General features: G+C 72.2%; 104 protein-coding genes and 1 riboswitch. Of the genes, 57 read left to right on the top strand and 47 right to left on the bottom strand.

Going from position 1 to position 107,535, the window contains the following annotated elements; genetic code table 11:
- The 5 genes from AAW13_RS30430 to AAW13_RS30410 form a co-directional block, all read left to right on the top strand.
- A partial coding sequence (locus AAW13_RS30430; RefSeq protein WP_240528784.1) for a pectinesterase family protein occupies window positions 1-662 on the top strand: 662 nt, incomplete at its 5' end.
- Between the two features lies 1 nt (window position 663).
- Window positions 664-1,704, top strand: a complete 1,041-nt coding sequence (locus AAW13_RS30425) for a pectinesterase family protein (protein ID WP_046727913.1) — start codon at window positions 664-666, stop codon at window positions 1,702-1,704.
- Between the two features lie 22 nt (window positions 1,705-1,726).
- Window positions 1,727-2,839: a right-handed parallel beta-helix repeat-containing protein gene (locus tag AAW13_RS30420; RefSeq protein ID WP_046727914.1), complete on the top strand. Its 1,113-nt coding sequence runs from the start codon at window positions 1,727-1,729 to the stop codon at window positions 2,837-2,839.
- A gap of 99 nt (window positions 2,840-2,938) precedes the next feature.
- Window positions 2,939-3,736 (top strand): HAD family acid phosphatase, encoded by a 798-nt coding sequence (locus tag AAW13_RS30415; protein WP_046727915.1) that lies wholly within the window; start codon window positions 2,939-2,941, stop codon window positions 3,734-3,736.
- A gap of 129 nt (window positions 3,737-3,865) precedes the next feature.
- Complete coding sequence (locus AAW13_RS30410) at window positions 3,866-5,020, top strand: right-handed parallel beta-helix repeat-containing protein (protein ID WP_046727916.1); 1,155 nt, start codon at window positions 3,866-3,868, stop codon at window positions 5,018-5,020.
- Window positions 5,021-5,257: 237 nt separating this feature from the next.
- On the opposite strand, the gene AAW13_RS30405 is transcribed toward AAW13_RS30410, so the two are convergent.
- Together AAW13_RS30405 and AAW13_RS30400 are read right to left on the bottom strand one after the other, a co-directional pair.
- Complete coding sequence (locus AAW13_RS30405; protein WP_046727917.1) at window positions 5,258-6,100, bottom strand: hypothetical protein; 843 nt, start codon at window positions 6,098-6,100, stop codon at window positions 5,258-5,260.
- Complete coding sequence (locus AAW13_RS30400) at window positions 6,097-6,666, bottom strand: SigE family RNA polymerase sigma factor (RefSeq protein WP_046727918.1); 570 nt, start codon at window positions 6,664-6,666, stop codon at window positions 6,097-6,099. Before AAW13_RS30400 ends, AAW13_RS30405 begins: the two co-directional genes overlap by 4 nt.
- 186 nt (window positions 6,667-6,852) lie before the next feature.
- Between AAW13_RS30400 and AAW13_RS30395 the strand changes: the two genes are divergently transcribed.
- Window positions 6,853-8,304: an NCS2 family permease gene (locus AAW13_RS30395; RefSeq protein ID WP_046727919.1), complete on the top strand. Its 1,452-nt coding sequence runs from the start codon at window positions 6,853-6,855 to the stop codon at window positions 8,302-8,304.
- Window positions 8,305-8,400: 96 nt separating this feature from the next.
- On the opposite strand, the gene AAW13_RS30390 is transcribed toward AAW13_RS30395, so the two are convergent.
- Window positions 8,401-9,855, bottom strand: a complete 1,455-nt coding sequence (locus AAW13_RS30390) for a peptidoglycan D,D-transpeptidase FtsI family protein (RefSeq protein WP_046727920.1) — start codon at window positions 9,853-9,855, stop codon at window positions 8,401-8,403.
- A 170-nt stretch (window positions 9,856-10,025) separates the two neighbouring features.
- Window positions 10,026-10,799 carry an IclR family transcriptional regulator gene (locus AAW13_RS30385; RefSeq protein ID WP_046727921.1) on the bottom strand — a complete coding sequence of 258 codons (774 nt, stop codon included), beginning with the start codon at window positions 10,797-10,799 and terminating at the stop codon, window positions 10,026-10,028.
- 136 nt (window positions 10,800-10,935) lie between these two features.
- Between AAW13_RS30385 and AAW13_RS30380 the strand changes: the two genes are divergently transcribed.
- The 5 genes from AAW13_RS30380 to AAW13_RS30360 all read left to right on the top strand — a co-directional run bounded on the left by AAW13_RS30380 (window position 10,936) and on the right by AAW13_RS30360 (window position 15,742).
- Window positions 10,936-12,465 carry an aldehyde dehydrogenase (NADP(+)) gene (locus AAW13_RS30380; protein WP_071659730.1) on the top strand — a complete coding sequence of 510 codons (1,530 nt, stop codon included), beginning with the start codon at window positions 10,936-10,938 and terminating at the stop codon, window positions 12,463-12,465.
- 159 nt (window positions 12,466-12,624) lie between these two features.
- Window positions 12,625-13,233 (top strand): DUF1349 domain-containing protein, encoded by a 609-nt coding sequence (locus AAW13_RS30375; protein ID WP_046727923.1) that lies wholly within the window; start codon window positions 12,625-12,627, stop codon window positions 13,231-13,233.
- Window positions 13,234-13,302: 69 nt separating this feature from the next.
- Window positions 13,303-13,806, top strand: a complete 504-nt coding sequence (locus AAW13_RS30370) for a GNAT family N-acetyltransferase (protein WP_046727924.1) — start codon at window positions 13,303-13,305, stop codon at window positions 13,804-13,806.
- 60 nt (window positions 13,807-13,866) lie between these two features.
- A complete protein-coding gene (locus AAW13_RS30365; protein ID WP_046727925.1) occupies window positions 13,867-14,583 on the top strand; it encodes a DsbA family oxidoreductase in 717 nt (238 codons plus the stop codon).
- Window positions 14,584-14,680: 97 nt separating this feature from the next.
- Window positions 14,681-15,742 (top strand): aminotransferase class V-fold PLP-dependent enzyme, encoded by a 1,062-nt coding sequence (locus AAW13_RS30360; protein ID WP_046727926.1) that lies wholly within the window; start codon window positions 14,681-14,683, stop codon window positions 15,740-15,742.
- Between the two features lie 83 nt (window positions 15,743-15,825).
- On the opposite strand, the gene thpD is transcribed toward AAW13_RS30360, so the two are convergent.
- The 5 genes from thpD to AAW13_RS30335 all read right to left on the bottom strand — a co-directional run bounded on the left by thpD (window position 15,826) and on the right by AAW13_RS30335 (window position 20,296).
- On the bottom strand, window positions 15,826-16,713 hold the full coding sequence (thpD, locus tag AAW13_RS30355; RefSeq protein WP_046727927.1) for an ectoine hydroxylase: 888 nt from the start codon (window positions 16,711-16,713) through the stop codon (window positions 15,826-15,828).
- 2 nt (window positions 16,714-16,715) lie between these two features.
- The gene (locus AAW13_RS30350) at window positions 16,716-17,114 is read right to left on the bottom strand and encodes an ectoine synthase (RefSeq protein ID WP_046727928.1); all 399 of its coding nucleotides are present in this window, start codon (window positions 17,112-17,114) and stop codon (window positions 16,716-16,718) included.
- Between the two features lie 31 nt (window positions 17,115-17,145).
- Complete coding sequence (gene ectB, locus AAW13_RS30345) at window positions 17,146-18,417, bottom strand: diaminobutyrate--2-oxoglutarate transaminase (protein ID WP_046727929.1); 1,272 nt, start codon at window positions 18,415-18,417, stop codon at window positions 17,146-17,148.
- Window positions 18,418-18,428: 11 nt separating this feature from the next.
- A complete protein-coding gene (ectA, locus tag AAW13_RS30340; protein WP_046727930.1) occupies window positions 18,429-18,944 on the bottom strand; it encodes a diaminobutyrate acetyltransferase in 516 nt (171 codons plus the stop codon).
- Window positions 18,945-19,183: 239 nt separating this feature from the next.
- Window positions 19,184-20,296, bottom strand: coding sequence for a pyridoxal-phosphate-dependent aminotransferase family protein (locus tag AAW13_RS30335; protein ID WP_046728008.1), 1,113 nt, complete (start codon window positions 20,294-20,296; stop codon window positions 19,184-19,186).
- A gap of 198 nt (window positions 20,297-20,494) precedes the next feature.
- Here AAW13_RS30335 and AAW13_RS30330 point away from each other — a divergent pair, with 198 nt between their 5' ends.
- From AAW13_RS30330 to AAW13_RS30305, 6 genes are all read left to right on the top strand, one after another.
- The gene (locus tag AAW13_RS30330) at window positions 20,495-21,349 is read left to right on the top strand and encodes a transporter substrate-binding domain-containing protein (RefSeq protein ID WP_046727931.1); all 855 of its coding nucleotides are present in this window, start codon (window positions 20,495-20,497) and stop codon (window positions 21,347-21,349) included.
- Window positions 21,346-22,179: an amino acid ABC transporter permease gene (locus tag AAW13_RS30325; protein ID WP_046727932.1), complete on the top strand. Its 834-nt coding sequence runs from the start codon at window positions 21,346-21,348 to the stop codon at window positions 22,177-22,179. Before AAW13_RS30330 ends, AAW13_RS30325 begins: the two co-directional genes overlap by 4 nt.
- Window positions 22,176-22,949, top strand: a complete 774-nt coding sequence (locus AAW13_RS30320; protein WP_046727933.1) for an amino acid ABC transporter ATP-binding protein — start codon at window positions 22,176-22,178, stop codon at window positions 22,947-22,949. Before AAW13_RS30325 ends, AAW13_RS30320 begins: the two co-directional genes overlap by 4 nt.
- Before the next feature lie 149 nt (window positions 22,950-23,098).
- Complete coding sequence (locus tag AAW13_RS30315; protein ID WP_046728009.1) at window positions 23,099-23,731, top strand: hypothetical protein; 633 nt, start codon at window positions 23,099-23,101, stop codon at window positions 23,729-23,731.
- 5 nt (window positions 23,732-23,736) lie between these two features.
- Window positions 23,737-24,828, top strand: coding sequence for an amidohydrolase family protein (locus tag AAW13_RS30310; protein ID WP_206306293.1), 1,092 nt, complete (start codon window positions 23,737-23,739; stop codon window positions 24,826-24,828).
- Between the two features lie 157 nt (window positions 24,829-24,985).
- The gene (locus tag AAW13_RS30305; protein ID WP_046727934.1) at window positions 24,986-25,927 is read left to right on the top strand and encodes an SCO1860 family LAETG-anchored protein; all 942 of its coding nucleotides are present in this window, start codon (window positions 24,986-24,988) and stop codon (window positions 25,925-25,927) included.
- Window positions 25,928-26,033: 106 nt separating this feature from the next.
- Here AAW13_RS30305 and cobC read toward each other — a convergent pair whose 3' ends face one another.
- Genes cobC through cobM form a run of 6 tightly spaced genes read right to left on the bottom strand, consistent with a single transcriptional unit; the run spans window position 26,034 to window position 32,414 of the window.
- Complete coding sequence (cobC, locus tag AAW13_RS30300; RefSeq protein WP_420855503.1) at window positions 26,034-27,116, bottom strand: Rv2231c family histidinol phosphate aminotransferase CobC; 1,083 nt, start codon at window positions 27,114-27,116, stop codon at window positions 26,034-26,036.
- Window positions 27,100-28,029, bottom strand: coding sequence for a sirohydrochlorin chelatase (locus AAW13_RS30295; RefSeq protein WP_046727936.1), 930 nt, complete (start codon window positions 28,027-28,029; stop codon window positions 27,100-27,102). The genes cobC and AAW13_RS30295 overlap by 17 nt, the downstream gene beginning before the upstream one ends.
- Window positions 28,026-28,610: a precorrin-8X methylmutase gene (locus AAW13_RS30290; protein WP_046727937.1), complete on the bottom strand. Its 585-nt coding sequence runs from the start codon at window positions 28,608-28,610 to the stop codon at window positions 28,026-28,028. The genes AAW13_RS30295 and AAW13_RS30290 overlap by 4 nt, the downstream gene beginning before the upstream one ends.
- Window positions 28,607-30,298 carry a precorrin-3B C(17)-methyltransferase gene (gene cobJ, locus AAW13_RS30285; RefSeq protein ID WP_046727938.1) on the bottom strand — a complete coding sequence of 564 codons (1,692 nt, stop codon included), beginning with the start codon at window positions 30,296-30,298 and terminating at the stop codon, window positions 28,607-28,609. The genes AAW13_RS30290 and cobJ overlap by 4 nt, the downstream gene beginning before the upstream one ends.
- Window positions 30,295-31,569, bottom strand: coding sequence for a bifunctional cobalt-precorrin-7 (C(5))-methyltransferase/cobalt-precorrin-6B (C(15))-methyltransferase (locus AAW13_RS30280; RefSeq protein WP_046727939.1), 1,275 nt, complete (start codon window positions 31,567-31,569; stop codon window positions 30,295-30,297). The genes cobJ and AAW13_RS30280 overlap by 4 nt, the downstream gene beginning before the upstream one ends.
- Window positions 31,566-32,414: a precorrin-4 C(11)-methyltransferase gene (gene cobM / locus AAW13_RS30275; RefSeq protein WP_046727940.1), complete on the bottom strand. Its 849-nt coding sequence runs from the start codon at window positions 32,412-32,414 to the stop codon at window positions 31,566-31,568. The genes AAW13_RS30280 and cobM overlap by 4 nt, the downstream gene beginning before the upstream one ends.
- An 84-nt stretch (window positions 32,415-32,498) precedes the next feature.
- Between cobM and AAW13_RS30270 the strand changes: the two genes are divergently transcribed.
- Window positions 32,499-33,230 (top strand): ZIP family metal transporter, encoded by a 732-nt coding sequence (locus tag AAW13_RS30270; RefSeq protein ID WP_046727941.1) that lies wholly within the window; start codon window positions 32,499-32,501, stop codon window positions 33,228-33,230.
- Window positions 33,231-33,241: 11 nt separating this feature from the next.
- Here the strand turns inward: AAW13_RS30270 and cobI are convergent, their stop codons facing one another.
- The 9 genes from cobI to AAW13_RS30225 all read right to left on the bottom strand — a co-directional run bounded on the left by cobI (window position 33,242) and on the right by AAW13_RS30225 (window position 45,971).
- On the bottom strand, window positions 33,242-33,988 hold the full coding sequence (gene cobI, locus AAW13_RS30265; RefSeq protein WP_046727942.1) for a precorrin-2 C(20)-methyltransferase: 747 nt from the start codon (window positions 33,986-33,988) through the stop codon (window positions 33,242-33,244).
- Entirely contained in the window at window positions 33,973-35,358 is a 1,386-nt protein-coding gene (locus tag AAW13_RS30260) for a cobyrinic acid a,c-diamide synthase CobB (protein WP_046727943.1), read from the bottom strand. Before AAW13_RS30260 ends, cobI begins: the two co-directional genes overlap by 16 nt.
- A complete protein-coding gene (cobO, locus tag AAW13_RS30255; RefSeq protein WP_046727944.1) occupies window positions 35,358-35,957 on the bottom strand; it encodes a cob(I)yrinic acid a,c-diamide adenosyltransferase in 600 nt (199 codons plus the stop codon). Before cobO ends, AAW13_RS30260 begins: the two co-directional genes overlap by 1 nt.
- Window positions 35,957-37,951 carry a putative cobaltochelatase gene (locus tag AAW13_RS30250; protein ID WP_046727945.1) on the bottom strand — a complete coding sequence of 665 codons (1,995 nt, stop codon included), beginning with the start codon at window positions 37,949-37,951 and terminating at the stop codon, window positions 35,957-35,959. The genes cobO and AAW13_RS30250 overlap by 1 nt, the downstream gene beginning before the upstream one ends.
- On the bottom strand, window positions 37,948-41,613 hold the full coding sequence (gene cobN / locus AAW13_RS30245; RefSeq protein ID WP_046727946.1) for a cobaltochelatase subunit CobN: 3,666 nt from the start codon (window positions 41,611-41,613) through the stop codon (window positions 37,948-37,950). The genes AAW13_RS30250 and cobN overlap by 4 nt, the downstream gene beginning before the upstream one ends.
- Window positions 41,610-43,121, bottom strand: a complete 1,512-nt coding sequence (locus AAW13_RS30240; protein WP_046727947.1) for a cobyric acid synthase — start codon at window positions 43,119-43,121, stop codon at window positions 41,610-41,612. The genes cobN and AAW13_RS30240 overlap by 4 nt, the downstream gene beginning before the upstream one ends.
- Window positions 43,118-44,077: a cobalamin biosynthesis protein gene (locus AAW13_RS30235; RefSeq protein WP_046727948.1), complete on the bottom strand. Its 960-nt coding sequence runs from the start codon at window positions 44,075-44,077 to the stop codon at window positions 43,118-43,120. The genes AAW13_RS30240 and AAW13_RS30235 overlap by 4 nt, the downstream gene beginning before the upstream one ends.
- Before the next feature lie 101 nt (window positions 44,078-44,178).
- Window positions 44,179-44,318: riboswitch (cobalamin riboswitch) on the bottom strand.
- A 158-nt stretch (window positions 44,319-44,476) separates the two neighbouring features.
- The gene (locus AAW13_RS30230) at window positions 44,477-44,704 is read right to left on the bottom strand and encodes a hypothetical protein (protein WP_046727949.1); all 228 of its coding nucleotides are present in this window, start codon (window positions 44,702-44,704) and stop codon (window positions 44,477-44,479) included.
- A gap of 19 nt (window positions 44,705-44,723) precedes the next feature.
- Window positions 44,724-45,971 carry an inorganic phosphate transporter gene (locus AAW13_RS30225; protein WP_046727950.1) on the bottom strand — a complete coding sequence of 416 codons (1,248 nt, stop codon included), beginning with the start codon at window positions 45,969-45,971 and terminating at the stop codon, window positions 44,724-44,726.
- Window positions 45,972-46,345: 374 nt separating this feature from the next.
- Here AAW13_RS30225 and AAW13_RS30220 point away from each other — a divergent pair, with 374 nt between their 5' ends.
- The 3 genes from AAW13_RS30220 (at window position 46,346) to AAW13_RS30210 (ending at window position 50,059) form a co-directional block, all read left to right on the top strand.
- Window positions 46,346-47,107 carry a class II aldolase/adducin family protein gene (locus AAW13_RS30220; protein WP_079179029.1) on the top strand — a complete coding sequence of 254 codons (762 nt, stop codon included), beginning with the start codon at window positions 46,346-46,348 and terminating at the stop codon, window positions 47,105-47,107.
- Window positions 47,108-47,293: 186 nt separating this feature from the next.
- Complete coding sequence (locus AAW13_RS30215; RefSeq protein WP_046727952.1) at window positions 47,294-48,421, top strand: alpha/beta hydrolase; 1,128 nt, start codon at window positions 47,294-47,296, stop codon at window positions 48,419-48,421.
- Between the two features lie 255 nt (window positions 48,422-48,676).
- Window positions 48,677-50,059 (top strand): hypothetical protein, encoded by a 1,383-nt coding sequence (locus AAW13_RS30210; protein WP_107483443.1) that lies wholly within the window; start codon window positions 48,677-48,679, stop codon window positions 50,057-50,059.
- Between the two features lie 49 nt (window positions 50,060-50,108).
- On the opposite strand, the gene AAW13_RS30205 is transcribed toward AAW13_RS30210, so the two are convergent.
- Both AAW13_RS30205 and ypfJ read right to left on the bottom strand, forming a co-directional pair.
- Window positions 50,109-50,522: a VOC family protein gene (locus AAW13_RS30205; protein WP_046727954.1), complete on the bottom strand. Its 414-nt coding sequence runs from the start codon at window positions 50,520-50,522 to the stop codon at window positions 50,109-50,111.
- A 115-nt stretch (window positions 50,523-50,637) separates the two neighbouring features.
- On the bottom strand, window positions 50,638-51,528 hold the full coding sequence (gene ypfJ / locus AAW13_RS30200; protein WP_046727955.1) for a KPN_02809 family neutral zinc metallopeptidase: 891 nt from the start codon (window positions 51,526-51,528) through the stop codon (window positions 50,638-50,640).
- 611 nt (window positions 51,529-52,139) lie between these two features.
- Between ypfJ and AAW13_RS30195 the strand changes: the two genes are divergently transcribed.
- From AAW13_RS30195 to AAW13_RS30180, 4 genes are all read left to right on the top strand, one after another.
- The gene (locus AAW13_RS30195) at window positions 52,140-52,940 is read left to right on the top strand and encodes a hypothetical protein (protein ID WP_240528783.1); all 801 of its coding nucleotides are present in this window, start codon (window positions 52,140-52,142) and stop codon (window positions 52,938-52,940) included.
- A 92-nt stretch (window positions 52,941-53,032) separates the two neighbouring features.
- Window positions 53,033-54,631 carry an ABC-F family ATP-binding cassette domain-containing protein gene (locus AAW13_RS30190; protein WP_046727956.1) on the top strand — a complete coding sequence of 533 codons (1,599 nt, stop codon included), beginning with the start codon at window positions 53,033-53,035 and terminating at the stop codon, window positions 54,629-54,631.
- Between the two features lie 335 nt (window positions 54,632-54,966).
- Entirely contained in the window at window positions 54,967-55,185 is a 219-nt protein-coding gene (locus tag AAW13_RS30185; protein ID WP_046727957.1) for a helix-turn-helix domain-containing protein, read from the top strand.
- A gap of 128 nt (window positions 55,186-55,313) precedes the next feature.
- On the top strand, window positions 55,314-56,117 hold the full coding sequence (locus AAW13_RS30180; protein WP_046727958.1) for an enoyl-CoA hydratase/isomerase family protein: 804 nt from the start codon (window positions 55,314-55,316) through the stop codon (window positions 56,115-56,117).
- 47 nt (window positions 56,118-56,164) lie between these two features.
- Here AAW13_RS30180 and AAW13_RS30175 read toward each other — a convergent pair whose 3' ends face one another.
- Window positions 56,165-56,872 carry a hypothetical protein gene (locus AAW13_RS30175; protein WP_046727959.1) on the bottom strand — a complete coding sequence of 236 codons (708 nt, stop codon included), beginning with the start codon at window positions 56,870-56,872 and terminating at the stop codon, window positions 56,165-56,167.
- A gap of 87 nt (window positions 56,873-56,959) precedes the next feature.
- Between AAW13_RS30175 and AAW13_RS30170 the strand changes: the two genes are divergently transcribed.
- The 5 genes from AAW13_RS30170 to amaP are packed head-to-tail and all read left to right on the top strand — an operon-like array spanning window position 56,960 to window position 59,179.
- Window positions 56,960-57,424 (top strand): Asp23/Gls24 family envelope stress response protein, encoded by a 465-nt coding sequence (locus tag AAW13_RS30170; RefSeq protein ID WP_046727960.1) that lies wholly within the window; start codon window positions 56,960-56,962, stop codon window positions 57,422-57,424.
- Window positions 57,425-57,443: 19 nt separating this feature from the next.
- Window positions 57,444-57,638 carry a hypothetical protein gene (locus tag AAW13_RS30165; RefSeq protein ID WP_046727961.1) on the top strand — a complete coding sequence of 65 codons (195 nt, stop codon included), beginning with the start codon at window positions 57,444-57,446 and terminating at the stop codon, window positions 57,636-57,638.
- The gene (locus AAW13_RS30160) at window positions 57,635-57,994 is read left to right on the top strand and encodes an Asp23/Gls24 family envelope stress response protein (RefSeq protein WP_046727962.1); all 360 of its coding nucleotides are present in this window, start codon (window positions 57,635-57,637) and stop codon (window positions 57,992-57,994) included. Before AAW13_RS30165 ends, AAW13_RS30160 begins: the two co-directional genes overlap by 4 nt.
- On the top strand, window positions 57,994-58,596 hold the full coding sequence (locus AAW13_RS30155) for a DUF6286 domain-containing protein (protein ID WP_046727963.1): 603 nt from the start codon (window positions 57,994-57,996) through the stop codon (window positions 58,594-58,596). The genes AAW13_RS30160 and AAW13_RS30155 overlap by 1 nt, the downstream gene beginning before the upstream one ends.
- A 4-nt stretch (window positions 58,597-58,600) precedes the next feature.
- Window positions 58,601-59,179 (top strand): alkaline shock response membrane anchor protein AmaP, encoded by a 579-nt coding sequence (gene amaP / locus AAW13_RS30150; protein ID WP_046727964.1) that lies wholly within the window; start codon window positions 58,601-58,603, stop codon window positions 59,177-59,179.
- A gap of 43 nt (window positions 59,180-59,222) precedes the next feature.
- On the opposite strand, the gene AAW13_RS30145 is transcribed toward amaP, so the two are convergent.
- The 5 genes from AAW13_RS30145 to AAW13_RS30125 form a co-directional block, all read right to left on the bottom strand.
- The gene (locus AAW13_RS30145; RefSeq protein WP_046727965.1) at window positions 59,223-59,978 is read right to left on the bottom strand and encodes an SDR family oxidoreductase; all 756 of its coding nucleotides are present in this window, start codon (window positions 59,976-59,978) and stop codon (window positions 59,223-59,225) included.
- A 5-nt stretch (window positions 59,979-59,983) separates the two neighbouring features.
- Complete coding sequence (locus AAW13_RS30140; protein WP_046727966.1) at window positions 59,984-61,768, bottom strand: glycoside hydrolase family 15 protein; 1,785 nt, start codon at window positions 61,766-61,768, stop codon at window positions 59,984-59,986.
- 222 nt (window positions 61,769-61,990) lie between these two features.
- The gene (locus AAW13_RS30135) at window positions 61,991-62,785 is read right to left on the bottom strand and encodes an SURF1 family cytochrome oxidase biogenesis protein (protein WP_046727967.1); all 795 of its coding nucleotides are present in this window, start codon (window positions 62,783-62,785) and stop codon (window positions 61,991-61,993) included.
- Between the two features lie 49 nt (window positions 62,786-62,834).
- Complete coding sequence (locus AAW13_RS30130; RefSeq protein WP_046727968.1) at window positions 62,835-63,068, bottom strand: hypothetical protein; 234 nt, start codon at window positions 63,066-63,068, stop codon at window positions 62,835-62,837.
- Window positions 63,069-63,174: 106 nt separating this feature from the next.
- Window positions 63,175-64,155 (bottom strand): DEDDh family exonuclease, encoded by a 981-nt coding sequence (locus AAW13_RS30125; RefSeq protein WP_046728012.1) that lies wholly within the window; start codon window positions 64,153-64,155, stop codon window positions 63,175-63,177.
- 374 nt (window positions 64,156-64,529) lie between these two features.
- On the opposite strand from AAW13_RS30125, the gene AAW13_RS30120 reads away from it, so the two are divergent.
- The 8 genes from AAW13_RS30120 to AAW13_RS30085 all read left to right on the top strand — a co-directional run bounded on the left by AAW13_RS30120 (window position 64,530) and on the right by AAW13_RS30085 (window position 72,238).
- Window positions 64,530-65,324: an acetoacetate decarboxylase family protein gene (locus AAW13_RS30120; protein ID WP_046727969.1), complete on the top strand. Its 795-nt coding sequence runs from the start codon at window positions 64,530-64,532 to the stop codon at window positions 65,322-65,324.
- Window positions 65,324-66,208, top strand: a complete 885-nt coding sequence (locus AAW13_RS30115) for an SDR family NAD(P)-dependent oxidoreductase (protein ID WP_046727970.1) — start codon at window positions 65,324-65,326, stop codon at window positions 66,206-66,208. Before AAW13_RS30120 ends, AAW13_RS30115 begins: the two co-directional genes overlap by 1 nt.
- 49 nt (window positions 66,209-66,257) lie before the next feature.
- The gene (locus AAW13_RS30110) at window positions 66,258-67,544 is read left to right on the top strand and encodes an amidohydrolase family protein (RefSeq protein ID WP_046728013.1); all 1,287 of its coding nucleotides are present in this window, start codon (window positions 66,258-66,260) and stop codon (window positions 67,542-67,544) included.
- Window positions 67,541-68,767, top strand: a complete 1,227-nt coding sequence (locus tag AAW13_RS30105; protein WP_046727971.1) for an amidohydrolase family protein — start codon at window positions 67,541-67,543, stop codon at window positions 68,765-68,767. The genes AAW13_RS30110 and AAW13_RS30105 overlap by 4 nt, the downstream gene beginning before the upstream one ends.
- Window positions 68,768-68,812: 45 nt before the next feature.
- Window positions 68,813-69,526 carry a VIT1/CCC1 transporter family protein gene (locus tag AAW13_RS30100; RefSeq protein WP_046727972.1) on the top strand — a complete coding sequence of 238 codons (714 nt, stop codon included), beginning with the start codon at window positions 68,813-68,815 and terminating at the stop codon, window positions 69,524-69,526.
- 100 nt (window positions 69,527-69,626) lie between these two features.
- Window positions 69,627-70,493, top strand: a complete 867-nt coding sequence (locus AAW13_RS30095) for a sterol desaturase family protein (protein ID WP_046727973.1) — start codon at window positions 69,627-69,629, stop codon at window positions 70,491-70,493.
- Window positions 70,442-71,155, top strand: coding sequence for a lysoplasmalogenase (locus AAW13_RS30090; protein ID WP_079179028.1), 714 nt, complete (start codon window positions 70,442-70,444; stop codon window positions 71,153-71,155). The genes AAW13_RS30095 and AAW13_RS30090 overlap by 52 nt, the downstream gene beginning before the upstream one ends.
- A gap of 36 nt (window positions 71,156-71,191) precedes the next feature.
- The gene (locus tag AAW13_RS30085) at window positions 71,192-72,238 is read left to right on the top strand and encodes a zinc-dependent alcohol dehydrogenase family protein (RefSeq protein WP_046727975.1); all 1,047 of its coding nucleotides are present in this window, start codon (window positions 71,192-71,194) and stop codon (window positions 72,236-72,238) included.
- Between the two features lie 57 nt (window positions 72,239-72,295).
- Here the strand turns inward: AAW13_RS30085 and AAW13_RS30080 are convergent, their stop codons facing one another.
- The 3 genes from AAW13_RS30080 to AAW13_RS30070 all read right to left on the bottom strand — a co-directional run bounded on the left by AAW13_RS30080 (window position 72,296) and on the right by AAW13_RS30070 (window position 76,933).
- The gene (locus AAW13_RS30080) at window positions 72,296-73,771 is read right to left on the bottom strand and encodes a CoA transferase (protein WP_046727976.1); all 1,476 of its coding nucleotides are present in this window, start codon (window positions 73,769-73,771) and stop codon (window positions 72,296-72,298) included.
- 55 nt (window positions 73,772-73,826) lie between these two features.
- On the bottom strand, window positions 73,827-75,365 hold the full coding sequence (locus AAW13_RS30075) for a S8 family peptidase (RefSeq protein WP_046727977.1): 1,539 nt from the start codon (window positions 75,363-75,365) through the stop codon (window positions 73,827-73,829).
- Window positions 75,366-75,430: 65 nt separating this feature from the next.
- The gene (locus AAW13_RS30070) at window positions 75,431-76,933 is read right to left on the bottom strand and encodes a S8 family serine peptidase (protein WP_046727978.1); all 1,503 of its coding nucleotides are present in this window, start codon (window positions 76,931-76,933) and stop codon (window positions 75,431-75,433) included.
- 333 nt (window positions 76,934-77,266) lie between these two features.
- On the opposite strand from AAW13_RS30070, the gene AAW13_RS30065 reads away from it, so the two are divergent.
- From AAW13_RS30065 to moaA, 3 genes are all read left to right on the top strand, one after another.
- A complete protein-coding gene (locus AAW13_RS30065; RefSeq protein ID WP_046727979.1) occupies window positions 77,267-77,623 on the top strand; it encodes a DUF485 domain-containing protein in 357 nt (118 codons plus the stop codon).
- Window positions 77,620-79,248 carry a solute symporter family protein gene (locus tag AAW13_RS30060; RefSeq protein WP_046727980.1) on the top strand — a complete coding sequence of 543 codons (1,629 nt, stop codon included), beginning with the start codon at window positions 77,620-77,622 and terminating at the stop codon, window positions 79,246-79,248. The genes AAW13_RS30065 and AAW13_RS30060 overlap by 4 nt, the downstream gene beginning before the upstream one ends.
- 162 nt (window positions 79,249-79,410) lie before the next feature.
- A complete protein-coding gene (moaA, locus tag AAW13_RS30055) occupies window positions 79,411-80,400 on the top strand; it encodes a GTP 3',8-cyclase MoaA (protein ID WP_046727981.1) in 990 nt (329 codons plus the stop codon).
- 6 nt (window positions 80,401-80,406) lie between these two features.
- Here the strand turns inward: moaA and AAW13_RS30050 are convergent, their stop codons facing one another.
- Entirely contained in the window at window positions 80,407-80,640 is a 234-nt protein-coding gene (locus AAW13_RS30050; protein ID WP_046727982.1) for a hypothetical protein, read from the bottom strand.
- 209 nt (window positions 80,641-80,849) lie between these two features.
- Window positions 80,850-81,206, bottom strand: coding sequence for a DUF3099 domain-containing protein (locus AAW13_RS30045; RefSeq protein WP_046727983.1), 357 nt, complete (start codon window positions 81,204-81,206; stop codon window positions 80,850-80,852).
- A gap of 241 nt (window positions 81,207-81,447) precedes the next feature.
- Here AAW13_RS30045 and AAW13_RS30040 point away from each other — a divergent pair, with 241 nt between their 5' ends.
- On the top strand, window positions 81,448-81,726 hold the full coding sequence (locus tag AAW13_RS30040) for a GlsB/YeaQ/YmgE family stress response membrane protein (protein ID WP_046727984.1): 279 nt from the start codon (window positions 81,448-81,450) through the stop codon (window positions 81,724-81,726).
- 84 nt (window positions 81,727-81,810) lie between these two features.
- On the opposite strand, the gene tyrS is transcribed toward AAW13_RS30040, so the two are convergent.
- From tyrS to AAW13_RS30025, 3 genes are read right to left on the bottom strand one after another with little or no spacing between them, the layout of a single operon-like run.
- The gene (gene tyrS / locus AAW13_RS30035) at window positions 81,811-83,079 is read right to left on the bottom strand and encodes a tyrosine--tRNA ligase (RefSeq protein ID WP_046727985.1); all 1,269 of its coding nucleotides are present in this window, start codon (window positions 83,077-83,079) and stop codon (window positions 81,811-81,813) included.
- 57 nt (window positions 83,080-83,136) lie between these two features.
- Window positions 83,137-84,531: a metallopeptidase TldD-related protein gene (locus AAW13_RS30030; protein WP_046727986.1), complete on the bottom strand. Its 1,395-nt coding sequence runs from the start codon at window positions 84,529-84,531 to the stop codon at window positions 83,137-83,139.
- Complete coding sequence (locus tag AAW13_RS30025) at window positions 84,528-86,090, bottom strand: TldD/PmbA family protein (RefSeq protein WP_420855502.1); 1,563 nt, start codon at window positions 86,088-86,090, stop codon at window positions 84,528-84,530. Before AAW13_RS30025 ends, AAW13_RS30030 begins: the two co-directional genes overlap by 4 nt.
- 196 nt (window positions 86,091-86,286) lie before the next feature.
- On the opposite strand from AAW13_RS30025, the gene fabG reads away from it, so the two are divergent.
- The 3 genes from fabG to AAW13_RS30010 all read left to right on the top strand — a co-directional run bounded on the left by fabG (window position 86,287) and on the right by AAW13_RS30010 (window position 88,279).
- Complete coding sequence (gene fabG / locus AAW13_RS30020; protein WP_046727987.1) at window positions 86,287-86,991, top strand: 3-oxoacyl-[acyl-carrier-protein] reductase; 705 nt, start codon at window positions 86,287-86,289, stop codon at window positions 86,989-86,991.
- A gap of 5 nt (window positions 86,992-86,996) precedes the next feature.
- On the top strand, window positions 86,997-87,764 hold the full coding sequence (gene fabI / locus AAW13_RS30015) for an enoyl-ACP reductase FabI (protein ID WP_046727988.1): 768 nt from the start codon (window positions 86,997-86,999) through the stop codon (window positions 87,762-87,764).
- Between the two features lie 164 nt (window positions 87,765-87,928).
- Window positions 87,929-88,279 (top strand): hypothetical protein, encoded by a 351-nt coding sequence (locus AAW13_RS30010; protein ID WP_046727989.1) that lies wholly within the window; start codon window positions 87,929-87,931, stop codon window positions 88,277-88,279.
- On the opposite strand, the gene AAW13_RS30005 is transcribed toward AAW13_RS30010, so the two are convergent.
- The gene (locus AAW13_RS30005) at window positions 88,257-88,949 is read right to left on the bottom strand and encodes a FadR/GntR family transcriptional regulator (protein WP_046727990.1); all 693 of its coding nucleotides are present in this window, start codon (window positions 88,947-88,949) and stop codon (window positions 88,257-88,259) included. The two genes, AAW13_RS30010 and AAW13_RS30005, sit on opposite strands and share 23 nt — an antisense overlap.
- A gap of 172 nt (window positions 88,950-89,121) precedes the next feature.
- On the opposite strand from AAW13_RS30005, the gene AAW13_RS30000 reads away from it, so the two are divergent.
- From AAW13_RS30000 to AAW13_RS29990, 4 genes are all read left to right on the top strand, one after another.
- Entirely contained in the window at window positions 89,122-90,375 is a 1,254-nt protein-coding gene (locus AAW13_RS30000; RefSeq protein WP_046727991.1) for a CynX/NimT family MFS transporter, read from the top strand.
- Window positions 90,376-90,446: 71 nt separating this feature from the next.
- Window positions 90,447-90,563, top strand: coding sequence for an SGM_5486 family transporter-associated protein (locus AAW13_RS47505; RefSeq protein ID WP_089107830.1), 117 nt, complete (start codon window positions 90,447-90,449; stop codon window positions 90,561-90,563).
- Window positions 90,564-90,730: 167 nt separating this feature from the next.
- Window positions 90,731-90,937 carry a hypothetical protein gene (locus AAW13_RS29995; protein WP_046727992.1) on the top strand — a complete coding sequence of 69 codons (207 nt, stop codon included), beginning with the start codon at window positions 90,731-90,733 and terminating at the stop codon, window positions 90,935-90,937.
- Window positions 90,938-91,018: 81 nt separating this feature from the next.
- A complete protein-coding gene (locus tag AAW13_RS29990; protein WP_046727993.1) occupies window positions 91,019-91,537 on the top strand; it encodes a SixA phosphatase family protein in 519 nt (172 codons plus the stop codon).
- 232 nt (window positions 91,538-91,769) lie between these two features.
- Here AAW13_RS29990 and serB read toward each other — a convergent pair whose 3' ends face one another.
- Window positions 91,770-92,978: a phosphoserine phosphatase SerB gene (serB, locus tag AAW13_RS29985; protein WP_046727994.1), complete on the bottom strand. Its 1,209-nt coding sequence runs from the start codon at window positions 92,976-92,978 to the stop codon at window positions 91,770-91,772.
- Between the two features lie 295 nt (window positions 92,979-93,273).
- Entirely contained in the window at window positions 93,274-95,430 is a 2,157-nt protein-coding gene (locus tag AAW13_RS29980) for a streptophobe family protein (protein ID WP_046727995.1), read from the bottom strand.
- 233 nt (window positions 95,431-95,663) lie between these two features.
- Between AAW13_RS29980 and AAW13_RS29975 the strand changes: the two genes are divergently transcribed.
- Window positions 95,664-98,213, top strand: coding sequence for an ABC transporter ATP-binding protein/permease (locus tag AAW13_RS29975; RefSeq protein ID WP_240528782.1), 2,550 nt, complete (start codon window positions 95,664-95,666; stop codon window positions 98,211-98,213).
- A 103-nt stretch (window positions 98,214-98,316) separates the two neighbouring features.
- On the opposite strand, the gene AAW13_RS29970 is transcribed toward AAW13_RS29975, so the two are convergent.
- The 3 genes from AAW13_RS29970 to AAW13_RS29960 all read right to left on the bottom strand — a co-directional run bounded on the left by AAW13_RS29970 (window position 98,317) and on the right by AAW13_RS29960 (window position 101,166).
- Window positions 98,317-99,081: a transglycosylase SLT domain-containing protein gene (locus tag AAW13_RS29970; RefSeq protein WP_046727997.1), complete on the bottom strand. Its 765-nt coding sequence runs from the start codon at window positions 99,079-99,081 to the stop codon at window positions 98,317-98,319.
- 298 nt (window positions 99,082-99,379) lie between these two features.
- Window positions 99,380-100,474 (bottom strand): S-adenosylmethionine:tRNA ribosyltransferase-isomerase, encoded by a 1,095-nt coding sequence (locus AAW13_RS29965; RefSeq protein ID WP_046727998.1) that lies wholly within the window; start codon window positions 100,472-100,474, stop codon window positions 99,380-99,382.
- Complete coding sequence (locus AAW13_RS29960) at window positions 100,471-101,166, bottom strand: SDR family NAD(P)-dependent oxidoreductase (RefSeq protein ID WP_046727999.1); 696 nt, start codon at window positions 101,164-101,166, stop codon at window positions 100,471-100,473. Before AAW13_RS29960 ends, AAW13_RS29965 begins: the two co-directional genes overlap by 4 nt.
- 225 nt (window positions 101,167-101,391) lie before the next feature.
- Here AAW13_RS29960 and AAW13_RS29955 point away from each other — a divergent pair, with 225 nt between their 5' ends.
- From AAW13_RS29955 to AAW13_RS29940, 4 genes are all read left to right on the top strand, one after another.
- Window positions 101,392-102,537, top strand: coding sequence for a GAF domain-containing sensor histidine kinase (locus AAW13_RS29955; RefSeq protein ID WP_046728000.1), 1,146 nt, complete (start codon window positions 101,392-101,394; stop codon window positions 102,535-102,537).
- Window positions 102,530-103,171, top strand: a complete 642-nt coding sequence (locus tag AAW13_RS29950; RefSeq protein ID WP_046728001.1) for a response regulator — start codon at window positions 102,530-102,532, stop codon at window positions 103,169-103,171. The genes AAW13_RS29955 and AAW13_RS29950 overlap by 8 nt, the downstream gene beginning before the upstream one ends.
- Before the next feature lie 169 nt (window positions 103,172-103,340).
- Window positions 103,341-103,589 carry a chaplin gene (locus AAW13_RS29945; protein WP_046728002.1) on the top strand — a complete coding sequence of 83 codons (249 nt, stop codon included), beginning with the start codon at window positions 103,341-103,343 and terminating at the stop codon, window positions 103,587-103,589.
- 205 nt (window positions 103,590-103,794) lie between these two features.
- Window positions 103,795-104,034: a chaplin gene (locus tag AAW13_RS29940; protein ID WP_046728003.1), complete on the top strand. Its 240-nt coding sequence runs from the start codon at window positions 103,795-103,797 to the stop codon at window positions 104,032-104,034.
- Between the two features lie 36 nt (window positions 104,035-104,070).
- Here the strand turns inward: AAW13_RS29940 and AAW13_RS47080 are convergent, their stop codons facing one another.
- Window positions 104,071-104,856 carry a hypothetical protein gene (locus tag AAW13_RS47080; protein WP_071659726.1) on the bottom strand — a complete coding sequence of 262 codons (786 nt, stop codon included), beginning with the start codon at window positions 104,854-104,856 and terminating at the stop codon, window positions 104,071-104,073.
- A 150-nt stretch (window positions 104,857-105,006) separates the two neighbouring features.
- Here AAW13_RS47080 and AAW13_RS29930 point away from each other — a divergent pair, with 150 nt between their 5' ends.
- From AAW13_RS29930 to AAW13_RS29920, 3 genes are all read left to right on the top strand, one after another.
- Entirely contained in the window at window positions 105,007-105,798 is a 792-nt protein-coding gene (locus AAW13_RS29930; protein ID WP_046728005.1) for an ABC transporter ATP-binding protein, read from the top strand.
- 61 nt (window positions 105,799-105,859) lie between these two features.
- Window positions 105,860-106,291: an NfeD family protein gene (locus AAW13_RS29925; RefSeq protein ID WP_046728006.1), complete on the top strand. Its 432-nt coding sequence runs from the start codon at window positions 105,860-105,862 to the stop codon at window positions 106,289-106,291.
- 130 nt (window positions 106,292-106,421) lie between these two features.
- Window positions 106,422-107,369: an SPFH domain-containing protein gene (locus AAW13_RS29920; protein ID WP_046728007.1), complete on the top strand. Its 948-nt coding sequence runs from the start codon at window positions 106,422-106,424 to the stop codon at window positions 107,367-107,369.
- Window positions 107,370-107,535 lie beyond the last annotated feature (166 nt).

Below are 107,535 nucleotides of genomic sequence, written 5' to 3'. Positions count from 1 at the left end.
TCGCCAACGACTGGCTGCGCGCCGACCACCCCGACATCAGCGCCACCCAGGCCGTCGCCCTCAAGGTGCAGGGCGACCGGTCCGCCTTCCACCACTGCCGTTTCCTCGGCCACCAGGACACCCTGTACGCCGACACGATCTCCCTCGGTGTCTTCGCCCGCCAGTACTTCGCGCACTGCTACGCCGAGGGCGATGTCGACTTCGTCTTCGGGCGGGCGCGGGCGGTGTACGAGGACTGCCACTTCCGCACCCTGGACCGGACCGACCTGGCGGCCGCCCCCTACGGGTTCGTCTTCGCGCCCTCGACGGCGGCCGCCAACCCCCACGGCTACCTGGTGTCCCGGAGCCGGGTGAGCAGCGCGGCCCCCGACGCCGCCTACAAGCTGGCCCGTCCCTGGGTGCCCAGCTCCGACACCACGGCCCGGCCCTCGCTCGTCGTCCGCGACTCCCACCTCGGTCCCGGCATCGACGCGGCCGCCCCCTACACGAACATGTCGGCGAGCTTCCCCTGGCAGGACCAGCGCTTCGCCGAGTACCGCAACTCCGGTCCGGGCGCGGTGCTCACCGTCCCCGAGAACCGGCCCCAGCTCACCGACGAGGAGGCCGGGTCGGCGACCCGGGAGACCTGTCTCGGCGACTGGACCCCTTGGCGGGGGTGCTGACGTGCCGACCCGACGCGCACTGCTCGCCGCCGGCGCCGCGCTGGCCACGGGCTCGGCCACCGGTTTCACCCGGGACCGCCGTGTCCTGCACGTCCGCCCCGGTGACTCCGTACAGGCCGCCGTGGACGCGGTGGCCGGGCCCGGACGGACGATCGTCGTGCACCCGGGGACGTACCGCGAGGTCGTCGTTGTGCCCGCCGGCAAGGCGGAGTTGACGATCCGGGGCGCCGACCCCGATCCGCGGGCCGCCGTCATCGTCCACGACAACGCCAACGGGACCCAGCGGCCCGACGGTTCGGGTACCTACGGCACCGCGGGCTCCGCCACCTTCACCTCGGCGGCGCCGGGGCTGGTCGTCCGTGACCTCACCCTCGCCAACGACTGGCTGCGCGCCGACCACCCCGACATCACCGGCACCCAGGCCGTCGCCGCGTACCTGACGGGCGACCGGACGCACTTCGAGAACGTCCGGCTGCTCGGCCACCAGGACACCCTGTTCGCCGACACCACCGGACTCGGCTCCTTCGACCGGCAGTTCTTCCATCGCTGTCACATCGAGGGCGACGTCGACTTCGTCTTCGGACGGGCGCGGGCGGTGTACGAGCGCTGCCACTTCCGCACCCTGCAACGGGACGTCACCTTCACCCCCAAGGGCATGGTGTTCGCCCCCTCGACCGCCCGTGCCGACCCGTACGGGTTCCTCGCCGTCCGCTGCCGGTTCTCCTCCGGCGCGGAGGACGGGGCGTACAAGCTGGCGCGGCCCTGGGTGCCGACGTACGAGACCACCGCCTGGCCCTCGCTGGTCGTGCGGGACAGTCTCATCGGCCCCGGGATCGACCCCGTCGCGCCCTACACGAACATGCGGGACGCCTACCCCTGGCAGTCCATGCGGTTCGCGGAGTACCGCAACTCCGGGCCCGGCGCGGTGATCACCGTCCCCGCGAACCGGCCCCAGCTCACCGACGCCGAGGCGCTGTCGCACACCCCCGCGGCCTACCTCGGCGACTGGACACCCCTCGGACATCCGACCCGCTCACTCTGATCGACGAAAGGACCCGCACGTCATGCGTCGACTCAGCACCTTCACCGCACTCGCCGTGACCACGGCATCGCTCGGGCTCGCCGTCATGGCCACCCCGGCGCACGCGGCGACCGTCGTGGTCAGCAACTCCACCGACCTGACCAGCGCCATCAAGAACGCCACCGCAGGCGAGGTCATCCAGGTCCGCGGCGGCACCTACTACCCGACGGCCACCCTCCAGTCCACGGTCAACGGGACCTCCTCCGCGCCGGTCACGCTCACCGCGTACGGCTCGGAGACGGTCAAGATCGACGGCTCGTCGCTGCCCTCCGGCGACTGGATCTTCAAGCTGACCGCGGACTACTGGAACGTCTCCAACATCACCTTCCAGAACTCCCCGGACAGCGCGGTGGTCTGCCAGTCCTGCACCGGCACCAACTGGACCAACATCAAGACCATCGACGGCGGCGACTCCGGCTTCACGCTCACCGGCGACGGGACCGTGAACAACACCGTCAAGAACTTGGACAGCTACGGCAACTACGACGCCGCGACCCACGGCCAGAACGCCGACGGTGTCGCCGTCAAGTTCGGCTCCGGCACCGGCAACCTCGTCACCGGCGCACGGCTGTACAACAACTCCGACGACGGTATCGACCTTTGGTCGTTCTCCTCGCCGGTCACCATCGAGCACACCTGGTCCTTCGGCAACGGCGTCAACCGCTGGGGCGACTCCGCCTTCGAGGGCAACGGCAACGGCTTCAAGCTGGGCGGCAACGGCGTCACCGTCGCCCACGTCGTCAACAACTCGGCCGCCTGGGGCAACGCCGGCAACGGCTTCACCGAGAACTCCAACACCGGGGCGATCGTGATCAACCGCACCACCGCCTACGCCAACTCCGGGTGGGGCTACTACTTCGCGACCAGCGCGGCCCGCCTCGGCAAGAACCTCGCGGTGAGCAACGGCAGCGGTTCGGTCACCAAGGGCTCGTCGGTGGTCTCGGCCGGCAACAACTGGGACAGCGGCATCAGCACCCCGTCCTTCGTCTCCACGGACGCGTCGACCACCTACAACGCCCGCAAGTCGGACGGCTCGCTGCCCGCGACGACCTTCCTGACCACCGGCAGCACCACCATCGGCGCGACGATGAACTGAACCGTCCAGGGCGCTTGACCCGGTTTTTGCCCGCCGATGAGATATCGATCGGGCAACGGGTCTCGCGCCCGTCCGGGTGACGCGCGTAGAACTCGTGTCATGCATAAGTCACTTCGGATCACGGCGATCGCGGCCGCCTGTGCCGTCGCCGGCGGCGCCCTCTACGGAGCCGGTGCCGCCACCGCCGGCCAGTCGACCGCGAACTCCACCCACGAGCCCTACAACATCGGGCTCCTGGTGAAGGACATCGACACCTACTACGGCACCACCGCCGACGCCGACGGCGTGTACCAGGCGTCGCCGGACAGCCCGTACGCCAAGGACCTGGCGCGCATCGACGCGGCCGTGGAGCGCCAGATCGACAAGGCGGCGCGCAAGGCGCACCGCCACGGCGAGAAGCCCGCGGTGGTCTTCGACATCGACGACACGCTGCTGCTCAGCCTCGACTACGAGAAGCGCTACAACTACACGTACAACGGCACCACCTGGGCCGACTACGTCAACAAGGCCGACCGGCCGGGCGTCTTCGGCAGCGCCGAGCTGGTCCGGTACGCCGAGAGCAAGGGCGTCGAGGTCTTCTACAACTCCGGTCTCAGCGAGGCGCAGCGCACCGCCGCGGTCGAGAACCTGAAGAAGATCGGCGCCGACGTCAACCTCGACGCCGCGCACATGTTCCTCAAGGACAAGGCCAACCCGCCGTCCTACCTCGGCGCCTGCGCCACCCCGGGCACCTGGAACTGCACCACCGTGCAGTACAAGTCCGGCACCCGCAAGCACATCGAGCAGGACCTCGGGTACGACATCGTCGCCAACCTCGGCGACCAGTACTCGGACCTGGACGGCGGCTACGCGGACCGCACGTACAAGCTGCCGAACCCGACGTACTTCGTCTCGTAACCGGGTCGGCGGCAACCCTTTCCGGCCATGGCGGCGACTGGGAGGCAGAAACGGGCCGGGGCGGCCCCTCCGGCCCGTTTCGCTCCCCTCGTCGGCACGTCGCCACGACGTCAAGGAAAGGAACGGCCCGTGCGCTTCAGCACCGGACGCCACCGCAGGACACGTACCCTCTCGATCGCCGCGGCGGTGGCCGTCGCCGCGGGGGCGGGGGGCGTCCAACTCGGCCTGTCGAACGGCGGTGCCCAGGCCGCCACCAGCACGGTCACCGTCTCCACCACCGCACAGCTGGAGGCGGCCGTGGCGCACGCCGGCGCCGGCACCGTCATCCAGGTGCGCGCGGGCACGTACTACCCGACCGCCACCCTGAAGTCGACGGCGAGCGGCACCGCCGCCAGCCGCATCACGCTCAAGGCCTACAGCGGCGAGATGGTGAAGATCGACGGCTCCAAGCTGCCCGCCGGGCAATGGCTCACCGGGATCTACGGCAGCTACTGGACCGTCCAGGACCTCACGTTCCAGAACTCCCCGGCCCAGGGCTTCGTCGCCACCTCGTCCACGGGCGGGATCTTCAAGAACCTCGTCACCGCGAACAACGGTGACTCCGGCTTCACGCTGCGCGGCGACAACACCGTGAACAACCTCGTCCAGAACCTGGACAGTTACGGCAACTACGACAAGGCCGGGCACGGGCAGAACGCCGACGGTATCGCCATCAAGTTCGGCTCGGGCACGGGCAACAAGGTGACCGGAGCGCGTCTGTACAACAACTCGGACGACGGCCTCGACCTGTGGCAGTTCTCGTCCCCCGTCAGGATCGAGCACAGCTGGGCCTTCGGCAACGGCAAGAACCGCTGGGGCGACTCCGCGTTCGAGGGCAACGGCAACGGCTTCAAGCTCGGCGGCGGCGGTGTCGCCGTCGGGCACGTCGTCAACGACGACGCGTCCTGGGACAACACCCTCAACGGGTTCACCGAGAACTCCAACACCGGGGCGATCGTGCTGAACCGCAACACGGCGTACTCCAACGGGGAGTCCGGGTTCTTCTTCGCGACGGGCAAATCGCGACTGGCCCGGAACCTGTCCGTCGGCAACAGGGGCGGCCTTCGCACGCTCGGCTCGCGCACCGTCTCCGCCGCCAACAACTGGGACGGCGGGGTGGCCACGCCGGCGTTCAGGTCGACGGACGCGACGACCGCGTACGGGGCCCGTGGCACCGGCGGTTCGCTGCCCGTCACGACCTTCCTGACCACGGGGTCCGGCACCATCGGGGCGACCATGGACTGAGGCCGGTCCGGACCCGGGCGCACAGTTCCCCGCGCCCCTGCCGCTTCTTCTCGGGGCGCGGGGAACTGTGCACGGCCGGCCGTTCCGGACGGCATGTTCCCGGACCTCACCACCGGGGTTCGTGCCGCCGCCCTCGCGGCCGTCGGGGACGAGCCGGTCCGCCGCGTGCGGCCGGCTCGCCCGTCGGTACCTGGTCGCCGCCGGCGGGGAAAAGGTTGCCGTGTTCCCGTGAGTTCTCTACGAGTCGCCGTCGGTCGTCGTGTGGGTGGCGAAGTCGCCGGTCACGGCGTACTGCTTGCCGCCCGCGGTGCCCGTGATCGTGTAGCTGTCGTCCCCGGCGTCGCGGCCGCCCTGCTCGTGGTTGTACTGGCCCGCGAACACCCACTCGCCGACGGCGACCCCGCTGCCCGGCTTGAGTGTCCACGTGTAGACCAGGAAGCCGTCCTGCTCGGCCACCGTCTGGGTGAAGTCGGTCTCCGGCAACGAGCGCCAGGCGCCGGCGTTCGACACCCCGCCGGTCTGGGCCACCTTCAACCGCACCGTGAGGGACGTCAGCCGGCCGGTGGTCTTCAGGGTCACGTCGGACTGCGCCCAGAAGTCGTTGCTGTGCGGGTCCACCGAGCCGTCCGACCACAGCGGGCCGTCCCGCTCGCCCTTGGCGACGGGCGCGGTGGCGGTGGCCCTCGGGGAGGAGGGCGTCGAACTCGGCCTGGAGGAGGCCGACGTCGAGGATGTGGCCGGCGGCGGCGGGGCCGCCGAGCGGGACGGCGGGCGGCTGGTCGCGTCCGGGGACCCGGAGGGCGTCGGGGAGACCGCCACCGTCTTCTCGGTGGGGGTGGGCCGCACGGCCGAGGCGACCGCGTAACCGCCGACGCCGAGGACCGCGGCGACCGCGGCCGTGGCGCCGACCACCCGGAGCCAGCCGAACACCGGTGGCAGGGTGGCGCGGTGGCCGGGCCGGTCCCGCGCGGTCATGCCCCGCTCGATCCGGGCCAGGACACGGGCGCGGTCGGGTTCGTGTGCCTCGGCGGCCTCGTGCAGCCGGGCGCGCAGCTCGTCGTGCACGTCCTGCTGCCTCATCGGTTCCTTCCTCCGCTCTGGCCGGCGCGCGGCGCCATCACCGCGTGCACCCGTTGCGGAACACCCTGCCCGCCGAGCAGCTTCTGCAACTCGGCCATCCCCTTCGACGTCTGGCTCTTAACGGTACCCACCGAGATCCCCAGGGCGAGCGCGGTGTCCTTCTCCGACAGGTCGAACGCGTGCCGGAGGACCACACACGCCCGTTTGCGGAAGGGCAGGCGGCGCAACGCGCCCTGGACGTCCACCACTCCGGCGATGTCCGGGTTCTCGGTCCGTTCCTCGCGGTGCGACCAGAACAGGGCGACCCGGCGGCGCTCGCGCACGGCGCTGCGGATCCGGGTGCGGGCCAGGTTGGCGACGACGCCCCGGGCGTAGGCCACGGGGTGGTCGGCCGCGCGCACCCGGTCCCAGCGGTGCCACAGCGCCAGCAGCGCGTCGGCCGCGAGATCGTCGGCGGCATCGGCCTGGCCGGTCAACAGATAGGCCAGCCTGGAGAGTTCGGCGTAGTGGCGTTCGAAGAAGGCATGGAACTCCACGGAGGCGGCGTCGTCGACGACTGTGCCCACGTGTGACCTCCGAAGGAACGTTCCGGCGAGATGCGGAGCGTAGCAGTGATCATTTGGTGTGCTTCTTGCGGGGGTTCGGTGCGTGGGTCCCATTCCGTAACACGAGGAAAACCTGAAACCGGTTCGACGCGGGAACAATCCAGCCAGCATCCGCACACCTTTGATCAGCCGACGAGGAGTACGACCATGTCCGAGACGCAGAAGGCGGACCCGCCGCAGAGCGCCGCACCACCTGCCGGGAACGGCGTCGACCGGTTCTTCCGGATCACCGAACGGGGATCCACCTTCGGCCGTGAGATACGCGGCGGCTTCGCCACGTTCTTCACCATGGCCTACATCCTCGTCCTGAACCCCATCATTCTCGGCAGCGCCAAGGACAAGTTCGGCCACACCCTCGACACCGGCCAACTCGTCACCGCCACCGCGCTGGTGGCCTGTGTGATGACGATCATCATGGGTGTCGGCGGCAACCTCCCGCTCGCCATCGCGGCCGGCCTCGGACTCAACGCCGTGGTGGCCTTCCAGCTGGCGCCGCTGATGAGCTGGTCCGACGCGATGGGCCTGGTCGTCCTCGAAGGCCTGCTGATCTGTGTGCTCGTCGTGACCGGGCTGCGCGAGGCGATCATGAACGCGATCCCGCAGCAGCTGAAGCAGGCGATCGGCGTCGGCATCGGGCTGTTCATCGCCTTCATCGGCTTCGTCGACGCGGGCTTCGTCAGCCGGATCCCGGACGCGGCGGACACCACCGTGCCGGTGCAGCTGGGTGCGGTCGGCAGGCTCACCGGCTGGCCCGTACTGGTCTTCTGCCTTGGCGTGCTCCTGACCATCGCGCTGGTGGCCCGCAAGGTGAAGGGCGCGATCCTGATCAGCATCGTCACCATGACCGTGGTGGCGATCGTCATCGACTCGGTCGCCGACATCAAGAGCTGGGGCCTGACCACGCCGAAGGTCCCGGACAAGATCGTGGACGCCCCCGACTTCGGGCTCATCGGTCACTTCAGCCTGTTCGGCGGCTTCGCCAAGGCCGGTGTCCTCACCGCGGTCCTGCTGGTCTTCACCCTGATCCTGTCCGACTTCTTCGACGCCATGGGCACGATCGTCGGCATCAGCGCGGAGGCGGGGCTGCTGGACGACCAGGGGCAGGTGCCCGGTATCGGGCGGGTGCTGTTCATCGACGGCGCGGCGGCGGTGGCCGGCGGCCTCGGCTCGGCCTCCTCCAACACGGCCTACATCGAGTCGGCGGCCGGGGTGGGGGAGGGGGCCCGCACCGGGTTCGCCAACCTGATCACCGGCGGGCTGTTCGGACTCGCGCTGTTCCTCACCCCGCTGCTGACGATCGTGCCGCTCCAGGCGGCCGCGCCCGCGCTGATCGCCGTGGGCTTCCTGATGATGACCCACGTCAAGCACATCGAGTGGGACAGGTACGAGATCGCGATCCCGGCGTTCCTGACCATCGCCGCGATGCCGTTCACCTACTCGATCACGGACGGCATCGGGGCGGGGTTCCTGGCGTACGTCGTCATCAAGGCGGTGCTGGGGAAGGCGAAGGAGGTCAACTGGCTGCTGTGGGTGGTGTCGGCGCTGTTCCTGGTGTACTTCGCGATCGATCCGGTGGAGCAGGTGCTGGGTGTGAAGTAGGAGGTGGGGCGCGGGAGTGCGTCGTCGGCCACGTGTTCGCCGTGGCTGGTCGCGCGGTTCCCCGCGCCCCTGAAGCGGCGCTTCAGTTCGGGGCGCTCACTTGAGAGCCGCTTCCATCATCGCCTTCGCCACCGGGGCCGCCAGGCCGTTGCCGCTGACCTCCGACCTCGCGGCGTCCGACTGTTCGACCATCACCGCCACCGCGACCTCCTTGCCGGTGCTGTCCGACTTGCCGTACGCCGTGAACCAGGCGTACGGCGTCTTGCTGTTGTTCTCGCCGTGCTGGGCCGTGCCCGTCTTGCCGCCCACCGTGACGCCGTCGATCCGCGCGTTCGTGCCCGTGCCCTGCTCGATGACCGTCTGCATCGCGGACTGGAGCTGCTCGGCCGTCGAGGAGCTGACGATCTCCTTCGTGCTGGTGTCGTCGTCGTAGTTCTTGAGCACGTCGCCGCCGCTGTCGGTGATCTGGGAGACCATGTGCGGGGAGACCAGCTTGCCGCCGTTGGCTATGGCCGCCGAGACCATGGCCATCTGGAGCGGGGTAGCCGTGACGTCGAACTGGCCGATGCCGGAGAGACCCGTCTGGGCGCGGTCCATGTCCTTGGGGTAGACGCTGGCGTAGGCCCGTACCGGGACGTCCAGCTTCTCGTCGTTGAAGCCGAACTTCTCGGCCATCGCCCGCACCTTGTCCTGGCCCAGGTCGACGGCCATCTTGCCGAAGACGTTGTTGCAGGAGTACTGGAGGGCCACCCGGATCGGGGCGTTCTCGCAGGGGGCGGACGTGCTCTCGTTCCGCAGCGGGGTCGTGGTGCCCGGCAGGGTGTACGGGATGGGGCTCACCGTCTTGTCGTCGACGTTCTTGTAGAGCCCGTCCTCCAGCGCGGCCGCCGCGACCACCAGCTTGAACGTCGAACCCGGCGGCAACGGCTGGCGCAGCGCCCGGTTGGTCAGCGGCTTGTCCGCGTCGGCGATCAGCGACTTCCAGGCCGCGCCGGCGGTGTTCGCGTCGGTGAGCGTGTCCGGGTCGTACGACGGGGTGGAGACGACCGCCAGGATCTTCCCGGTCTTCGGGTCGATCGCGACCGCGCCGCCCTTCTTGTCGCCGAGCGCCCGGTAGGCCGCCTTCTGGACGGCCGGGTCGATCGTCGTGATCACGTTGCCCGGGTCGGCGCGCTGCCCGGTGACCGTGTCCATCACGGATTTCAGCCGGTTGTCGGTGCCGTTGAGCAGGTCCTGGTAGATGCCCTCCAACTGGGTCGGGGCGTAGCTCTGCGAGGCGAAGCCCGTCACCGCCGCGTACAGCTTGCCGTTCGTGTACGTGCGCTTGTACTTGAGGTCGCTGCCCGACGTCCGTGCCGAGCCGGTGATCGAGTCACCGGCCACGATGATGTTCCCGAGCGGCTGCGAGTACGTCTGGATCGCGTTCCGCCGGTTGTCCTTGTCGTCCGCGAGTGCCTGGCCGTCGTAGAACTGCACCCATGTCGCCCTGCCCAGCAGAACGAGCACGAGCAGCAGTGTGAAGACGGACGCCCGCCTGATCGTCTTGTTCATCCCGCTCGGACAGACGAGTGAGGACCGGGTGTCCGTTCCCGATACAACGAAATTCTCATCGTCCGCTCATCCGGACGGGGCCGCGACCGACGGGGCCGGAGCCTACGGGGTCGCGACCGACGGGGCCGGAGCCGGCGGGGTCAAAGCCGGCGGGGTCAGAGCCGACGGGGTCAGAGCCGGCGGGTCGCCAGGGTCAGCCGGTCCCGGGCGTCGAACAGGGCGTCCTTGATCATCTGCTCGTGGGCGGGGGTGAGCCGGGCCACCGGGACCGAGCAGCTGATCGCGTCCCGGGCCGGGGTGCGGTACGGGATCGCCACCCCGAAGCAGCGCAGCCCGAGGGTGTTCTCCTCGCGGTCGACCGAGAAGCCCTGCTCGCGGATCTGGTGCAGCTCCTCGATGAGCTTCTCGCGGTCGGTGAGCGTGTGCTCGGTGAGCGCCGGCAGCGTCTCCGGCAGCAGCTTGCGGACCTGCTCGTCGGTGTGGGTGGCGAGCAGCGCCTTGCCGAGGGAGGTGGAGTGCGCGGGCAGCCGGCGGCCGACCCGGGTGAAGGGACGCAGGTAGTGCTGGGACTGGCGGGTGGCCAGGTAGACCACGTTGGTGCCGTCCAGACGCGCCAGGTGGATGGTCTCCGTGGTGTCGTCGGAGAGCCGGTCCAGGGTCGGGCGGGCCGCCGCGACCACCTCGTCGCCGTCGATGTACGACGTGCCGACCAGCAGCGCCCGCACCCCGATGCCGTACCGGGTACCGGTCGCGTCCGTCTCCACCCAGCCCAGCTCCACCAGGGTGCGCAGCAGCATGTAGAGGCTGGACTTGGGATATCCGACGGCCTCCTGGACCGCCGCGAGGGAGTGCATACCGGGCCGGCCCGCGAAGTACTCGAGCAATTCAACGGTCCGCACCGCGGACTTGACCTGCGCCCCGCCGCCTGTCTCGCCTGCCGACATCGCCCTTGACCCCTTCGTTGGACGGAAATAATCTCCAACAGCATATTCATCATCAGAGACAGCGTTCAGTATATCGAACATCCCTGGTGAATGACCCGGATACTGCGGCAGAACGCAACTCATGGAGGGACCCGCGGTGGCAGCAGCACCAGTCTGGAGTGTCGACCCGCGCACCGGGAAGCAGCGTGAACAGGTTGCGGTCGAGGCCACAGCCGAAGAGGTGGACGCCGTCGTCACGGCCGCGCACGCCGTACGCGGCTCCCTCGCCGACCGCACCGTCCGCGCGGCCTTCCTGCGCTCGGCCGCCGCCGGACTCGAGGCGGCCAAGGACCGGCTGGTCGAGGCCGCCGACGCGGAGACCGCGCTCGGCCCGGTCCGGCTCACCGGCGAACTCGCCCGTACCGCCTACCAGCTGCGGGCCTTCGCGGACATCGTCGACGAGGGCGCCTTCCTCGACGTCATCATCAACCACCCCGATCCCACGGCCACCCCGCCCATCCCGGACCTGCGCCGCTACAAGGTCCCGCTGGGCGTCGTCGCCGTCTACTCGGCCTCCAACTTCCCCTTCGCCTTCTCGGTCGCCGGCGGTGACACCGCGAGCGCGCTGGCCGCGGGCAACCCGGTCGTCGTCAAGGCCCACCCCGACCACCCGGCCCTGTCCGAACTGGTCGCCAGGGTGCTGCGCCGGGCCGCCGCCGAGCACGGGATCCCGGAGGCCGTCGTCGGTCTCGTGCACGGCTTCGAGGCCGGCATCGAGCTGATCAGGCACCCGCTGGTCGCCGCGGCCGGCTTCACCGGTTCGGTCCGCGGCGGGCGGGCGCTCTTCGACGCCGCCGCCGCGCGTCCGGTCCCGATCCCCTTCCACGGCGAACTGGGCTCCCTGAACCCGGTCCTGGTCACCGAGGCCGCGGCCGCCGAGCGCGGCGGCGAGATCGGCACCGGGCTCGCCGGGTCGATGACGCTGGGCGTGGGCCAGTTCTGCGTCAAGCCGGGGCTGGTGCTGGTGCCGTCCGGAGCCGCCGGTGACGGACTGGTCAAGTCCCTCACGGACGCGGTCAGCGACACCGACGCGGGCGTGCTCCTCGACCACCGGATGCGGGACAACTTCATCGCAGGGGTCGCCGAGCGCGCCGAACTCCCCGACGTGGAGAGCCCGGTGACGCCCGGTGCGGGCGGCGAGCACACCGTCAGCGCGGGGTTCCTCTCGGTCGCGGCGGACAAGCTGGCCGAGGCGGGCGCGTACGACCTGCTCCTGGAGGAGTGCTTCGGGCCGGTGACCGTGGTGGCGCGTTACGAGGACCGCGACGAGGCGACGGCGGTGCTGTCCCGGCTGCCGGGCAACCTCACGGCGACGGTCCACGTCTCCGCCGAGGAGGCCGCGGGGGAGGGGCTCGGGGCGGAGATCCTCGCGGAGCTGACGCCACTGGCCGGCCGCGTGCTGGTCAACGGGTGGCCGACGGGGGTCGCCGTGGCTCCGGCCCAGCAGCACGGTGGGCCCTACCCGGCGACCACGTCCACGTCCACCTCGGTGGGGGGTACGGCCATCGAGCGGTGGCTGCGGCCGGTCGCCTATCAGGGGGCGCCGCCGGCTCTGCTGCCGGCGGAGCTGCGCGACGAGAATCCGCTGGGGCTCCCCCGGCGGTTCAACGGGGTGCTGGAGCGGTAGGGCCGTGCGGGTGCGGGTGCGGGTGCGGGTGCGGGTGCGGGGTACGGGGTGCGCCGCGGGACGACGGTTCGTCGTGGTCGCTCGCGCGGTTCCCCGCGCCCCCTCGGGGGCGCTGCTGCCCCTGCCCGAGTCGAAAAGTTCTGCTGACACAATCTGACCATGGACCTGGAACTTCCCGAACTTCCCTTCCCGCTCCGTACCTACGGGCCCGACGGGCACTGGTTCTATGAGGACGGGGTGCTCACCGGGTGGGCCGGGGCCCGTCAGGACCGGTTCGTGTCGCCCACCGGGGAGGCGCTGGATCCCGCCTCCGACGCGCCCCGGCTGCTCGGGGCGCCCGAAGGGGACTTCCAGCTGATCGCCCGGGTCACCGTGGGCTTCGGTGCCGCCTTCGACGCCGGCGTGCTGTACGTCCATGTCGGCGACCGCGCCTGGGCCAAGCTCTGCCTGGAGAACTCCCCGGACGTGCCCACCGTCTGCACGGTGGTCACCCGGGGGCACTCCGACGACTCCAACTCGTTCACGGTGGAGGGGAGTTCGGTCTGGCTGCGGATCAGCCGCACCGGCCGGGCGCTGGCCTTCCACGCCTCTCGCGACGGCCGGAAGTGGACCTTCGTGCGGCTCTTCACGCTCGGCGGCGAGAAGGAGACGGAGGCCGCGCTGGTCGGCTTCATGACCCAGTCGCCGCTGGGCGAGGGCTGCGTGGTGACGTACGACCACATCGAGTTCAGGACCGGCTGGCCGGACGATCTGCGCGACGGAAGCTGAGGGACCGGGGGTACCCCCGGCCGAAGGCTGGGGCGGAACCGGCACGGGGCCGGTCTCGTCCTCACTTGCATGATCAGTGACCGAGTGCAAGGACCCCGTGTCATCCGGACCGCGCTGGCCGCCGAGGCGGAGAAGATCGCCGCGCTGCATCACCGGGCCCGGTCGACGTACTACCCGGACGGTCTGCCGGACGACGGCATCGACTGGACGGCCGCCTGGCGAGGCGCCGTGGAGCGCCCCGACGGCCACGTGCTGTGCGCGGTCGAGGCGGGCGAGATCATCGGCGTCGCCTCCTTCCGCGCCCCCGAGGGCGGCCCGGCGGAGACGGTCAAGCTCTACCAGTTCCATGTCGACCCGGACCGCTGGCGGGCCGGGATCGGCCGGGCCCTGCACGCCGCCTGTGTGGAGCAGTGGCAGGCCGACGGGAAGCGGACGGCCGTCCTGGACGTGCACGTCGACAACCACCGGGCCCAGGCCTTCTACGCCCGCCTGGGCTGGCTGCCGGACCCGGCCGAGCCGCCCGCCGAGGGCGACCACCACCTGTACCTGCGCTACGCGGTGGACGGGGAATGAAGCGCACTGGTTGAAGGTTCAGGTACTGGAAGACGTCTCACTACCTGGAGAGCCGAAGACATGCGCGTCGAGATCTGGAGCGACATCGCCTGCCCGTGGTGCTACGTGGGCAAGGCCCGCTTCGAGAAGGCGCTCGCCGCCTTCCCGCACCGCGACGAGGTCGAGGTGGTGCACCGCTCCTTCGAGCTGGACCCCGGCCGCGCCAAGGACGACGTGCAGCCGGTCCTCGCCATGCTCGGCAAGAAGTACGGCATGAGCGAGGCCCAGGCCCAGGCGGGCGAGGACAACCTGGGCGCGCAGGCCGCCGCCGAGGGCCTGGACTACCGCACCCGGGGCCGTGACCACGGCAACACCTTCGACCTGCACCGGCTGCTGCACCTCGCCAAGGAGCAGGGCCGGCAGGACCAGCTCGTCCAGATCCTGTACCGGGCGAACTTCGCCGAGGAACGCTCCCTCTTCAGCGAGGGCACCGACCGCGTGGTCGAGCTCGCGGTGGAGGCCGGACTGGACGAGGCGGCCGTGCGCGCGGTGCTCGCCGACCCCGCCGCCTATGCCGACGAGGTCCGCGCCGACGAGCGCGAGGCCGCCGAGCTCGGTGCGAACGGGGTGCCGTTCTTCGTCCTCGACCGGAAGTACGGCGTCTCGGGCGCCCAGCCCGCCGAGGTGTTCACCCAGGCGCTCAGCCAGGCCTGGGGCGCGCGCTCCCCGCTCCAGCTCATCGACGAGGGTGGCGCCGAGGCCTGCGGTCCGGACGGGTGCGCGGTTCCGCAGCACTGAGAAACCGCAGGTCAGGGCGGACGCATAAGCGATCCTTGGCGGGTCCTGTAAGAACTCCGCAATGGACGGGGGGTGCCTCGGACCGCAGAGTGGACCCATGGAGACCACGGAGACGTTCGAGAGCCTCGTCCGCGCCGAGTTCACCCCGAAGAGCACCTACCTCAACACCGCCAGCAACGGCCTGCTGCCCGCCCGTACCGTGGCCGCCCTGCACGAGGCGGCCCTGCTGCGGGCCGAAGGACGGCCGCTCACCTCGCTGTACGAGGACGTGGAGGCGTGCCGGGCCGCCTACGCCCGGCTCGCCGGCGTCCCCGCGACCAGGGTCGCGGTGGGCGCCTCGGTCGCCGCGCACACCGGTGTGATCGCCGCCTCGCTGCCGGCCGGCGCGGAAGTCCTCACCGCCGAGGACGACTTCACCTCCGTACTCAACCCGTTCCACGTCCGTGGCGACCTCAAGGTCCGTTCGGTGCCGCTGGAGCGCGTCGCGGAGTCGGTGCGCCCGGGCACCGCCCTGGTCGCGGTCAGCGCGGCCCAGTCCGCGGACGGCCGGATCGCCGACCTGCCCGCGCTGCGCGAGGCCGCCCGCGCCCACGGGGCCCGCACCTACGTCGACTTCTCCCAGGCCGCCGGCTGGCTGCCGATGGACGCCGACGCGTACGACTTCACCGCGTCCGTCGCCTTCAAGTGGCTGCTGGGCCCGCACGGCGCGGCCTTCCTCGTGGTCCCCGAGGACTTCGGCGGGCTGACCCCGGTGCTCGCGGGCTGGGTCGCGGGCGAGGTGCCGTGGGACAGCTGTTACGGCCCGGTCACCGAACTCGCCCACTCCGCCCGGCGGTTCGACCTCACCCACGCCCTGTTCACCTGCGCCGGCCTGCGCCGCTCGCTCGACCTGGTCGAGGAGCTCGGCGTGGCCGCCGTGCACGCCCACGACGTGTCCCTCGCCGACCGGTTCCGCGCCGGGCTCGCGACCCTCGGACGGGAACCCGTGCCCGCGCCGGGCTCGGCGATCGTCTCCGTCCCCGGGCTCGGCGGCCGGCAGCCCGAGCTGAGCCGGGCCGGCATCGAGATCTCCAACCGGGCCGGCAACCTGCGCGCCGCCTTCCACGTCTACAACACCGCCGCCGACGTGGACCGCCTGCTCGACGCGCTCACGGGCTGACCGGCACGGCCCGGGGGCCGCCACGGCGGACGTGGCGGCCCCCGGGGCCGGACGCTGAGCTCAGGACGCGCTCAGGACGCGCTTCAGCGGATCGGTGTGAAGTCCCGTGCGCCGATGAACTCGGGCCTGCGCACCGGGGCCGCGAAGGGTTCCACCGCCGCGTTCTCCACGCTGTTGAACACGATGAACACGTTGCTGCGCGGGAACGGCGTGATGTTGTCGCCGGAGCCGTGCATGCAGTTGCAGTCGAACCAGGTCGCCGAACCGGCCCGGCCGGTGAACAGCTTGATCCCGTACTGCGAGGCCATCTCCGTCAGCGCCTCGTCGGAGGGCGTGCCCGCGTCCTGCATCTGAAGGGACTTCTTGTAGTTGTCCTCGGGCGTGGCGCCGGCACAGCCCAGGAACGTCCGGTGCGAGCCCGGCATGATCATCAGGCCGCCGTTGGTGTCGTGGTTCTCGGTCAGGGCGATCGAGACGGACACCGTGCGCATGTTCGGCAGGCCGTCCTCGGCGTGCCAGGTCTCGAAGTCCGAGTGCCAGTAGAAGCCGCTGGCCCCGAACCCCGGCTTGACGTTGATCCGCGACTGGTGGACGTACACGTCCGAGCCGAGGATCTGCCGGGCCCGGCCGACCACCCGCTCGTCGTGCACCAGGTTCGCGAAGACCTGGCTGATCCGGTGCACCTCGAAGACCGAGCGGATCTCCTTGGACTTCGGCTCCACGACGGAGCGTTCGTCCTCCCGGATCGCCGGGTCGTCGACCAGCCGCTCCAGCTCCCGCCGGTACACCGCGACCTCGTCGTCCGCGAGGAGCTGGTCGATGGCGAGGAAGCCGTCGCGCTCGAAGGCCTCCAGGTCGCCGGTGGCGATCGGCCCGGCCGCACCGGGCGCCGACCAGACGACGGGGTCCTTGCGGGGTACGGAGACCTCGGCCGGGCCACGGCTCGGGTACAGGTCGGTGATCGTGGTCATGGTCAGCCCTCCTCCGTCAGCAGCGGGTAGACGCCGTTCTCGTCGTGGTCCTCCCGGCCGGTGACCGGCGGGTTGAACACGCAGATGCAGCGGAAGTCCTCCTTGACGCGCAGCGTGTGCCGCTCGTGCCCGTCGAGGAGGTACATGGTCCCGGGCGTGATCGTGTACGACGTCCCGGTCTCGCGGTCGGTCAGCTCGGCCTCGCCCTCGACGCAGACGACGGCCTCGATGTGGTTGGCGTACCACATCGACGTCTCCGTGCCGGCGTACAGGATCGTCTCGTGCAGCGAGAAGCCGACCCGCTCCTTGGCGAGGACGATGCGGGTGCTCTCCCAGGTACCCGACGCGGACTTCACATGGCGGTCGGTGCCTTCGAATTCCTTGAACGATCGGACGATCACGGTGGTGTACAGCCTCCTTGCTTGATCCTGGTCAGGCGGTTTCCCGGACGGCCCGGGCGAGGATGCTCAGCCCCTCGTCCAGTTCCTCCGGGGTGATGGTCAGGGCGGGCAGCAGCTTGACGACCTCGCTCTCCGGCCCCGACGTCTCGATGAGCAGACCGAGCTCGAAGGCGCGTTTGGCGATCCGCCCGGCCCGCTCCTTGTCGTGGAACTCCAGGCCCCACACCAGGCCCCGGCCCCGGTACTCGCGCACGTCGGCGAGGTTCTCCTCGACGATCGCGATGAGCCCCTGCTCGACCTGCTCGCCCTTGGTCCGGGTCTGCTTCTCCATCGCCGGGCCGTCCGCCCAGTAGGACTCCAGGGCGGCCGCCGCGGTGACGAAGGCCGGGTTGTTGCCCCGGAAGGTGCCGTTGTGCTCGCCCGGCTCCCACACGTCCAGCTCGGGCTTGAACAGGCAGAGCGACATGGGCAGCCCGTACCCGCTGATCGACTTCGAGACGGTGACGATGTCGGGGACGATGCCGGCCTCCTCGAAGGAGAAGAAGGCACCGGTGCGGCCGCAGCCCATCTGGATGTCGTCGACGATCAGCAGCATGTCCTGCCGCTCGCAGAGCGCCTTCAGCGCGCGCAGCCACTCGGGCCGGGCGACGTTGATGCCGCCCTCGCCCTGCACGGTCTCCACGATCACGGCGGCGGGCTTGTTGAGTCCGGACCCCTGGTCCTCGAGAAGCCGCTCGAACCACAGGAAGTCCGGCACGGTCCCGTCGAAGTAGTTGTCGAACGGCATGGGCGTGCCGTGCACCAGCGGGATCCCCGCGCCGGCCCGCTTGAAGGCGTTGCCGGTGACGGCCAGCGACCCGAGGGACATCCCGTGGAAGGCGTTGGTGAACGACACGATCGCCTCGCGCCCCTTCACCTTGCGGGCGAGTTTGAGCGCCGACTCCACGGCGTTGGTGCCCGTCGGCCCGGGGAACATGACCTTGTACGGCAGGTCACGCGGGCGCAGCACCAGGTCCTGGAAGGCCTTCAGGAACGACCGCTTGGCCGTGGTCGACATGTCGAGGCCGTGGGTGACCCCGTCCCGGTCCAGATAGTCCAGCAACGCCCGTTTCAGCACGGGGTTGTTGTGGCCGTAGTTGAGCGAGCCGGCGCCGGCGAAGAAGTCGAGGTACTCGTGTCCGTCCTCGTCGTACATGCGGCTGCCCCGGGCCCGGTCGAAGACGGTCGGCCAGCCACGGCAGTAGCTGCGGACCTCGGACTCCAGGGTCTCGAAGACGCTCAGATCAGGCTGGGTGATGGTCACGGCGGGGCTCCTCAGTGCGATGTGGGGGTCAAGGGGCCTATGCGGTACAGGACTTCGGGGTCGTGCGGACCGTCGGGGAACTCGTCGGCCTCGAACAGCACCGTGCGCTCCACGGTGGCGCCGTGCCGGGCGGCGTACGAGGTGAACAGCCGCTCGGAAGCGGTGTTGCCGGGGCTGATCGTGGTCTCGACGGCGGTGAGCGGGCGTTCCGCGGCCACCCGCGCCGTGAGTCCGTCGAGCAGTCGTGCGGCGACACCGCGCCCGCGCTGCGCGGCGTCCACGGCCACCTGCCAGACGAGCAGGGTGTCCGGACGGTCCGGCCGGCTGTATCCGGTCACGAACCCGACGGGCTCGCCGTCCGCGCCGCGGGCGACCGCGGAGGTGTCGGCGAAGTCCCGGCACCACAGCAGATAGCTGTACGAGGAGTTCAGATCGAGGTTTCCGGAATCCCTGGCGATTCGCCATAGAGCGGCGCCGTCGATCACCGAAGGGCGGTCGACGATCAGGTCTGCTTGTGGGGCAGTCATGCGGATTGAATTTAGCGAGGCAAATGCAAAAATGCACGGCAGGAGGGCTGGCCGCCCGATCCTGCCGTGCCGCTATGTCCAGATATGCCCCGCCACAAAACGGGCATATAGCCAGTGTTTGTGGAGTGTGTCACAGGGTTGAAACCTGGACGAAATTCCATCCGTTTAGCTCCGCAAAAAGCGGGCAGAAGAACTCGGGTAAGCCATCCGCGGAAAAGTAATTCGGAATTGCTTTGAATTCAGGCCCCGGTAACACCGTCGACACGCTCCACCGCCCGCCGGGCCCCCTCCGGGTCCACCGACAGCCCACGCTTCGCGAGTTCCGCCCCGATCGCGGCAAGGCTCGACCGGACGGCGTCCGCCGTCGCGTCCGCCCCGTAGTGGTTGACCCGGATCATCTCCCCGGCCAGCGCACCCCCGCCCGCGGCCAGCGGCAGCGTGGCGTCACCCGCCAGGGCCCCGGCGACCACCTCCGAGGCCACCACGCCCGGCGGCACCCGCAGGGTCGTCGCCACCGGCGCTGCGTCGGCCTCCTCGTACACGTACGGTTCCAGGCCGCCGCCCAGCGCCACCGCCCCGGCCCGGGTCGCCAGCGCGGCCGAGCGGTGCCGGGCCATCACGGTCTCCGGGCCGTCCGCCTCGATCCGCGCCAGACACGCCTCCAGGGCCAGCATCTCCAGCTGTGCCGGCGCGTGCAGCAGCACCTTGCGGCCGCCGTCGACCCAGCGCTCCTTCCAGTCCAGCAGGGAGAGGTAGGAGCGGCGCGGGGCGTTCGGGTTCGCCGCCATCCGGGCCCAGGCCCGCTCGCTCACCGACACGGCCGACACCCCGGCCGGGCCGCCCATCGCCTTCTGTGCCCCGATCACGCACAGGTCCACGCCCCAGGCGTCCGGCAGCACCGGCTCGGCGCCGACCGAGGCGACCGCGTCGAGGTAGAAGAGGGCGCCCTGCTCCCGCACCGCCTCGCCGATCTCCGCGACCGGGTTGGTGTTGCCGGTCGCGGCCTCCGCGTGCACCAGGGACACGAAGTCGATCTCCGGGTGCTCGGCGAACGCCGCCCGGACCTGCGCGGCCGTCACCGCCGTGTGGAACGGCACCGCCAGGTCGATCACGGTCGCGCCGCAGTCCCGCAGCCAGTTCCCGAAGGTCTGCCCGTAGGGGCCGGTGATCACGTTCAGCGCGGTCGTGCCCGGTCCGGCCGTCGCGCGGATCGCGCCTTCCAGGGGCAGCAGCGCCTCGCCCTGCATGATCACGACGTCCTGGCGGGTATCCATCAGCCGGGCCACCCGGTCCTCGATCGCGGCGAAGTGCGCGGCGCTCAGCGGGGGCAGGTCGAGGAAGGGGTGGGTCACGGCGGTGCTCTCTTCGCTCACGGACGGGCAGATCAGGACGAGCGTAACGGGCGGGTGCCGTCCCCCTCTGACCGGCGACTTCTCAGGTCGCCCGGCCCCACGACCAACGGTTTGATTTGAGAGAGCCAAACATCTCCTTATAATCGGAACCCGCAGAACCGGAATCCACAGCTCCATCACAGACTCACGGGAGGTCTCGTGACCACGCTCCCCGGGCACCGCCGGGCTCGCGCCCTGGCCGCCGTCACCGCCGCGGCCGGGCTGGCCCTCGTGGCCGGCTGCACGTCGAGCGGCAACGGTTCCAGCGCCTCCAGGACCGCAGCCGGCGGGGTCGAACTCGTCAAGGCCGGTCAGCTCACCACCTGCACCCACCTGCCGTACCCGCCGTTCCAGTCGGAGATCGACGGCAAGGTGCAGGGCTTCGACGTCTCGATGGTCGACCTGGTCGCCAAGGACCTCGGCGTGAAGCAGCAGATCCTGGACACCCCCTTCGAGAACTTCAAGACCGGCGCCTTCCTCAACTCCGGCGAGTGCGACCTGGCCGCGGCCGGCATGACGATCACCGCCGAGCGCAAGAAGAACGTCGACTTCTCCGACCCGTACTTCGACGCCACCCAGGCCCTCCTGGTCGCCAAGGGCAGCGGGGTCACCTCGCTCGCCGACGCCAAGGCCAAGAAGGTGAGGCTGGGCGCCCAGGCGCAGACCACCGGCGAGGACTACGTCAGGAAGCAGGGCTTCGACCCGGTCTCCTTCGAGTCCTCCGACGCCGTCCTCAACGGCCTGCGCACCGGTCAGGTCAAGGCCGTCGTCATCGACTACCCGGTGGTCCAGGGCTGGCTCAAGGACAAGGCCAACGCGAACGCCTTCCAGCTCGCCGGCAACATCAACACCGGTGAGCAGTACGGCTTCACGGTGAAGAAGGGCAACACCAAGCTGCTCGCCGCCGTCAACAAGGCGATCTCCGACGCCAAGGCGGACGGCACGTACCAGAAGCTGTACGAGAAGTGGATCGGCCCCTACGACGCGAAGGCCGCGTCCCCGGCCGCCTCATGACCACCGCGGACACGGAACTCCAGCCCCGCAGGAAGGGCCTGAGCAGGCGTCGGAAGCGCAGCCTGGCACGCGGCGCGCAGTACGTCGTCTTCGTCGCCGCCGTGATCGCCTTCGCGGTCGGCGCCGACTGGGGACGGCTGCGGAACCAGTTCGCCCAGTGGGACATCGCCCGCCGGATGTTCCCGGACGTCATCACGCTGGCCCTGAAGAACACCGTGCTCTACACGCTGTCCGGCTTCGTCGTCGGACTGGCCCTCGGCATGGTGATCGCGCTGATGCGGCTGTCGTCGGTGGGCCCCTACCGCTGGCTGGCCGGCCTCTACATCGAGATCTTCCGCGGCCTGCCCGCCCTGCTGATCTTCATCTTCATCGGGGTCGCCGTCCCGCTGGCCTTCCCCGGCACGGAGATCGTCGGCGGCACCTACGGCAAGGTGGCCCTCGCGCTCGGCCTGGTCGCCGCCGCCTACATGGCCGAGACCATCCGCGCGGGCATCCAGGCGGTCCCCAAGGGGCAGCTGGAAGCGGCCCGTTCCCTCGGCTTCTCACCCGCCCGCGCCATGGTCTCGATCATCATCCCGCAGGCGTTCCGCATCATCCTCCCGCCCCTGACCAACGAGTTGGTGCTCCTCTTCAAGGACTCCTCCCTGGTCCTCTTCCTCGGGGTCACCCTGGAGGAGCGCGAACTGTCCAAGTACGGCCGCGACCTGGCCAGTACGACCGCCAACTCCACGCCGATCCTCGTCGCCGGCCTGTGCTACCTGCTGGTCACGATCCCGCTCGGCTTCGTCGTGCGCCGCATGGAGGCGAAGGCCCAGGAGGCCGTGCGATGAGCCGACCCGAGATCCAGGTGAAGGGGCTCCACAAGTCCTTCGGCGACAACGAGGTGCTGCGCGGCATCGACCTGGAGATCGGCCAGGGCGAGGTCGTGTGCGTGATCGGCCCGTCCGGCTCCGGGAAGTCGACCCTGCTGCGCTGCGTCAACCTGCTCGAAGAGCCCACCAGGGGCCAGGTCTTCGTCGGCGGTACCGAGCTCACGGACCCCGACGTCGACATCGACGCCGTCCGCCGCCGCATCGGCATGGTCTTCCAGCAGTTCAACCTCTTCCCGCACCTCACGGTGACCGAGAACCTCACGCTGCCGCAGCGCCGGGTGCTCCGCCGGGACAAGGCGCAGGCCGCCCGGGTCGCCGCCGAGAACCTCGAACGCGTCGGCCTGTCCGAGAAGGCGGACGCCTACCCGGCCTCCCTCTCCGGCGGCCAGCAGCAGCGGGTGGCCATCGCCCGCGCCCTCTCCATGGGCCCCGAGGTGATGCTCTTCGACGAGCCGACGTCCGCCCTCGACCCGGAGCTGGTCGGGGACGTCCTCGCGGTCATGCGGATGCTGGCGGACGAGGGCATGACGATGATGGTCGTCACCCACGAGATGACCTTTGCCCGCGAGGTCGCCGACCGGGTCGTCTTCATGGACGGCGGGGTCGTGGTGGAGGACGGCGACCCCGACCAGGTCATCGGCCGCCCCACGCACGCCCGTACCCGCCACTTCCTGTCCCGGCTGCTCGACCCTGCCATGGCCCAGGTGGAGGAGGAGTCCTCGGACTAGGGAGCACGGCGAAGCCCCGTAAGGGGCGCGGGGAACCGCGCGATCGGCCACGACGGCGCCGCGGCCGACCGACGGCCCTCCCGTCGCCTCCAGCGGAGCGCCCGGGCGGCCGGGGCGCGGCTGTCAGTGCCGTGTGCGAGGGTTCGGCCATGAACGCACAGCACACGGAACTCGGTTGGGACGAGACCGTCGCCCTCTTCGAGCGGCGGGCCCTGCCCGAGTCGTCGTACGAGAACCTCTACGAGGAGTCCTACGACGTGCACTCCGGCCCGCTCACGATCGCGGGCGATCTCGACCTGGACCTGGAGGCCACGGCGCCCGCGGGCGCCGGCCTCGTCGTCGACGGCGACCTGACCGTCGGGGGCAGTGTCGTCAACGTCGACGACGGCTGCCCGGCGCTGGTCGTCCTCGGCGATCTGCGGGCGGCCAACGTCTTCCTGGAGGGCGACGCCAAGCTGCTGGTCCTGGGCAGCGTCACCGTGGACGCCTTCATAGGCAGCATGACCGACAAACTCGTGATGATCCACGGCGATCTGCGCGCCAAGGTGACCGTCCTGTCGGGCGAGTTCAGCCCCGACCTGGTCGGCGGCACCCTGCACGGCGCGGTCGTCGCGCCCGCCTACCTCGACCTGGCCCAGGACGTCGACCCGGCCGCGGTGCTCGTCCCCGAGGTACTGCGCGCCGACGGGGAGGACGACTGGCGCTCCTTCGACGCCCCCCGGGTGCACGGCGGCCGACTGCTGAGCCGTATCGATGCGGGGCTCCCCGTCGCCCTAGGCTGAGGCCCATGAGCGATCAGGCGGTGCTGCACGTGAAGGGCAGGGTCCTCGTCGGGCCCGAGGACGTCCGCGACGAACTGTGGGTGGTGGGCGGCCGTGTCTCCTACGACCGCCCCGCCGGCGCCCGTGACGTCCGGACGGTCGCGGGCTGGGCACTCCCCGGCCTGGTCGACGCCCACTGCCATGTCGGCCTCGGCCCGCACGGCCCCGTCGACGCGGCGACCGCCGAGAAGCAGGCGCTCACCGACCGCGAGGCCGGCACCCTCCTGATCCGCGACGCCGGATCGCCCTCCGACACCCGCTGGGTCGACGACCGCGAGGACCTCCCGAAGATCATCCGGGCCGGCCGGCACATCGCCCGCACCCGCCGCTACATAAGGAACTTCGCCCACGAGATCGAACCCGGGGACCTCGTCGCACACGTCGCCCAGGAGGCCCGGCGCGGCGACGGCTGGGTCAAGCTGGTCGGCGACTGGATCGACCGCGACCTCGGCGACCTCGCCCCCAGCTGGCCCCGGGACTCCGTCGAGGCCGCGATCGCGGAGGCCCACCGGCTCGGCGCCCGGGTCACCGCGCACTGCTTCGCCGAGAACTCCCTCCAGGACCTGGTGGAGGCCGGCATCGACTGCGTCGAGCACGCGACCGGCCTGACCGACGACCTGATCCCGCTCTTCGCGTCCCGTGGCGTCGCGATCGTCCCGACCCTCGTCAACATCGCCACCTTCCCGCAGCTCGCGGCGGGCGGCGACGCCAAGTTCCCACGCTGGTCCGCCCACATGCGCCGGCTCCACGAGCGCCGCTACGACACCGTCCGCGGCGCCTACGACGCCGGCATCCCGGTGTACGTCGGCACGGACGCCGGCGGCAGCCTCGCCCACGGCCTGGTCGCGGACGAGGTCGCCGAACTCGTCACCGCCGGCATCCCGCCCCTCGACGCGCTGGCGGCGACCAGCTGGGCGGCCCGCGTCTGGCTCGGCAGGCCGGGCCTGGAGGAGGGCGCACCGGCGGACCTGGTGGTGTACGAGAGCGACCCGCGCGCCGACGTACGGGTGCTCGCGTCCCCCCGGCGGGTGGTGCTGAACGGGCAGGTCGTCGAGTAAAGGAACGGCTGTGCCCGCGGCTTCGAATAGGTGCACGGAAAGTCCACTATTGAGTGAAGTGACGCGGGATTGCCGCCCGTTCACCCGTAGTGCGTAATTCTTGGCGGGTCCCGAGCACGTTTCCTCTGGGGGTCCCACCACCTTGAACACCTTCCGTATGCCCGCACGCCGTCTCGCGACCGTCGCGGCGGCCACGGTCCTCGCCGCCGGTCCCGCGGCCCTGGCCGGCGCGGGCACCGCACACGCGACCACCGGCAAGGGCCACGCGAGCGCGGCCGTCCTGCGCACCGGCCTCGACGTCTCCCTCATCGGCCGGACCGCGCACGTCCCGCTCGCGGTCGCCCTCAACGAGGTGCAGGCACCGCGGAGCGCCGACCGGACCGCGCTGACCGCCACCCTCGACGGAGTGGACGGCGGCAGGCCGTTCCACGTCCTCGGCGCCGAGGCCGCCTCCGCGAAGGCGACGGTCTCCGACGGCCGCGCCGAGGCCTCCGTCCACCTCACCCACGCCCGGCTGCACCTGCCCGGCCTGCCCCTGCTGTCCCTCGTCGAACTCGACGCGGTCACCTCCAAGGCCACCTGCGCGGCCGGCAGACGCCCGGAGGCCACGTCGAACGTGCTCGGTGCCGTCACGGTGCTCGGCAAGCGCGTGACGCTGAGCGCGACCGGCCCCACCGACGTCGAGGTGCCCGACCTCGGCGAGGTCCGCCTGGACTTCGCCAAGGCCGTGACGGCATCGGGCCGGGCGGCCGCCAGCGCCCTCGAACTCACCGTCTCCGTCAACCCGTTGAAGCTCAACGTGGCCGACGTGAAGGGCACCCTGACCCTGGCGAAGGTGACCTGCGAGACCCCACAGGCCCCGGCGTCCGACCCCACCGGAGCGTCCGGCTCCACCGAAGCGGCGGGCCCCACCGGAGCGGCCGGCCCCACGGACCCGCCGAGTCCCGTGACCGACATCAAGCCCCAGAGCGCCCCGGCACCGAAGACGAAGCTGGCGGAGACGGGCGGCAGTTCGATGACGCCGTACCTGGCGGGAGGAGCGGTGGCGCTCCTGGTCGCGGGCGGCGGAGCGGTGACTCTGGTCCGACGCGGGCGCTAGTCGGCTCAGCGGCGCCAAGGGTACCCCCGGCCGAAGGCCGGGGGAGGAACCGCGCGACCGGCCGGCCACGACCCCCAGCCGCGCACCGGCCCGCGGTTCCCTCCGCTCAGGCGCGTATCAACACCAGCGCCTGATCGAACGCCTGTAGAAACCGGTTCACCACCACCCGGTCCCGCACGGCGATCCGCACCCACTCCTCGTCCAGCCCGGGGAACGTGTCCCCCCGCCGCACGGCGAACCCCAGCGTCCGCAGTTGCCGGCGCACGGCGGCAGCCCCGCGCATCCGGACGAGCACGAACGGCCCCTCCGCGGGCCCGGCCACCCGCACCCCCTCCGGCGCGAACTCCTCCAGCCCCGCCACCAGATGGGCCCGGTCGGCCGCGATCCGGTGCGCCGCGTGCGCCGCCTCCGCCAGCGCGCGCGGCGCCACACACGCCTCGGCCGCCGCCAGCGCCGGCGTCGACACCGGCCACAACGGCTGGGCCCGCGCCAAGTCGGCGACGACCTCCGGCGCGGCCAGCACGTAGCCGATCCGCAGTCCGGCCAGCCCCCACGTCTTCGTCAGGCTCCGCAGCACCACCAGACCCGGCACGTCGGTCCGGCCGGCCAGCGCCTCCCGCTCGCCCGGCACCGCGTCCATGAACGCCTCGTCGACCACCAGCGTCCGTCCGGGCCTGGCCAGCCGCACGATCGCCTCGGCCGGGTGCAGCACCGACGTGGGATTCGTGGGGTTGCCGATCAGCACCAGGTCGGCGTCCTCCGGCACCAGCGCCGGATCCAGCCGGAAGCCGTCCGCCTCCCGCAGCAGCACCCGGTCCACGGTGTGCCCGGCGTCCCGCAGCGCCGCCTCCGGCTCGGTGAACTGCGGATGCACCACCACCGGCCGCCGCACCTTCAGCGCCCGCGCCAGCAGCACGAACGCCTCCGCCGCACCGGCCGTCAGCAGGACCCGTTCCACCGGCAGCCCGTGCCGCTCCGCCACCGCGGCCCGCGCCCCCCGCCCGTCGGGATAGGCGGCGAGCGCGGCCAGCGACCCGGCGATCCGCTCCCGCAGCCAGACCGGGGGAGTGTCGGCGCGCACGTTGACGGCGAGGTCGACGAGGGCGGAACCGTCGTCGCGGACCTCGGCGTCGCCGTGGTGGCGCAGGTCGTGGCCGCCTCTGGAACCTTCCTCAGTGCGCATGGGCATGCCCGTCGTGATGATGGTGGTGCCCCTGGCCGTGATGGTGGCCTTCGTCGTCCGGGTGGAAGTGCGGCTGCTGCGGCAGGCCCACCTTGTCCTCGAAACCGGGCAGCGCGATCCGGTACACGCACGAGTCGCAGTTCATCCGCAGATCACCCTTGACCGCCTCCCGGTACCGCTCCATCACCAGGTCGAGCAGCTCCGGCTCGGGCCCGATGACGTCCGCCGAACGCACCTCGACCTCCGGGTGCGCGGCCCCCCAGCCCTCGGTCTGCTGCCGCACCCGGTCCGGCAGGATCCCGGTGAACAGAAAGTACGGCAGGACCACGATCCGGCGCGCCCCCAGTTTCAGACACCGGTCGAGCCCGCCCGGCACGTCCGGCGCGGCCAGCGACACGAACGCCGTCTCCACCCCCGCGTACCCGCGGCCCTCCCACAGCAGCCGGGCCGCCTTGTGCACCTCGGCGTTGGCGTCGGGGTCGGTGGAACCCCGGCCCACCAGCAGCACGGTCACGTCGGCGCGGTCCTCGACCGCCCGCGAGGAGCCGCCCAGCGCCTCGTCCAGGCGCCGCTCCAGGACGGCCAGCAGCGAGGGGTGCGGTCCCAGCGGACGTCCGTACGTGTACGAGATCCCCGGGTGCCGTTCCTTCTCCCGGGCCAGCGCGGCCGGGATGTCACCCTTGGCGTGCCCGGCGGAGACCAGCATCAGCGGCACCGCGGCGAACCGGCGTACCCCCCGCTCCACCAACTCGGCGACGGCATCGCCCAACGGCGGCGGGGACAGCTCGATGAAGCCGCCGGCGACGGGCAGTTCGGGGTGGCGGCGGCCCAGCTCCCGTACGAAGTCACGGAACGCCTCGGCCCCGGCGTCGTCCCGGGTGCCATGGCCGGCGATGAGCAGGGCGGGCGGGGTGGTCACAGGGTCTCCTCGGAAGTGGGTTGGTACAGCAAGGCGTTGAGCGCGGCGGCGGCGACCGCCGAGCCGCCCTTCTCGGACACGTTGCTGACGGCGGGCAGCCCGCTCGCCCGCAACGCGGCCTTGGACTCGGCGGCGCCGACGAACCCGACGGGCAGCCCGATGACGAGCGCGGGGGCGGCGTCCAGCGTCAGCAGCTCCTCCAGGGCGGTCGGCGCACAGCCGATCACCCAGAGGGCGCCGGGGCCGACCTGCTCGTACGCGAGGCGGATCGCGTGCGCCGAACGGGTCAGGCCCGGACCGGACTCGGCGTCCTTCAGCCGGCACACGGTCTTCCGGCGGGTGATCCCGGCCGCGACCATCTCCACGTCCACGACGACCGGCGCCCCGGCGTGCAGCGCGGCATGCGCCTTCGCCAGGTCGGCCTCGTCGGTCACGAGATCGGTGGCGTACTCCAGGTCCGCGGCGGAGTGGATGACCCGCTCCACCACGGCCCGGGTCAGCGGCGGGAGATGCGAGGTGTCCAGGCGGGACCGCAGCCGTCGGAAGGACTCCTGCTCGATGGGGTGGACCACACGGTTCACTCGGCGCCCTCCTCGGACGTCTGCCAGCGGTAGCCGCGCGGGGTGACCATACGCCCGGCGACGTTCCGGGTGGCCGTGTTGCCCACGGTCACGACCGTCATCATGTCGACCCATGCCGGGTCGAGACCGCCCAGTGTGGTCAGCCGGCTCGACTCGTCGGCCCGCGAGGCGTTGCGCACGACACCCACGGGTGTCGCCGGCGCGCGGTGCTCGGCGAGGATCGCGAGCGCCTTGGGCAGCTGCCAGTCCCGGCCCCGGGAACGCGGGTTGTAGAACGTCACCACGATGTCCGCCTCGGCCGCCGCGCGCACCCGGCGCTCGATGACCTCCCACGGCGTGTGCAGGTCGGAGAGGCTGATCGAGACATGGTCGTGGCCGAGCGGCGCGCCGAGGATCGCCCCGGCCGCGAGCGCCGCGGTGACACCGGGCACACCGATCACGTCGATGTCGTCGGAGGCCTCGGCGAGCGCGGGGGAGGCCATGGCGTACACGCCGGCGTCCCCGCTGCCGATCAGAGCGACGGCCTGCCCGGCCCGCGCCTCGGCGACCGCCGTGCGCGCCCGCTCCTCCTCGGCCCCGAGCCCCGACTCCAGGATCCGGGTCCCGGGCCGCAGCAGGTCTCGGATCTGGTCCACGTACTGGTCGAGGCCGACCAGCACGGCGGCACGCCGGAGTTCGTCCCTGGCACGCGGGGTGAGCAGGTCGCGGGCGCCGGGGCCGAGCCCGACCACGGCGAGCCGGCCGCGCGCGGGCCGTCGTACGACCGCGCAGGTCGCCATCGCGGGCAGGCCCCCGGACTTACGCTTGGGGACGAGGAGTTCACCGCCGCCGACCAGCGCGGCGGCCTCCGCGACGGAGGGCGTGCCGACGGCGGCGAGCGGCGCCGCGGACGGGTTGGGCACCTCCACCGCGGCCAGCTCCGCCGCGGAGTACGTCACCAGGGGCACCCCGAACCGGGCGGCGGCCGCCACGATCCCGGGCTCCCCGGCCTTGGCGTCCACGGTGGCGAGTTCGGCGACGCTGCGCGGGGACAGTCCCGCGTCCCGCAGGGCGTCCTCGACCAGTGCGTGCACCGCGTCGGCCGGGGCCCCCTTGGAGGCGCCGACCCCGACGACGAGGGACGGCGGGCGCAACAGCACCTCGTGCTCGCCGGGTTCGACCGCGCGGTCGGTCAGCCGGACCGTACAGGCACCCTCCGCCACCAGCGGCAGCGGGGGCAGCGGCCACGGGAACTCGGCGCGCAGCGCCACCGGTTCACCGTCCAGCAGTGCCCGCGACACGGCGGCCACCGAGCCCTCGACCGGGAAGCCGAGGGTGTCGAGCCCGGGCAGCCCGACGGCGTCGGTCGCGGTGGTCACCACCGGCTGCGCGGCCAGCACCTCGGCCACCTCACGGGCGAGGCCGTTCGCCCCGCCGCCGTGCCCGCCGACCAGCGACACCGCGAACCGGCCGCCCTCGTCGACACACACCACACCGGGGTCGGTGGCCTTCTCGCCCAGCAGCGGGGCGATCAGCCGCACCACCGCACCGGTGGCCAGGAAACACACCAGCTGCTCGCACTCCGCGAACGCGGACCGCACGGCGTCCCCGACCGGGCCGGCGTACACCCGCGTACGGTCCGGCCAGGCCGCGGCCAGCCGGTCGCGTGCCGCCGCCCCCGCCGCGGTGGCGGAAATCAGGCCGATCACTGAGCAACTCCTTCTTCGGAAGAGGGGGTTCGCGTCCCCCACAGCAGGAACACGGGGTTGGTGGCCGCCAGCCGGGTCACATCACCCGGCAGCGGCGCGAGGCGCGAGGACTGCAACAGCACGCCGTCGCAGGAGAACCCGGCACCGGTGAGTGCCGCGCGGGCCGCCGGCACCCGGTCCAGGGCGGCCATCGCGACCACCACCGTCCGCCGGGCCCGCACCGCGCACGCGGTGACGACGGCGGGCAGCTCGGCCCCGCCTCCGCCGACGAACACGGCGTCCGGATCGGGCAGTTCGCCCAGCAGTCCGGGTGCCGAGCCGTGCCGCACGTCCACGTACACGCCGTGCGCCCGTGCGTTGGCGGCGATCCGCGCCGCCCCGTCCGCCGTCTTCTCCACGGCGACGGCGGCGGCACCCAGCCGCGCGCACTCCACGGCCACGGACCCGGAGCCCGCGCCGACGTCCCAGACCAGGTCGCCGAGCCGGGGCCCGAGCCGGGCCAGCGCCAGCGCCCGTACCTCGAACTTGGTGATCATCGAGTCGCGGTGCGTGAACTCGCCCTCGTCCAGGGCCCATCCGGCGGGCCCGGCCGCAGCCCCGGCCACCGTACGGACGCCCCCGGGCACCCGCGTCTCGTCGAGGCACAGCACCACGCTGACGTCGGCCCCCCAGTCACGGCCGGCGGCCTCGGCGGGCGTGACCCGGTCCACCCGTTCCCGTACCGGATCGCCGAGCGCGCTCGCCACGACGAGGACCCGGGTGCCGGACGCGTGGGCCGTCGCTCCCGGCGGTGTGCCGCAGGCGTGCCGCAGCGCGGCCCCCAGCTCCGCCGGGCCCGCGCCCGGTCCCGTCAGCACCGCCACCTTCGGGTGCGCGCGGCAGACGTTGACCGCCGTGCGCAGGTCCCGGCCGTGCGCGCTCACCACCACGGCGTCGTCCCAGGGCAGTCCCGCCCGCGCGAAGGCGGCGGCGACGGACGACACCCCGGCCCGCACCTCCAGCCGGTCCGCCCCGAACCGCTCCGCCAGCACCCGCACGATGCCGAAGAACCCGGGGTCGCCGGAGGCCAGCACGAGCACCCGGCTCTCCTTCTCCAGATGCCGCTCGATGACGTCGAGGGCCGGCGCGAGCGGGCCGAGCACGACCCGCTCGGCCCCCTCCGGCAGCCGTACCGCGTCCAGATGCCGGCGCCCGCCGACGACCAGCCCGGCACCGGCCGCCACGTCCGGGGGAAGGGGCGTCCCCGTCCCCGTACCGACGACCGTGATCACGTGCTCGCCCCCCGTTCCCGCAGCGCCCGGCGGGCCTCCGGGTCGGCCTTGCGGAAGCCGTGGAAGTGGCCGGGGTGGTAGAGGTGCGAGCGGGTGCCGTGCGCGTCCAGGGCCGGGCCGACCAGGAAGAGGGTGTGCTTCCAGAGCCTGTGCTCCTTGACCGTCTCCTCCAGCGTCTCGATCGTGCACCGCACGACCAGCTCCTCCGGCCAGGTCGCCTGGTAGGCGACGACGACCGGCGTCGACGTCGGATAGCCGCCCTCCAGCAGCTCCCGCACCAGCTGTCCGCTGCGCGCGGCGGACAGGAAGATCGCCATGGTGGTGCCGTGGCGGGCGAACTCCCGTACCTCCTCGCCCGGCGGCATCGGGGTCTTGCCGCCGCCGAGCCGGGTGAGCACGACGGACTGCGCGACCTCGGGGATGGTCAGCTCGCGCTGGGCGAGCGCGGCCACGGCCGAGAAGGAGGAGACGCCCGGCACGATCTCGACCTCGACGCCGATGCCGGCGCACCGGTCGACCTGCTCCTGGGTGCCACCCCAGAGGGCGGGGTCGCCGGAGTGGATCCGGGCGACCCGCAGCCCGTCGGCCCGGGCCCGCTCGTACACGGCGACGACGTCCTCCAGGGACATCGTCGCGGAGTCCAGGATCTCCGCGCCCTCGCGCGCGTGCTCCAGGACCTCCGCCTGGACCAGGCTCGCGGCCCAGATCACCACGTCGGCCTCGGCGATCGCGCGGGCGGCCCGGAACGTCAGCAGATCGGCGGCGCCGGGGCCGGCACCGACGAAGGTCACCTTGCCGGCGGGAGTGTCGCCGGAGACAGTGGCGGAGGCGGCGGCATCGGCCATGGAAATTCGGTCCTCTCTGGACAAAAGGTGTTACTGGTGCTGCTGGATGTGCGCTGGGGCCGGTTGATCGGATAGCAAGGGCACATGGCGGTCTTCGTCGCGCTCGGCGCGTTCCTGATGACGCTGGCCGGCGGCTGGACGGCACAGCGCGTGACCGACCGTCGTCACCTGGTCCTGGGCCTGGCCGGCGGTCTGATGCTCGGGGTGGTCGGCCTCGACCTGCTGCCGGAGGCGCTGCGCGCGGCCGGCCGTGACATCTTCGGCGTACCGGCAGCCCTGCTGCTGTTCGTGGCCGGTTTCCTGCTGGCCCATCTGGTCGAACGGACCCTCGCCGCCCGCCAGGCCGCGCACGGCGGGGACGAGCACGACCACCACCGGGCGCCCGAGGTGGGCCTGACGGCGGCCGGCGCGATGGTCGGCCACAGCGCGATGGACGGCGTGGCGATCGGCGCGGCCTTCCAGGTGGGCGGCGGCATGGGCGCGGCGGTGGCGCTGGCGGTGATCGCGCACGACTTCGCCGACGGCTTCAACACGTTCACCATCACGAGCCTGTACGGCAACGCGCGCCGCCGGGCGATAGGCATGCTGATCGCGGACGCCTGCGCACCCGTCCTGGGTGCCGTGTCCACGGTCTTCGTCACCGTCCCCGAGGCCGTGCTCGGCGGCTATCTCGGCCTCTTCGGCGGCGTCCTGCTCTATCTGGCCGCCGCCGAGATCCTGCCCGAGGCCCACCACGAGCACCCGGCCCGCTCGACACTGCTGTGCACGGTGGCGGGCGCCGCCTTCATCTGGCTGGTGGTGGGCATCTCCGGCTGACGCCCCGGTGCTCACAGCTTCCCGCCTCTGCCGGCGTCCCGGCGCGGCGGCGCGATGAGCGTGGAGAGGTACGGCAGCGGCGAGCCGTCGAGCTCCGCGGCCGGCCGGATGGACTCCTCGTCCAGCCCCAGCGCCGACCCCCACACCGCGTCCTCGACCCGCCCGGTCTCCCGCAGCGCCGCCACCACCTCACCGGCCTGCCGCCCGAACTTGTACGCCACCACCGTCCCCGGCCCGCTCAGCGCGTCCTTCAGCACCTCGGTGCCCGCCGTCACCGGCACGAGCGTCAGCGGCTCGGTGCCCTCGGTGAGCACGGCACCGGAACGGGCGGCGAGATCCTGCATGGCGGTGATCCCGGGCACGGTCTCCACGACGACACCGGGCACCAGACCGGCGATGGTCTGCGCGAGATACGTGAACGTCGAATAGACATTCGGGTCGCCGATGGTGGCGAACGCGACCGACCCGTGCGCGCGCAGCAGCTCGGCCACCTTCGCGCCCGCCGCGTCCCAGGCGGCCTCCCGCCGCCCCCGGTCACTGCGCTCGTTCAGCGCGAACACGACCCGTACGACCTTCTCCCGGCCGACGTAGTGCAGCACGGTCGCCTCGGCGCGCCCGCGCTCCCCGCTGTCCATGACCGGCACCACCACCACATCGGCGGCGCGCAGGGCGTTGACACCCTTCACGGTCACCAGCTCGGGGTCGCCGGGCCCCACGCCGACACCGGTCAACCTGCTGCTGCTCATGACGTCCGGCACCTCTCCACGAACCTTCGGGCCACACCGGGCTCGGCCGCCCAGTGCGTGTGCAGATAACTCGCGTGCACACCCCGCTGTACAAAACCCTCGACCCGCGGCCGGGGCGTCCGCACGCCCCAGGCGGGCGCCGCACCGGCCCCCGGCTCGACCACGGTCCGGTGGAACTCGTGCCCGCGCATGCGGGTACCGGCGACGGCCAGCACACTGTCCCCGACGGCGACGGCGTCCCGATAGCCGAGAGTCAGCCGCTCCGACATCCGCGCGCCCGCGTCCAGCACGCCGCACATCGGCAGCCCGTCGAGCTCACGGCAGAGATAGAGCAGCCCGGCACACTCGGCGGCGACGGGAGCACCGCGCTCCGCGAGGGCGGCGACGGCCTTCCGCAGCGGCTCGTTCGCGGACAACTCGGCGGCGTACACCTCGGGGAAACCGCCACCGATGATCAACCCGCGGGTTCCGTCGGGCAGTTGCCCGTCGCGCAACGGATCGAAGACGACGGCCTCGGCCCCGGCGGCGGTGAGCAGCTCGGTGTGCTCGGCATAGGAGAAGGTGAAGGCCTCACCGCCGGCGACCGCGACGACGGGCGGTGACTTCTCGACCGACCGAGACGGGCGGTCATGGGTGGGCGACGCCAGAACCCCAGCAGCGTCCCACGCCGCGCCCGGCAGCGCCCCGGCCCCCCGCGCCAGCTCCATCAGCGCCCCCAGGTCACAGCCGTCGGAGACCTGCGCGGCCATCGCCGCCACCGCCTCGACCGCGTCCCCCCGCCGCTCGGCGACCGGCACCAGCCCCAGATGCCGCGACGGCGTCTGCACCTGGGCCGTCCGCCGCAGCACCCCGAACACCGGCACCCCGGAAGCCTCCAACGCCTCCCGCAGCAGCGCCTCGTGCCGGTCCGACGCCACCTTGTTCAGGATCACGCCCCCGACCCGCACCTCCGGATCCCACGACGCGAACCCGTGCACCAGCGCCGCCACCGACCGGGACTGCGACGACGCGTCCACGACCAGCACCACCGGCGCCCGCAGCAGCTTCGCCACCTGCGCCGTGGACGCCAGCTCCCCTTCCCCCGCGGCCCCGTCGTACAGCCCCATCACACCCTCGACCACGGCCAGGTCGCAGCCGCGCGCACCGTGCGCGAACAGCGGGCCGACCAGCTCAGGACCGCACAGGTACGCGTCGAGGTTCCGCCCCACCCGCCCGGTCGCGAGCGCGTGGTACCCGGGGTCGATGTAGTCCGGTCCGACCTTGTGCGGGGACACGGCGAGCCCCCGCCCGGCGAACGCGGCCATCAGCCCCGTGGCGACGGTGGTCTTGCCGCTGCCCGAGGAAGGCGCGGCGACGACCAGCCGGGGCACGGACGAGGACATCACCACTCGATGCCCCTCTGCCCCTTCTGCCCCGCGTCCATCGGGTGCTTGACCTTGGACATGTCGGTGACGAGATCGGCGAAGCCGACCAGCCTCTCCGGCGCGTTCCGCCCCGTGATCACGACATGCTGGGTCCCGGGCCGGTTCCGCAGCACCTCGACCACCTCGTCGGTGTCCACCCACCCCCAGTGCATCGGGTACGCGAACTCGTCCAGCACGTACAGCCGGTACGTCTCGGCCGCCAGATCCCGCTTGACCTGCTCCCAGCCCTCCCGGGCCTTCTCCTCGTTGTCCATCTGCGCGTCGCGCTGGACCCAGGACCACCCCTCGCCCATCTTGTGCCAGTCGACGGTCCCGCCCTCGCCGGAGGCGCCCAGCACCCGCAGCGCGTTCTCCTCGCCGACCTTCCACTTCGCCGACTTGACGAACTGGAACACCCCGATCGGCCACCCCTGGTTCCAGGCCCGCAGCGCGAGCCCGAACGCGGCGGTGGACTTGCCCTTGCCGACGCCCGTGTGCACCACGACCAGCGGCCGGTTCCGGCGCTGACGGGTCGTCAGTCCGTCGTCCGGTACGACGCTCGGCTGTCCCTGCGGCATTACGCGGCCCTCCTCTGTACGTCCTTCACCAGTCCGGCGATCGAGTCCGCCCGCAGCTCGTCCAGCGTCACCGCGGTACCGCCCAGCTCACCGGCGAGCTGCCCGGCGAGTCCCAGCCGCACCGGCCCCGACTCGCAGTCCACGACCACCGAGGCGACCCCCTCGGCCGCGAACAGCCGGGCCGCCCGCCCGGCGAGCGCGACCGGCTCCGGACCACCGGTGGCCCGCCCGTCCGTCACCACGACCACCAGCGCCCGCCGCGCCGGGTCCCGCAACCGCTCCACCCGCAGCACGTCGTGCGCCTTGAGCAGCCCGGCCGCGAGCGGGGTACGCCCGCCCGTCGGCAGCGACTCCAGCCGGGCCGCCGCCGCGTCCACCGACGAGGTCGGCGGCAGCGCCACCTCGGCCGACGAGCCGCGGAACGTCACCAGCCCCACCTTGTCGCGCCGCTGGTAGGCGTCGAGGAGCAGCGACAGCACGGCCCCCTTCACGGCACTCATCCGCTGCCGGGCCGCCATCGACCCGGACGCGTCGACCACGAACAGCACGAGGTTGCCCTCACGGCCCTCCCGGGCCGCCTGCCGCAGGTCGTCCCGCCGGATCACGAGCCCAGGACCGGACCGGCCGCGGGCCCGCTGGTGCGGGGCGGCGGCCTGCACGGTCGCCGCCAGGTGCAGCTTGGTCAGGGCACCCCGAGGCCGGCGCGCACCCGTGGTCCGCCCGTGCTCGGTCCGCGCCCGGGACCGCCGCCCGGCGGCCCCCTCACCGATCCCGGGCACGCTCAGCACCTTGGTGCGGAAGGGCTCGGCGGCCCGTACGGGAGACTGCTCGCCCGCGCCGGCGGCCTGCGGCTCGCCGTCCTCGGCCGCCTCGGGCCGCGCGCCGCTGTCGCCGCCCTGGGGGCCGCCGTCCTCGGGCGCCGGCCGGCCGCCACCGCCACCGGGGCCGTCCGGGTCCGGGTCGTCGTCGCTCTCGTCCTCCCCGGAGAACTCCTCCAGGGTCTGGTCCAGCCGGTCCTCGTCGAGGCCCGGCGCGTCGAAGGGGTTGCGGCGCCTGCGGTGCGGCAGCGCGAGCAGCGCGGCCTGCCGTACGTCCTCGGCCAGTACGACGGTCCGCCCGGCCCACGCGGCGAGCGCGGTGGCGGTCCGCGCCATCACGATGTCGGCGCGCATGCCGTCCACCTCGAAGGCCGCGCAGGTCGCCGCGATCTGCCGCAGCGCCCCGTCGCCCAGCCGCACCGACGGCAGCAACTCCCGTGCCGCCACGATCCGTTGCCGGACAGCCGCCTCCTCGTCGGCCCAACGCGCCGTGAAACCGGCCGGGTCGTCGTCGTAGGCGAGCCGCCGCCGTACCACCTCCACCCGCTGGTCGGGCTCGCGCGACGCGGCCACCTCCACCGTCAGCCCGAACCGGTCGAGCAACTGCGGCCGCAGTTCGCCCTCTTCGGGGTTCATGGTGCCGACCAGCAGGAACCTGGCCGCGTGCCGCACCGAGACACCCTCGCGCTCCACGTACGACGCGCCCATCGCCGCCGCGTCCAGCAGCAGGTCGACCAGGTGGTCGTGGAGGAGGTTGACCTCGTCGACGTAGAGGATCCCGCGGTGCGCGTCGGCCAGCAGACCCGGCTCGAAGGCCTTCACGCCCTCGGCGAGCGCCCGCTCGATGTCCAGCGCGCCCACCAGCCGGTCCTCGGACGCACCCACCGGCAGCTCGACCATGCGCGCCGGACGGGACTCGAAGGCGCCGGGCGGGTTGTGCGGGCCGTCCGGGCAGGCCGGGTCGGGCGCGGCCGGATCACAGGAGAAACGGCAGCCGGCGACGACGTCCACGGCCGGCAGCAGCGCCGACAGGGCACGTACGGCGGTGCTCTTCGCGGTGCCCTTCTCGCCGCGCACCAGCACCCCGCCGACCGCCGGGGAGACGGCGTTCAGCAGCAGTGCCAGCCGCAGGTCGTCCTGGCCGACGACGGCCGTGAACGGGAACGGGGTACTCACTTCTCGTCGCCCTCCAAGTCGCCTTCCAGCTCCAGATACGTGGCGCGCAGCCGCTCCAGGGTGTCCGCGTCCGGCTCGGCCCACAGACCCCGGTCGGCGGCCTCCAGGAGCCGTTCGGTGATGCCGCGCAACGCCCACGGGTTGGACTTCCTCATGAAGTCCCGGTTCTCCGCGTCGAAGACGTACTCGGCGCTGAGCTTCTCGTACATCCAGTCGTCGACCACGCCCGCGGTGGCGTCGTACCCGAAGAGGTAGTCGACGGTCGCCGCCATCTCGAAGGCGCCCTTGTAGCCGTGCCGGCGCATGGCCGCCATCCAGCGGGGGTTGACCACCCGCGCCCGGAAGACGCGGTGCGTCTCCTCGCCCAGCGTCCGGGTCCGCACCTGGTCCGGGGTGGCCGAATCGCCCACGTACGCCTCGGGGTTGGCGCCGGTCAGATGGCGGACCATGGCGACCATGCCGCCGTGGTACTGGAAGTAGTCGTCGGCGTCCACCAGGTCGTGCTCGCGGGTGTCGACGTTCTTCGCGGCGACGGCGATCCGCTTGAACGCGGTCTCCATGTCCCCGCGCGCCGCCCGGCCGTCGAGCCCGCGGCCGTAGGCGTAGCCGCCCCAGACCGCGTACACCTCGGCGAGGTCCGCGTCGGAGCGCCAGTTGCGGGCGTCGATCAGCGGCAGCAGCCCTGCGCCGTACGCGCCCGGCTTGGAGCCGAAGACCCGGGCGGTCGCGCGCCGCCGGTCACCGTGCTCCGCGGTGTCCTCGTCGGCGTGCGCCTTCACGTAGTTGGACCCGGCGGGCTCGTCCAGTTCGGCCACCGCCCGCACCGCGTCGTCGATCAGCCCGACCACGTGCGGGAACGCGTCCCGGAAGAAGCCCGAGATGCGGACCGTGACGTCGATGCGCGGCCGGCCCAGCTCGGCGAGCGGGACCACCTCGAAGCCGGTCACCCGCCGCGACGCCTCGTCCCACACCGGACGGCAGCCGAGCAGCGCCAGGATCTCCGCGATGTCGTCGCCCTGGGTGCGCATCGCCGACGTGCCCCAGACCGTCAGGCCGACCGACTTCGGGTACTCGCCGGTGTCGGCCAGGTATCGCTGCACGAGCGAGTCCGCCAGCGACTGGCCGACCTCCCAGCTCAGCCGGGACGGAATGGCCTTGGGGTCGACCGAGTAGAAGTTCCGGCCGGTCGGCAGCACGTTGACCAGGCCACGGGTGGGGGAGCCGGACGGGCCCGCCGGGACGTAACCGCCGTCCAGGGCGCGCAGGATGTGCCCGATCTCGTCCGTCGTCCGCGCCAGCCTCGGCACGACCTCGTCGCACGCGAACTCCAGCACCGCGACGGCGTCGGGCAGTTCGGTGCCGACGACCTCCCGTACGAGCGGACGGCTCTCGGCCGTCGCCCAGCCCCGCCGCTCCATGCCCTCCGCGACCCGGCGGCACAGCTGCTCCAGCAGGTCGACGGCGTCGGCGGCCGTCCGGGCGGGGCCCTCGACCAGGTCCGTCAACTCCGCCGGCACCTTCACCGGCGCCCCCGGCTCCGCGAGGAGGTCCTTCTCCACCAGCCCGAAATGAGCGGCGAAGGCGGCCCGGAGACCCGGCAGCGCGTTCGCCTGCCCGCCCCACACCTGCGAGGCCCGCAGCACGGCCAGCACCAGGTTCACCCGCGGCTCGCCGACCGGGCCGCCGCCGAGGATGTGCAGCCCGTCACGGATCTGCACGTCCTTGATCTCGCACAGATAGCCGTCGATGTGCATGACGAACGAGTCGAAGTCGTCGTCCTCCGGCTGCTCGTCCACATGCAGGTCGTGGTGCAGCTCGGCCGCCTTGACCAGCGTCCAGATCTGCGCGCGCACGGCCGGCGCCTTGGTGGGGTCCAGGTCGGAGACCAGCGCGTACTCGTCGAGCAGCTGCTCCAGCTTGGCCAGGTCTCCGTAGGTGTCGGCACGGGCCATCGGAGGCACCAGGTGGTCGACGACGGTGGCATGGCCGCGCCGCTTGGCCTGGGTGCCCTCGCCGGGGTCGTTGACGATGAACGGGTAGATCAGCGGCAGGTCGCCGAGGACCGCGTCCGGAGCGCAGCCGGCGCTCAGCCCGAGGCCCTTGCCGGGCAGCCACTCCATCGTGCCGTGCTTGCCCATGTGCACGATCGCGTCCGCGCCGAAACTGTTCTCCAGCCACCGGTAGGCCGCCATGTAGTGGTGCGACGGCGGCATGTCCGGGTCGTGGTAGATCGCGATCGGGTTCTCCCCGAAGCCGCGCGGCGGCTGGATCATGACCACGACGTTCCCGAACCGCAGCGAGGCGAGCACGATGTCGTCGCCGTCCACGTACAGGCTGCCCGGCGGCTCGCCCCATGCCTCGGTCATCGCGTCCCGCAGCTCCGGGTCGAGCTTCTCGAACCACGCCCGGTAGTCGGCGAGCGGCACCCGCGCGGGTGCGGCCGCCAGCTGCTCCTCGGTCAGCCACTCCACGTCGTGCCCGCCGGCCGCGATCAGCCGGTGGATCAACTCGTCGCCCTCGGCGGGGTGTCCGGACACGCCGTACCCGGCGTCCCGGAGCGCGTCCAGCACCCGCACCGCCGACGCGGGCGTGTCCAGACCGACCGCGTTGCCGACCCGGGAGTGCTTGGTCGGGTACGCGGTGAAGACCAGTGCCACCTTCTTCTCGGCGTTCGGCTTGTGCCTGAGCACCGCGTGCCGTACGGCGATCCCGGCGACGCGTGCGGCCCGCTCCGGGTCGGCGACGTACACCGGGACGTCGGCTCCGTCGTCGTCGACCCGTTCCTTGAAGGAGAACGGGACCGTGATCAGCCGGCCGTCGAACTCCGGGATCGCGACCTGCATCGCCGCGTCCATGGGGGAGAGGGCCGCGTCCGACTCGTCCCAGGCGGCGCGCGAGGAGGTGAGGCAGAGACCCTGGAGTACCGGCACGTTCAGCTCGGCGAGCGCGCCGACGTCCCAGGCCTCCTCGTCACCGCCGGCCGAGGCCCCCGAGGCGTGCGTGCCGCCCGCGGCCAGGACCGTGGCCACCAGCGCGTCGGCCCGGCCCAGCAGCTCGTACAGCCCGGCGTCCGCTCCGCGCAGCGAACCGCAGTACACCGGGAGGGCGTTGGCGCCGTGCGCCTCGATCGCGTCGCACAGGGTGTCCACGAAGGCGGTGTTGCCGCTCAGTTCATGGGCGCGGTAGAAGAGCACGCCGACGGTCGGCCGGCCCTCGACCACGGGACGCTCGCCGTGGACGCCGTACTCCGGCATCTTCCGCGGCTCCTCGAACCCCTCGCCGGTCAGCAGCACGGTGTCGGAGAGGAACCGGGACAGCTCCAGCAGGTTGGCGGGACCGCCCTCGACCAGGTACCTCAGGGCCTCGGCCACCACCCCGGCCGGCACCGACGACTCCGCCATCAACTCGGCGTCCGGCACCGTCTCGCCGCCGAGGAGCACGGTCGGGATCCCGGCCGCTTTCAGCGCGGCGAGTCCGTCCTCCCAGGCCCGCTTGCCCCCGAGCAGCCGTACGACGGCGATGTCCGCGCCCTCGATCAGCGCGGGCAGCTCCGCCGTCACGTCGACGCGCGTCGGATTGCCGATCCGGTAGCCGGCACCGGAGGCGGCCCGGGCCGCCAGCAGATCGGTGTCGGCGGTCGACAACAACAACACTGTGCTCATGCGGGCGCTCCCGGTGGAATGAAAGGCAGTCCTTGCGGCGCGCCCGACTCGATGAGCCGCCAGAGCGCGTCCGTGTCCGCGTGCTGTTCGATCAGGTCGCCGAGCCGGTCGAGCTGCTCCTCGCGCAGCGCGGCGAACGAGGTGTCGGGGGCCGGCACGAACCGGCGTCCCGCGGCGGCCGCCACCTCGCGCAGGAAGGCCCGGCGGAAGCCGTCCGACTCCAGGGAGCCGTGCCAGTGGGTGCCCCAGGTCTGCCCGACCCGGCAGCCGTCCAGGAAGGGCGTGCCGCCGGTCACTTCGGCGACCCCGTGGTGGATCTCGTACCCCGCGACCCGTTCGCCGAGTGCCACCCCTTCCGGCCGGGCAAGGATCTTCTCGGGGGCGAACCGGACCCTTAGGGGCAGCACCCCGAGACCCTCGACGCGCCCCCGCCGGCTCTCGACCTCGTCCTCGATGTGCTGACCGAGGATCTGGAAGCCACCGCAGATGCCGAGGACGGGCCGCTGTTCGGCGGCCCGGCGCAGCAGCGCGTCCGCGAGGCCCCGCTCCCGCAGCCACTCCAGGGCCCGGACCGTCCCGCGGGTCCCCGGGACGACGACCAGATCCGCGTCGGCCAGTTCCTCCGGCCGGTCCACGAACCGCACCACGACGCCCGGTTCGGCGGCCAGCGCGTCCACGTCCGTGAAGTTGGACATCAGGGGGATGGCGCAGACGGCGACCCGGAGGACGTCCTCGCCGACGGGCGGCGCGGTGTTCGACTCCCGCACGGTCCCGCGCAGGGAGACCCGGAGCCCGTCCTCCTCGTCGATGCCGAGGCCGTGCCGGAAGGGCAGCACTCCGTACGTCCGCCGCCCGGTGAGCCCGTGCAGCATGTCGAGGCCGGGCTCCAGCAGGCTCACGTCCCCCCGGAACTTGTTGACCAGGAACCCGGCGACGAGTGCCTGGTCCTCCGGCGAGAGCAGCGCGACGGTCCCGAAGAACGACGCGAAGACGCCCCCGCGGTCGATGTCGCCCACGACCAGCACGGGGAGCCGCGCGTTGCGCGCGATCCCCATGTTCACGATGTCGGTCCGGCGCAGGTTGATCTCCGCCGGACTGCCGGCCCCCTCACAGATCACCGCGTCATACGTGCCCCGCAACTCGGCCAGACAGTCGAGCACGGTCCCGAGCAGCCGCTGCTGCCGGCCGCCGTGATACCCGCGGGCGCTCAGCTCACCGACCGGCTTGCCGAGCAGCACGACCTGACTGCTCTGCTCGCCACCGGGCTTGAGCAGTACGGGATTCATCAGCGCGGTGGGCTCGACCCGGCAGGCCTGCGCCTGCATGGCCTGCGCCCGTCCGATCTCGGCGCCCTCGCGGGTGACGAAGGAGTTGAGGGACATGTTCTGCGCCTTGAACGGCGCGACCTTCACCCCCTGCCGCACCAGCCACCGGCAGACTCCGGCGGTGACGACGCTCTTCCCGGCGTCGGAGGTGGTCCCGGCCACCAGCAGCCCGCCGCCGTTCACGCGGAACCCCCCAGGCGCCTCACGACCCGTCCCCGCAGCAGGGCCGCGGCCGCGCTCGCCCCGAGCGCCAGCCACCCGACCCGCCGGGACAGTCCCACGGCCCGTTCGATGTCCCCGACTTCCACAGTCCGCCCCTCCCCGTTCAGCACCGGCCGGTGCTCGACCCGCCCCCCGTACGACAACGTCCCCCCGAGCCGCACCCCCAACGCCCCCGCGAACGACGCCTCCACGGGCCCCGCGTTGGGACTGGGGTGCCTCGCCGCGTCGGCCCGCCAGGCCCGCACCGCGCCGCTGGGGTCATCGCCGGCCACGGCGGCGAGTACGGCGGTGAGCCGTGCCCCCGGCCAGCCCGCCACGTCGTCCAGCCGTGCCGAGGCCCACCCGTACCGCCGGTACCGGGCCGACCTGTGCCCGACCATCGCGTCCAGGGTGTTGACGGCCCGGAACCCGAGCAGCCCCGGCACCCCGGCCACGGCCCCCCACACCAGCGCGCCGACCACCGCGTCACTGGTGTTCTCGGCGACGGACTCCACGACCGCGCGCGCGATCCCGTCGGCGTCCAGGGCCTGCGGATCCCGCCCGCACAGATGCGGCAGCCGCGCCCGGGCCGCCTCGACGTCACCCGCCTGAAGGGCGCGCCCGATGACACGGGCCTCCCGGGAGAGCGAAGTGCCCCCGACGACGGCCCAGGTGGCGGCCGCGGTGAGTACGACGGAAGCGGTGGCGGACGGTCGTACGACCCGCTGGGCGACGGCGCCCAGCGTCACGGCGCCACCGGCGCACACGGCGGTGTGCAGGGCGCCCCACCCGCGGTGGTCCCGCCACAGCACCCGCTCCACGGCTCCGGCCGCCCGCCCGAACACGGCGACCGGATGCCCCCGGCGCGGATCGCCGAGCAGCAGGTCGCCGAGAAGGCCGGCGGCGGCGCCGTACGCGAAGACGCGATCGGCACCCATCGGCTCAGCCGGCCGCGGGGTCGGGTACGAACCGGTTACTGCGCCTCGGTCGGCAGCCGCGCATGGCGATATGTCCTCACTCAGGGTGTCCACGCCCTGGTTCGACGAGACCGGCGGTGAGAGTTCCTGGCTCCCGGGGATCGCTACCCCGGTGACAGTGGCGGGACCGCGCCGGATTCACACCGGCTTCCTCTCTTGCCGCCGTACATGGCTCCGGCAGTCCACCACGCCCCCGGAAGACCCGTCAACTTGCCGTTGACCTGCGAGGGGAGTGTGTGGGAAGGCCCACATCGATGGTTCAGAGGGGCTTCTGGGGCATGCCGAAGGCTCCGCGCCGAACGGGTCGGAGCGGAGCCTTCCGGCCCGGTCGGGCCGTTGCGCCGAGTGGTGCGGTCCTGGTCAGGCCTTCGCCACGATCAGGTGGATGCCGTAGGCCACGGCTGCCGCGCAGGCCGCGAAGGAGAGGTAGGCGGCGGTCACGGCCAGGGCCGCGGAGTTGCCCTGCGCGGTGGCGCGTTCGCGGGCCGAGAGGCCCTTGATGCCGAGGGTGAAGAGGGTCACCAGGCCCACGGTGGCCACGAGGCTGACGCCGAAGACGGAGCCGATGGCTGCCCAGTCGATGTTCATGTCGGGTTCTTCCTCGGGGTCAGACGGTGGCGGCCGGGTCGGTCGCGGGAGCGGCGGGGGCGGGGGCGGGGATGGTGGCCGTCAGGCCGTCGGTGACCTGGCCCGCGGGCGGCGGGGTCACGGCGGCGATCGCCGTGGTCACCACTCCGGCCGGTTCGCCGGCGTCCTCGGTGCCGAGGACGTTGCTGCTGTCCACGACCTCGCGGCGGGACAGCTTCCAGATCGTGGCGCTCGCCGCCACCAGGAAGACGGCGACGGCCGCCGTGCCCCAGTCGCCGAGGTCCGTCACGGACTCGGCGAGCGCGCCGACCAGGGCGGCCGCCGGGAGGGTGAGCACCCAGGCGACGACCATGCGGGTCGCGGTGGACCAGCGGACCTTGCCGCCCTTGCGGCCCAGGCCGGCGCCCATCACCGAGCCGGAGACGACGTGCGTGGTGGAGAGGGAGAAGCCGAGGTGGGAGGAGGCCAGGATGGCGGTGGCCGCGCTGGTCTGGGCGGCGAAGCCCTGCTGCGGCTGAAGGTCGGTCAGGCCCGTGCCCATGGTGCGGATGATCCGCCAGCCGCCGATGTACGTGCCGAGCGCGATGGCGAGGCCGGCGGAGAGGATGACCCAGGTGGGAGGGTTGGAGCCGGGGGCGATGGAGCCGCCGGCGATCAGCGCGAGGGTGATGATGCCCATCGTCTTCTGCGCGTCGTTGGTGCCGTGCGCGAGCGAGACCAGTCCGGCGGAGGCGATCTGGCCGGCCCGGTAGCCCTTGCGGGTGGCCTCGTCCTCGGCGTTCTTCGAGAGCGTGTAGGAGAGGCGGGTGGAGAGGAGCGCCGCGAGGCCCGCGACGACGGGGGCCGCCACCGCCGGGAGCAGCACCTTGGTGACGAGCACGTCGCCGTGGACCGCGCCGAAGCCGGCCGAGGCGACGGTGGCGCCGATCAGACCGCCCATGAGGGCGTGCGAGGAACTGGAGGGCAGGCCCACCAGCCAGGTCACCAGGTTCCAGAGGATCGCGCCGACCAGGGCGGCGAAGATGACCTCGGGACGGATGCCGTTCTCGTCGACGAGCCCCTTGGAGATCGTGTTGGCGACCTCCACGGAGAGGAAGGCGCCCACCAGATTGAGCGCGGCGGACATGGCCACCGCGATCTTGGGCTTGAGTGCACCGGTCGAGATGGTGGTGGCCATCGCGTTGGCGGTGTCGTGGAAACCGTTCGTGAAATCGAACGCGAGTGCGGTGACCACCACAATCGCGAGGATCAGCGAGAAGCTTTCCATTTACCCAGGCAATCTTTCGAAGTCGTTGGCTGTTGGACCGTAGGCAACCTGGGTGAACGGCAGATGAACTGAGAGGGGCTTGGGGGTGTCGATGAAGGAGGGTTGTCATTCCGCTTGCGGTCCGGCGACCCAGTCGCCGCTTGACCCGTGACCCCGGGCGAACGACTTCGGCCGCCCAACCGGCCCGCCGAAGAGATTCTGGTCACCCGACAGCCCGCCGCCGGCCCGCCGCCGCCCGGGGCAGAGGTTCCAACGTGCGTGGCCGCGCGGATCACCGGCCGCTTCCTGTCCTGAGGGTTGTATCCGATGTCGAGCGCGGGCGGCGGTGTCCGGCCGCGCCGGTCCGCCGGGGCGTCGGCTGGCAGGATCGGGCCATGGCTGAGCAGCGGTGGGGCGAACAGGATGAACGGTGCGAACGGAATGGACGGGGCGAAACGGGTGGGTGCGGTGGCGCGCGGGATGTGCCGGAACCGCTGAGGCGCGACGTGACCCCGGCGGAGGCCGACGCCTGGCGCGATCTCGTCGGCACGGCCCGCCGCACGGTGGCCGACGGACTGGTCGTCGGCACCTCCGGCAACGTCTCGGTCCGCGTCGGCGACACCGTGCTGGTCACACCGTCGGGAGTGCCGTACGACCGGCTCACCCCGGACGACGTGACCGGCGTGGACCTCGACGGCCGCCAGGTCCTCGGCACCCTCGTCCCGACCAGCGAACTGCCGATGCACCTCGCGGTCTACGGCAGCACCGGCGCCGGTGCCGTCGTGCACACCCACGCGCTGCACGCGACGGCCGTCTCGACGCTCGTCCCCGAGCTCCCGGCGATCCACTACATGTCCGGGGCGCTCGGCGGCGCCGTCCGGGTCGCCCCGTACGCCACCTACGGAACCGACGAGTTGGCCGAGAACATGCTCCGGGCCCTGGACGGCCGCTCCGGCTGCCTCCTCCGCAACCACGGCGCGATCACCTACGGCGGCACCCTCTCCGAGGCCTACGACCGCACCGCCCAGCTGGAATGGATGTGCCGCCTCTGGCTGACGGCGTCCACGGTCCCGGGCCTGTCCCCGACCCTGCTCTCCCCGGACCAGATGGCGCGAGCGGCCGAGAAACTCAGGGGATACGGCCAGGGCGGGCGCTGAATCCGGGCCGCGGGGGCAGACGCGTGGTACGGGAACGCGCGTCCCGAAGGCGTGTCCCGAAGGTGCGTCCCGAACGAATTCGGGTCTGTGAGGAAGGCGGGTTCGTAAGGCATGTGGGTCCGGAGGCTCGCTCGATCTCGCTCCGCTCCGCTGGCCGCCGGCGGGGTCCGCCCCGACACTGGACAGGTGCGCCCAGTCAAAGTCACGGCCGCGGCCGTCGGTGCCGTACTCGCCGCCGGCGCGGCCGGCGTGGCCGCGGGCCGGCTCGCCAGTGACGCCGCTCTCAAGGCGCCGCCCGGCCGGCCCCTGCCCACCGAACCCCGGCTCACCGTGCACGGCACCGCGGCCGGCCGCGTCACCCTCACCCGGGACCTCGCCTCGCTGCGCCCCGGCACCTACGGCCTGGCGGGCGACGGCTCGCACGCGGTCGTCGGCGCCGTGCTGGAGTCCGCCGCGGACACCCCGGACACGGTCGTACGGCGGCTGGAACAGGTGACCCACGGCACCCTGGAGGCCGGCGACAAGGTCTGGCTCACCGCCAACGTCCACATCGGCGACCCGGGGGCGGCCCTCGGGCTGGAGTGCGCCGACGTCGACGTACCCGGCGAACTCGGTCCGCTGCCCGCCTGGTTCGTGCCCAACTACCGGGACACCTGGGTGATCGCGGTGCACGGCCTCGGCACCACCCGCGAGCACCCGATGAACGTGATGCGGTTCCTGCACGGCCGCCGCCTGCCGGTCCTCGCCCTCGCCTACCGCGGAGACCTCGGCGCCCCGCGCCCCCCGGACGGCCTGAACCACCTCGGCGAGAGCGAGTGGCGCGACCTGGACGCGGCGATCCGCTACGCCGTCCGCTACGGCGCCCGCCGCGTCGTCCTCTACGGCTGGTCCACCGGTGCCGCCATGGCGCTGCGCGCCGCCGCCCACTCGGCCCTGCGCGAGCGGATCTCCGGTCTGGTCCTCGACTCCCCGGTACTCAACTGGGAGGCCACCCTGCGCGCCCTCGCCCAGGCCCGGCACACTCCCGAAGCGCTGCTCCCGCTCGCGGTGCGAGCCGCCCAGGGCCGCGCCAACCTGCGCGCGGACCACGTCGCGGACCCGTTCGACCCGGAACACCTCAGCGTGCCCACCCTGATCGTGCACGGCCCGGACGACACGGTCGCCCCATGGGGGTACTCCCGCCGGCTCGCCGAACGGCGCCCCGACCGGGTCGCCCTGCACACCGTGCCGGACGCCCCGCACGGCGCCATGTGGAATCCGGACCCGGAGCAGTACGAGGAGCGGCTGCGCCGCTTCCTCACCCCGCTGATGTGACGGCACCCCCACAGGTCGGAGACCCCGGTTCCAGTCGGTCGCGGAGGTTCCGTTTAACGCCGTACCACTGGCCTGAACATGTCTCCTTGCCTCCCCTTGGGCCCCGTGCGTTGGCCAGCTCCGTCGCCCGCCGTGACATTCCGTTTGGGTTTTCGGACCGTCAACCGGAAGACTGCACCCGTGACGTCCCGTATCCCGCGCGACTCAAGGCTTCGACTCGTCCGAACGCGACCCCTGGCCGCAGCCCCCCGAGCGATGAACCAGCGGCCCGCGCGCCGCCCCGCACCCCGCCCGCCCGAGGGCACCCCGGCCCCCGCCGAGCTGGCCAGAATGGCGCGCTCGGGGCTGGCCGGAGCGGCCCGCGTCGCCCACTGGGCCGACGCGGCCCTGGGACCCGGCAGCGACGGCGCGACCGGCGACGGCAAGGCCACCCTCTCCGACGCGTCCGCCGAACGCGCGTCCGAGGATCTGGGCCTGACCGTCGCTCAGGTCCGAGCCGACTGGGACACCGCCCGGCTCGCCGGCCTGGTCGAGGTACACGGCGACAGCGCGCGCCCCGGCTGGCGCCTGCGCGCCTGGGACCGCGACGACAGCGCCGTCCTGCGCGGCTGGGTCGCCCTCTTCGACGCCTGGTCGCTCGCCCACCCCGAGCCCACGGATGTCGAGCCGGCCGCCGTCGCCGAGGTCGTCTCGGCCATGCCCCAGGTGCTCTCCTTCCTCCAGCTGTCCGCCGGTCCCGTCCCGGTCGAGCAGCTTCTCGACCTGCTGCGGCAACGGGTCACCGAACTGCGCACCGAGCGCTGCGAGGTGACCTACGACACGGAGACCGGCCCCGGGTCCGCCGGCCCGCTCGCGGCCGTGCCCGCCGCCGACCCGGCGGACCGCGCACCGGCCGAGGACCCGGCCCCCGCCGAGGACGCCGAACTCGCCCCCCTTCTCGACTGGTCCCTGTCCGCCCTCGGTTCCGTGGGCGCGCTCACCTACGGTGCGGGCCAGGCCACCCTCACCCCCCTGGGCAACTGGGCGGTCTGGGTCAAGCTGGAGCAGATCTGCGTGGCCGCGCAGAGTCCCGCCGGGAACATCGAGGTCGCCGCCGAGGAGATGCTGCGCGGCTGTGCCCAGCTGCGCCCCAACGCGGCCCGCGCCGAGTACCGGGCCTGGCTCGCCGCCCGTCCCGTCGGCGGTGCCGTCGCCGAACTCGTCGCCGCCGCCCGCGGCGAGGACGCCCTGCTGCGCGGTCTCGCCTTCGAGGCGCTCCGGGTCGTCGGCGCCCCCGCCGAGCCGGACGTCCGCGGCGTCGTGGACGAGCCGACCCTCAGGCCGTACGCCCTGCTCTGGCTGGCCGAGCACGACGGCGTGGACCCGGAGGACGCACACGAGGTCCTCACCCGTGAAGAGGCCACCTGGCTCTGGGTGGACACCGCCGCCGCCGTCGCCGACCACGGCGAGGCCCCGCTGCTCGTCCGCCACCTGGAGTCGGCGCTCCAGCCGACCGTCCCCGCGCTGCTCGACGAGGTTCGTGCCGTCGGCCACCCGCGCACCGTTCAGGTACTGGTCGCGCTCGCCGCCGCCCACCCCGACCCGGCGCTGGCCAAGGCCGTCCGCCGAGCCGCCTTCCAGGTGCACACCGGCGGCTGACCGCAGCGGCGGCCCCGGCCGGGCACGCCCGTGTCAGGACGGGGCCGGGTCAGACCGGTATCTCGACGGCGTACGTGCCGAAGCTCCAGATGTTGCCCTCGACGTCACGGGCCATGTAGTCCCGCGAGCCGTAGTCCTGGTCCGTAGGAGGCATCAGGATCTCCGCGCCGTGGTCCACGGCCCGCTGGTGGTGTGCGTCGACGTCGTCCACGACGATGTACACCCCGGTCGGGCCCGCGCCCTCCAGCGCCGCGTCGAAACGGCCGCCGCGGCCCTTCGAGCCCAGCATGACCGCGCCGTTGCCCTGCACCAGCTCGGCGTGCAGCACCATGTCGTTCTCGCCCTCGTACACCGACAGTTCGGTGAACCCGAAGGCCTCCGTCAGCTGCTTGATCGCCGCCTTCGCGTCCGTGTACAGCAGCGACGGATAGATGCTCGGCCGTCCGCCAGTCGTGCCCGCCATCCCGATCACTCCCTCGTGTGTCGGTCCCCCGACAGCCGTCGTCCCGGCTGCTCCACAGTCTTGCACCCGGCACTGACAACACCCCCGGCCCCTGCCGTCGACGCGGGCCGGCGGTTCAGCGGAAGGTGTCGCACCGGGCCATGTCCCCGGTCCGGTACCCCTGGTAGAACCACTGCCTGCGCTGCTGCGCCGACCCGTGCGTCCAGGTCTCCGGCGTCACCCGTCCCTGGAACCGCTCCTGGATCCGGTCGTCGCCCACGGCCGCCGCGGCGTCCAGACCGTCCTGGATGTCCGCGGCCGTCAGACTGGTGACCAGCGGCCGGCCGGTCGACTCGTCCTTCGTGGTCGTCGCGTGCCGCGCCCACACCCCGGCATAGCAGTCGGCCTGGAGCTCCACCCGCACCGAATCGCTGTCCACACCGGTCAGGTTGTCCCGCGACCTGCTCAACGTGCCCGTCAGGTCCTGCACATGGTGCCCGTACTCGTGCGCCACCACGTACGCCTGGGCGAACGGCCCGCCGGTCGCCCCGAACCTGGACCGCAGTTCGTCGAAGAACCCGAGGTCCAGATAGACCTTCCGGTCGCCCGGGCAGTAGAACGGCCCGACCGCCGAGGTCGCCGTCCCGCACGCGGTCCCGACCCGCCCGGTGAAGAAGACCGTGGGGGAGCCGGTGTAGGTGCCCCGGCGCTGCCGGAACTCCTGGGCCCAGAAGTCCTGCACGCTGTTGACCACCGCCACGACCCGGCAGTCCTCCCTGGTGTTCGCGTCCTGCCCGGTCCGGCAGCTCCGCTGCACCTGCGCGAGCGAGGAGGACGCCGGCGCGGGCGAGCTGTCCCCGGAGGACAGGCCCAGCTGGTCCGGACCGATGCCCAGGAACAGCGCGAGGAGCAGCGCGACCAGACCGACGAGGCCGCCGCCGACGGTCGCCCTGCCGCCCGGGATCCGGCTGCCCCGCTCGTCCTGCACCTCGGAGGTGTCCAGGTTCGCGTCGTCGTCGAACTGCATGGGGCACCGCCTTCCCGCTCGCGCCGTTCCTGCCGGCCCCCGCGACCACCTTGCGCCATCCGCGCCGCCACTTCGCGCCGGTGACCGGACGAACCCCCGAACGGGCGACGTCCCGCGCCGCCCCCGCGTCACGCCCGCCCCCGTCCGGCGGGCCTGACTACGCTCTGCGCCTGGTCCATGGCAGCGGGGCGCCCGACCGGGTGCCGAAGGGGGGAAGGGTGGCCGTTCTGCCACGCGGCGGGTCTCCGCTGCCCGACGCGGCGACGGGACCGCACCGCGGAACGAGACCGACCCGGCCCGCGCCACCGCCCACCGGCCCCCACGAGCCCCGACCGAGGCTCCCGACAACCGCGGCCCGACCGGACGCCGCCGCCCGCGCCCCCGGAACCGGAACGGAAGCGGAAGCGGGAACGGGAACCGGAGCGGGAGCGGGAACCGGAGCGGGAGCCGAAGCCGAAGCCGGAGCCGGAGCCGGAGCCAGAGCCGGAGCGGAGGCAGGAGCCAGAACCGGAGCCGGAGCGGAGGCAGGAGCCAGAACCGGAGCGGAAGCGGGCCCGGGTGGGCGCGGTGCGGGAGGGTGGGCAGAAGCGGGTCCGGGTGGGCGCGGTGCCGTGGCTTGGGCGGCAGCGGGTCGGGGTGGACGTGGTGCCGGGGCCTCGGCGGAAGCGGGCTCGGGTGGGGGCGGCGGTGCCGGGGTCGGCGGCACCGGAGGGCGGGGCTCCTTCCGGAAGGTCCGGGAAGACGGTGCCCTCGCCCTCTGGCTGCTCCCCGCCCTCTGGCTGCTCCTCGCCCTCCTCCTCGGGACCGCCCACCAGATCCGCCCCGCTCCCTACGGCGATCACCTCACCGCCGGTCCGCCCGCGCACAGCGCCCGCGCGCGAGGAGGCGCGGTCGAGGCGTACGAGGGGCGGATCCCGCGGTGGCGGTACGCGCGCGTGGGACGGCGTCCGCTCGGCGTGCTGTCCACGCGCGGGCAGGCGATCACCGTCTGGGACGACGGACTGGTCACCGACACCGACGGCCGCTCCGTGCGCTGGCACCGCGCCCTGCCCGCGGCGGCGGACTGGCTGCCCGCCCAGGGCGGCACCGGCGTCCTGCGCCCGCTCGGCCGCGGCATGCTCGCGGTGGTCACCCCGGCCCGTGTCGCCGCGTACCGCATCGCCGACGGCGACCTGCGCTGGGTGCTGCCCGCCCGGCCGGGCTGCGGGTTCCGCCCGGAACGTGCCGTTCGTCACGGAGGCGCCCTGCTGGTCGCCCAGCCCTGCGCGGACGGCGCCTGGACCGCGCAGCTGGTGGCCGTCGACGACCTGGGAGGAATCGCCCCGAGCCGCAGTCCCCTGGGGAACGGGGCGCCCACCGCGGGCCGCCCCGAACACCCGTACACAGAAAAAGCGCTTGCGTCGCCCCGTTAGACTTCTCCCATGGCCATTCTCCTCGCGCATTAGACGGCGGGAACGTCCTCAGCCGCCCACCCGTCAGTATCCGTACGCCCTGGAGTCTGTCCGTGATCTCCGCCTCCGGTATCGAGCTGCGCGCCGGTGCCCGCATCCTCATCGAGAACGCCACCTTCCGGGTCGCCAAGGGCGACCGCATCGGCCTGGTCGGCCGCAACGGCGCGGGCAAGACCACCCTCACCAAGGTGCTGGCCGGCGACGGCATCCCCGCCGCGGGCACCGTCACCCGCTCCGGCGAGGTCGGCTACCTCCCGCAGGACCCCCGCACCGGCGACCTCGACGTCCTCGCCCGTGACCGCGTCCTGTCCGCGCGCGGCCTGGACGTCCTGATCCGCAAGATGCGCGAGAACGAGCAGCGCATCGCCAACGGCCAGGGCGCCACCCGCGAGAAGGCGCTCAAGCAGTACGAGCGCCAGGAGACCGAGTTCCTCACCAAGGGCGGCTACGCCGCCGAGGCCGAGGCCGCCACCATCGCCGCCGCGCTCAACCTGCCCGACCGGGTGCTCGGCCAGCCGCTGCACACGCTCTCCGGCGGTCAGCGCCGCCGCATCGAGCTGGCCCGGATCCTGTTCTCGGACGCCGACACCCTGCTGCTCGACGAGCCCACCAACCACCTCGACGCCGACTCGATCGTCTGGCTGCGGGACTACCTGAAGACGTACCGCGGCGGCTTCATCGTGATCTCCCACGACGTCGACCTGGTCGAGACGGTCGTCAACAAGGTCTTCTACCTGGACGCCAACCGCTCCCAGATCGACGTCTACAACATGGGCTGGAAGCTCTACCAGCAGCAGCGCGAGGCCGACGAGAAGCGCCGCAAGCGCGAGCGCGCCAACGCCGAGAAGAAGGCCGCCGCGCTGCACTCGCAGGCCGACAAGATGCGCGCCAAGGCCACCAAGACGGTCGCCGCGCAGAACATGGCCCGCCGCGCCGACAAGCTGCTCGCGGGGCTGGACGCCGTCCGCGTCTCCGACAAGGTCGCCAAGCTCCGCTTCCCGGAGCCCGCGCCCTGCGGCAAGACCCCGCTGACCGCCGAGGGTCTGTCGAAGTCGTACGGTTCGCTGGAGATCTTCACCGACGTCGACCTGGCCATCGACAAGGGGTCGCGGGTCGTCATCCTGGGGCTCAACGGCGCCGGCAAGACCACCCTGCTGCGGCTGCTCGGCGGTGTCGAGCAGCCCGACACCGGCGAGGTGATCGAGGGCCACGGCCTCAAGCTCGGCTACTACGCCCAGGAGCACGAGACCCTGGACCCGGAGCGCACGGTCCTGGAGAACATGCGCTCGTCCGCCCCCGACATGGACCTCGTCGAGGTTCGCAAGGTGCTGGGCTCGTTCCTGTTCTCCGGTGACGACGTGGACAAGCCGGCCCGGGTCCTCTCCGGCGGCGAGAAGACCCGCCTCGCCCTCGCCACCCTGGTCGTCTCCTCCGCGAACGTCCTGCTCCTGGACGAGCCGACCAACAACCTCGACCCCGCCAGCCGTGAGGAGATCCTCGGCGCCCTGCGCACCTACAAGGGCGCGGTCGTCCTCGTCACCCACGACGAGGGAGCGGTGGAGGCGCTACAGCCCGAGCGGATCATCCTGCTGCCCGACGGTGTCGAGGACCTGTGGGGCGCCGACTACGCGGATCTCGTCGCCCTCGCTTGATCGAATGCCTGATCCACTGGCTATGGATCATTCGGCTTAGCGGTGATCCATCATCTGTGTGAGATCTCCTCGTATCGAGGTGTGTCCTACACCGATTTTGCGGCCGTTCCCTTTGTCGACAAGGGATCGGCCGCTTTCCGTGTCTGACCTGGGATTTCACAAATGAACCCGTTCGGGCTCATGGTCGGCGCTCATCGGAATGCTGGATTCCGCATGTGGGGATGCGCTCCTGTCGTCACAACGATGTCTCACGGACCTTGCCGAATGGGTGGCCATCGCGCCCCGGAGGGGTGATCATGAGGGGACCAGAGCGCACTTCCCATGAGGAGGCACGGGTGGCCGAGACTCTGAAGAAGGGCAGCCGGGTGACCGGCGCCGCGCGCGACAAGCTCGCGGCAGACCTGAAGAAGAAGTACGACTCCGGTGCGAGCATTCGGGCACTGGCCGAGGAAACCGGCCGCTCGTATGGCTTCGTCCACCGGATGCTCAGCGAGTCGGGTGTCACGCTGCGTGGGCGTGGCGGGGCGACGCGGGGCAAGAAAGCCGCGTCCTGACCCCGGGCGGCCCATCGGCTTCGATGGTGGCCACCCGGTCGGTCGACTGATCGGCCGGGTGGTTACTGTGCAGTCACTTAGCATGCCGTACGGCAATGCGTCATGACCGCACACATCGGAGGCGCCCCATGGCTTCGCCCGACCAGGACCTCGCTCCTGTACTCGACAAGGACGGCGTACGGCTCACCGTCGACGACACGCTCGCCACGGTGACGCTGACCAACCCGGCCAAGCGCAATGCCCAGAGCCCCGCACTGTGGCGGGCGTTGGCAGAAGCCGGGCGGTCACTGCCGGGGTCGGTGCGGGTCGTCGTGCTGCGCGGTGAGGGCCAGTCCTTCTCCGCGGGCCTCGACCGGCAGATGTTCACGCCGGAGGGTATCCCCGGCGAGCCCACCTTCATCGAACTCGCGCGCCGTGACGACGCCGAACTCGACGCGAGCATCGCGGAGTACCAGGAGGCGTTCACCTGGTGGCGGCAGAGCGACATCGTGTCGATCGCCGCCGTGCAGGGGCATGCCATCGGGGCCGGGTTCCAGCTGGCCCTCGCCTGTGACCTGCGCGTCGTCGCGGACGACGTGCAGTTCGCCATGCGCGAGACCAGCCTGGGGCTGGTGCCCGACCTGACCGGCACCCACCCCCTGGTCTCCCTCGTCGGCTACGCCCGTGCGCTGGAGATCTGTGCCACCGGGCGATACGTCCAGGCCGAGGAGGCGGTGGCTTCCGGGCTGGCGAGCGTCGCCGTACCGGTCGGCGAACTCGACGCGGCGGTACGGGACCTGGCCGGCGCGCTGCTGGCCGCGCCCCGGGACGCCGTCGTGGAGACGAAGGCGCTGCTGCGGGGGGCCGCCGGCCGTACCTACGACGAGCAGCGGGCCGCGGAACGGCAGGCGCAGGCCCGGCGGCTGCGGGACCTCGCGGGGGTGGGCGAGTAGTCCACCGCGGGCCGGTGGGGGCTGGTCGCGCAGTTCCCCGTGCTCCCTTACGGGGCGTTGCAGGTGACGGCCGTCACCAGGACGGCCACCGTCGGCTGGTCGGTCAGGGCCTCGCCGACCGCCGTACGGACCCGTCGAGCCACCTCCACGGCCCGCGGGCCGTCGGTCAGCGCCACCTCCACCCGGACGTGCCGGCGCGGCAGCGCCGCGTCGAAGTGCACCTCCCGGCTCAGCGCCCCCGTCACCCGCGCCACCCCCGGCACCCCCAGCGCCGCCGCCGTCACCCGGGCTCCCTCTGGATCCGCCCCCTCACGGACCGACGGCGGCCTGGGCGCCCGCACGGCTTCCGGCTCCGCCACCTCCTCCGCCAGCAGGTCGGTCACCCGCAGGTCCACGTCGGTCACCTCCAGCCCGAGCCGTGCCACGGCGCCGGCCAGCGCCCGGCGCAGCCGGGACGCCGCCGCAGGCAGCGGCTCGGCGGCCGTCGCCGCGAAGTCCGCCGTCAGCCGCAGCGGCCCCGGCGGCAGCGCACCGGGCGGAGCCGGTACGACGGGCTCCGCCACATCCGCCGGATCCGCCAGGGCGATCCGGACCACGCCCAGCCGCACCCCGGTCACCTCGGCCGCCGCACGCCGCAGCACCGCGTCCGTCGCGGCCTCCGTGAGCCACGCCCCGTCGTGCGCCCCGCCCAGCGGGAGCAGCCTGCCGACGCCCAGAGGGTGCCGCACCACGTCAGTCCATCGGTCCGCCGTCATTGCTCCAGCCTGCCGTATCACCGGGGCATGACAGGGCATCCGCACTTACCGTGGTCGCAGGACGACGACGGGAAGGGACGCACGGCGATGACCGAGATGGCGGCGGAACCCGAGAAGGACCCGACGGTACAGCCCCGGAAGACCGTCAGGCGGGGCGGCGGTGACCCGGCGACGCGGGGGCGGACGACGATCGCCGACGGGGTCGTGGAGAAGATCGCGGGGCTGGCGGCGCGGGACGTGGTCGGCGTGCACGCCATGGGCAGCGGGCTCGCCCGCACCTTCGGCGTGGTGCGGGACCGGGTGCCGGGCGGCTCCAAGTCCGTGAGCCGCGGCGTGAAGGCAGAGGTCGGCGAGGTGCAGACCGCGCTGGACCTGGAGATCGTCGTGGACTACGGCGTGTCGATCGGCGACGTCGCCCGCGCGGTGCGGGAGAACGTGATCGCCGCCGTGGAGCGCATGACGGGGCTCGAGGTGGTCGAGGTCAACATCGCGGTGAGCGATGTGAAGCTGCCCGAGGAAGAGGAAGAGGAACCGGAGTCCCGGCTCCAGTGACCGCTGAGGGGAACGCAGCATGAACACGGCCGTGGTCGGCATGATCGCCGGCATGGCGCTGGGCTTCGCCGGGTACTTCGGCGGGTTCGGTGCCTTCCTCCTGGTGGCGGCACTGGGGGCGATCGGATTCGTCGTCGGCAGGTTCGCGGAGGGCGACCTGGAACTCGGGGACTTCTTCCGCACCCGCGACGACCGGCGTGACCGGCGCCGATGACCGTGGCGAGCGACGGAACACGCGGCGCGCCGACGGTCGTCGCGCCCGCTGAGCGCGGTGCCCTGCGGATCGCGGACCGGGTGGTGGCGAAGATCGCCGCGCAGGCGGCCCGGGAGGTGCTCGGCCCGCTGCCCGGCGACGCCGTCCCCCCGCACGCCACGGTCGTGACGGCGCACGGCACGGCCCGGGTCAGGGTCCACCTCGAACTCGGCTATCCGGCCGACATCGGAGCCCGCTGCGCGGCCGTGCGTCGGCATGTGGTCGAGCGGGTAGGCGCGTTGGTGGACACAGAGGTCCGGGAGGTCGCCGTCCACGTCGAACGGCTGCACCCGGCCCAGGCCCAGGGGAGGGCGTGATGAGCACCGGTCAGACACAGGTCATCGAGAAGCCACCCGCGACTGCGCCGCCGGCCGGCCGGGAGGGCCGTTTCTGGTCCCCGCGCCGCGCCCCCGCGGCCCTGCTCGCCCTGCTGACGCTCGTCGCCGCGGGTGCCTTCCTGTACGACATCGCGGCCGTCCGCGCCCGGCACCCCGCCATGAGCTGGCGCCGCGAGCTGGCACGTCAACTGACCGAGCGGCAACTCGACGACACCTGGGTCCTGGTGGGCGCCGGCGTCGCCGCCGCCCTGGGCCTGTGGCTGCTGACGCTCGCCGTCACGCCGGGCCTGCGGGACATCCTGCCGATGCGCCGCGCCCACCCGGACGTCCGCGCCGGGCTGCGCCGGGACGCGGCGGCGCTGGTGCTGCGCGACCGGGCCATGGAGATCTCGGGCGTACGACGGGTACGGGTACGGCTGCGCCGCGGCCGCGCCCACGTCCTCGCCGTCTCGCACTTCCGGGAACTGGACGAGGTCCGGGCCGACCTGGACGCGGCCCTCGCCGACGCGATCCGTGCCCTGGGCCTGGCCCACGAGCCCAGGCTGTCCCTGCTCGTACTGCGACCCGGCCGGAAGGGGTGACGACATGCTCGGAAGCGTCAACCGTGTACTGACCGGTCTCGCCGGTCTGCTGCTGCTCGTACTGGGCGGCTCGGTCCTGGCCGTCGGTCTGGGCGCACCGCCCCCGTCCTGGTGGCTCTACCACGGCCGTCACGACGTCCTGCTCACCGCCGCCCGGCGCACCCACTGGCGGGACGCCGGCTGGTGGTGGCCGACGGTGCTGGCCGCCCTGGCCGTCCTGGTCCTGCTCGCGCTGTGGTGGCTCACGGCCCAGCTGCGCCGGCACCGCCTGGCCGAGGTCCTGGTGGACACCGGAGACGGTGGGAGCGCGCTGCTGCGCGGCCGGGCCCTGGAGACGGTGCTGGCGACCGACGCGGCCCAGCAGGGGGGCGTGGCCCACGCCCAGGCGGTCCTGAAGGGCACGCGCACGGCACCACGGGTACGGGTGTGGCTCCAGCTGGAGCCGGACGTGTCCCCGGGTGCGGCGCTGGACGAACTGACGTCCCGCGCGCTGACCCACGCGCGCGAGTCGGCGGCCTTGCGGAAACTCCCCGCAGAGGTCCGGCTGACGTCGGTGAGACACCGTGCGGAGAGGGTCACCTGACACCCCTCCGCACCGCCCCCGCATCCGTACGGACGACCGGCCGTCAGAACCCGTGCCGCATCCCGCCGTCCACGGGCAGCATGATCCCCGTCAGATAGGACGCGGCCGGGGACATCAGGAAGGCCGCCGCCCGCCCGAACTCCTCCGCGGTCCCGTACCGGCGCAACGGGATCTTCGACTCGTGCTCCGCCCGGGTGGCCTGCGGGTCCGCGGACATGGCGTCCAGCTCCCGCACCCGGTCCGTGTCGATCCGCGAAGGCAGCAGCCCCACCACGCGGATCCCGCGCGGCCCCAGCTCGTCCGCCAGCGACTTGGCGAACCCGGCGAGCCCCGGCCGCAGCCCGTTGGAGATCGTCAGCCCGGGAATCGGCTCGTACACCGACGCGGACAGCACGAACCCGATGACACCGCCCTCCGGCAACTCGGCCGCGGCCGTCCGGGCGAGTCGTACGGCGCCCAGGAACACCGACTCGAACGCGGCCTGCCACTGTTCGTCCGTGTTGTCGGCGACGAACCCGGCCGGCGGTCCGCCCACGCTCACCAGGATGCCGTCGAAACCGCCGAAGTGATCACGCGCGGCCGCGATCAGCCGTACCGGCGCGTCCGGGTCCGCGTTGTCGACGGCCAGCCCGACCGCGTTCGGCCCCAGACCGGCCGCCGCGTCGGCGACCCCCTGCTCGTCCCTTCCGGTCACCACGACCTTCGCCCCGTCGGCGACCAGTTCGCGCGCTGCCGCGTTGCCCAGCCCCCGGGTCCCTCCGGTGACGACGTACACCCGGTCCTTCAGTCCAAGATCCATGGCCCCTATCCTGCCCGCTCGCCGTCGAAGAGTGTGAGGGCGGTGTTCACCAGCCCGATGTGACTGAACGCCTGCGGGAAGTTGCCCAGCTGGCGCCGGGTCTCCGGGTCGTACTCCTCGGACAGCAGCCCGACGTCGTTGGCGAGCCCCACCAGCCGCTCGAACAGTTCCTTCGCCTCGTCGGTGCGGCCCGTCATGTGCAGCGCGTCGGCCAGCCAGAACGAGCAGGCGAGGAAGGCGCCCTCGCCGCCCGGCATGCCGTCGACGCCGATCGCGTCCGTGTCGTAGCGGCGCAAGAAACCCCCGTGGCCCAGGTCGTCGCGGATCGCGTCCACCGTGCCGATCACCCGGGGGTCGTCCGCGGGCAGGAAGCCGAGGCGCGGGATCAGCAGCAGCGAGGCGTCCAGTTCGCGGGAGCCGTAGTACTGGGTGAAGGTGTTGCGCTCCGGGTCGAACCCCTTCTCGCACACCTCCTGGTGCACCTCGTCCCGGAACGCCCGCCAGCCCTCCAGCTCGCCCTTCAGCTCCGCGTGTTCCTCCAGGGTGCGTACCGCGCGGTCCGCGGCCACCCACACCAGCACCTTGGAGTGCACGAAGTGGCGGCGCCCGCCGCGTACCTCCCACAGGCCTTCGTCGGGCTGTCGCCAGGCCTTCTCCAGGAAGCCCATCAGCGAGCACTGGATGGACCACATGTGCGGCTTGGTGGGCAGTCCGGCGGTGCGGCCCAGCGACAGCGAGTCCATGACCTCGCCGTACACGTCCAGCTGGAGCTGGTCGACGGCGCCGTTGCCGACACGGACCGGGGCCGAGTCGCCGAAGCCGCGCAGCCAGTCCAGTTCGAACTCGGGCAGCCGGCGCTCACCCGCCAGGCCGTACATGATCTGTAGGTCCGCCGGGTCGCCGGCGACCGCGCGGACCAGCCAGTTGCGCCAGTTCTCGGCCTCCTTGTGGTAGCCGGCGGAGAGCAGGGCGCCGAGAGTGAGGGTGGAGTCGCGCAGCCAGCAGAAGCGGTAGTCCCAGTTGCGCACCCCGCCCATCTCCTCGGGCAGCGAGGTGGTGGCGGCCGCGACGATCCCGCCGGTCGGTGCGTAGGTGAGCGCCTTGAGGGTGATCAGGGAGCGCATCACGGCGTCCCGGTGGGGGCCGTCGTAGGTGCAGCGGGCGGCCCAGCGCCGCCAGTCGGTGACGCTGGACCGCAGTGCGTCGTACGGGTCGACGAGCGGCGGACGCTGCTGGTGCGAGGGGTGCCAGGTGAGCACGAACGCGACCTTCTCGCCCTCCCCGACGGTGAACTCGGAGTGCGTGCCGAAGTCCTCGCCCCAGGTCCGCACGGACGGGTCGCTGCGCAGCCACACCGCGTCGGGTCCGGCGACGGCGACCCGGTGGCCGCCGGAGCGGCGCATCCACGGGGTGATCGAGCCGTAGTCGAAGCGCAGCCGGAGCACGCTCTGCACGGTGACCCGGCCGGACACCCCTTCGACGACGCGTACGACCTCGGGGACGTGCTCGCGCTGGGGCATGAAGTCGGTGACCCGGACCGTGCCGTCGGCGGTCTCCCACTCGGTGTCCAGGACCAGGGTGTCCCGCCGGTAGGCGCGCCGGGTGCAGGTCGTGGCGCCCCGCGGGGCGATCCGCCAGTGACCGTTGTCCTCGTCGCCCAGAAGTCTGGTGAAGCAGGCGGCGGAGTCGAATCTGGGCAGGCACAGCCAGTCGATGGAGCCGTCCCGCCCGACCAGGGCCGCGGTCTGCTCGTCGCCGATCAGGGCGTAGTCCTCGATGCGTCGATCCACGGGACCCGGTTTCCCGGTCTGCCGGGGGGCCAATCAGGTGGTGAGCCGGGGGAGTGACCCGTCCGTGCACCACCGACGGACCCCGCACGCCTCACCCGACGACCGCTCCCGCACGGCGCACATGGCGACCGGTCCCGCACGGCGCACAGGGCGACCGGTCCGGCACGGCGCACGTGGCGACCGGTCCCGCACACCTCATCCGGCGACCGGTTCCCGTACGTCTTATACGGCGGCCGGTTCCGCTTCCTCGGTCCGCTCCTGTTCGGCCGCCTCCGCACGGGTCCGTGCCTCGCGGCGCACCAGCACGAAGAAGCCGTAGGGGACGCCCGCGGCGAACAGCCACCACTGGATCATGTACGCGTAGTTGAGCGGCGCGTCCTCCTTGCCCGGGTCGGAGATCTGCTCCGGGGTGCCGCCCTTGGACTCCGGCGCCGTCTGCTGGATGTAGCCGCCCAGCACCTGCCTGCCGAGCCGGCGCGCCTGTTCCTCGCTGTTGATCAGCATGATCTGCCGGTCGGGCAGGCCCTTGATGTCCTTGATGCCGCTCGCCGCGGTGGTCTCGTCGGGCATCAGCCGGCCCTGGACGGTGACCCGGCCCGCGGGCGGCGCGGGGATCTTGGGGAAGGCGGTCTGACTCGGCCCGTCCGCGGGGATCCAGCCCCGGTTGACCAGCAGCACCTTGCCGTCGGTCAGCACGAAGGGGGTGAGCACGTGGTAGCCGACCTCGTCGTCCTCGTTGGTACGACGGCGGACGACGACCTCGTGGGCGGTGTCGAAGGTGCCGGTGGCGGTGACGGTGTGGTACCGCTCCTTGCGGGTCACCGCGTGCCCCGGCTCTGTCACCTGCTCCACCGGCACCGGCTCGGCGTGCAGCGCCTCGGCCACCAGCTGGTTACGGGCGCTGCGCTCCTCGTACCGGTGCTTCTGCCAGAACCCCAGCCGGATCATCGTGGGGATGAGAAGCAGCGAGATGAGGGTGAGGATCACCCACTGCCGGGTCAACAGGAAGCGGTACACCCCACGACCGTACAACTCGGTCGTGGGGCGCGATCGGGCGGGTACCGGGTCACACGCGGTCGACGATGCCCGCCTTCCCGGCCTCGCGGGCGCAGTGGGCACCGCAGAACCACTGGTTCTCGGCCTCGACGCCCTGGCCGATGATCGACACCTTGCAGTGCTCGCAGACCGGGGCCATCCGGTGGATCGCGCAGGAGAAGCAGTCGAAGACGTGGACCGCGCCCTGCGCGTGCACCTCGAAGGTCATTCCGTAGTCATTGCCGCATACTTCGCATTTCGCCATGGGCCACAGCGTGGGTGGTCGTCCGCGCGCGGGCGAGTGGGCACCGGGCGAGTCGCACGGCAATCACCCGTCCGTACGGTCCCGCCGGGCGGTCACTTCTGGGCGGTCACTTCTCCGTCGCCGGCGCCACGTCCCGCAGCAGCTGCCCGAAGGCGGCCTCGTCGACGACCGGGGTGCCGAACTGGCGGGCCTTGACCACCTTCGAGGTACCCGAGTCCGGGTCGTTGGTGACGAGCAGGCTGGTGAGCCGCGAGATGCTGGTGGAGACGTGCAGGCCGGCCTCCGCTGCCCGGTCCTCCAGCAGCTCCCGGTCGACCGAGGTGTCCCCGGAGAACGCCACCCGCATCCCCTGCCGCAGCGGCTTGCCGTCCTCGTACCGCCCCGGGTTCGGGTACGGGCACGCCGGGCGCTTGCGGGCCGGCCGCCAGCTGGTGGGCCGGTAGCCGCCGGTCGCCTGCGGCCCGATCCGCGGCGTGTCCGACCACTCCGTCAGCGGCCGGCACTCGAGGAGCGGCAGTCGGACGTTGCCCGCCGCCGCGGCCCGCAGGCTGGGCTGGAACGCCTCCGCGAGCACCCGCGCGTCGTCCAGCGCGTGGTGCGCCCGCCGCTGTACGACACCGAAGTGCGCGGCCAGGGTCTCCAGCTTGTGGTTGGACAGCGGCAGGCCCAGCTCCTTGGAGAGCGCGATGGTGCACAGCCGCTGCCGCACCGGCGCCTCGGCCTTCGCGCGCGCGTACTCCCGGGCGATCATCTGCCAGTCGAAGACCGCGTTGTGCGCGACCAGCACCCGGCCGTCCAGCCGGGCCGAGAACTCCTCGGCGATGTCGGTGAAGAGCGGCGCCCCTTCGAGCACCTCGCTCGTCAGGCCGTGGATCCACACGGGTCCCGGGTCGCGCTCGGGGTTGACCAGCGTGTACCAGTGGTCCTCGACCTCGCCGCGCTCGTCCAGCCGGTAGACGGCCGCGGAGATTATCCGGTCGTCCCGGGCCAGTCCGGTGGTCTCCACGTCGACGACGGCGTACCCCTTGGGATACGCGGCCGGCCACGGGGTGCCGGGGGACACTGCGGTCGTACGGTCTTCGAGCATGGTCATTGAGGATACGGGCCCCGACCGACAGTCCGGCCCGTCAGGTCGCCCACTGCGCCCGCCCGTTCGCACGCCCTGACCGCCCGTCGCCCGACTGTACGACTTTGCCCTGATTGCCCGTCGTGTGCCATGGACCTCTGCCCGGATCGCCGTCAACGCGGCACGGGCCACAGCCCTGACCGCCGTTCACGCGCGCGCGGGCCATTGTCCGGATCGCCGTACGCGCGCGCACGAGTCATTGTCGAGATCGCCGTACGCGCGCACGGACCTTTGTCCGGATTGCCTTTCGCGCGGCTATGGACCTTTTCACCGCCCGGTGCAAGCGTGCACCCCGCCCGGCGCAGACGGCGGCCGACGGAAGGGCGGTACGGCGGATGGCACGCGTACGGTACGGCGCTCGGACCGAGGCGGAGATCAGGGCGGCGCGCACCACGAGACTCCCGGACGTGTGGTCCACCGGGGTGGTGGCCGTCTGGGAGACCGACCCCGACGCGGTAGCGGCGGTGCTGCCGCCCCCGCTCAAGCCCACCGGCCGGCCCCTGGCCCGCGTCAGCGTCAGCAGGGTCGAACTGCCCGGATACCCGCTCGGCGCGGGCTCGTTCGCGGTCGCCGCCGCCCACGGCACGGTCGAGGGCTGGTACCCGCTGGTCATGCCGATGACCCACGAGCGGGCCCTCACCGGCGGCCGCGAGGTCTTCGGCGAGCCCAAGAAGCTCGGCGAGGTCACCGTCGAGCGGGAGGGCCCCGCCGTCCGTGCGGCCCTGGCCCGGCACGGGGTCGCCTTCGTCGAGGTGCGCGGCACGGTCGACGGGCCGCTGCCGCTGCCCGAGCCGGCCCCGAAGACCGACTTCTACTTCAAGTTCCTGCCGGCGGTGGACGGTTCGGGTTTCGACGGTGATCCGCTCCTGGTGCACTGCGTCCGCGAGGAGAAGGTCCGCCGACTGGAGCGCGTGACCGGCGAGGTGATCCTCCGTGAGTCGGCCCTCGACCCGGTCGCCGACCTGCCGGTGCTGCGGCTGCTGGACGTGACCTTCGGCGAGAAGACCAGCGACCAGCGCGGCCGGGTCGCCGAACGGGTCGACGCCCAGGCCCTGCTGCCCTATGTGCACCAGCGCTACGACGACCCCCGTCAGGTCCACGACGCGCCCCCGGAAGGGAGCGGCAGCTGATGGAACTGCGTCCCGGACAGGTCGCCGTCGTCACCGGCGCGGCGAGCGGCCTCGGACTCGCGATGGCCCAGCGGTTCGCCGCCGAGGGTCTGAAGGTGGTCCTCGCCGACGTGGAGGCCGCCGCCCTGGAGAAGGCCGCCGACGGCCTGCGCGCGGAGGGTGCCGACGTGCACGCGCGCGTGGTCGACGTCGGCGTGCGCGAACAGGTCCTGGGTCTGGCCGAGTCGGCCTACGACACCTACGGCGCGGTGCACGTCCTGTGCAACAACGCCGGGGTCGGCTCGGGCGCCGAGGGCCGCATGTGGGAGCACGAACCGAACGACTGGAAGTGGGCGTTCGAGGTCAATGTGTGGGGGGTCTTCCACGGCGTACAGGCTTTCCTGCCGAGGATGATCAAGTCGGGTCAACCCGGTCATGTGGTCAACACGTCCTCCGGGGACGGCGGGATCGCGCCGCTGCCGACGGCCTCCGTGTACGCGGTGACCAAGGCCGCCGTGGTCACGCTCACCGAGTCGCTGTACGCCCACCTGAGGGCGGAGCACGCGCGCGTGGGCGCCTCGGTGCTCTTCCCCGGGCCGCACATGCTGCGCACGGGCCTGTGGGAGTCGCACCGCAACCGGCCCGACCGCTGGGCCAAGGAACGGCCGCGCCGCACGCCGTACCGCAGCCTCGACCAGTGGGAGGCGGCGATGCGCGAGGCGGGCAAGGAGGTCGTCTTCACGCCCGTCGAGGAGGTCGCCGGGTTCGTGGTGGCCGGCATCCGCGCGGACCGCTTCTGGCTGCTGCCGGAGAGCGCGCACAGCGACGCCCAGATCCGGGCGCGGGCCCGCTCGATGCTGGACCGCGCGAACCCGTCGTACCTCGAGAACTTCATCCTGGACTGACGCTTCCGTCCCGGACCGACACATCATCCCGGACCGACAGGGGGCAGTGGTGACCGCGTACGACGACCCATACCTGATCATCTCCTCCGACTGCCACGCCGGACTGCCCACCGAGGAGTACCGGCCCTATCTGGACACCCGGTTCCACCGGGACTTCGACGAGTTCCTCGCCGGGCGCGACCGCCGCCGGGAGGAGATGACCCGGCTCGGCATCCGCAACGAGGCGTTCGCGGCCAAGTGGTTCCAGGACAACGAGGAGGGGCTGCGCGGCGGCTGGGACACCGCGCAGCGCCTGAAGGAACTGGACGGCGACGGGGTGGCCGCCGAGGTGGTCTTCCCGGACGCCGACGCGGTCGACAGCCGTACCGCGGCGCCCTTCGGGGTGGGCCTCGGCCTGTCCGGGGACCACGACCCGGAACTGGGCATGGCGGGCGCCCGGGCCCACAACCGCTGGCTGGCCGACTTCGTGTCCGAGCACCCCGAACGGCACTGCGGGGTCGCCCTGTTGCCCGTCACCGCCCCGACGGAGCAGGTGGTCGCCGAAGTGCGCCGGGCGAAGGAGTCGGGCCTCGGCGCCCTGATGATCCCGGCCATGTGGGTCGACAAGGAGCCCTACCACGACCGCCGTTACGACCCTGTCTGGGCGGCCGCCGCCGACTGCGGGATGCCGGTCCTCACCCACTCCGGCGCGGCCCCGCGCCACGAGTACGGCGAGCACCTGGGCATCTACGTCAGCGAGGTGACCTGGTGGCCGGCCCGCCCGCTGTGGTTCCTGCTCTGGTCCGGTGTCTTCGAACGCCACCCGGGGCTGCGCTTCGGCGTCGCCGAGTCGGGCTGCTGGTGGCTGCCGAACCTGCTGTGGTTCATGGACCGCCTCTACCTCGGCGCGCACGGCGGCAAGAAACTCTCCCCCTTCGCGGAACTGCGGCGCCCGCCGCACGAGTACCTGGACCGGCAGGTGTTCGTCTGCGCCACCAACACCAAACGCCGGGAACTCGCCCAGCGCTACGAGATCGGCGTCGACAACATCCTGTGGGGCAGCGATTTCCCGCACCCCGAGGGCACCTGGCCCGACACCCGCGGGTGGCTGCGCCGCACCTTCCACGACATCCCGGTGACCGAGACCCGCCGGATGCTCGGCCTGGCGGCGGCCGAGGCCTTCGGCTTCGACGTGGACCGCCTCACCCCGCTGGCCCGCCGTATCGGCCCCACCCCCGCCGACCTCGGCCAGCAGGCCGACCAGGCGGCGGTGGAGGCCTCCTGGGCCCGCTCGCGCGAGGTGGGCCGGCACTGGCTGACGGACAACGACTTCCCGACCCTGGGGGTGACGCGGTGAACGACCGCTACACGGTGATCTCGGCCGACTGCCACGCGGGCGCCGACCTCCTGGACTACAAGCCCTACCTGGAGAAGCGCCACCACGACGACTTCGACGTCTGGGCGGCCACCTACGTCAACCCGTACGAGGACCTGCTGGCCGACTCGGCCGACCGGAACTGGAACTCCGACCGGCGGCTCGCGGAGCTGGAGCAGGACGGGATCGTCGCGGAGGTGATCTTCCCGAACACCATCCCGCCGTTCTTCCCGTCCGGTTCGCTGATGGCTCCCGCGCCGACGGCTGCCGAGTTCGAACGGCGCTGGGCCGGGCTGCGCGCCCACAACCGCTGGCTGGCCGACTTCTGCGCCGCCGCGCCCGGCCGCCGCGCGGGCGTCTTCCAGATCCTCCTGAACGACGTGGAGGAGGCCGTCAAGGAGATCCGCTGGTCGGTGACGGCCGGCCTGAAAGGCGGACTCCTGCTGCCCGGCACCCCGCCCGGCTCCGGCCTTCCCGAACTCCACGCGCGCGTGTACGACCCGATCTGGGCCGTCTGCGCGGAACTCGGCGTGCCCGTCAACCACCACGCGGGCTCCGCGTCCCCGCCGCTCGGTGACGAACCCGCCGCCCGCGCGGTCTTCATGGTCGAGACGACCTGGTTCTCGCACCGGGCGCTGTGGCACCTGATCTTCGGCGGTGCCTTCCGCCGCCACCCGGAGCTGAGACTGGTCCTGACCGAACAGGGGTCCGGCTGGATCCCCGGCGTCCTGGCCATGCTGGACTACTACCACGGCCGCATGCTGGCGGCGGCCACCAGGGCGGCGACCGCGGAGTCGAAGTTCGGAGCCGGCCTGGCGCACTCGATGGGCGAACCGCCCTCCTCGGTCTGGCGGGACAACTGCTTCGTCGGCGCCAGCTTCATGCGCCCCCACGAGGTGCCGCTGCGCGACCGCATCGGCCTCGACAAGATCATGTGGGGCAGCGACTTCCCGCACGACGAGGGGACGTTCCCGTACACCCGGGAGGGTCTGCGCTTCGCCTTCGCCGGTGTCCCGCGCGACGAACTGACGGCGATGCTCGGCGGCAACGCGGCCCGCGTCTACGGCTTCGACCTGGACCTCCTGGATCCGATCGCGGCGAAGGTGGGGCCGACGGTGGTGGAGATCGCGGAGCCGCTGCCGGCACCCCCGGCGGACGCGACGAGCCCGGTGTTCGCGCGGGGGGCCTCGGTACGGGTCTGGTGACGTCGGTACGGCGCCCACGGGCCCCGGGGTGCGATCCTCCCTGCTGTGACGGAACCTACGCACGACAACGAGGCCCACGGGGGCGCGCTCGGCTCCCGGCTGAACTGGCTGCGGGCGGCCGTACTGGGCGCGAACGACGGCATCGTGTCGACGGCGGGCATCGTCGTCGGCGTCGCGGGCGCCACGGCCGACCGGAACGCGCTGCTGACGGCGGGCCTGGCCGGCCTGCTCGCCGGATCCATGTCGATGGCGGCGGGGGAGTACGTCTCGGTGTCCACCCAGCGCGACTCGGAACTCGCCGCCCTGGCGCAGGAGAAGCGAGAGCTGAAGGAGCAGCCCGAGGCGGAACTGGAGGAACTGACCGAACTGCTGGAGCGACGCGGCCTGTCCCGGGAGGTGGCCCGCGAGGCGGCGGTCCAGCTGACGGAACGCGACGCCCTGCGGGCCCACGCGAGGGTGGAACTGGGCATCGACCCCGACGAGCTGACCAGCCCCTGGAACGCGGCGCTCGCCAGCTTCCTGGCCTTCACGGTGGGGGCCCTGCTCCCGCTCCTCGCGATCGTCCTGCCGCCCTCGGGCTGGCGGCTCCCGGTGACGGTGGGCTCGGTGCTGGCCGCACTGGTACTGACCGGCTGGACCAGCGCCCGTCTGGGAGCGGCCGCACCCGGCCCGGCGGTGCTGCGGAACGTCCTGGGCGGCGCGCTGGCCATGGGGGTCACGTACGCGGCGGGCAGCCTGCTGGGGGCGGCCGGGGTCTAGCGCATTGGCGGAGACCGCCAACAAGCAAGCGCGTACCGCTGGTGATACTTGTGGGTAACAACGTCTAGCGGCAGCCGACCAGCGGATCTACGGTGCCCCCATGCCGAACCTGCCCGATGTCGTGCTGTGGTCGATACCCGCCTTCGTGCTGCTCACCGTGATCGAGGTGATCAGCTACCGCATCCATCCCGACGACGATGCCGCCGGGTACGAGACCAAGGACGCGGCCACCAGCATCGGCATGGGGCTCGGGTCGCTCGTGTTCGACTTCGTCTGGAAGATCCCCATCGTCACGATCTACTCGGGCGTGTACGCACTCACCCCGCTGCGCGTGCCCGTCCTGTGGTGGACGGTCCCGCTGATGCTGCTCGGGCAGGACTTCTTCTACTACTGGTCCCACCGCGGCCACCACGTCATCCGCGTCCTGTGGGCCTGCCACGTCGTCCACCACTCCAGCAAGAAGTTCAACCTGAGCACCGCGCTGCGCCAGCCGTGGACCTCGCTGACCGTGTGGCCGTTCTACGTCCCGCTCGTCGCCGCCGGCGTGCACCCGGCCGCGCTCGCGTTCTGCTCCTCCGCGAACCTCGTCTACCAGTTCTGGATCCACACCGAACGCATCGACAAGATGCCCCGCTGGTTCGAGTTCGTCTTCAACACGCCGTCCCACCACCGCGTGCACCACGCCTCCCAGGGCGGCTACCTGGACCGCAACTTCGGCGGCATCCTCATCGTCTGGGACCGCCTGTTCGGGTCCTGGGTGCCCGAGGTCGAGCGACCCGTGTACGGATTGACCAAGAACATCAACACGTTCAACCCGATCAAGGTGGCGACTCACGAGTACCTCGCCATCGGCAGGGACCTGAAGGCGGCCCGCAGCTGGCGGGAGCGGGCCGGGCGGGTGTTCCGGGGGCCTGGATGGGCGCCCGCGCCCGCCGTGGCACAGACGGAGGAGTCCGTGGCCGCGTGACGGCGACCCGGGCGCTGCGCACCGCCTTCGTCCTCGCCGTCGTCACCGACCTCGGCTGCCTCGCCGCCGGCTTCCGCCCGGGGCATCTGGCCGCCAAGCCGCTGCTGATGCTCCTGCTCGCCGCGTACGCCGCCCGCTCGGGCGGCCCGCGGCCGCTCGTCGCCGCCCTGCTGTGCGGCTGGGCCGGCGACGTCCTGCTGCTCTCCGACGCCGACCCCGCGTTCATGGCGGGCATGGCCTGTTTCGCCGCCGGACACGTCTGCTACCTGGTCCTGTTCCGCCGCCTCGGGCGGCCCCACGCGCGTGCGGGTCTGCTCGTCGCCGGCTATGCCGTCGCCCTCGTCACCCTGGTCGCCCTGCTCTGGCCCGGCCTGCCGGCCGGCCTCCGTGTCCCCGTCGCCGGCTACAGCGCCCTGCTCACCGCCATGGCGTGCACCGCCGCCACCCGGAGGGGGCCGGCCGCCGGGCTCGGCGGCGCGCTCTTCGTGCTCTCCGACACCCTCATCGCCACCGGCGTCGCCCACTGGCCGCAACCGCCCCGGCCCGACTTCTGGATCATGCTCACCTACGCGGCCGCGCAGTTCCTGCTGGTAAGGGGCACCCTCGACGCGCGGCCCGCACCGGCCACGACGTACCGTGAGATGCGCTCGGCCACCCCCTGAGCGCAGCCACGACACCGCACGAGAAGGACCCTCGCCATGCGCGCCACCACCATCCACGCCCCGTACGACATGCGCGTGGAGGACGTGCCCGAGCCCGTGGTGCAGCTGCCCACCGACGCCGTCGTACGGGTGCTGCGCGCCTGCATCTGCGGCAGCGACCTGTGGGCGTACCGCGGCGAGGCGGCCCGGCAGCCGGGACAGCGCATCGGGCACGAGTTCCTCGGCGTCGTCGAGGAGACCGGTTCCGAGGTGGCCGGCGTGCGGCGCGGCGACCTGGTGGTGGCCCCCTTCATGTGGTCCGACGGCGTCTGCGACTACTGCCGAGAGGGCCTCACCACCTCCTGCGAGCACGGCGGCTTCTGGGGCTCCGTGGGCTACGACGGCGGCCAGGGCGAGGCGGTCCGCGTGCCGTTCGCCGACGGCACCCTGGTCCAGCTGCCCAAGGAGGCGGCCTCCGACGACCACCTGCTGTCCGCCCTGCTGACCCTCTCCGACGTGCTCGGCACCGGCCACCACGCGGCCCTGGGCGCCGGGGTCCGTCCCGGCGCCACGGTGGCCGTCGTCGGGGACGGCGCGGTCGGCCTGTGCGCCGTGCTGGCCGCCAGGCGGCTGGGCGCCGAGCGGATCATCGCGCTCGGCCGGCACGAGGTCCGCACCGACATCGCACGCCGCTTCGGCGCCACCGACGTGGTCGCCGAACGCGGGGACGCCGCCGTGGCGGCCGTCCGCGAGCTCACTCGCGGTCAGGGCGCGCACGCCGTCGTCGAGGCCGTCGGCACCGAGCAGTCCATGCGGACGGCCGTCGAGATCACCCGCGACGGCGGCGCCATCGGCTTCGTCGGCGTGCCGCACGGCAGCGGCACCGGCCTGGACCTCAGCGTCATGTTCGACCGGAACATCGCGCTGCGCGGCGGTGTCGCCCCGGTCCGCGCCTACATCCCCGACCTGCTGCCTGACGTCCTCGACGGCACGGTCGACCCGTCCCCGGTCTTCGACCTCACCGTCGGCATCGAGGAGGTGCCCGACGGCTACAAGGCGATGGACGAGCGCACCGCGCTGAAGGTGCTCGTCACCAACGGCTGACCGGATCACGTCCGGTTGATCGGCCACGGCGGCGCCGTCAGCGGCCCCGACACGCGGTCATGCCCAGCGGGCGGCGTCCGAACCCCACGGCGCCGGCGGTCGTGCCCAGTCGGCCGGGCCGCCCGCGAAGGACAACGGCGGTCGTGCGTACCGCAGTCGGCCCAGCGCGCTGTCCGTCTCGGCGAGCCAGTCGTCCGGCCCCTCGTGCGCCCCACCGGCCGCACCGGCGGCACCGGCGGCACCGGCTGCACCGGCCGCACCGGCCGCACCTGTCCCGCAGGCCTGGACCGCCTCGTCGGCCCCCGCGCCCGGCTGCGATTCCGGCTCCGGTTCCGGTTCCGCCATGAGCCACCGGGCGGTGCGGGCCAGGGCCAGCCGTACGAACCTGCCACCGCCGTCGTACGACTGCTCGGTCAGGGCCCGCAGCACCCCGGCCGCCAGCAGGTACCCGCTGCCGTGGTCCAGCGCCTGCGCGGGCAGCGCGCCCGGACGGTCCGCGGGCCCCTCGGTCCAGGCGATGCCGGTGGCGGCCTGCACCAGGCTGTCGAAGCCGCGCCGGCCGCCCCAGGGCCCGTACCCGCCCCACGCCGAGACCTGGGCCACGACCAGCCCGGGCCGCCGTTCCGCCAGCGCCTCGGGCGCGAGTCCGAACCGGTCCAGGGCGCCCGGCCGGTACCCGGTGACCACGACGTCGGCGGAGGCCAGCAACTCCTCGAAGGCCGCCCGGTCCGTCGTCAGGTCGAGCCTGGCCGAGCGCTTTCCGAAGCCGGTGTCGGCGTGCTGGTCGGGGAGTTCGGGCAGCCACGGCGCGTCCAGGCGCAGCACGTCCGCGCCCAGCAGTGCCAGGGTGCGGGTCGCGACCGGGCCGGCCAGCACCCGGGTCAGGTCCAGGACGCGGACCCCGGCCGCCGGCAGCAGCGGGGCGGTGCCGGCGGCGAGCGGCGCGAGCACGCGCGCGTCCGCGCCGTCCAGGCGGCCTCGTTCGACCAGCGGTCGCGCGGCCACCTCGGCGGCCTGCTCGTGCGCCGCCCACGCCTCGGGGGAGCGCAGGGCCACGGCGAGCCCGCCCGCGGCGTGGACGGCGTCCTCCACCGCCACCGCGGTCCGCTCGGCGACCCGCGCCGCGACGTCCTCGGGGGAGGCGTTCTCCGGCAGCTCCAGCGCGGTCAGCAACCGGGCCCTGTGATGCGGATAGTTGGCGTGCGTGCGCACCCAGCCGTCGGCCGTGCGCCAGAACCGCGACAGCGGGGCGAACGGCACCGGCGCCCGCCCGTCGACCAGCAGCCGCCGCTCGCTGGTGAACGCCGCCGCCACCGCCGCGTCGTCCACCCGGACCGCGGGCACCTGAGCCGTTCCGGTCCGCCGGGCCCCCAGCTCGGCGGCGGCCAGCGCGCACGCGCCCACGCACGCGCGGGCCAGCCGTCGTACGGGCAGGCGGGCCGGAAGCGTGCCCGCGCGGGCCACGGTCGTGACCCGCGCGGGCAGTGCCGGATCGCCGCCCAGCACCGACCATGCATAGTTGATTGACGTCATGACTTCACTATGCATGATTGATTGAATCAATATGAGTCGGTCCGGGCCGGCAGGGCTACCTGCTCACCGCCGCCAGCGCGTCGGCGATGCCCCACCCGTAGAAGCCGTTGTGGTTCTTCGAGCCCTCGCACACCGCGTCGACCTTGCCGTCGCCGTTGATGTCGTACGGGTCGGTGCACGGTGTGGCGGTCGCCTCGGCGTACAGCAGGGCCTTCACCAGGGCGGGGGAGGCGTGCGGATGGGTTGACTTGATCAATGCGGCGACGCCGACGACATGCGGGGTCGCCATCGACGTGCCGGACATGTAGCCCCAGCGGCCGCCCGGCAGCGGGCCCAGGATCGAGCCGTTGGTGGCCGGGGCCTGCGGCGCCTGGTAGGCCGTCGAGTCGCCGCCCGGCGCCGCGATGTCGATGACCCCGAGGCCGTAGTTGGAGAACGACGACTTGAGATCCTTGGCCCCGGTCGCAGCGACCGTGACGACCCCCGGCAGCTGGGTCGGGATGTCGAAGCACTTGTGCGGGTCGATCACCCGGTCGCTGGGGGTGCCGTCGTTCGGCGAGACCGGGTCGGTGATCGAGTCGGCGGCCAGGTCGTAGCTCTCGTTGCCGGCCGCGGCCACATTGACGGTGCCCTTGTGCTCCGCGAACCGGGAGGCCCGCGTGATGGCGTCGACGAGCGCCTTCTGGTCCGGGTCGTCGGTGCAGTTGAAGTACCAGGGGTCGGTGTAATAGCTGTTGTTGGTGACGTCGATGTGGTGCTCGGCCGCCCACACGAAGCCGCACACCACGGCCTCCGTGTAGAAGTACCCCTGCGAGGTGGCGACCTTGATGCCCGCCACCTTGACGCCCGGTGCCACACCGGTGATGCCGATGCCGTTCTTCGCGCCCGCGATCTCACCCGCCACGTGCGTTCCGTGCGGGCTCTCCGTCGAACTCGGCCGCCAGGCGCCGTACGTGGTGTCCGGCTTGCCCGAGACGCAGTTGGTCGACTGCGCGGCGGAGAAGTTCGGGGCGATGTCCGGGTGGGTGTCGTCGACGCCGGTGTCGATGACGGCGACGGTCACCTTGGAGCTGCCCAGGGTCTTCTCGTGCGCCTTGTCGGCCTTGATGGCGGGCAGGTCCCACTGCAACGGCTCCAGCGGGTCCTGACCGTCGGTCGCCTGCGCGTCCGCCCGGGCCACCTGCTCGGAGCTGAGCACCTGGGGCGTGCCCACGTCGGTGGTCGACTGGGCGGGGAGCGGCGCGTTGCGGGTGGCACCGGCCGAGTCCACGCCCGGCACCTTGCGGATGACCGTGGCGAAGTCGGCGTTCGACGAGTGGACGACGATCACGCCGATCTCGTCGTAGGCGATCACCACCGAACCGCCGGCCCGCTCGACCGCCTTCTGAACCCGCTCCGAAGTGCCGTGTCCAGGACGGACGTTGACGACATAGCTGAGGGAGGGGCCGTCAGCGGCGGCGGCGCTGAGGGAGGTGGTGCCACCGGTGTCGGCCGCCGACGCCGACACGTCGGGCAGGAACGCGAGGGCGGTGGCCATCGCCATGCCGAGCGGGAGGGCGAGGACGCGGCGGTGACGCGGCTGGAACACAGTCATGCGGAAGAGCCTCCGGTTCGTTCGCGGAACGGGCGTGCCGTGCGGGAAGTCCTGGCTTCCGGTGGTCACTTGACCGCGCGCAGCGCGTCGACGACACCGGAGCCGTAGAAACCGTTGACGTGCTTGCCGCCCACGCAGACGGCGTCCACGACACCGTCGCCGTCCCCGTCGTAGGGGCCCGCCGGGCAGCCCGGGTTGTCCGCCTCGGCCTTGAGCAGGGCCTGCAACCGGGCCGGAGTGGCATGCGGATGGGTGGACTTCAGCAGCGCGGCCACCGCGGCCACGTGCGGGGACGCCATCGAGGTGCCCTGGAGGAAGCCGTACTGGCCGTTCGGCAGGGTGGACAGGATGCGGCCGTTCTTCGACGGCGTGTCCGGGATCTGGTACTTGTCGCCGCCCGGCGCCGCCACGTCGACGACGCCCAGGCCGTAACTGGAGTAGTACGACTTGGCGTCGGTGACGCCGACCGCGCTCACGGTGACCACACCGGGCAACTGGGTCGGCACGTCGAAGCACTCGTGCGGGTCGACCGTGCGGGTCGTGGCCGTCGAGTCGTCGGGGCTGGAGTCGTCCGTCAGGGCGTGCGCGTCGAGGTCGTCGTCGGAGTTGCCCGCGGCGGCCACGTTGAGTGTGCCCTTGCGCTGGGCGTACAGCTGCGCCCTGTTGACCGCGTCGACGATGGCACGTTGATCGGGGTCGTCCATGCAGTTGTACAGCCACGGATCAACGTAGTAGCTGTTGTTGGTGATCTCCACGCCGTGGTCGGCGGCGAACACGAAGGCGCAGACGACGCTCTCCGGGTAGAACAGCTGTGTCGAGTCGGGCTGCGCCACGGTGATGCTCGCCACCTTCACGCCCGGTGCCACACCGGCCACGCCGATGCCGTTCCGGGCGGCGGCTATCTCACCGGCGACGTGCGTGCCGTGGTAGTGGTCGGCGTCCGCCGGCCGCCAGGCGCCGTACGTGGTGTCCGCCTTGCCGCTCACGCAGTTGGCGGACTGCGCGGCGGAGAAGTTCGGGGCGATGTCCGGGTGGGTGTCGTCGACGCCCGTGTCGATGACGGCCACCGTCACCGAGCGGCTCCCCGGATCGATCGCGGCGGCCTTGTCGGCGCCGATCGCCCGCAGGTCCCACTGGTCGGCCTCCAGGGGCTCCTGGCCGGCCGCCGCGCTCTTCTCGGCCTTCGCGGCCTCGGCCTTCGACAGGACCTGCACGGCGCCCTCGTCCGTGGTCCCGGTGGCGCTCAGCGGGGCCGTCCGGGTGGCGCCCGCCGACTGCACCCCGCGCACCGCGCGCATCACGGTGCCGAAGTCCGGGTCCGCCGAGTGCGCGACGATCACGCCGATCCTGTCGTACGAGGCGACGACCGTGCCGCCGTCACGGGCGATCGCCCGTCGTACCGACGCGATCGTGCCGTGGTCCGTCCTGGTGTTGACGACGTAGGCCAGGTTCGGGCCGTCCGCCGCCCGCGCCACCGGCGCCGCCGGCAGCAGGCCGAGCGAGGCGGTCAGCGACAGGACGGCCGGTACGGCCAGCGCCGCCGTGCGTCTGGAACGCAGATGAGCCATGGGGTCTCCACATCATCCGGAACATCAACCGAAAACGGGCCCGCCCGGACGGCGGAGCCGCTTGGGCAGGTACATGACGGGTGGGGCAGGCCGAAGCTATCTCCCGCACTCACCGGCCAGCAATGACCGGAGACGAGCCGTGCGGTCGACTTCCGAAAGAACCCGGGCGAGTTGAACCCGTCCACGCGTGGCGCCGTGACCTTGGGCAGGGAGCCGCAGCAGGATCGAGGCCCCCTGTCGGACTCACCCACCGAAGTCTTCCCGTCACTCGCGGTGGTTGATCCAAGCGTCTGTGAGGTCAGAATCCGCATGTCCGTATCGCGAGGAGAGCCCGTGGCTACCGAGACACCACCGCCCTCGAACACGCAGACCCGGCACCCTTCCGGCGAGGAGTTCGCCGAGGTGCAGCAGAGTCCGGAGTTCACCGAACTGCGGCACTCCTACCGCTCCTTCGCCTTCCCGCTGACCTTCGCCTTCATCGCCTGGTACCTGCTGTACGTCCTGCTCTCCAGCTACGCGGACGGGTTCATGGGCACCAAGGTCGTCGGCAACATCAACGTGGCCCTGGTACTCGGCCTCGCCCAGTTCCTCACCACGTTCCTCATCGCCTGGTGGTACGCCCGGCACGCCGCCGCCGAGCTCGACCCCAAGGCCGAGGCCATCAAGTCCCGGATGGAGGGCGGCGCATGAGCCCCGCACAGCACACCACCCTGCTCGCCGCCGGCGAGGCGAGCGAGCACCGGACGCTGATCATCACCCTGTTCGCGGTGTTCGTCGCCGCGACCCTGGTCATCACCGTCTGGGCCGGCTGCCAGACCAAGGACACCGCCGACTTCTACGCGGGCGGCCGCCAGTTCACCGGCTTCCAGAACGGCCTCGCCGTCTCCGGCGACTACATGTCGGCCGCGTCCTTCCTCGGCATCGCGGGCGCCATCGCCCTCTTCGGCTACGACGGCTTCCTCTATTCGATCGGCTTCCTGGTCGCCTGGCTCGTGGCGCTCCTCCTGGTCGCCGAACCGCTGCGCAACTCGGGCCGCTACACCATGGGTGACGTGCTCGCCTACCGGATGCGCCAGCGCCCGGTCCGTACGGCGGCCGGCACCTCCACGATCGTCGTGTCGATCTTCTACCTGCTGGCCCAGATGGCCGGAGCGGGCGTCCTCGTCTCCCTTCTCCTCGGCATCACCAGCGACGGCGGCAAGATCGGCATCGTCGCCCTGGTCGGCGTCCTGATGATCGTCTACGTCACCATCGGCGGCATGAAGGGCACCACCTGGGTGCAGATGGTCAAGGCCGTCCTGCTGATCGCGGGCGCCCTGCTGCTGACCTTCATGGTGCTGGCCAAGTTCAACTTCAACATCTCCGACCTGCTCGGCAAGGCCGCCGACAACAGCGCCAAGGGCTCGGCCTTCCTGGAGCCCGGCCTCAAGTACGGCGCCACCGGCACCAGCAAGCTGGACTTCCTCTCCCTCGGCATCGCCCTGGTCCTCGGCACCGCCGGCCTGCCGCACATCCTGATCCGCTTCTACACCGTGCCCACCGCGAAGGCCGCCCGGAAGTCGGTGCTCTGGGCCATCGGCCTGATCGGCGCCTTCTACCTGATGACCCTCGCCCTCGGCTTCGGCGCGGCCGCGCTGATCAAACCGGACGAGATCATCGCCTCCAACAAGTCCGGCAACACCGCCGCCCCCCTGCTCGCCCTGCACCTGGGCGGCGTCGACTCCAACTGGGGCGCGATCCTGCTGGCCACCATCTCGGCGGTGGCCTTCGCGACGATCCTCGCGGTGGTCGCCGGCCTCACCCTGGCCTCGTCCTCCTCCTTCGCCCACGACATCTACGCCAACGTCATCAAGAAGGGGCAGGCCACCGAGAAGCAGGAGCTGGGCGCGGCCCGCTGGGCCACGGTCGGCATCGGCGCGGTCTCGATCGTCCTCGGCGCCCTCGCCCGCGACCTGAACGTCGCCGGCCTGGTCGCCCTCGCCTTCGCGGTCGCCGCCTCCGCCAACCTGCCGACCATCCTCTACAGCCTCTTCTGGAAGCGGTTCACCACCGCCGGAGCCCTCTGGTCGATCTACGGCGGCCTGGTCACCGCGGTCGGCCTGGTGCTGTTCTCGCCGGTGGTGTCCGGCAAGGAGACGTCGATGTTCCCGGACGTCGACTTCCACTGGTTCCCGCTGGAGAACCCGGGCATCATCTCGATCCCGGTCGGATTCCTCCTGGGCGTCGTGGGCACCCTGCTGTCCAAGGAGGCCCCGGACGCCACCAAGTACGCGGAGCTGGAGGTGCGGTCCCTGACCGGCACCGGAGCGCACTGAGCTTCGTACGACCGGCCGCGTCGACGGGATCGTAGGGTCCTACGACGCGGCCTCGTCGTACCTCGTGGCATCGGGCCCCTCACGATGTCAGTGCCGTCGCGTAGGCTCACAAGTGACGGCGGAGAACTGGTCCGGAAAGCGGGAAAGAGGGAGGGGGCCCACGTGCTCGTCGACACCTACGGCCGAGTGGCCACCGACCTGCGAGTGTCGCTGACCGACCGGTGCAATCTGCGCTGCACGTACTGCATGCCCGAGGAGGGATTGCAGTGGCTGGCCAAGCCCGACCTGCTCACGGACGACGAGATCGTCCGCCTGGTCGACATCGCCGTGCGCCTGCTGGGCGTCGAGGAGGTCCGCTTCACCGGCGGTGAGCCGCTGCTGCGCCCGGGCCTGGTGGGCATCGTGGAGCGGGTGGCCGCGCTGCGCCCCCGCCCCCGGATGTCCCTGACGACCAACGGCATCGGCCTGCGGCGCACCGCGACGGCCCTGAAGGCGGCCGGCCTCGACCGGGTCAACGTCTCCCTCGACACCCTCCGGGCGGACGTCTTCAAGACCCTCACCCGCCGCGACCGTCACCAGGACGTCCTCGACGGCCTGCGCGCGGCCCACGACGCCGGCCTCACCCCGGTCAAGGTCAACACGGTCCTGATGCCGGGTCTGAACGAGGACGAGGCCCCCGACCTGCTGTCCTGGGCGGTGGCGCACGACTACGAGCTGCGCTTCATCGAACAGATGCCGCTGGACGCCCAGCACGGCTGGAAGCGGGACCGGATGGTGACGGCCGGCGACATCCTCGCCTCGCTCCGCACCCGCTTCGAGCTCACCCCCGAGGGCGCCGACGACCGCGGCTCGGCCCCGGCGGAGCGCTGGCTGGTGGACGGCGGGCCGCACCGCGTCGGCGTCATCGCCTCCGTCACCCGGCCGTTCTGCGCGGCCTGCGACCGCACCCGTCTCACCGCCGACGGCCAGATACGGACCTGTCTGTTCGCGCGGGAGGAGACCGACCTGCGCGGCGCGCTCCGTGCCGGCGCGCCGGACGAGGAGATCGCCCGCCGCTGGCGGCTGGCGATGTGGGGCAAGAAGGCGGGAGCTGGTCTTGACGACCCCGCTTTCATCCAGCCCGACCGGCCCATGTCCGCGATCGGCGGCTAGGGCCGGCTACTCGGCCGACTCCCACTCGTGCCACGGCACGACGTCCTTGAGGAAACCCCGCACCCCCAGGAACTGCGAAAGGTGCTCCCGGTGCTCCTCGCAGGCGAGCCAGGTCTTCCGGCGCTCGGGCGTGTGGATCTTCGGGTTGTTCCAGGCCAGCACCCACACCGCGGCGGCACGGCAGCCCTTCGCGGAACAGACGGGGGAGCCGGGTTCGGAGGCAGGGGCGTTCGGGATCACATCGACGACCCTAACCCCTCAAAAGGCGACGCCGAGCAGCCACGGGGGGAGCTGCCCGGCGTCGGTCTGTCGCTCCGACGGGGGATGCGGAGCGCGTACGAAGTATGTCATGGGTCACCCTCGGCCCGGCACTGGAACAGCACGATTGATCTGAGCTTTTCTTGAGCTTTGTGGGTGGCGGCCGTCCGGTTGTGCGGCGTTCCCGATGCTCAGACCGACTCCGGGCGCTCCTGGGTGTCATGGCTGTCCTCGGCCCGCGGCGGTGTGATCATCAGCCGGGTGGGTGCGACGCCGAACGTCGACGGCAGCGACGGCGGCCTCTCCCGTCCCGCGTTGGCGATGACGACCGCCACATAGGGGAGCAACGCGCCGAGCACCAGCGCCACGACGGCCACATACCGTTCGACGTTCCACAACGTGGCCGCGAGGATCACGGACAGGGTGCGGATCGTCATCGAGATGACGTACCTCCGCTGCCGGCCGCGCACGTCCTCCGCGAGGCCCGTTCGGGCCCCGGTGATCCGGAACACCTGGACCTTGCCGTCCCCGCGCTGCTTCCGCGTCACAATCCACCATCCGCCCGCATCGGACCTTCCCCGCCCGTTCCCCGTCCGCGCCCGCTCGGGGAACCGGGCCGGGACACTCTCCACGGTACGCCGCGCCTGCGCCGCCTTCGAGACCGGGGCGCCCACCTGCCTGCGTGAACGCCCTGCGCCGTACCGCGTACGGGGGTACCGACATGCGCCGTACGGCCCCCGGGCCGAAACTTGGCGTAATGCTCACGTCGAGCCGTACGAGGAGGCAGCCATGGGCTGGTTGTGGGCGATCATCGTGGGATTCGTGCTGGGTCTGATAGCGAAGGCGATCATCCCCGGCAAGCAGCACAGCCCCCTCTGGCTGACGACGATCTTCGGCATCCTCGGTGCCATCGCGGGCAACGCGATCGCCCGCGCCTTCGGGGTCGCGGCGACACCGGGCATCGACTGGACCCGTCACCTCTTCCAGCTGGTCGCCGCGATCATCATCGTGGCGCTCGGCGACATGGCGTACATGGCGACCCTGGGCAAGCGGAAACACCGGGTTTGAGAGTGCCCCGTCAGGGGCGCGGGGAACTGCGCGACCGGCCACGGCACACCGGCACTCAGCGACGCACCCGCGCCCCTACGGCGTCTAGGAACCCACGACCTCCACGGCCGCCAGGTTCTTCTTCCCCCGCCGCAGCACCAGCCACCGCCCGTGCAGCAGCTCGGCCTCAGCGGGCACCGCGTCCTCGGCGGTCACCTTCACGTTGTTCACGTAGGCCCCGCCCTCCTTCACGGTCCGCCGCGCGGCGGACTTGCTGGCCACCAGCCCGACCTCGGCGAACAGGTCGACCACCGGACCGAGCTCGGCCACCCGGATGTGCGGCACCTCGGACAGCGCCGCCGACAGCGTCCGGTCGTCCAGCTCCGCCAGCTCGCCCTGCCCGAACAGCGCCCGGGACGCGGCCATCACCGCGGCGGTCTGGTCGGCCCCGTGGACCAGGGTGGTCAGCTCCTCGGCCAGCGCCCGCTGCGCGGCCCGAGCCTGCGGACGCTCCTCGGTCTGCTTCTCCAGCTCCTCCAGCTCCTCGCGGGACCTGAAGGACAGGATCCGCAGGTACGTCGAGATGTCCCGGTCGTCCACGTTCAGCCAGAACTGGTAGAACGCGTACGGCGTCGTCATCTCGGCGTCGAGCCAGACGGCGCCGCCCTCGGTCTTGCCGAACTTGGTGCCGTCCGCCTTGGTCATCAGCGGCGTCGCCAGCGCGTGCACCTCGGCGCCCGGCTCCAGGCGGTGGATCAGGTCCAGCCCGGCCGTGAGGTTGCCCCACTGGTCGCTGCCGCCCTGCTGGAGCGTGCAGCCGTACCGGCGGAACAGCTGGAGGAAGTCCATGCCCTGGAGGATCTGGTAGCTGAACTCCGTGTAGCTGATCCCCTGGTCGGACTCCAGGCGGCGGGCCACGGAGTCCTTCGTCAGCATCTTGTTGACGCGGAAGTGCTTGCCGATGTCCCGCAGGAACTCGATCGCCGACAACCCCTCGGTCCAGTCGAGGTTGTTGACCATGACGGCCGCGTTCTCGCCCTCGAAGGACAGGAACGGCTCGATCTGGGCACGGAGCTTCCCCACCCAGCCGGCGACCGTCTCCGGGTCGTTCAGCGTGCGCTCGGCCGTCGGGCGGGGGTCACCGATCAGACCCGTCGCACCGCCCACCAGCGCCAGCGGCCGGTGCCCGGCCTGCTGGAGCCGGCGCACCGTGAGCACCTGCACCAGGTGCCCGACGTGCAGGGACGGCGCGGTCGGGTCGAAACCGCAATAGAACGTGACGGGACCGTCCGCGAGCGCCTTGCGCAAAGCGTCCTCGTCGGTGGACAGGGAGAACAGCCCCCGCCACTTCAGCTCGTCGACGATGTCCGTCACGGTTCTCGCATCTCCTTGGACGATGTTCGGGCGGTCGTGCGACCACCGGCTACGAGGTTATACGCCCTGACTGACAGAGCTCATATTGAAGTCGGGCACCCGCAGCGCGGGCATCGCAGCCCTAGTGAACCAGTCGCCCCACTCCCGCGGCAGCGTCTTTTCCGTGCGCCCGGCCTCCGTGGCCCGGCCGAGCAGGTCCACCGGCGACTCGTTGAACCGGAAGTTGTTCACCTGCCCCGTGACCTGGCCGTTCTCCACCAGGTACACGCCGTCCCGGGTCAGGCCGGTGAGCAGCAGCGTCGCCGGGTCGACCTCGCGGATGTACCAGAGGCAGGTCAGCAGCAGCCCGCGCCCGGTGCCGGCGACCATCTCCTCCAGGGAGCGGTCCGCGCCGCCGTCCAGGATCAGGTTGCCGCCCGCCGGCGCGACCGGCAGCCCGGTGAGACCCGCGGTGTGCCGGGTGGTCGTCAGGTTCCTCAGCTCGCCGCCCGCGACCCACTCCGTGGAGCCGACCGGCAGCCCGTTGTCGAAGACGGACTGGTCGCCGCCGGAGGAGTGCGCGACCACGAACGGCGCGGACTCCAGACCCGGCTCGTTCGGGTCGCTGCGCAGGGTCAGCGGCAGCTCGCTCAGCCTCTCGCCGATCCGGGTGCCGCCGCCCGGCTTGGAGAACACCGTCCGGCCCTCGGCCGCGTCCCGCCCGGACGCCGACCACAGCTGGTAGATCAGCAGGTCGGCCACGGCGGTCGGCGGCAGCAGCGTCTCGTAGCGGCCCGCCGGCAGCTCCACGCGCCGCTCGGCCCAGCCGAGCCGTACGGCCAGCTCCGCGTCGAGCGCGCCCGGGTCGACGTCCTTGAAGTCCCGCGTGGACCGCCCGGCCCAGGCCGACCGGGTACGGTCCGGCGACTTGGCGTTCAGCTCCAGGGTGCCGTTCGGCTGGTCGTGCCGCAGCCGCAGTCCCGTCGAGGTGCCCACATAGGTCGACACCAGCTCGTGGTTGGCGAAGCCGTACAGCTCGCGGCCACCGGCACGCGCGCGTGCGAAGGCCTCACCGAGCGCCGGGGCGAAGTCCGCGAACACCGCGGAGGAGGTCTCGGCGGGCGCGTCCGTGAAGTCCGGCGCCTCCGGCACGCCCGTGACCAGCGGCTGAGCGTCCTCGGCGGGCCCGGCGCCGCGCGCGGCGGCCTCCGCGGCCCGGACCAGCGGCTCCAGGTCCTCCGGCGTCACGGCCGAGCGGGACACCACACCGGAGGCGGTGCCCTCCTTGCCGTCCACGGTCGCCACCACGGTGAGCGAACGCCCGCGGGTGACACCGTTCGTGGTGAGCGCGTTGCCGGCCCAGCGCAGGTTGGCGGTGGAGTGCTCGTCGGCGATGACCACGCAGCCGTCGGCCCGGGACAGTTCGAGAGCGCGCTCGACGATCTCGTGCGGCTTGGTGCTACGGGCGCTCATCGACCGGCCTCCTGCGTGGTGTTGAGGATGTTGACGCCCTTGAAGAGGGCCGACGGGCAGCCGTGGGACACGGCGGCGACCTGCCCCGGCTGGGCCTTGCCGCAGTTGAAGGCGCCACCGAGGACGTACGTCTGCGGCCCGCCGACGGCCGCCATGGAGCCCCAGAAGTCGGTGGTCGTCGCCTGGTAGGCGACGTCACGCAGCTGCCCGGTGATCCGCCCGTTCTCGATCCTGAAGAACCGCTGGCCGGTGAACTGGAAGTTGTAGCGCTGCATGTCGATGGACCAGGAGCGGTCGCCGACCACGTAGATCCCGCGGTCGACCCCGCCGATCAGGTCCTCCGTGGCCAGGCCCGCCGGATCCGGCCGCAGCGACACGTTGGCCATGCGCTGGACGGGCACGTGCCCGGGGGAGTCGGCGTACGCGCACCCGTTGGAGCGGTCGAAGCCGGTCAGCCTCGCGATCCGGCGGTCCAGCTGGTAGCCGACGAGCGTGCCGTCCTTGACCAGGTCCCAGGACTGGCCCGCGACGCCCTCGTCGTCGTAGCCGATGGTGGCGAGCCCGTGCTCGGCGGTGCGGTCCCCGGTGACGTTCATCAGCTCGGAGCCGTACTTCAACTTGCCGAGCTGGTCGAAGGTGGCGAAGGAGGTGCCGGCGTAGGCGGCCTCGTAACCGAGCGCGCGGTCCAGTTCGGTGGCGTGGCCGATCGACTCGTGGATGGTGAGCCACAGGTTGGACGGGTCGACCACGAGGTCGTAGAGCCCCGCTTCGACGCTCGGCGCCCGCATCTTCTCGGCGAGCAGCTCCGGGATCTGCTCCAGCTCGGTGTCCCAGTCCCAGCCGGTGCCGGTGAGGTACTCCCAGCCGCGGCCGACCGGCGGTGCGATGGTCCGCATCGAGTCGAACTCGCCGCTCGACCCGTCCACGGACACGGCGGTCAGCTGCGGGTGCAGCCGCACCCGCTGCTGGGTGGTCACGGTCCCGGCCGTATCGGCGTAGAACTTGTTCTCGTGCACGGTGAGCAGCGAGGCGTCGACGTGGTTGACCCCCTTCGCCGCCAGCAGCCGCGCGCTCCACTCGGCGAGCAGCGCCGACTTCTCCTCGTCGGGAACGGTGAACGGATCGATGTCGTACGACGAGACCCACGTCCGGTCCGCGTGCACCGGCTCGTCGGCCAGCTCCACCCGCTCGTCCGACCCGGCGGCCTTGATGACCTGCGCCGAGAGTTTCGCCATGGCGACCGCCTGGGAGGCGACCCGGGCGGCCGCGTCCAGAGTCAGGTCCACCCCGGACGCGAAGCCCCACGTGCCGCCGTGCACCACCCGGACCGCGTACCCCAGGTCGGTGGTGTCCGACGAGCCGGCCGGTTTGGCGTCCCGCAGCCGCCAGGACGCGCTGCGCACCCGCTCGAACCGGAAGTCCGCGTGCTCGGCCCCCAGCGCCCGCGCCCGCGCCAGCGCGGCGTCGGCCAGGGGCCGTAGCGGAAGTGCCGTGAAGGTTTCGTCGATGGTATGGGGCACCGAGGTCTCCCTGCTGTCGTGGCCTGTCCGTCCGATCATGTCGCGTCCGCGGCCGTACGGACCACAGGTTTCGCGGCGGCGCCGGACCTTTCTGTAGGGACCCGACAGCGACACCCCCGAGCCACTGTCGGTGCCCGCTTGCCCGTCGGGATGGCCGGACCGATAGGTTTTCGATGAAGCCGCCTGTCACGCAGCTGTCCGGGCGGGTGGTCAGACCGAACGAAAGGGTGATCTGTTGAGCCGCTCGGTTCTCGTCACTGGAGGCAACCGGGGCATCGGCCTCGCCATCGCCCGTGCATTCGCCGACGCCGGCGACAAGGTGGCCATCACGTACCGCTCGGGCGAGCCGCCGGCCGGCTTCCTGGCCGTCAAGTGCGACATCACCGACTCCGAGCAGGTGGAGCAGGCCTACAAGGAGATCGAGGACGCGCACGGCCCGGTCGAGGTCCTGATCGCCAACGCCGGCATCACCAAGGACACGCTCCTGATGCGGATGTCCGAGGAGGACTTCACCTCGGTCATCGACACCAACCTCACCGGCACCTTCCGGGTGGTCAAGCGTGCCAACCGCGGCATGCTGCGGGCCAAGAAGGGCCGCGTCGTCCTCATCTCCTCGGTCGTCGGCCTCTACGGCGGCCCCGGCCAGGCCAACTACGCCGCCTCCAAGGCCGCCCTGGTCGGCTTCGCCCGGTCGCTCGCCCGGGAGCTGGGCTCGCGCAACATCACCTTCAACGTCGTCGCGCCCGGCTTCGTCGACACCGACATGACCAAGGTGCTCACCGACGAGCAGCGGGCCGGCATCGTGGCGCAGGTGCCGCTCGGCCGGTACGCGCAGCCCGAGGAGGTCGCCGCGACGGTGCGGTTCCTGGCCTCGGACGACGCCTCGTACATCACTGGAGCCGTCATCCCTGTTGACGGCGGACTGGGAATGGGTCACTGATCACCATGAGTGGAATCCTCGAGGGCAAGCGCATCCTGATCACGGGTGTGCTGATGGAGTCCTCCATCGCCTTCCACGCGGCCAAGCTGGCCCAGGAGCAGGGCGCGGAGATCATCCTCACCGCGTTCCCGCGGCCCACGCTGACCGAGCGCATCGCCAAGAAGCTCCCCAAGCCCACCAAGGTCATCGAGCTCGACGTCACCAACGACGAGCACCTCGGCCGCCTTGCCGACCTGGTCGGCGAGGAGCTCGGCGGCCTCGACGGCGTCGTGCACTCCATCGGCTTCGCCCCGCAGGACGCGCTCGGCGGCAACTTCCTGAACACGCCGTTCGAGTCCGTGGCCACCGCCATGCACGTCTCGGCGTACTCCCTGAAGTCGCTGACCATGGCCTGCCTGCCGCTGATGCAGAACGGCGGCTCGGTCGTCGGCCTCACCTTCGACGCCCAGTACGCCTGGCCGCAGTACGACTGGATGGGCCCGGCCAAGGCCGCCCTGGAGGCCACCAGCCGCTACATCGCGCGTGACCTGGGCAAGCAGAACATCCGCTGCAACCTCATCTCCGCCGGGCCGATCGGCTCCATGGCCGCCAAGTCCATCCCGGGCTTCAGCGACCTGGCCGCGGTCTGGGACCACCGCTCCCCGCTGGAGTGGGACCTCAAGGACCCGGAGCCGGCCGGCAAGGGCATCGTCGCCCTGCTGAGCGACTGGTTCCCGAAGACCACCGGCGAGATCATCCACGTGGACGGCGGTCTGCACGCCATCGGCGCCTGACCGGCGGCGTCACAGGGGCCCGTCTTCCCGCGAGGGGAGGCGGGCCTCACCCGTTCGGCCCACCGGCCGGGCCGCCGCCGCCCGTACGGCGCACCCTGGAATCGCGTCGGATCACGCGTCCACCCCGCGATGACCCTCCCCAGCCCGGCCGAGGAGGTCCTCTTGTGCGCCTGTCCCGCAGCCTGGCCCCGGCGGCCGCGGCCCTCGCCCTGGTGCTCGCCCTGCCGTACGACGCCGCGTCCCACGCGCGCGTGCCGAGCGGTCACCCACCCGCCCCGCAGCTGTTCGGCGCGTCCTGCCGGACCACCGTCCAGGGCTCCCGTGTGGTGGCCTACTGCCACAACCCCTACGTCGCCACCGACCGGGTGCAGCTGCACATCGAGTGCGCCGAGTGGTGGGACATCGACACCGACGGCGCCCCCGCCGACGCCGGCCCGGCGAGCACCGTACGGCTCTCCGGGCGCTGCTGGAAGGACGTCCGCGCGGTGTGGATCAGCCACCTGGAGGTGAGCTGAGCCGGCCCGGCCGGCACTGGAACGGGTAGCTCCCCGCCTCCTTCGCCGCCGCGTCCGCGTCGCCCGCGCGGATCGCCTCGACCAGCCGGGCGTGGTCCATGTAGGTCTCCGGGGTCAGCTCGGCACCGACGTCCGCGCGCAGCCAGTCCCGCAGCACCTCGCCCAGGTCGGCGTACATCGCCGTCATCACGTCGTTGTGCGAGGCGGCCACCACGGCGAGGTGGAAGGTCGCGTCGGCCGTCACGAACGCCTCCGTCTCGCCCGACTCCCAGGCCCGCTCGCGGCGCACCAGCAGTGCGTCCAGCTGCCTGAGGTCCTTGTCGGTGCGCCGGGCGGCGGCCAGCCGGGCCGCCGACGACTCCAGCGTGGAGCGCAGCTCCGCGATGTGCCGGGGGTCGGCGTCGGCGAACCGGCGGTGCATCACACCCGCCAGCTCACTGGTGGCCACGACGTACGTGCCGGAGCCCTGGCGGATGTCCAGCAGCCCGTTGTGCGCCAGCGCGCGGACGGCCTCCCGGACGGTGTTGCGGGCCACTCCCAGCTGCTCGACCAGTTCCGGCTCGGTGGGGATGCGCGAGCCGACCGGCCACTCGCCGGAGGCGATCTGGTTCCGCAGCTCGGCGATGACCTGCTCGGACAGCGCCGACCGGCGCGGATGGCTCAGAGGCATGGCACACCTTCGCACGCGGGGACCGGGCGAGGGCGGTCGAGCCTGCCCGGAGGTGGACAACCAATCATCCCATGATTCTATGATGGGCCTCATGGCAGGCGAGGAATCCCGCACGACAACACCGGTCCCGACACCCACGACACCCACGGCACGCACGACATCCACGGCACCCATGACCACACGCCCCCCGGCATCCGACCGGAGCCCCGCGCGCTCCCCGCGCGCGTGGACCACACGGCTCTTCGTGGTCGGCATCCTGCTGGCCGCGGTCAACCTCCGCCCCGCCATCACCAGCCTCGGCGCGCTCCTGGAGGAGGTCCGCGACGGTCTCGGCATGAGCGGCAGCGTCGCCGGACTGCTCACCTCCGTCCCCCCGCTCTGCTTCGCCGTCTTCGGGGTCATGGCCCCCCGGCTGGCCCGCCGCTTCGGACCGCCCGCGGTGGTCTGCGCCGGCATGGTGGCCATCACGGCCGGCCTGCTGATACGGCCGTACGCCGGGGGCACGGCCGGGTTCCTGGCCGGCAGCGCGCTCGCGCTGATGGGCATCGCGGTCAGCAACGTGCTGATGCCGGTCATCGTCAAGCGCTGGTTCCCCGACCGGGTCGGCTCCATGACCGGCCTGTACTCGATGGCCCTCGCCGCCGGCACCGCGATCGCCGCCGCGGTGACCGTGCCCATGACCGACGCGCTGGGCGGCGGCTGGCAGACCGGCCTGGCCGTCTGGGCGGCCCTCGCGGCGGCCGCCGTGCTGCCGTGGGCGCCGCTGGCGCGCGACCGGGGCCCGGCCACGCCGGCCGACGGGACCCGCGCGCGTGCGGAGCAGGAGCGCCCCGCGCTGCGGATCACCCGGAGCCGTACCGCCTGGGCGCTCGCCGTGTTCTTCGGGCTCCAGGCCACCGCCGCCTACATCACGATGGGCTGGATGGCCCAGATCTTCCGCGACGCCGGCGTGTCCGCCGGCACGGCCGGGCTGCTGCTCGCCGTCACCATGGTGATGGGCGTGCCGCTGGCCTTCGTCATCCCGCGGGTGGCCACCCGGCTGCCCCACCAGGGCCCGATCGTGATCGTGCTGGGCGTCTGCGGCCTCGCCGGATACGCCGGTCTGTACCTCGCGCCCGCCGCCGGCGCCTGGGCCTGGGCCCTGCTGCTCGGCGTCTCCAACTGTGCCTTCCCGCTGGCCCTCACCATGGTCGGGATGCGCTCCAGGACCGGCGCGGGGGTGGCCCAGCTGTCCGCGTTCGCCCAGAGCACCGGCTACCTCATCTCCATCCCCGGCCCGCTGCTGGTGGGCGTGCTCTACCAGAGCAGCGGCGGCTGGGGCGTGCCGATCCTGCTCATGGTCGTACTGATGGTCCCGCAGATGGCCGTCGGCTGGCTGGCGGGCCGCGACCGCACGGTGGAGGACGAGGTGAGCCCGCCGGCCTGACGACCCGCCGTGGGGGTGACCCCTGGCACCCCGCGCGGTCCGTGCCCTCCGGCAGGTGCCAGACTGGGCCCATGCCAGTGCTCGACCCGAACCCCCAGAACGGCCAGAAGAAGATGCTGATCGTCTTCGGCTCGTTCTTCGCCATCTTCATCGTCATCGCCGTCATCGCGACCCTCGCGTCCCCCTGACCACGCCCCGCCCGGCGATGGTGGGGCTAGCCCCACCATCCCCTAGGGGGTGAGGGTCAGGGTCAAGTGGGTGGGTCACCGGATGGGTCGGCGACCGTGGATTCCGTAGTTTCGAGGTGTGGCCGCGAGGGGTGGTCACCGGAAGACGGAGACCAGCGGAGGCGACCATGCCCGCCCGAACGCACACCCGGCCCCACCCGGCCACCCCGGGCAGTGTCGACATCCGGCTCCCCTGGTGGGCGCTCGCCCTGCCCGCGCTCGCCTTCGTCTCCCTGCTGCTGCTGATACTGAACCCGGCGGACGCCCACGCGGCCACCGGCGACCCGGCCGTCACCCACCTCGTCGAGCGAGTTCACGAGATCGTCTCCCGCTAGCGCGCCCGCGCTGCCGGACAGGGCGAAGCCGCATGTCAACTCCCTGCGCCCGATGGCCTGTTTCATGCGAAGCTGGGTGTCATGAGCGTCGCAGAATCCCGCAGGATCGTCTTCTTCCGCCATGCGAAAGCCGACTGGCCACAGGTGACCGACCACGAGCGACCGCTCGCTGACCGGGGCCGCACGGACGCCGCCGTCGCCGGACGCAAGCTGGCGGACAGCGGCATCACCTTCGACCTGGCCCTGTGCTCCACCTCCGTGCGCACCCGGGAGACCTGGAAGCTCGCCGTCCACGAGCTCGCGCACCGGCCGAAAACCGTCTACGAGGAGCGGGTGTACGAGGCCGCGCCGGGCGAGCTGATCGCCGTGCTCAACGAGGTGCCCGACGACGTACAGAACGTGATCCTCATCGGCCACAACCCCGGCGTGCACGGGGTGACCGAGATCCTGGCCGGCACGGCCGAGAGCGACGCCCGCGAGCGGATGAACCGCCGGGGCTTCCCCGCCGCCGCCTTCGCCGTCGTCACGTTCGAGGGCTCCTGGAAGGCCCTGGAGCCCGGCGTGGCCACGCTCGCGGACTACTGGGCGCCGTCCGAATGAGACCGGCACCCCGCCGCCGTACGACCACCTGAAGCCGACGCGACACGATCAGGGCCCGGTACCGGACCGGGACACGACAAGGGGCCCGGTGCCGGACCGGGACACCCTCAGGTCCCGGTGCCGGACCGGGAAACCGTCAGGGCGCGGTACCGGGCCGCGACACGGTCAGGGCCCGGCACCGGATCCCCGGTGCCGGGCCCCTTCGTCTCTCGTGCCCTGCTCGGCCGGGCGGTCAGCCCTCGTCCTGGGTGTCCGCCGCCTCCACCTCTTCGCGGGTGACTCCCAGCAGATACAGGACCGTGTCCAGGAACGGGAAGTTCACCGCCGTGTGCGCGGCCTCGCGCACCACCGGCTTTGCGTTGAAGGCGACCCCGAGCCCCGCCGCGTTCAGCATGTCCAGGTCGTTCGCACCGTCACCGATGGCCACCGTCTGCGACAGCGGCACACCCGCCTCGGCCGCGAACCGGCGCAGCAGCCGTGCCTTGCCCGCCCGGTCCACGATCTCGCCGGTCACCCGGCCGGTCAGCTTCCCGTCGACGATCTCCAGCGTGTTGGCCTGGGCGAAGTCCAGCCCCAGCCGCTCCCGCAGATCGTCGGTGACCTGGGTGAATCCGCCCGAGACCACCCCGACTTGGTAGCCGAGCCGCTTCAGCGTACGGATCAGGGTCCGCGCACCCGGGGTCAGCCGCACCTCGGCGCGTACCTTCTGCACGACGGACTGGTCCAGCCCCTTCAGCAGCGCCACGCGCGCGTGCAGCGACTGCTCGAAGTCCAGCTCGCCGCGCATCGCGGCCGCCGTCACCTCGGCGACCTTGTCCTCACAGCCGGCGTGGGCGGCGAAGAGCTCGATCACCTCGTCCTGGATGAGCGTCGAGTCCACGTCCATCACGACCAGCCGCTGGGCCCGCCGGTGCAGGCCCGCCGCGACGACCGCGATGTCCACGCCCAGTTCGGCCGCGTCGGAGGCCAGGGCGGTGCGCAGCGGCTCGGTCTCGACGCCGGACACCGCGAACTCGACCGCCGTCACCGGGTACTTGGCGAGCCGGAAGATACGGTCGATGTTGCCGCCGGTCTTGGCGATCCGGGCCGCGATGGCGGCCGTCGACTCGGCGGTCAGGGGATGGCCGAGGACGGTGACCAGGGAACGGCCGAGACCACGCGGGCGGTTGTCGCCGTGGCCGGAGATGATCTCCGCCTGCATCTTCATCGACTCGGCCCAGCTGTGCACGGTCGCCCTGAGGTCGCCCTCAAGACCCGCCGGGGGCTGGGTCACGAGCGCGCACAGCACCAGGCGGCCTCGCGTCACGACCTGCTCGATGTCGACCACGTCGACCATGTACGCGGCAAGGGTGTCGAAGAGGCCGGCCGTGATGCCCGGCCTGTCCTTGCCGAAAATCTTGACGAGGAGAGTGGGGACCTCGGAGGTCTGCGGATCGCTCATGGTGTGACAACCGTAACCGGCACGCAGTGCCTGCGGCGCAGGTGGTCCGCCTGACGGACACGGAACAATAGGTGTCGGGCCGGTGTCGGACGCTTTGCTTCCGGGCGACGGGCGAACGTGCGTGCGATGTCCGCGGGTCGCGGCCCACCGGCCTCCGCCGTGCCGTCACCCACGGTCCGGGGCCCGGTCACGCACAGTGCGGGCACCGCGTGCGCGCCGTGCACGAGCTCGGCCCGAGCCGCCCCCGTCCCGCCCGTGCCTCGTGGGCGCCCCCAGAGCGTCGCGCACGCCGTACTCATCGTTTCGGCCGCCTGGGCGGAGGCGGAGACGGGGGAGGGGGTGGAGGCGGTGGGGGCGGTCCGGTGTTCGGGCCGTCCGGGGCGCCGTCGCCCCGGCGTGGTGCCGGACGGGGCCGTGGGGAGCGGGGCGGGGGACCGAGCGGCCGGGCCATCGTGGGAGCGCCGTACACATCGCCCGACCCGGGCGGTACGTCGGAGGAGTCCCCGCCGGTCCCCGGCCGCGTCTCCTCCGAGGGCCGGTGGCTGTCCGCCTGCGGGGCGTCGGCCGGTCCCGGTGCGGCGGGCGATCCCCAGCGCCCTGGCGCGGCCGGAGCGGCCGGAGAGGCCGGAGAGGCCGCTCCCGGCTCAGGGCCCCGGCCTCCGGACGCCGGACGATCGTAGGGGCCGGGCCGTCGCGCGGCGCCGTACCCCGGCCCGGCCCCCGCGCCCCGCTCCGGCTCGCGAGGTGCCCGCTGCCACTCGGGCCAGGCCCCCCGGCCGTCTCCGCTCTCCCGCAGCCCGTCCGGCACACGGAGGTAGGGGTTGGTGCCCGGATTCGGCGGGCGGTAGGGGCTGCCCGGCGCGTACGGCCCCGCCGTCCCGCCGCCGGGCCCGCCCGGAGCCCCGGCCGCCTCCGGGTACGCCGTCCCGGTGCCGGCCAGGCCCGCTCCGCCGGGCTCCGCGTTCCCCAGGGCCAGTGGTGCCGCCCGCGACCCCGCCGCCCCGGTCGCCCAGGCCAGCAGCCCTCCCGCCGCTCCCGCGGCCGCGCCCCAGGCCGCCCCGAGGAGCAGTGCCGTCCCCAACTGCCCGTGCAGTTCGATCCCGGCACCGAACGCGTCGAAGCCCAGCACCGACAGCGAGGCGTCCACCGAGACGCCCGTCAGCCAGGCCAGCAGCGGGAGCGTCAGCGCGGTCGCGATCCCCAACCGCACGGCACACCGCCCGGCGAACCCGAGCGCACCCCGGCCCGCGCCTCCCTCCCATCCCGCAGCGGCCCCCTGCTCCACGACCTCCACGACCCCTCGTCCCACGGAGTCCCGTCCGAGCCGCGTCCGCCCCACCGGTGTCCGTACCGCCGTGAAGACCCCCGTCAGCAGCATCAGCAGCGCCGCCGCGACCCCCAGCAGCCATACCCTGCCGTCCAGTTCGGCCAGGTGCCCCAGGGTCACCGACCGGCCGGAGCCCGAGGTGAGGAAGTCGTCCAGGGGATGGGGCAGGAACGCGGTCAGGACGCCCGTCGCCCTGCCGTCGAAGGGGACGAGGAGGCCGATCGGGACGCCGAGCCAGACGCCGTTCGGGGCGCCGAGCAGTGCCGCTCCCGCGACGCGCGCCGGATGCGGGTCGCCGACGGCCGCGTAGGCCGCCGCCGCCCACCCCGCCGCCACGGCCACCAGCAGGACCGTCACCAGCGCCGAGGCGGCCGGACGTACCACCCGGTGCACAGCCTCCCAACCGCGCGGCAGCGGGGTCCGGCGCGACGCCAGCAGGGCGATCAGCAGGATGCCGGCGCACCACGCGAGGCCCCCGGTCAGCGTCGCCGCCGTGTCCACGCGGAACCCGACCGCCGCGTCGGCCTTCACCAGGTCGCCGAGGCGGTCCGGGAGCAGCCCGCCGACATCCCCGATGCCGGGGATGTTCAGGCCGCCACCGCCACCGCCTCCGGCCGCTCCCGTCAGGCCGTCCAGCCCGAGCGCGCCGCCGTCGATGGTCACGACCGAGTGCCCCGCCCACGCCAGTCCGCCCAGCGTCGCCACGAAGAGCACGACCACCGAGCCCGCGCGGGCCAGCAGTTCGGCGGGTGCGACGACAACTCCGGCCGTGCGCAGGGACCGTAAGAAGAACCATGACAAAAGGAGCGCACCGACCAGGCTCACGCCCAGTGGCGTGATCTCGATGGCTGTCGTCGCTTGCGCACCCTTCAGCCCGAAAGCGGACAGATCTCCGTTCGGTGTGACCGAACCACCCGCCCCGAGTGCCACAACCGCCGCTGTCATCGGGCCCAGAGAGCCCGCCGCGTCGGCCCGCAGCAGATGCAGACCGAGCGCCGCCGTGCCCGCCATGCCGATCAACGCCCAGCTCACCGCGGCGATCGCGGACAGCAGGATATCGACCCACGGCAGCCGTGCGCCGCCGCGCGCGCTCTCGACTCCGGTGCCGGACGTGCCAGAACCCATGGCAGACCCCCCGATCCGCGGAACGCCCCGGGCTGCCCCGTCGCGCTTGTCCTCCTCGCGTGGATTACCACTCTCCGGCCCGGTTTCAACCCCGTCAACGGAAAGAGTCGAAGCGCTCGTACGAGGCCTCCACAAGGCCCGACTTTCGGTCAGAGGGCGGAGCCTGAAATAGTTCCCGACGATGTTCGACATCCCTAGACTCCCTGTGATGGGGGTAACTCGGGGGACTACTCATGGGGCTTGGAGTGCCGGAACTCGTACTGGAATCAAACGGACGTACCTGGACGCTCGAACCGTCCAGGTCATACACCCTCGGACGCGATCCGCAGGGGGACATCGTGTTCGACGACGCCAGGGTCTCCTGGCGGCACGCCACGATCAGCTTCGACGGCCGTAGTTGGGTCATCGAGGACCACGGCAGTACCAACGGCACCTTCGTGCAGAGCCAGCGGATCCAGCGCATGGAGATCGGCCCGGGCTCGGCCGTGCACCTCGGCAACGCGAACGACGGACCGCGCCTGGGGCTCTCCGGCGCCGCGACCGCCGTCGCACCGCCGCGGCAGCAGGCCGCGCCGCAGGCCGCCGCGCCGGCGGCGCAGCCGTACGCGGCGCAGGGTGCGGGCTGGTCCCAGCCGCCCGCGTCACGGCAGGAAGCCGCACAACAGGGCTGGCAGCAGGCCTCGTCGGGGATCCCGCAGCAGCAGGGCGCCCCGGCCGCGGCCTCCGGTGGTGGCGCGGGGGCGCCGCCGGCCTACGGCGACCGCAGCCCGACCACGTTCCACCAGTTCTCCATCGGCCGGGTGATGCGCATCGGCCGTGCCCTGGAGAACGAACTCGTGGTGTCCGACCTCCAGGTCTCCCGCCACCACGCCGAGTTCCACTCCACGCCCGACGGCCGTATGGAGATCCGCGACCTCGGCTCGCACAACGGCACGTACGTCAACGGTCAGCCGATCGCCAAGGGCGGCAGCGCCCTGCTCGGCCCGAACGACATCGTCGGCGTCGGCCACTCCACGTTCCGGATCGTCGGCGACCGGCTGGAGGAGTTCGTCGACACCGGTGAGGTCTCCTTCTCCGCACGCCACTTGACCGTCACCGTCGACGGCGGCAAGCAGATCCTCAAGGACGTCTCCTTCGGTGTCCCGGAGAAGTCCCTGATCGCGGTCATCGGTCCGTCGGGCTCCGGCAAGTCCACCCTGCTCAAGGCGCTCACCGGCTACCGGCCCGCCAACGAGGGCGAGGTGCTGTACGACAACCGGAACCTGTACAAGCAGTTCGCCGAGCTGCGCCAGCGCATCGGTCTGGTCCCGCAGGACGACATCCTGCACAAGGAGCTGACCGTCAAGAGAGCCCTCAAGTACGCGGCCAAGCTGCGTTTTCCCGCCGACACCACCGGCCAGGAGCGCGACGACCGCATCGAGGAGGTGCTGCGCGAGCTGAAGCTCGACATCCACAAGGACAAGAAGGTCACCTCCCTGTCCGGCGGCCAGCGCAAGCGGGTCTCGGTCGCCCTGGAACTGCTCACCAAGCCGTCGCTGATCTTCCTCGACGAGCCCACCTCGGGCCTCGACCCGGGCATGGACCGCGATGTCATGCAGCTGCTGCGCGGCCTCGCCGACGACGGCCGCACGGTCCTCGTGGTCACCCACTCGGTGGCCGAGCTGGCGCTGTGCGACAAGCTGCTGGTGATGGCGCCGGGCGGTGCCGTCGCCTACTTCGGCCCGCCCGAGGAGGCGCTGAACTTCTTCGGCTACGACACCTGGGCCGACGTCTTCTCCGCCTTCGAGAACTACCGCGACTACGACTGGGCGGGACGCTGGAAGGGCTCCCAGCACTACCAGATGTACGCCGCGGACATCGACGCCATAGCCCCGCAGGCCGTACAGATGCCACCCATGCAGGTGATGAAGCCGAAGAAGCCGCAGAGCTGGGGTTCGCAGCTGCTGACCCTGGTGCGGCGGTACGCGGCGGTCATCGCCTCCGACAAGGGGTTCCTGGCGCTGACGGTGATCCTGCCGGCGGTGCTCGGCGCGGTCAGCCTGCTGATCGACAGCGACAAGACCCTGCTGGTCAACCCGGTCAACCACAAGACCGGCATCCCCGTGCCCAACGGCACGGCGACCACGGTCCTGCTGATCCTCGCGGTCGGCGCCTGTTTCGCGGGCGCCGCGAACTCCGTCCGTGAGCTGATCAAGGAACGGGTCATCTACGAGCGGGAGCGCGCGGTCGGCCTGTCCCGGTCGGCGTACCTGATGTCCAAGGTGGTCGTGCTCGGCGTGATCACCGTGCTACAGGGCCTGATGGTCGGCCTGATCGGGTTCTCCAGCCGCACGATCCCCGACCAGGGCGTGGTCCTCGGCCACTCCGTCCTGTTCGAGCTGTGCATCCCGATCATGGGGCTCGGCTTCACCTCGATGATGTTCGGCCTGGTCATCTCCTCGCTGGTGAAGACGTCCGAGAAGACCATGCCGCTGCTGGTGATGTTCGCGATCATCCAGGTGGTGTTCACCGGCTGCCTGTTCACCCTGAACGGCGCGGTCGGGGCCAACCAGCTCTCGTTCCTGATGCCGTCCCGCTGGGCGGTGGGTGCCGCCGGCGCCACGCTGGACTTCAACAACATCGCGCCCAACACGGACGACCCGACCAGCAAGGACCCGCTGTGGGCGCACACGGCCGGCGCCTGGACCATGGACATGGTCGTGCTGCTCGTCCTCGGCGTGGTCTGCGGCTTCCTGGTGGCCCGCTTCCTGCGCCGTCACGAGCCCGAGGTCATGCGCAAGTAGGGCCGCGGCGGTCGCGCGGCGGCCCCGCGTGAGACGCCGAAGGGCGGCACCCCGCAGTGGGGTGCCGCCCTTCGGCGCGTCGGTGCTGAGGTCCGCGCCTGCCTCAGTACGCGCTGTTGACGTTGTCGATCGAGCCGTACCGGTGGGCCGCGTAGTTGGCGGCGGCGGTGATGTTGGCGACCGGGTTGTAGATGTCCCAGGACGTGCCGGCGACGTGGTAGGTGCTGAAGGTCGGCGGGATCACCTGGAGCAGGCCCTTGGAGGGGATGCCGTTGATGGCGTTGATGTCCCAGTTGTTGATGGCCATCGGGTTGCCGGAGGACTCCCGCATGATGTTGCGGTGCAGGCCGCTGTAGGAGCCGGGGATGCCCTTGGCCTTCATGATGTCGAGGGCCTGGCGGATCCAGCCGTCGAGGTTGTTGCCGTAGGTCTTCGCGACGACCTGCTGGACCTGCGGGCGCTGCGCGGCCCGGCTCGCGGCCTGCTGGGCGGCGCGTGCCTTGGCGGCCTTGGTCGCGGCGGCCTGCTTCGCCGCCTGGGCGGCGACGTGCTTCACGTGGGCCGCGTGGGCCTGCTTCACGTGGGCGACGTGCAGGGTGTGGGCGCCGGCCGCCTTCTGCTTGGCGGCGATGGCCTCGACCTTGAGGTTCTGGAGGGCGAGCTGGTCGGTGACCGAGCCCTTGACGTCCTTGATCTGCTCGGTGCCGTAGACCACCTTGGCCGCGGTCTCGGGGGACCCGGTCACGGTCGTGTCCGCACTGCTGGGCACGGCGGAGAAGGCGATGGAGGCGGCGCCGAGGGCGGCGACACCGGCGAGCGCGATCTTGTGATGCTTGGTCAGCGCGGGACTGTGGGTGTTCTTGGGCATGGCAGTGGACCTCTTCGAATAGCGCGGAGGTCGCTCGGTGTCCGCGGGAGGAGACCGGCTCCTCCTGCACGAACACCGCGGGGAGAACCCGCGGTGCTGAGCGACGGCAGCCATTCTTAGCGGCCGCAAAATGCCGAGGCAAAGGTGTGACGTACGACCTGAGGTAGTAGGGCCCGGAAGGGCAAAACGGGACAGACTGGGCTGTCTGTCCCGTTCGCGTGCGGGGTGTATATCTCCTATGTCCGTTCGTACGTGATGTGCGCCCTATGTGCGGCCTCACATCGGACCTACAGGTTTCTCACCATGAGTTGCTGTCGCAATGCTCTGCGTGAGGCCTCTCCTCCGGGAGGATGAGGTGCACGTCCCCGAACTCGTGCCACAGGTAGAGCCCGCGCAGCGCCTCCTCGTAGCTGCGGTCGACCGCAGGCCGCCCCGCCACCGCCTCCAGCATCAGCAGATGCGAGGCCTCGGGCTCGTGCAGCCCGGTCAGCAGCCCGTCCACCACCCGCACCCCGCGCTCCGGCGTCACGACGAGCTCCGTCCAGCCCCGGGCCGCCCGCACCACCCCGTCCGCCCCGGCCGCCGACTCCACGGCCCGTACGGCGGTCGTCCCGACCGCCACCACCCGCCCCGCGCCCGCCTTCACCGCGTTGATCAGCCGGGCCGACTCCGCCGGCACGGCGAACCGCTCCGCGTACGGCGGCTCGTGCGCCTCCGCCGACGACACCCCCGTGTGCAGCGTGACCGGCGCGAACTGCACCCCCCGGCTCACCAGCTCCGCCACCGTCCGCGCGGTGAAGGGCCGCGCCGCGCTCGGCATCTCCGCACTCCCCGCCCCGTCGGCGTACGGCAGCGCGAACACCGTCTGGTAGACGGACAGCGGCTGGTCCCGCTCCGTGTAGGAGTACCGGACGGGCCGCCCGTGCTCCCGCAGCACCCCGCGTACGTCCGCCGTCGTCCGCGCCCACCACAGCCGCTCGCCCCGTGCGCTCAGCGGCTCCTCCAGGACCAGCAGCCCGCCGCCCGGCAGCCGTACCTCGCTCCCCGCGTGCGTACTCGTACGCGCGCGTGTGGTCCCTCTCCCGTCCGGTTCCCGCAGTTCGACCGCCCACCGGCCGTCCCCGTGCGCCGCGTCCCCGCGCGTGGAGAAGTGCACCACCACGCGCGCGTGCCCGACCCGCCCGTCCACGGCGGCCGCCAGCGTCGGCGAGGTGTTCACCACCAGCAGGTCCCCGGCCCGCAGCAGACCGGGCAGCTCGGCGAAGCCGTGGTGCGACACCGCCGTGCCACGTGACACCAGCAGCCGTACGGCGTCCCGGTCGAGCCCCGGCCCCCGCTGCTCGGCCGGCACCCGCGCGGACAGCTCCTCCGGCACCCTCAGCACGGTCGTCATTGCCCCTCCACCAGGGCGGGCGCCCCGTACCGGCCACTGGCCGGCCGCTCGTCGAGCAGCCGCAGGAACGCCGGTACGACCGCCTCCGGCGCCGGCCGCGGACCGTCGTCGTCCGGTACGGCCGCCGTGTACAGCTCCGTCGCCATGTCCCCGGGATCCACCGCCCACACCCGCAGCCCCGGCTCCTCCACGCCGAGCACCGCCGCCAGCTGGTCCAGGGCCGCCTTCGAGGCGCCGTAGCCGCCCCAGGTCTCGTACGCCTCGGAACCCGCGTCCGAGCTGACCGCGACCACCGCCCCCACCGGTGACTCCCGCAGCAGCGGCAGCGCCTCCTGGACCAGGCCCAGCGCCGCCACCACGTTCACCTCCAGCGCCCGCCGCAGCCCCGCCAGGGGCAGCTCACCGAGGCGCACCAGCGGCTCGGCGCCCAGCGCGCTGGCATTGCTCACCACCAGGTCCACCCCGCCCAGCGCCCGCGCGGCGGCCACCAGCTCCGCCCGGTGCCCGGCGTCCGTGACGTCCCCGGACAGCGGCGCCACCCGCACCCCGTGCCCCGCCAGGGCCTCCGCCGCCTCCTTCAGGTGCCCGGCACCCCTGGCGTCGAGCACCAGGTCCCAGCCCCGCGCCGCCAGCGCCTCGGCCAGCGCCCGCCCCAGCCCCTTCGAGGCCCCCGTGATGATCGCTACCGGCATGACAACCGTCCCCTCGGCTCCGTCCGCCCTGGTCGGCGGTGACCCCAACGTAGGAACGGGCCCGCCCCGGCCGCCTCGGACGCGGGCCGCATCCGCACGGGGTCCTTCGGACTAAGCCGACGGACGGGGCCCCGCGCCCTAGGACCCCGGGCCTACGCCCACCGGCCCGGACGCTGCCCCCATCGCCCGATCCCCGGTGTCGGACCCCGCCGGTACCGTGAGGGCATGAGTCACGGTCCCCGGTCCGGCCTCGCCGCGGTGAGTGCCGCGCTGCTGGCCATGAGCAGGCATCTGGAGGTGCGCGACGTCCTCAAGACGATCGTCGCCTCCGCCCGCGAGCTGCTCGACGCGCAGTACGCCGCCCTAGGGGTCCCCGACGACCACGGCGGCTTCGCCCAGTTCGTCGTCGACGGCGTCACCGACGCGCAGTGGAAGGCCATCGGCCCGCTCCCGCGCCAGCACGGCATCCTCGCCGCCATGCTCCACGAGGCGAAGGCCGAGCGGCTGGCCGACGTCCGCGAGGATCCCCGCTTCGAGGGCTGGCCCTCCGCCCACCCCGAGATGTCCGACTTCCTGGGACTGCCGATCCGCGACGGCGACGAGGTCATCGGTGCGCTGTTCCTGGCCAACAAGAACTGCGAGAAGCCCGAGGGCGGCTGCGGCTTCACCGCCGAGGACGAGGAACTGCTCTCCATCCTCGCCCAGCACGCGGCCATCGCCCTCACCAACGCCCGGCTCTACGAGCGCAGCCGCGAACTGACCATCGCCGAGGAACGCTCCCGGCTCGCCCACGAACTCCATGACGCGGTCAGCCAGAAGCTGTTCTCCCTGCGCCTCACCGCCCAGGCCGCCGCCGCCCTGGTCGACCGCGATCCGGGCCGCGCCAAGGGCGAGTTGCAGCAGGTGGCCGCGCTGGCCGCCGAGGCCGCCGACGAACTACGCGCCGCCGTCGTCGAGTTGCGGCCCGCCGCCCTCGACGAGGACGGCCTGATCGCCACCCTGCGCACCCAGGTCCAGGTCCTCGACCGTGCCCACACCGCGCGCGTGACCTTCACCGCCGGCGGCTTCCGCGCCCTGCCCGCCGCGCAGGAGGAGGCCCTGCTCCGGGTGGCCCAGGAAGCACTGCACAACGCACTGCGGCACGCCGGCGCCGAGCACGTCGACGTGACCGTGAACCGGCGCGGCGGCGGCGCCGTGCTGCGGGTCACCGACGACGGCACCGGCTTCGACCCGCACCTCACCCGCCGTGCCGGACGCCACCTCGGCCTGGTCTCCATGCGGGACCGCGCGGACGGCGTCGGCGGCACCCTGACCGTGGAATCGGCGCCCGGCAAGGGCACCGCGATCGAGCTGGAGGTCCCCGGTGGCTGACGTAATCAGGGTGCTCCTGGTCGACGACCACCAGGTCGTCCGACGGGGCCTGCGCACCTTCCTGGAGGTGCAGGACGACATCGAGGTCGTGGGTGAGGCGGCCGACGGTGCCGAAGGGGTCGAACGCGCCCAGGAACTGGCCCCCGACGTCGTCCTCATGGACATCAAGATGCCCGGCATGGACGGCGTGGACGCCCTGCGCAGGCTCCGTGAACTCGACAGCCCCGCGCGCGTGCTGATCGTCACCAGCTTCACCGAACAGCGCACGGTGGTCCCGGCCCTGCGCGCCGGCGCCGCCGGGTACGTCTACAAGGACGTCGATCCCGACGCGCTCGCCACCGCCATCCGCTCGGTGCACGCCGGGCACGTCCTGCTCCAGCCCGAGGTGGCCGGCGCCCTGCTCTCCCAGGAGGAGGCCAACTCCGGCCAGGGCCGGGGCGGCTCGCTCACCGAGCGGGAGCGCGAGGTGCTCGGGCTGATCGCCGACGGCCGCTCCAACCGTGAGATAGCCCGTGCCCTGGTGCTGTCCGAGAAGACCGTCAAGACGCACGTCTCGAACATCCTGATGAAGCTCGACCTCGCCGACCGCACCCAGGCCGCCCTGTGGGCCGTTCGCCATGGCGTGACCGGCTGATACGCCCTCCGCAACGCTTCACCGACGGCAACATGGAGGGTCGCCTTCCGGGCTGAGATTCATACCGTCGTGGGAATGTCACCCGGACGGCGCATCCTCTCCCAGCCGCCGCCGTTCTTCAGTGCGTGCCGCGGCGACCGCCGTGGCGATCGCCAAGGAGGCTCAAGAAGTGAAGAACCTGAAGAAGGCAGCGGCCGTGACGATGGTGGCCGGCGGGATCGTGGCCGCGGGTGCGGGAATGGCCTCCGCCCACACCGGCGGCTCCCACGCCGACGGCCGCGCCCAGGGCTCTCCCGGCGTCGTCTCCGGCAACGTCATCCAGGCCCCGGTGCACGTCCCCGTCAACGTCGTCGGCAACAGCGTGAACGTCATCGGCGTGCTGAACCCCGCCTTCGGCAACCTCGGCCTCAACCACTGAGACCGCGCCGCACCCGCGGCAGCGACCTCCGGCCTCTCCGGGTGCTCCCGGGGAGGCCGGTCGGCTTTTCCGCCCGATGATCTTTTCCGCCCAATGATCCGAACGGGCAGTCACGCGCCCCGGTCCGTGCCACCGGGGCCCCGCCGGCGTTGATCAGGTATGGCCCACGGTCGGGCCGGACCCGCACAAGGAGGAACCTTTTCCCATGAACATCGCCAAGAAGGCCGCCGTCGCCATGACCGTCGCCGGTATCGCAGCGGGTGCCTCCGCCGGTGCCGCCTTCGCCGACGCCACCGCCACGGGTGACGCCGCGAACTCCCCGGGCGTCGTCTCCGGCAACGTGATCGAGGTCCCGGTCAACGTCCCGGTCAACGCCAGCGGCCTCTCCGTCAACGTGATCGGCCTGCTGAACCCGGCGTTCGGCAACCACGCCACCAACAAGTAGCGCGGGAAGGTCTGGGGGCGGCAGCCCCCAGACCGCCTAGCGGCCCCGCTCCCGCTCCTCCACGACGGAGTTGTACGCCGCGACCAGGGCCCGCCGGGCCGTCCGCTCCACCGGCCGCAACGCGGCTCCCCGCGCCGCCATCTCCGAGGCGCTCACCGCACCCCCGTGCCCGTTCTCGTACGCCAGCGAGACCAGCAGCCCCACCCGCTGCGCCAGCTCCAGCACCCGCACCGCCCGCGGCGGATACCCCGGCGCCAGCACCTCCCGCCCCTGTTCGGCCCGCGCCCGGTACGCGTCGATCGCCGCCTCCGCCACCGGCCCGGACCCGGCGACGTCCAGCTTCGACAGCACCTCGGTCGCGTCCCGCAGCGCCTCCGCCAGCTCCCGCTCCGCCTCCCCGAGCGACGGCACGTCGGCCGGCGGCGCCTCCCGTACCGGCAGCACGTGCCAGACCACCTCGACATGCACGTCACCGGCCGGCCCGGCTTCGTACACCTCGGGCACCAAGCCGAACGCGGCGCCGTGGCAGACCACCGCCTCCTCCGCCTCCAGCGCCCGCGCGTTGAACTCCGGCGGCCCGCTCAGCCCCAGCGGATGCCCAGGGGCCGGCAGCGCGACCCGCAGCGCGGTCGCCCCGAGCGCCCGCAGCCGCCCCAGCGCGAGAGTGAGCCCGACCGGAGCCGGCTCACCCGGCAGCCCCTCCACCCGGTGCACCGCGTCCTCGCCGACGATGGCGAGCACGGCGTCATCCGGAGAGACAAGTCCGGCCAATAGGGCATTTCCCCAAGCGGCGAGGCGTCCTGAACGCGGTTCCGTGAGCATGCCCCCACCCTAAGGACCGGACCGATGGATCGGAGCGCCGCACTCGTGGCGTAGATTTCATAAGGGCTGCGCCCACCGGTGCCGCCGCCCGAGCCACAGGCGTACGCGACAGCCGAGACCGGCCACACTGCAAGGGGAGACAACGCGCTCATGAGCGATGTTCTGGAGCTTCAGGACGTATCCGTGGTCCGGGAGGGCCGGGCTCTGGTGGAGCAGGTCTCCTGGTCGGTGAAGGAGGGCGAGCGCTGGGTCATCCTCGGCCCCAACGGCGCCGGCAAGACCACCCTCCTGAACATCGCCTCCAGCTACCTCTACCCCAGCAAGGGCACCGCCACCATCCTCGGCGACACCCTCGGCCGGGTCGACGTCTTCGACCTGCGCCCCCGCATCGGCGTGGCCGGCATCGCGATGGCCGAGAAGCTCCCCAAGCGCCAGACCGTCCTGGAGACCGTGCTCACCGCCGCCTACGGCATGACCGCCCACTGGCAGGAGGAGTACGACGAGGTCGACGAGCAACGCGCCCGCGCCTTCCTCGACCGCCTCGGCATGACCGACTACGTCGACCGGAAGTTCGGCACCCTCTCCGAGGGCGAGCGCAAGCGCACCCTGATCGCCCGCGCCCTGATGACCGACCCCGAACTGCTGCTCCTCGACGAGCCCGCCGCGGGCCTCGACCTCGGCGGCCGCGAGGACCTGGTCCGCCGCCTCGGCCGGCTCGCCCGCGACCCGATCGCCCCCTCCATGATCATGGTCACCCACCATGTCGAGGAGATCGCCCCGGGCTTCACCCACGTCCTGATGATCCGCCAGGGCAAGGTACTCACCGCCGGCCCGCTGGAGCTCGAACTCACCTCCCGCAACCTCTCCCTCTGCTTCGGCCTCCCGCTCGTCGTCGAACAGCTCGGCGACCGCTGGACCGCCCACGGACTGCCCCTGTCCTGACGGGCGTTGACGCGGCAAAGCACCCTGTCGGGTTCGGCACCCCCGGCCCTACCATGACAATGTGAACAACATCGACGCATGGGTGTGGTGGCTCGTCGTCGCAGCCGCGCTCGGCATCCCGCTCGTGGTGACCGCGATGCCGGAGTTCGGCATGTTCGCGGTCGGCGCCGTGGCCGCCGCAGGCACCGCCGGACTCGGCGCGGGCGTCGTGCTCCAGGTACTCGTCTTCGTCGTCGTCTCCGTCGCCCTGATCGCCGTCGTACGGCCCATCGCGAACCGGCACGCCCTCCAGCGTCCTGGACTCGCCACCGGCGTCGACGCGCTGAAGGGCAAGCAGGCCGTCGTCCTCGAACGCGTCGACGGCGCGGACGGACGGATCAAGCTCGCCGGCGAGATCTGGTCGGCCCGCTCCCTCCACCCGGACCGTGCCTACGAAGTGGGACAGGAAGTGGATGTCGTGGAGATCGAGGGGGCCACGGCGATAGTCATCTGACCTCGTAAGACTCAACTGAACAGAAGAGTCCCCGAGTTGCGCGTGCGTCTGTCAGACTCATCCAGCAAGATCTTCAACAACCATAAGATCTGCCGAAGCGCCGAGGCGGAGAAGGGTACGGGGAGCGACGATGGAACCGGTCATCATCGTCCTGGTCATTCTGGTGGTGTTGGTCTTCATCGCCTTGATCAAGACGATCCAAGTCATCCCACAGGCGAGCGCCGCCATCGTGGAGCGCTTCGGCCGCTACACGCGGACTCTGAACGCCGGCCTGAACATCGTGGTCCCGTTCATAGACACCATCCGCAACCGCATCGACCTGCGTGAACAGGTCGTACCGTTCCCGCCGCAGCCGGTGATCACCCAGGACAACCTGGTCGTGAACATCGACACGGTCATCTACTACCAGGTCACCGACGCCCGTGCGGCCACCTACGAGGTCGCCAGCTACATCCAGGCCATCGAGCAGCTGACCGTCACCACGCTCCGCAACATCATCGGCGGCATGGACCTGGAACGCACCCTGACCTCCCGTGAGGAGATCAACGCGGCCCTGCGCGGCGTCCTCGACGAGGCCACCGGCAAGTGGGGCATCCGCGTCAACCGCGTCGAACTCAAGGCGATCGAACCGCCGACCTCCATCCAGGACTCGATGGAGAAGCAGATGCGCGCCGACCGTGACAAGCGCGCCGCGATCCTCACCGCGGAAGGCACCCGCCAGGCCGCCATCCTCACCGCCGAGGGCGAGAAGCAGTCCCAGATCCTGCGCGCCGAGGGTGAGGCCAAGGCGGCGGCGCTCCGCGCGGAGGGCGAGGCCCAGGCGGTCCGTACGGTCTTCGAGGCGATCCACGCCGGCGACCCGGACCAGAAGCTCCTCTCCTACCAGTACCTCCAGATGCTCCCGAAGATCGCCGAGGGCGACGCCAACAAGCTCTGGATCGTCCCCAGCGAGATCGGCGACGCCCTCAAGGGCCTCTCCGGCGCCATGGGCAACTTCGGCCCCCTGGGCGGCGGCTCGGGCGGCGGCGGCCACAACATCCCGGCCCAGGAACGCCGCGAGAAGCCGAACATCGACTAGGGCGCCCCAGAAACAGAGGTTCCCCGCGCCCACGTAAGGGGCGCGGGGCTCCGTTCGACGTGCGGCTCTGCCGCGCGGGCGCGATCAGCCGACCACGGACCCGTACTCGCGCGACAAGCTCAGCCGCGCGGACGCCTAGGCAGTTTCGTTTGGATCACCGGGCGGA

This window comes from Streptomyces humi (assembly GCF_001005085.2).
Lineage (GTDB): Bacteria > Actinomycetota > Actinomycetes > Streptomycetales > Streptomycetaceae > Streptomyces > Streptomyces humi.
The sequence above is the reverse complement of the archived record's forward strand: the minus strand, read 5'-3'. Positions and strand labels throughout refer to the sequence as shown.

Coding starts and splice junctions, on each gene's coding strand:
- AAW13_RS30420 (WP_046727914.1), top strand. CDS start 1,727: ATGCGTCGACTCAGCACCTTCACCGCACTCGCCGTGACCACGGCATCG.
- AAW13_RS30415 (WP_046727915.1), top strand. CDS start 2,939: ATGCATAAGTCACTTCGGATCACGGCGATCGCGGCCGCCTGTGCCGTC.
- AAW13_RS30405 (WP_046727917.1), bottom strand. CDS start 6,100: ATGAGGCAGCAGGACGTGCACGACGAGCTGCGCGCCCGGCTGCACGAG.
- AAW13_RS30395 (WP_046727919.1), top strand. CDS start 6,853: ATGTCCGAGACGCAGAAGGCGGACCCGCCGCAGAGCGCCGCACCACCT.
- AAW13_RS30390 (WP_046727920.1), bottom strand. CDS start 9,855: ATGAACAAGACGATCAGGCGGGCGTCCGTCTTCACACTGCTGCTCGTG.
- AAW13_RS30385 (WP_046727921.1), bottom strand. CDS start 10,799: ATGTCGGCAGGCGAGACAGGCGGCGGGGCGCAGGTCAAGTCCGCGGTG.
- AAW13_RS30375 (WP_046727923.1), top strand. CDS start 12,625: ATGGACCTGGAACTTCCCGAACTTCCCTTCCCGCTCCGTACCTACGGG.
- AAW13_RS30370 (WP_046727924.1), top strand. CDS start 13,303: ATGATCAGTGACCGAGTGCAAGGACCCCGTGTCATCCGGACCGCGCTG.
- AAW13_RS30365 (WP_046727925.1), top strand. CDS start 13,867: ATGCGCGTCGAGATCTGGAGCGACATCGCCTGCCCGTGGTGCTACGTG.
- AAW13_RS30360 (WP_046727926.1), top strand. CDS start 14,681: ATGGAGACCACGGAGACGTTCGAGAGCCTCGTCCGCGCCGAGTTCACC.
- thpD (WP_046727927.1), bottom strand. CDS start 16,713: ATGACCACGATCACCGACCTGTACCCGAGCCGTGGCCCGGCCGAGGTC.
- ectA (WP_046727930.1), bottom strand. CDS start 18,944: ATGACTGCCCCACAAGCAGACCTGATCGTCGACCGCCCTTCGGTGATC.
- AAW13_RS30325 (WP_046727932.1), top strand. CDS start 21,346: ATGACCACCGCGGACACGGAACTCCAGCCCCGCAGGAAGGGCCTGAGC.
- AAW13_RS30320 (WP_046727933.1), top strand. CDS start 22,176: ATGAGCCGACCCGAGATCCAGGTGAAGGGGCTCCACAAGTCCTTCGGC.
- AAW13_RS30315 (WP_046728009.1), top strand. CDS start 23,099: ATGAACGCACAGCACACGGAACTCGGTTGGGACGAGACCGTCGCCCTC.
- AAW13_RS30310 (WP_206306293.1), top strand. CDS start 23,737: ATGAGCGATCAGGCGGTGCTGCACGTGAAGGGCAGGGTCCTCGTCGGG.
- AAW13_RS30305 (WP_046727934.1), top strand. CDS start 24,986: ATGCCCGCACGCCGTCTCGCGACCGTCGCGGCGGCCACGGTCCTCGCC.
- cobC (WP_420855503.1), bottom strand. CDS start 27,116: ATGCCCATGCGCACTGAGGAAGGTTCCAGAGGCGGCCACGACCTGCGC.
- cobM (WP_046727940.1), bottom strand. CDS start 32,414: ATGGCCGATGCCGCCGCCTCCGCCACTGTCTCCGGCGACACTCCCGCC.
- AAW13_RS30270 (WP_046727941.1), top strand. CDS start 32,499: ATGGCGGTCTTCGTCGCGCTCGGCGCGTTCCTGATGACGCTGGCCGGC.
- AAW13_RS30260 (WP_046727943.1), bottom strand. CDS start 35,358: ATGTCCTCGTCCGTGCCCCGGCTGGTCGTCGCCGCGCCTTCCTCGGGC.
- cobO (WP_046727944.1), bottom strand. CDS start 35,957: ATGCCGCAGGGACAGCCGAGCGTCGTACCGGACGACGGACTGACGACC.
- cobN (WP_046727946.1), bottom strand. CDS start 41,613: ATGAGCACAGTGTTGTTGTTGTCGACCGCCGACACCGATCTGCTGGCG.
- AAW13_RS30235 (WP_046727948.1), bottom strand. CDS start 44,077: ATGGGTGCCGATCGCGTCTTCGCGTACGGCGCCGCCGCCGGCCTTCTC.
- AAW13_RS30230 (WP_046727949.1), bottom strand. CDS start 44,704: ATGAACATCGACTGGGCAGCCATCGGCTCCGTCTTCGGCGTCAGCCTC.
- AAW13_RS30225 (WP_046727950.1), bottom strand. CDS start 45,971: ATGGAAAGCTTCTCGCTGATCCTCGCGATTGTGGTGGTCACCGCACTC.
- AAW13_RS30220 (WP_079179029.1), top strand. CDS start 46,346: ATGGCTGAGCAGCGGTGGGGCGAACAGGATGAACGGTGCGAACGGAAT.
- AAW13_RS30210 (WP_107483443.1), top strand. CDS start 48,677: ATGAACCAGCGGCCCGCGCGCCGCCCCGCACCCCGCCCGCCCGAGGGC.
- AAW13_RS30205 (WP_046727954.1), bottom strand. CDS start 50,522: ATGGCGGGCACGACTGGCGGACGGCCGAGCATCTATCCGTCGCTGCTG.
- ypfJ (WP_046727955.1), bottom strand. CDS start 51,528: ATGCAGTTCGACGACGACGCGAACCTGGACACCTCCGAGGTGCAGGAC.
- AAW13_RS30180 (WP_046727958.1), top strand. CDS start 55,314: ATGGCTTCGCCCGACCAGGACCTCGCTCCTGTACTCGACAAGGACGGC.
- AAW13_RS30175 (WP_046727959.1), bottom strand. CDS start 56,872: ATGACGGCGGACCGATGGACTGACGTGGTGCGGCACCCTCTGGGCGTC.
- AAW13_RS30170 (WP_046727960.1), top strand. CDS start 56,960: ATGACCGAGATGGCGGCGGAACCCGAGAAGGACCCGACGGTACAGCCC.
- AAW13_RS30165 (WP_046727961.1), top strand. CDS start 57,444: ATGAACACGGCCGTGGTCGGCATGATCGCCGGCATGGCGCTGGGCTTC.
- AAW13_RS30160 (WP_046727962.1), top strand. CDS start 57,635: ATGACCGTGGCGAGCGACGGAACACGCGGCGCGCCGACGGTCGTCGCG.
- AAW13_RS30155 (WP_046727963.1), top strand. CDS start 57,994: ATGAGCACCGGTCAGACACAGGTCATCGAGAAGCCACCCGCGACTGCG.
- amaP (WP_046727964.1), top strand. CDS start 58,601: ATGCTCGGAAGCGTCAACCGTGTACTGACCGGTCTCGCCGGTCTGCTG.
- AAW13_RS30145 (WP_046727965.1), bottom strand. CDS start 59,978: ATGGATCTTGGACTGAAGGACCGGGTGTACGTCGTCACCGGAGGGACC.
- AAW13_RS30130 (WP_046727968.1), bottom strand. CDS start 63,068: ATGGCGAAATGCGAAGTATGCGGCAATGACTACGGAATGACCTTCGAG.
- AAW13_RS30125 (WP_046728012.1), bottom strand. CDS start 64,155: ATGCTCGAAGACCGTACGACCGCAGTGTCCCCCGGCACCCCGTGGCCG.
- AAW13_RS30120 (WP_046727969.1), top strand. CDS start 64,530: ATGGCACGCGTACGGTACGGCGCTCGGACCGAGGCGGAGATCAGGGCG.
- AAW13_RS30115 (WP_046727970.1), top strand. CDS start 65,324: ATGGAACTGCGTCCCGGACAGGTCGCCGTCGTCACCGGCGCGGCGAGC.
- AAW13_RS30095 (WP_046727973.1), top strand. CDS start 69,627: ATGCCGAACCTGCCCGATGTCGTGCTGTGGTCGATACCCGCCTTCGTG.
- AAW13_RS30090 (WP_079179028.1), top strand. CDS start 70,442: ATGGGCGCCCGCGCCCGCCGTGGCACAGACGGAGGAGTCCGTGGCCGC.
- AAW13_RS30085 (WP_046727975.1), top strand. CDS start 71,192: ATGCGCGCCACCACCATCCACGCCCCGTACGACATGCGCGTGGAGGAC.
- AAW13_RS30080 (WP_046727976.1), bottom strand. CDS start 73,771: ATGACGTCAATCAACTATGCATGGTCGGTGCTGGGCGGCGATCCGGCA.
- AAW13_RS30075 (WP_046727977.1), bottom strand. CDS start 75,365: ATGACTGTGTTCCAGCCGCGTCACCGCCGCGTCCTCGCCCTCCCGCTC.
- AAW13_RS30070 (WP_046727978.1), bottom strand. CDS start 76,933: ATGGCTCATCTGCGTTCCAGACGCACGGCGGCGCTGGCCGTACCGGCC.
- AAW13_RS30060 (WP_046727980.1), top strand. CDS start 77,620: ATGAGCCCCGCACAGCACACCACCCTGCTCGCCGCCGGCGAGGCGAGC.
- AAW13_RS30040 (WP_046727984.1), top strand. CDS start 81,448: ATGGGCTGGTTGTGGGCGATCATCGTGGGATTCGTGCTGGGTCTGATA.
- AAW13_RS30030 (WP_046727986.1), bottom strand. CDS start 84,531: ATGAGCGCCCGTAGCACCAAGCCGCACGAGATCGTCGAGCGCGCTCTC.
- AAW13_RS30025 (WP_420855502.1), bottom strand. CDS start 86,090: ATGATCGGACGGACAGGCCACGACAGCAGGGAGACCTCGGTGCCCCAT.
- fabI (WP_046727988.1), top strand. CDS start 86,997: ATGAGTGGAATCCTCGAGGGCAAGCGCATCCTGATCACGGGTGTGCTG.
- AAW13_RS30005 (WP_046727990.1), bottom strand. CDS start 88,949: ATGCCTCTGAGCCATCCGCGCCGGTCGGCGCTGTCCGAGCAGGTCATC.
- AAW13_RS30000 (WP_046727991.1), top strand. CDS start 89,122: ATGACCACACGCCCCCCGGCATCCGACCGGAGCCCCGCGCGCTCCCCG.
- AAW13_RS47505 (WP_089107830.1), top strand. CDS start 90,447: ATGCCAGTGCTCGACCCGAACCCCCAGAACGGCCAGAAGAAGATGCTG.
- AAW13_RS29995 (WP_046727992.1), top strand. CDS start 90,731: ATGCCCGCCCGAACGCACACCCGGCCCCACCCGGCCACCCCGGGCAGT.
- AAW13_RS29990 (WP_046727993.1), top strand. CDS start 91,019: ATGAGCGTCGCAGAATCCCGCAGGATCGTCTTCTTCCGCCATGCGAAA.
- serB (WP_046727994.1), bottom strand. CDS start 92,978: ATGAGCGATCCGCAGACCTCCGAGGTCCCCACTCTCCTCGTCAAGATT.
- AAW13_RS29980 (WP_046727995.1), bottom strand. CDS start 95,430: ATGGGTTCTGGCACGTCCGGCACCGGAGTCGAGAGCGCGCGCGGCGGC.
- AAW13_RS29975 (WP_240528782.1), top strand. CDS start 95,664: ATGGGGCTTGGAGTGCCGGAACTCGTACTGGAATCAAACGGACGTACC.
- AAW13_RS29970 (WP_046727997.1), bottom strand. CDS start 99,081: ATGCCCAAGAACACCCACAGTCCCGCGCTGACCAAGCATCACAAGATC.
- AAW13_RS29965 (WP_046727998.1), bottom strand. CDS start 100,474: ATGACGACCGTGCTGAGGGTGCCGGAGGAGCTGTCCGCGCGGGTGCCG.
- AAW13_RS29960 (WP_046727999.1), bottom strand. CDS start 101,166: ATGCCGGTAGCGATCATCACGGGGGCCTCGAAGGGGCTGGGGCGGGCG.
- AAW13_RS29955 (WP_046728000.1), top strand. CDS start 101,392: ATGAGTCACGGTCCCCGGTCCGGCCTCGCCGCGGTGAGTGCCGCGCTG.
- AAW13_RS29940 (WP_046728003.1), top strand. CDS start 103,795: ATGAACATCGCCAAGAAGGCCGCCGTCGCCATGACCGTCGCCGGTATC.
- AAW13_RS47080 (WP_071659726.1), bottom strand. CDS start 104,856: ATGCTCACGGAACCGCGTTCAGGACGCCTCGCCGCTTGGGGAAATGCC.
- AAW13_RS29930 (WP_046728005.1), top strand. CDS start 105,007: ATGAGCGATGTTCTGGAGCTTCAGGACGTATCCGTGGTCCGGGAGGGC.
- AAW13_RS29920 (WP_046728007.1), top strand. CDS start 106,422: ATGGAACCGGTCATCATCGTCCTGGTCATTCTGGTGGTGTTGGTCTTC.